Here is a 109,623-nt window from a genome sequence, read left to right on the forward strand (position 1 = left end):
TCAACATGTGGTTCGTCCTCTCGGTGGCGGACCCGTCCCGCGTCGACGAGGTGCTGGCCGAGATAGAGCGTGAGACCGGCGAGCCGACGTACAACATGCCCAAACAGCGGGAGTTCCACGTCGGCGCGAAGTTCCCGGTCGAGGGGCCACAGACCCAAGCCGTCGATTGCTCGGGGCTGGGGCCGGACGTGAACCCCACCGACCGGCGGACGCTTTCGCCCGCCGAGCGCGACCTCGTCGTCGAGATACAGGGCGGGCTGCCGGTGACCGCGACGCCCTACGCCGACGTGGCCGAGGCGATAGGGGCCGACCCCGCGTGGGTCCGCGAGACCATCGCGCGCTTCGACGCCGAGGGGAAGGTCCGCCGCGTCGGGCTCATCCCGAACCACTACGCGCTGGGCTACTCGGAGAACGGCATGACGGTCTGGGACGTGCCCGACGACGCGGTCGACGAGGTGGGGCCGGCCATCGCCGAGTTCGACTTCGTCACGCACTGTTACCGGCGGCCCCGCCACGAGGACGTGTGGCCCTACAACTTCTTCGCGATGACTCACGGGCGCTCCGAGGCCGAGAGCGACCGGCGAATCGAGCAGGTCCGCGAGCGGATGGCCGAGCACTGGGACGTGACCGACGGGGACTGGGACACCCTGTTCTCGACGCGCATCCTCAAGAAGACGGGTATTCGGGTCGCGGAGCGCGCGAAAGCGAACGTCGAGTCCCCCTGACTGGACAGGCTTATCACCGATGCTACGTGTGCATTCAACAATGTCGCGTCTCCGCGAGGGTTGTGTCGGGAGCGAACGGACGGACGGGGGTGTCGGCCGGTGATACCACTGTTACACGACTTCGAGGGCGAGACGGTGCTGGTCGTCGGCGGCGGCCGCGTCGGGGCACGGAAGGCCCGGCGGTTCGCCGCGGAGGCCCGCGTCGTCGTCGTCGGTCCCGACTTCGGCGACCGGGCGTTCGGCGGGGCCGAGCGGGTGCGGGCCGCGCCCGGCCCCGACGAGGTGGCCGCGTGGGTCGAGCGGACCGACCCCGCGCTGGTCGTCGCCGCGACCGACGACGAGGCCGTCAACGACGCGGCCGCCGCGGCCGCCCGCGAACACGGTGCCTTGGTCAACCGGACCGACCGCCACGGCGACCGGGCAGTCGACGACGTGGCGGTTCCGGCGACGGTCCGGGACGACCCGGTGGTCGTCGCGCTCGCCACCGGCGGCCGGGCACCCGCACTCTCGAAGTACCTCCGCGAGCAGGTCGAAGACGCGGTTTCGGGAGCCGGTGCCATGGCCGAGTTGGTCGGGGAGCTTCGGGACGACCTCCAGCGCCGCGAAGTTCCCGAGACCGAGCGCCGTGATGCGGTCCGGTCGGTCGTCAGGTCCAATGCGGTTTGGAAGGCTTTAGATAGGGGCGACCCAAACACACGACAAGTAGCCGAAGCCGTGATTACGAACGTGACCGGTGATTCATCGTGAGAGGAGACGCAGGCGTCATCGCGGCCACCAGCGTCTCCCACGAGCACGCGTCTGTCGACGACCTCGAAGCGGCGGCCGTCGAGAGCCAGCGCCGCGCCGTCGAGTCGCTGCTCGCCGAGCCGTCGGTCGACGAGGCCTACGTCGTCCAGACGTGTAACCGGACGGAGGCCTACGTCGTCGCCCCCGACCACGACGACGGCGTGACGGCGCTCCGGGGACTCACCCGCGGCGTCGACCCAGACGCCGTCGTCGAGATGGGCCACGAGGAGAGCCTGCGCCACCTCCTCCGGGTGGCGAGCGGGCTCGAATCCATCGTCCTCGGCGAGGACCAGATTCTCGGGCAGATACGCGACGCCTACGAGGACGCCCGCGGCGTCGGCGGCATCGGGCCGCTGCTGGAGGACGGTGTCACCAAGGCGATGCACGTCGGCGAGCGCTCCCGCTCGGAGACCCGTATCAACGAGGGCGTCGTCTCGCTGGCCTCCGCCGCGGTCTCGCTGGTCGACGACGAGTGTCCCCTCGACGGCGAGACGGCGCTGGTCGTCGGCGCGGGCGAGATGGGCCAACTGGCGGCGAAGGCGCTCGCCGAACGCGTCGACCGCCTCGTCGTCGCCAACCGGACCGTCCCTCACGCCGAGCACGTCGCCGAGACCGTCGACGTCGAGGCCAGCGCGGTCGCGCTGGAGGCCGCCTCGGCCGTCGTCGACGAGGCCCGCGTCGTCGTCTCGGCGACGGGGAGCCCGGAACCGGTGTTCGACCCCGAGACCTTCGTGGGCGCGGAGACGGTGGTCGTGGACATCGCGCGGCCACGCGACGTGCCCCCGTCGGTAGGCGACCTCGACGCGACGACGGTGTACGACCTCGATGCCTTGGAGTCGCTGACCGACGAGACCAGACAGCAGCGCCAGGAAGCCGCCGAGGCCGTCGAGCGCATCGTCGACGAGGAGTTCGACCGCCTCCTGAAACAGTACAAGCGCAAGCGGGCCGACCGCGTCATCTCGGCGATGTACGAGAGCGCCGAGCAGGTCAAGGCGGCGGAACTCAACACCGCGCTGTCGGCGGCCGACTTCGACGAGGACCAACAGGAGGTCGTCGAGGCGATGGCCGACGCCATCGTCTCGCAACTGCTCGCCGCACCGACCCGGAGCCTCCGGGACGCCGCCGAGGACGACGACTGGTCGACCATCCACACCGCGCTGGAGCTTTTCGACCCCGACTTCGGCCCCGAGCAGGCCGACCCGCCGGCGTTCGTCGAGGGGATGAACCCCGAGGAGATTCCCGAGGGGATGCGCGACGAGATTCCCGACGCCGCCCTCGACCAGTCCGACGACTGAGACGGACCGCCGTGGCGCAGCGGCGACACGACGACGGCACACCTTTTTCCCCCGTGCGGCCCACCGGTCGCGTATGGCGGACCTGCTCACCGACGACGAGATAGCGGACCGGCTCCCGGCCGACTGGACGCGCGAGGGCGACGAAATCGTCCGCGCCTACGAGTTCGACGCGTACCTCGACGCCTCGGGGTTCGCGGCGGCGGCCGCCGGCGTCGCCGAGGACGCGTGGCACCACCCCGAGATGACGATTCGGTGGGGCGAGGTCGAGGTCAGACTCACGACCCACGACGCCGGCGGCATCACGGGCAACGACATCGAGATGGCCCAGCGGCTCGACGGCATCTACGAGTGACGCGGCGTCCGGCCGGCCCAGCGTCGCCAGAAGGCATTTAGGCTCGAACCGCCTACCTCGGTACCTCCATGGCCCCCTACGACTTCTGGCTGCTCGACCTCGACGGGACGGTCGTCGACATCGAGCGGTCCTACCCCGAGCGGGTGCTGGGCCGGGTCGGCGACCGGCTCGGCACCCCCTTCGACGCCGAGGAGGCCGCCCTGCTGTGGTACGGCGTCGGCGGCGCGCGCGACGCCCTCCTGACCGAGCGCGGCGTCGACCCCGAGCGGTTCTGGGCGGTCTTCCACGAGGAGGAAGACCCCGTCGCCCGCGCCGAGGCCACCTACCTCTACGACGACGCCGAGCGGTTCCTCGCCGAGCGCGACGAGCCCATGGGGGTCGTCACCCACTGCCAGCCGTACCTGACCGAACCGGTGTTGGACCGCCTCGACATCGGCGACTGGTTCGAGACGGTCGTCTGCTGTGACGACGACGTGGGCTGGAAGCCCGACCCCCGCCCCGTCGAGAAGGCGATGCGGGAGATGGGCGTCCGGGAAGGAAGTGGTGCCCTCGTCGGCGACGACCCGGACGACATCGGCGCGGCGCGCAACGCCGGGCTGGACGGCATCCACGTCCACCGCCGCGCACACGCGGCCGAGGACCGCTGTGTCCGGGGCGACCGGCGGGTCACGTCGCTGCTGGACCTCACCTACGGCAGGTAGTCCCAGTCCGCGACGGCCACCGACGCGCCGGCCTCGCGGCTCCCGACGCCGGACGGCACCGTCACCCAGCCGTCGGCCCGGGTCGCGGTGGCGAGGTCCGTCCCCGAGAGCGGTGTCGCCGTCTCGCCGTCGCGGGCGACCGGGACGAACGACCGGACCGGCTCGGTGCAGTCGATAGCGCCGGCGAGGGCCGCGGTCCGCGTCGGGTGGTCTGGCAGTGGCGCGCCGGCGAAAGACTTCAGCAGCGGGCGGAGCAACTGGACCGCGGCGACCCGCACGTCGACCGGCGACGACGGGAACAGGAGGACTGGGCGGTCCCGGACGACCGCCAGCCCGGTCGCGCCGCCGGGTTCGATGGCCACCCGGTCGGCGAAGGCGTCGCCGAGGTCGGCGACGACCGACCGGAGCGTGTCGCCGGGTTCGGTCCCGGTGACGACGAGCACGTCCCGAGTGAGGTCGCGCTGGACGGCCATCCGCAGGGCGGGCGCGTCGTCCGCGACCGGGTTTCGGTAGGTCACCTTCCCGCCCCAGCGGTCGACGTACTGGGACAGCGTGAACCCGCCCGTCTCGACGCGCTCGCCCTCGGCGGGGTCGCGCTCGACGAGGCCGTCGCCCGTCGGGACGATGCCGACCTGCGGGCGCTGGCGGACGAGGAGTTCGCCGACGCCGGCGGCCCGCAGCAGGCCCACGTCGGCGGGCCGCAGTCGCGCCCCGGACTCGAAGACGGTGTCGCCGGGCGCGAGGTCGGTATCAGGGACGGCGACGTTCGCGGTGGCGGCCGTCGCCAGCACGCGCCCGACGCCGACGGACAGCGGGACGCGGTCGGTCCGGTCGACCGGCACGGCGTAGCTCCCGAGCTGTCTGGTCGCGGTCTGCAGGCTACACGTATCGGCGTCCGTCGGCGGAGAGCCGGCCATACCCGGCGTTGGGACCGCGCGGGCAAAAGCCCCCCGCGGACCGGGCGAGGGAAACCGGTTTGGCGGTCGGGGTGTCAACGACCGGTATGGTCCTCTCGCAGTTGGTCGCCGTCGCCCTCGCCGCCGCGGCCGCCTACCTCCTCTACACCGGCGGCCACGAACTTCGAACGGTGTTTCACATCCTCCGCAACGACCCCGTCGCGGTCCGGACGCTACACGGTCACACCGGCCCCGTCGAGATAGTCGGGACCGCACATCCCTGCGACGACGGCACGGTCTCGTCGCCGTTTACCGGCAGCGACTGTCTGGCCTACACCTACGAGGTCGAAGAGCTACGGTCCTCGGGGAAGAGTTCGGAGTGGAAGACGCTGGACGAGGGGACTGGTGGGGTCGAGTTCGTCGTCTCGGACGGGACCGGCCGCGTCCGCGTCGACCCCGCCGGGGCCGACATCCGGCTCGAATCCCACAGCGTCACCGTCCCGCCGGGGACGGACCTGCCCGACCGGCTGGCCGACTACGTGGCCGCCACCGACGCCGTTGCGGAGCAGGACCGGACGCTCGACCTGCTGGTGACGGAGCTGAACGTGGGCAACAAGCAGCGGTTCACCGAGCGGCGTCTGGACCCCGGCGAGCGGGTGTACGTCTACGGGCTGGCCCGGCGGGGGCCGGCCGTCGAGTGGGGGAGCGACCTCGTCGACGCCGTCGTCGGCGACGGCGAGGGGACGCCGGTGTTCGTCGTCACCGACACCGACGAGCGGGGCGCGGCGTGGCGCTTCGCCAAGGGCGGGCTCGTCCGGGCCGGTCTCGGCGTCGTTCTGCTGGGGGTCGCGGCCCTGTTCGGGCTCGCGGGGGTGTCGCTGTGACCGGGTTCGGTCGGCCGCTCGCCCGCGGCCGCGCGTGCCGCGACCGCCGGGTTTACCACGACGCCGCCCCTACGAACTGCCATGTCAGCGCTGCGTGAGGCGTTACGCGACCTCCCCGACGCCGTCTTCGCGGACGTCCTCGAATCCGACGAGGCGTACCTGCTCGTGCTCGACCTGCCCGGCGTGACCGCCGACGCGCTGGAGGTCAGCGTCGAGAAGGGCCGGCTCATCATCGAAGGGCAGCGCGCTAAGGACGTTCCCAGCGAGTTGCGCTTCGTCCGCGAGGACCGCTCGGTGTTCCTCGACGCGGAGCTTCCCCTCCCGCCCGGCGTGACCGGGCAGGGGGCCGAGGGGACCGTCGACGGCGGCGTCCTCGAACTCCGGCTCCCGAAGGCCGACGCCGCGCCGCGAACCACGATACCTATCGGCGAGGCGTAGCCGAGGTGGCCCCCCGGTGAACCCACGCGCGTACTGGCGGTTCCTCGTCGTCGCTCGGCACTTCCTCCCCCTGTTGCTCGCGTACGCCCGGGACCGGAACCGGTTCCTGCTGTTTGGCTCCGGCCGGCGGGTCACGAGCGAGCAGCGCCGGGAGCGCGCCGGCGCGTTGCTGGAGTCGCTGCTGACGCTGGGGCCGACGTTCATCAAGCTCGGACAACTGCTCTCGACGCGGCCGGACATCCTCCCGGCGGAGTACATTCAGGAGCTCTCGAAGCTACAGGACCGCGTGCCCCCGGCGGACTGGGACGACGCACAGCGGGTCCTCGAAGACGAACTCGGCCCCGTCGACGACCGCTTCGCCGAGTTCGAGACCGACGCCATCAGCGGCGCGTCGCTGGGGCAGGTGTACCGCGCCGAGGTCGACGGCGAGCGGGTCGCGGTGAAGGTCCGCCGGCCGGGCATCGAGGACCTCGTCGAGGCCGACCTGCGGGTCATCCGCTGGTCGCTCCCGCTCATCATGTACTTCGTCGGCGAGGCCCGCTCGTTCTCGCTGGAGACGCTGGCCGACGAGTTCGCCAAGACCATCCGCGAGGAGATGGACTACGAGCGCGAGGCGCGGATGCTCGGCGAGATTCGGGGGAACTTCGCGGACAACGACGACATCCGCATCCCCAGCGTCGTCGACGACCACTCGACGCGCCGGATACTGACTATGGAGTACGTCCCGGGGACGAAGATAAACGACATCGAGGACCTCGACGAGCGGGGCCTCGACCGGACGGCGCTGGCCGAGACGCTCCAGCGGGCGTACCTCCAGATGATAATCGGCGACGGCGTCTTCCACGCCGACCCCCACCCGGGGAACCTCGCCGTGCAGGACGACGGGACGCTGGTCTTCTACGACTTCGGCATGAGCGGCCGGGTGGAGCCGTTCGTACAGGACAAGATAGTCGACTTCTACGCCGCCGTCGCCGACCAGAACATCGACGCCATCCTCGACGCGCTCGTCGAGATGGGGACGCTCTCGCCCGAGGCCGACCGGCAGGTGATGGGCGAGGTGATGGAACTGGCTATCGCCGACGCCCGCGGCGAGGACATCGAGCAGTACCGCGTCCAGCAGATCGTCCAGCAGGTCGAGGACACCATCTACGAGTTCCCGCTGCGGCTCCCGTCGAACCTCGCCTTGGTCCTGCGGGTGGCGACGGTCGTCGAGGGGGTCTGTGTGACGCTAGACCCCGAGTTCGACTTCATCTCGGTGGCGACGGACTACCTCCGCGAGGAGGGGTACATCGCCGAAGGGGTGCGCAACTACGTCGAGGACCGGGGACGGGAGGTCCGTGAGGCGACCGAGTCCGCTGTCCGCATCCCGCCGAAACTGGAGTCCGTCCTCGACCGGGTCGAGCGCGAGGACCTGCAGGTGCGGGCCGACATCGAGGACTCGGACCGGCTGCTGGCGACGATGACCAAGCGGCTCGTGCTCGGGATGGCGCTGGCGAGCACGCTGTTCTCGACGGCGTTTCTCTACGCCGAGGCCGCCCTGCCGGTGGCCGGCGTCGCCGGCGGCGGGGCCCTCCTCCTGACAGGGGCGCTGTGGTGGTCGTTTCGCTCCGCGAGCGGCGTCCGGGCGACGCCGCAGTTCACGCGCCAGAGCATGCGCGAGCGACAGAGCGAGAGCGACGCCAGCGCCTTCGAACTGACCTACGACGACGAGGAGTGACGGCAGGGCGTATTCCAAACCGTTTATACTGGCACAGGGGCAACCCGGCGGTATGGCAAGAGAGCAGACCGAAGTCCGCGAGCTCGACGAGGGCAGTTACGTGATGATAGAGGACGCGCCGTGTAAGATAGACTCCTACAGCACGGCCAAGCCGGGCAAGCACGGCAGCGCCAAGGCCCGCATCGACGCCCGCGGCGTCTTCGACGACAAGAAGCGCTCGCTCTCCCAGCCCGTCGACGCCAAGGTCTGGGTCCCCATCATCGGCCGGAAGCAGGGACAGGTCGTCTCGACCGACGGCGACGACGCGCAGGTCATGGACCTCGAGACCTACGAGACGTTCACCATGCTGATGCCCGACGACGTGTCGCTGTCGCCCGACGACGAGATAGAGTACCTCGAGTACGAGGAACAGCGCAAGATAACCCGCTCGTAACGATGTTTCCCGGCGCGGTCGCCGACGCCGAGGGCGCGGCCTACGCCCTCGTGGGGGCACCGCTGGACGCCTCGACCTCGTTCCGTCCCGGTGCCCGCTTCGGGCCGCGCCGCGTCCGGCAGTTCGCCCAGGGGTTCGACGACTTCGACCACCACACCGGACTGCGATTCTCGGAACTGGGCGTCTACGACCACGGCGACGTCGGCCCGACGGCCGACACCGCCGAGTACCTCACCTTCTTGGAGAGCGCCGCCAGCGAGTTCGCGGCCGACGGCGCGGTGCCGCTGTTCGTCGGCGGGGAACACACCGTCACCGTGGCGAACGTCCGCGCGCTCGACCCCGACGTGTTCGTCTGTCTCGACGCCCATCTGGACCTCCGGGAGGCCTACGCCGGCGACGAGCGCTCTCACGCGACCGTGACCCGCCACGCGCTCGACGTGGCCGACCGCGCCGTCGTCCTCGGCGCGCGGACCGGGAGCGAGGCCGAGTGGGACCGGGCGGCCGCGGCCGACGTGACAGTCGTCCCGCCCGCCGAAGTCGCCGACTGGACGCCCGATTTCGACGGGGAGCGGGCCTATCTCTCGGTCGACGTCGACGCCGCCGACCCCGGGTTCGCGCCGGGAACCGGGACGCCGGAGCCGTTCGGACTCGACCCGCGGACGATGCGGGACCTCGTCCGGCACGTCGCCCCGCAGTCGGTCGGGTTCGACGTCGTCGAGGTGAACGACCGCGACGACGGGCAGGCGGCGACGCTCGCGGCCAAACTGCTCCGCGCGTTCGTCTTCGCCCACGCGGCGTCGGCGTAGCGTATCCGCTGTCCGACAGCGTAGACACACAAGGTACTTTCCGGCGACGGGAGTACGCCCGGTCGATGCGACGCGGTGCCCTCCACGTAGCGCTGGCAGTCGTACTGGTCCTCTCGGGGTGTTCGGTGTTCGGCTCCGAACCGGTCCGGGAGCAGCGAGCGGTCGACACGCTGAGTTCGGCCCGCGAGCAGGCGGAGAACGCCCGTAGCTACCGGTTCTCGCTGTCGTTCGACGCCCGGACGAGCGACGGTGCCGAGCGCGTCTCGGGCGACGGGAGCGGACGCGTGAACGTGACCGCCCGGGAGATGGCCGCAAACAGCTCGCTCCGCGGAGACACGAGCGGCGCGTACGTCGTGGGCAACACCAGCTACCGGACCTGCGGCGGGCCGATGGACACGTGGGGTCGGGAGAACGTCACGGCGGCCAACTGGACCGCGGTGACGCCGCTGCACTCGCAGTTGTCCCTACTGTCGACCGGCGACCTCTACCACAACGGGACGGAGACGCTTGACGGCCGGACGGTCGTCCACCTGCACGGCCGGCCCTCCGAGCGGGCGGTCGGCGACCGGGCGTCGACCGCGCCCACGTCGTCGCTGGGGGGCCGCGGCGTCGACGAGGTGACCGTCGACGCGTGGCTCGACGCCGAGACCGACCGGCTCAGGCGGACGCGGATTACCGCCACCGTCTCCGCCGACGGGCGGCAGGCGACGGCGACGGCGGTCACGCGGTTCCGGGCCTACGGCGACCCGGTCCGAGTGAGCGTCCCCGACGACGTGCGCGAGAACGCGTTCCAGATAGGCTGTCCCGGGAGCTGACAGTCCGCCGAGACGACGGCGCGTCGTCGCCGGCCGACGGGGGCGTGCGGGCCTGTCACCGCGACCGAAATAGGCTCTCCCTCCCTCTCGGGACGCCTCAATAGCCCTGCTAGAAACGGTTTTGTACGCGTCCGGGGTTGTCGACGGTACCGAAATGGTCTCGGAGATGCACTGCGCGGCGTGTCGGTTGCCGAGCGCGTACAACCGAGCCATCGTCGACGTGGTCCGCGACGAGGCGGTCGGCTGTCTCTGCACCCGCTGTGTCGGCGACTTCTTCGGGGAGTCGTTGGACCGCTACGAGTCCCGCGGGGAGTCGTGCGTGCTCTGTGACCGCGACGGATTCATCGCCCTGCCGAAGTGGCGGGCGGTGACCGTCCGGCAGGACGGCGACGTTCTCATCAGGGGCGTCGACTTCGACGTGGTGGCGACGACGGCGCGCCTCTGTGACCGCCACCTCCGGGCGCTGCGCGAGACCGACCGGCCCGGGACGGCCGCCGGCCGCGCCGCCGGGTCCGGGGAGCGGTAGCCCGGCCGAGGACAGAGCGCAGCGGCGACCGGCCTGCCCGACGGCCGCCCGCGTCGGACCGTTTAACAGCCCGGGCGGCGACGTGTCGCTATGGACCGACTCTCCTCGTGTTACTTCTGCGGTGGAGCCCTCGACGCGTCGCTCTCTGAGTACCCGGTAGTGCCCAAGCGCCTCGACGACGACCCGGCCGACGGCAAGACGGTCGTCCTCTGCTCGACCTGTCGGGAGAAACTCGCCACTATCGTCGAACCCATCGTCGAGGCGGCCGACGCCGCCGACCGGCGGGCGACCGGCGACGACCACCCCGGTCACGCGGCGGCCGACTCGACGGCCGACTCGGCGAGCGGACCGCTGGCGAACGGGCGCGACGACGACGCGGCCGCTGACGACAGTGGCTCGCCGCTCGGGGTAGCCGGTGGGGACAGTAGTGACCCGTCCGCGGGGAGCGACGACGCGACAGCCACCGCCGACGGTGACCGCGGCGACGACGCGGCCGCCGAAGCCGGCGAGTCGACGGCCGCTGACGACGGTGACGCGGACGACGAGCGTGCCGACGACGGAGGGACGGCGGCCGAAGGCGACGCCGCCGAGAGCGACGGCCCGACGCTGACGCGGCTGGAGTACAACAAGGTGATGCGGCTGCTCCAGAACCGGGAGTTCCCCGTCCCGCGCGACGAGATACGCGAGGTCGCCGTCAACGCCTACGACATCGACCCCGGGGAGTTCGACGCCATCATCGACGCGGCGGTCGACCGCGGCCTCATCGGCGAGGCGGACGGCCAGTTCGTCGCGGCGGAGTAGGAAAAGCATACGGCGGCGGACGGCAAACGGCCGCTATGCACGCGGGCGACATCGCCGAACGTCTGGACGACGAACTCGCCGTCGACGACTACGCCGACCTCGACGCGAGCCCGAACGGCCTGCAGGTCGGTCCGGCGACACGACAGGTAGAGACGGTCGCGTTCGCCGTCGACGCCGCCGTCGAGACCGTCGACAGGGCCGCCGAGGCCGGCGCGGACCTCCTCGTCGCCCACCACGGCATCGTCTGGGGCGGCGTCGAGCGGGTGACCGGGACGACCTACCGCCGCGTCGCGCCGCTCGTCGACGACGACATCGCGCTCTACGTCGCGCACCTCCCGCTGGACGGGCACCAGTCGCTTGGCAACGCCGCGGGGCTGGCGGACCTGCTCGACCTCGACGACCGCTCGCCGTTCGGCCGCGTCGGCCCGGAGTACATCGGCCAGCGGGGGACGCTCCCGGAGCCGACGCCCGTCGACGAACTGGCCGAGACCCTCGACGACGCGCTCGATACGGGCGGACAGTCGGTACAGACCCTTGATTTCGGCCCGTCGGAGGTCGAGGACGTGGCTATCGTCACCGGCAGCGGCGTCGACTGGCTGGACGAGGCCGTCGAGGCGGGCGCGGACGTGCTGGTCACCGGCGAGGGGAAACAGCAGGTGTACCACGAGGCCCGCGAGGCCGGCCTCAACGTCGTGCTCGCCGGCCACTACGCGACGGAGACGTTCGGCGTCCGGTCGCTGCGCTCGCTCGTCGCGGAGTGGGGCCTCTCGACGGCGTACGTCGACCACCCCACCGGCCTCTGAGGCGATGGCCGACGCGCCCGCCTACGACGGTATCGAGAGCCACGAGGACCTCGTCGCGTGGTCGCGGGCCTACTGCCGACGGGTGCGCCGGGAGCGCGGTGTCTCTGTCCGGTTCGACCTCGTCGAGTGGGACGTGTCGACGCGGGCCAAACGCCGCGCCGCGGCGGTCAAGCGGCCGAAGCTCCCCGACGCGACGGTCGGCGAACCGTACGACTGGGCGGCCGTCGACGGGGCCGATGGCCGGCCCCTTCCCTGCACCGTCTCGCTGACGTGGGCGGCCTTCGAGGCGTTCGACCGCGCGGAGTGGGAGTCGACGCTGCGTCACGAACTCGTCCACGTCGAGCAGTACCAGCGCGACGGGACGACCGACCACGGGCCGGCGTTCGAGGCCCGGGCGGCACAGCTCGATACGGCGGTCCACTGCCCCTCGTTCGCCGACCCGAAGCACGTCCTGCGCTGCGGGGCCTGTGGCGGCGTCGTCGCGGAGCGGTACCGCGACTGCAAGCTCGTCCGCGAGCGCGAGCGGTACCGCTCGGACTGCTGTGGCGCGGGCCTCGAACTGGCCTGAGACGGCACGACTCAGAACAGGAACCGGACGGCCCAGAGGACGCCCATGCCCGTCGCCATCGTCGCGAACACGTCCTCGGTCTTCCAGGCCACGCCCGCGGCCAGCGCCCCCGCGACGAACTTGTCGGCGGCGAAGGTCGCGGCGTCGAGCGTCACGAACGAGGGCAGCACGAGCGCGGCGAGGACCGCCGCGGGGACGAACCGCAGCAGTCGCTCAACGCCGGCCGGAATCTCGTCGAGGCGGCCAAACAGCGGGATAAACGAGAGTCGGCAGGCGTAGGTCAGGACGCCGATGGCCGCGACGGCGGCGGCGAGCGCGACCGGGTCGTAGCTAGTCGCCATCGCTCGCCCCCCAGACGGACTCGGTGACCACGCCGGCGGCGATACCGACCCCCGAGCCGACGAGCAGGCCGAAGTTGAGCGGGAGGCCCGCGCCGAGGACGGCCAGCGCGCCCCCGACGACGGCGGCGACCGCGGACGCCCGGTCCTCGATGGCCGGGACGAGGATGGCGAGAAAGACCAGCGGGATGGCGAACTCCAGCCCCCAGGCGTCGGGGACGCCGGTCCCGAGTACCGCGCCGGCGACGGTGGTGACCTGCCACACCGCCCAGAGGGTCACCGCCGCGCCGAGGTAGTACCACTTGCGGTCGACGGGGCGGTCGGACCGGTAGCTGGCGACGGAGACGGCGTACGCTTGGTCGGTGAGGACGTACGCGAGGACAGCCTTCCACCGGGCGGTGAACTCGCGGAAGTACGGCGCGATGGAGGCCGAGTACATCAGGTAACGGAGGTTGATGACCACCGCCGTCACTACGACGAGAGTGAGCGGGGCGTCCTGTCCGAGCAGTTCGAGGGCGGCTATCTGCGACGCGCCGGCGAAGACGACGACGGAGAGCCCGACCGCCGTCGTGAGCCCGAACCCGGCGTTGACGGCGGCGATGCCGGCGACGAGGCCGAAGGGGACGATGCCCAGCAACAGCGGAACCGCGTCGCGGGCACCGCGGCGGAACGCGGAGGTGTCCATAGCCGTGGGTCCGTGTCCGTGACGCTAAGGCCTCCGTTTCGGCTGCCGTGTGCTGTGTCGAGACGGGGCACGGTGTCGAGTCGCCGGCCGACGCGCCGAACCGCGACGTTGAAACCGCGGCGCGCCCGATTGGGGGCCAATGAGCGACCCCACGGACGAGCGAGAGACGTTCCGTCACGACCCCATCGGCCACGCCGAGGCGCAGGCGGGGATGACCGTCGGCGAACTGGCCGACAGCTACGGACAGGCGGGCATCGGCGCGAGCGCCCTCCACGAGGCGGTGGACATCTACGCCGAGATGCTCGACGACGACGTGACGACGTTCCTCGGACTGGCCGGCGCGATGGTCCCGACGGGGATGCGGGCGATAGTCAGCGAACTCGTCCGCGACGGGCACGTCGACGTGCTGGTGACGACGGGGGCCAACTGCACCCACGACACCATCGAGGCCATCGGCGGCAAACACCACCACGGCGAGGTGACGCCGCCGGAGACGACCGAGCGGGAACACGACGAGACGCTTCGCGACGAGGGCGTCGACCGCATCTACAACGTCTACCTGCCCCAAGAGCACTTCGCGCTGTTCGAGGACCACCTCCGCGAAGAGGTGTTCCCCGCTCTCGAAGCCGACAGCCCCGTCTCTATCCAGCGGCTGACCGAGGAACTGGGCCGGGCCAACGCCGCGGTGAACGAGCGCGAGGGCGTCGACGAGCGACAGGGCGTGCTCGCCACCGCCTACGAACACGACGTGCCGGTGTACTGCCCGGCGTTTCAGGACTCCGTGCTGGGTCTGCAGGCGTGGATGTACGGCCAGACGAGCGAGTTCGCCGTCGACGCGCTCGCCGACATGACGGGTCTCACGGACATCGCCTACGAGGCCGACAGCGCCGGCGCGCTGGTCGTCGGCGGCGGCGTCCCGAAGAACTACGTCCTCCAGACGATGCTGGTCTCGCCCGACGCCTACGACTACGCCGTCCAGTTGACGATGGACTCCTCGAACACCGGCGGCCTCTCCGGGGCGACGCTGGACGAGGCTCGCTCGTGGGGCAAACTGGAGAAAGACGCCCGCAACGTTTCGGTGTACGCCGACGCCACCATCACGCTCCCGCTGGTCGTCGCCGCCGCCCGCGAACGCGCCGGCGAGTGAGCGGCCGGGTGGTCGCGCGGCGGGCGAAGGCGACTGCGCCGCGTCGCCCGCCGGACCGTGGTTCTTTACCCGCGGAGTGCTACGTGTCCACGCATGGCACACTCAGCCACAGTCCGGAGCGCCGAGCCGGCCGACACGGACGCCGTTTCCCGCGTCGCGCGGACGACGTGGCACGCGGTCTACGACGACATCGTCGGGCCGGCGGCGGTCGATGAGCTACTGGCCGAAGGGTACGACGCCGCGGTGCTGGAGCGGATGGTGGAGTTGGACGACGTGGGCGTGCTCGTGGCCGAACTGGACGGCGAGGTGGTCGCCTACGCCAGCGGCGGGATGACCGACCCCCACGGTATCGGCGACCTCGACCTCTACGTCCACCCGGACCACTGGGGCGAGGGACTCGGGACCCGACTGCTCGAAGCGGGACTCGACCACCTCCGGGACCTCTCGCTCCGGAAGGTCCGCGACGAGGTGCTGGTCGAAAACGAGGTGGGCAACGCCTTCTACGGCGACCACTTCGAGCGCATCGACGAGGACGAGGTCCGCATCGACGGGGAGTGGTACCCGGTCAACGTCTACGAGCGGACGCTGTAGGTGGTCGCCCGCGGCCAGCGGTCGCCTGCGTGGGACTCACACCCGCTGTCGGTCAGTTTGGCAACGCTTTAGCGCGTCATCGACCTGTCACCGTCAATGAGCTACCGTATCGGACTCGTCGGCAAGCCGTCGGTCGGCAAGTCCACCTTCTTCAACGCGGCGACGATGAACGACGTGCCCGAGGGCGCGTACCCGTTCACGACCATCGACCCCTCGGTCGGCGAGGCCTACGTCCGCGTCGACTGCGCGGCCCCGGAGTTCGAACACTCCTGTACGCCAAACCACGGCTACTGCGCCGACGGCGTGCGCTTCGTCCCGACGAAACTGGTCGACGTGGCCGGTCTCGTCCCCGGTGCCCACGAAGGGAAGGGGCTGGGGAACCAGTTCCTCTCGGACCTCAACGAGGCCGACGTGCTCGTCCACGTCGTCGACTTCACCGGCGAGACCGACCTCGAAGGTGAACCGACCGAAGGTCACGACCCCCGCGAGGACATCGACTTTCTGGAGGACGAACTCGACATGTGGTACCTCGACGTGCTGGAGAAGGGCATCGAGCGCTACCGCTCGGGCTACCACGGCGAGGACAAGGCCATCGAGGCCGACCTCGCCGAACAGATGTCCGCGTTCAAAATCAGCGAGGAGGAGGTGAAGCAGGTCATCCTCGCCGAGGGCCTCGAACTCGACCCCGACGCGTGGGACGAGGCCGACAAGGCATCGCTGGCCCGCGAAATCCGCATCCGGACCAAGCCGATGGTCGTCGCCGCGAACAAGATGGACACGGCGGCCGCACAGGACAACTGGGAGACGGTCACCGACGACCCGGCGTACGACCACCTCACCTTCGTTCCGGTGTCGGCCCACGCCGAGAAGGCCCTGAAAAACGGTGCCGAGCAGGGTGTACTGGACTACCGCCCCGGCGACGACGACTTCGAGGTGACCGCGGACCTCCCCGCGGAGAAGGCGGCGGGGCTGGAGCAGATACGCGAGTTCGTGACCGCCTTCGAGGGGACCGGCGTCCAGCGGGCCATCGAGACAGCGCTGTTCGAGGAACTGGGTGCCATCGCCGTCTTCCCCGGCGCGCGCAAGCCACAGGACGACGGGACGTTCCTGCAGGACTGTTTCGTCCTACCCGACGGGTCGACCGCCGAGGAGTTCGCGTACTTCCTGCACACCGACATCGGCGACGGCTTCCTCCACGCCCACGACGTTCGCTCGGGCCGGCAGGTCGGTGCCGACACGGAGCTGGACCACCGCGACGTCATCGAAATCACGACGACGAACTGACCCCGCTACAACAGCAGGTGCGCCAGTAAAACGACGATAGCGACCTTCTTGACGAGGACGATACCGACTATCCACTGGGTCGTCGAGAGCCCCCGGACGCGCTGGAGGCCCCGGCGGAGGACGGCCGGCGAGTGGGCGACCTCCCGCGCCAGCAGCCGACACTCCGCCCGGAACGTCTCCGCGACCGTCCCCTCGCCCTCGGTGTAGCCGGCCTCGGGACGGGGGTGCCACTCGGTACCGGTGTATTCGAGTTCGACGAGCGCGCCCTCCAAGTGCGTGGCCTGCTCGAAGGCGAAACCGCTGGCTTCACAGAGCCGTTCGAGCCGGGCCACGTCGCGGTCGCTGTCGAGGCCGTAGCTCCGGCGCACCGCGTCGCTAGCCCAGTCGAACCGGAACCGGCAGACGACCTGCTCCTCGCCGACCCACACGTCCGCCACTGTCGCCAGTTCGACCGTGCCCGTCGTCTCCTTGCGCTTGCGCTTCAGCCGCTCGTACTCGGAGGGGGTCGCCGACGTGGTTCGCTGGGACTCCGTCTCGGACATGCCTTCTCCCTCACGTTTGTCCGTCGGCGCTATACGCTTTCTCCCGCTACGGCGCGACCGGACACCCGTTTATCTCCCCGCCGCGCATCCCCTCGGCGAGCCAGTACACCGAGAGGACGAGCACGACCACGGCCCCGAGCGCGAACTCCAAGCCGTCGAGCGGGAGCACGAGGAGCGAGCCCGAGACGCCCAGCAGCGAGAGGACGCCGACGAGCACCGCCGAGCCGCAGGCCGCACACCCCGCGCCGAGGGTCCCCAGCAGGACGCCCGCTGCGCCGGAACCGCCCTGCCGCAGTGCCAGTCCGTGCTCCCGGACGTGGTACGCCACCAGCGCGATGTCGACGCCGGTCAGGGCCGCCACGGCCACCAGCAGGAGGCCCTGCGCCGGGTGGAAGAACGTGCCGACGAAGGGGTACAGCTCCAGCAGGACGGTGAGCCGGCTCGCCGGCGAGAGCGAGCCGAAGACGACGAGGTCCATCACGGCCGCGACGTTCAGCGAGACCACGAACAGCGTCAGCGACGCCAGCGCGGCGACGACGGCCGTCGCGGCGTATCCCGGTATCGTCACGACCAGCCGGACGGTCCGCCCCATCAGCCGCCAGTCGTCGGCCCGCGTCGGGAGCCGCGGCGGGCGCGGGAGCCGCCGCCGGAGCCGCTGTCCGAGCGCCGTCATCCGGCCTCCCCCAGCGCCTCCGCGATGACGGTGTAGCTGACGCTCCCGGTGACCGTCGTGACGTACTGGCCGTCGCGGAACAGCAGGACAGTAGGCGTCACGTCCCCTAGCTCCGCGCTCTCGGCCGCGTCCACGTCGGCCTGTACGGCGTCGTCGTAGGCCCCCTCTCGCGCGTCGGTTACGACCGCGTCGGCGTCGAGGTCCGTCTCGCTGTCGAGGAACGTCCGCGTCCGCTCGAAGACGTTGTCCGCCGAGAACGCCGGCTGGGTGGCGAAGTAATGACCCAACAGTGCCCAGAAGGCCGCCCCGCTCCGGGCGAACGTCGCCTCCAGCGCCCGCGTCGCCGGCTCGCCCCACGGGTAGACGACCGGGTACATCCGCACGACGTAGGCCGCCGTCCCCGGTTCGACGAGTTCCGACCGGAGCGTCGGCACCGTCTCGCGGTGGAACGCCCGACAGCGCTGACACGACGGGTCCTCGAACGCGAGGACGACGTGCCCGCCCAGTTCGCCCCGCCGCGGCTCGTCCTCGTAGCCGGCCGCGGCCGGGTGGTCCTCGATAGACGGCCCCGTCTCGCTCCCCCCGCAGCCGGCGACCCCGCCGACGGCGCTCGCACCCGCGAGCGTCAGGAACCGTCGTCGCTCCATGTCCTCCCCCACGGGACCCGGCCGTTTAGCGTTTGGTCTCCCGTGCGCAGCGATGAGAAACCGTCTTGCCTCCGGCCGCGGTAGCTCCGCCCGGCCGATGACGACCCGACGCTCCGAGCCGAGGTGACTCCCCGGCCGTGACGAGCCCTATGAGTGCCGAGGCCGCCATCTTTGACGGTAGAATGAGTCTCTGAGGGAATCTTCCCATGGCCACGGTAGACAGAGGCCCCGGTCAGATTCTCGTCGGGCGGGCAGACACGGATTTATGAACGTTGCCGAGTAATCACACTGCATGGTCGCCGAAATCTCCGACCGGGTTCGAGAAATCGCCGAAGCCCGTGGCCTTCCGGAGTCCGAAGTGTTCGAGCGGGCACTCGAACGCGGTCTCGAAGACCTGTGGGAGGACCTCGTTCTCGCGCGGTACCTCGACGGCGAACTCGACCGCGAGGAAGCAATCGAACGTGTCGGTCGGACGAAAGTCGAGCGAGCGGAGCGAGAGCGCGAGGTCGTCGAGGAAGACGTCGACTGGGGCCTGAACGCGTGACGCTCGCGGCTGTCTCGGACGCAGGACCGCTCATTCACCTCGCTGAAATCGGGTCACTCGAACTGTTCTCTACGTTCGACACACTACTGGTACCAGAGACGGTTTACAAGGAAGTCGAGGCCGGTGGCGTTCCGGACGGGTTGGCCGCTCTCTCGTACGAACTCGTCGAAGCCGACGAAAGCCGAGTCGGAAGCGAAGAACTGGACGCCGGAGAACGTGCCGCGATTGCGGTCGCTGAAGAGCGAGGCGTTGTTCTCCTAACCGACGACCTTGCCGCCCGAGAAGCAGCGTCCGACGCGGGCGTCGAAGTACGCGGTTCTGTTGGCGTCATCGCGCTCGGTTACGCCCGCGGATTGTTAGATAGAGACGAAGCGGCAGCCCGTATGCGAGCACTCCAGCGTGAGACGAGTCTCTTCGTGACCGAGGCGGTCGTGGAGCGCGGTATCCGAATGCTGGATGAAGAGTAACGGGACGAGCGGACTCTATAGCTGCTGTAAACACATTCACTATGGATAGATTGTTGGTCGGGAGTGCCGAGGCCAGCGTTCCCCACAAACTGGCTCCAACAGCCCGACTGGTTTCGGGGACCACACTCCCGGCCATCCGAGAGCGGACAGTCATCGGTCGGGGCGGGCAGAGGGAGAGCCGCGGCGGCCCGGGTCACCGTTCACTCGGGTCCGCGACGGCCTCGTCGGCCGGTTTGACGACGTAGCCGCTGCTGCCCGGACAGTCGTAATCCCGGTGGGGGTTGTAGTGCCACGTCACGAGGTCGTCCGCCGGCGACTGTTCCGCCACGAACGTCTCGAAGGCGTCGTTCCAGCCGACGTGGTGCGAGACCAGCGCCCCGTCGGCAGAGAGGTACTGCCACGCCAACTCGAACTCGAAGAGCATGCTCGACACCGTGTGCGCGGAGTCGTGGTGGAAGAGGTCGACACCCTCGAGTCGTTCGAGGAGCGCGGGCAGTTCGAACTGGGGCTTGCCCGGGATGCACTCCCAGCGCTCGCGGAGCCGTTCGGCGACGAGCCAGCCCGGTTCCTTGCCCGCTGGAACCACGTGGCTGCCCGCTTCGGCGCAGGACGGGCGGCCGCGGGCGAACCGTCCTTTCGCAGCCGGGTCGACGGCGTCGTCCCCGCGCAGCGACTCCGAGTAGTCGACCGAGTAGAGCCGCCCCGACCCGTTCGCGTCGAGGGCGGCGAGGATAGAGAGCGTCGAGACGCCGTTGTAGACGCCCGTCTCGACGACGGTCTCGGGCTGGCGCTCCCGGACGAGCGCGTACAGGCGGACGCACTCGTCCTTGTGGGCGTCGTACAGCGAGGCGTCGGCCGGGAGCTCCGCTATCCCGTCGCGTATCGCGGGGCCGACACAGCTCCCGTCGAACTCGGCTTCGTACTCCGCGATCCGTTCCTCGCTCCCCAGAAACCGTGCGGAGAAGTCCTCGGCGGTCTCCCTCGCTCGCTTTCGGTGCCGCCACGACACCGTCGGACTGACGACGTAGTACAGCGTCTCGAGTAGCGGTTGGTACTCCGTCGGTGTGGCGAGGTAGATGCTCGTGAGTACGTCTTCGAACACGTGGAATCGAACTCCCTGTTCGTGACGCCGGCACTCGGCGACCGGCGCGCAGTACGCTCCCCGTTCGGTGGAGGCGGGTTAGTTAGCAACAGTCTACAGCGGTGCCGACGGCCCGTATCCGACCGCTACCCGGGACCGTCGACTCGGCCGCCGAAACGTCGCCCGGGTGTCGACTGAACGCACCCGGTCGCCGGCGCTTACCCGCCGCCGGCCGGGTGCGTCCCGACTGCACGGGCCACCGCCGGGCGCTACAGGTTCCGCGCCACGTACTTCCGGCGCGCGAACTTGAACAGCGGCCACAGGAGTGGGTTCCCGCCGCGCTCCCACTGCATCACGGGGACCACGCGGCCGCCGTACTGGATCTTGAAGCGAAACACCGAGTTGTCGAACGCCGCCCCGGTCTCGCCGAAACTGTACTCGTCGAACCCCTCGTCCATCGCCCACTGGATGGCGTGGGCGTGCATGAGTTCGGAGGGGTAGGCGTCGTAACAATCGCGGTCCGGAATCGCCGACAGCCAGTGGTGAAGGACCGAGTTCTCGGTGTCGAGGAGGTAGACGTACCGACCCACTCGGTCCCCGCCGACGCGGGCCGTAACCACCCGGACGCGGTCCGCGAACCGGCTCCGGAGAGAGCGGAAGAAGGAGAACGGGTGGACGGTCCCGTCGACTCGCTCGGTGTTGCGCTCGTACATGTCGTACGTACGGACGAGGTCGTCGCCGAACGGCGTCGTCGCAACGCGGTACTCCTGCTCGTGCGCCCGCCGAACGTCCTTCCGGCGGGAGGTGGTCATCCCGTCGAGGACGGCCTCCCAGTCCTCCGAGAGGTCGAGGCGGAAGGTGGCGACGTTCGCATTGGGCTCGTACCCGCGCGACCGGAGGTACTGCCCGTACCGGACGTGTCCGAGGTCGTCCGTCGAGACGAGGCGGTAGAGGAGGCGGTCCCCGAGGGCGTCGTCGAGCGCGTCGAACAGCCGGTCGAGGTTCGCGCGCTCGTCGCTGGCGACGACCGGGCCGCCGTGGCCGACGTGGCCCGACTCCATCACGGAGACGTCGAGCGCCGAGAGGGCGGCGTTCGCGGCGTCGTTCACGACCTGTAACGCCGAGACGAAGCCCGGCAAGCAGGCGACGGGGTTGGTGTCCTTGCTCACGACGACGTGGCGGGGTTCGGCGTCGAAACCGTCTTCGACGGCGGCGAGCCACTCGTACCGGTGAAACAGCGTCCCGCGGTCGGCGTGGACGACGAGGTTGTTCCACTGGTTCGCGTCCACGTCGTGAATGCTGTTCAGGACTGCTGTCTCGTACGCGTTCGAGTCGGCAGAATCACCGGAGGGCATACCCGGCACCAACGCCGGGACGGTGTTCGTTATGGCTCCGTTTCCGATGCCGGGCCGGACCCACAGACGGCGGGCGAACGCGTCGGTCCGCGCGCCCCGGCGCGGGGGTCCGTCCCCGGCAAAAGCCGGGCTTACCGGACGATAAGCAGCGGCTGTGTGGCCGCCCGTCGCGGTCAGTCCAACTGGCTGCCGGCGACCGCACCGAGTCCGCCGAAGACGACCGGGAACACCACGCCCGCGAGGACGACGGCGGTCAGCAGCGTCGGCGCGCCCTGTCCGGCGTCCCCGACCGAGACGGTGAACAACACCGCGCCGACGACGGACAGCGGGAGGTAGCCCGCGACGACGGCCGCTCCCACCCGGAGCGCCCGTCCGACCTCGGTCGCGCCGTCGAGGCGCGCGGCGGCCAGCCCGGCGGCCGCCAACAGCAGCGGCGGAATCGCGTACAGAACCGCCGACAGCGAGCCGTTCGAGGCGATGAAGTTCACCGCGTCGGTCCCGCCCAGTAGCGGCACGTCGATAGTCAGCGTCGTCGTGACGAAGTGGGCGTTGAAGAACACCCAGCCGACGATCTTCCACGCGCTCCCCTCCGCGCCGAACCCCTCGGCCAACCGGGCCAACAGCGACTCCTGTACGACGGAGATGCTGAGCGCGTAGACGAGGACGTAGCCGACCACGAAGGCCGCGACGCCGGCGGCCCCGGCGGCGACGTACCCGCGACGGTTCGCTTCCATAGTGTCCCCACCCCCGTAGAGCCGGGCGATAGTCTTTGTGGCGCGGCCGGCGCTCCGCAATCCCTAAACGCCAGTCGCGCCAACCGAGGGGTAATGGATTGGACGGAGAAGTACCGCCCGACGACGTTGTCGGAAGTGCGGGGCAACGACAAGGCCCGGGACGCCCTGTTGGAGTGGGCCCGGACGTGGGAGGACCACCGGGAGGCGGTCATCCTGCACGGCTCGCCCGGCATCGGCAAGACCTCCGCCGCGCACGCGCTGGCGAACGACATGGAGTGGCCGACCATCGAGTTGAACGCCAGCGACTCCCGGACCAAAGACGTCATCGAGCGGGTCGCCGGCGAGGCGGCGAAGTCGGGGACGCTCACCGCCGGCGGGCAGGGGCGGCGGCTGGTCGTCATGGACGAGGCCGACAACATCCACGGCAACGCCGACCGCGGCGGCTCGCGGGCCGTCGCCGGCCTCGTAAAGGAGGCCAGTCAGCCGATGGTCCTCATCGCCAACGAGTACTACGAGATGTCCAACTCGCTGCGGAACAACTGCCAGGACATCGAGTTCCGGGACGTGTCGCCCCGCTCTATCGTGCCCGTGCTCCGGGACCTCTGCCGGCAGGAGGGCGTCGAGTTCGAGAGCGACGGGCTGGAGGCCGTCGCCGAGCAGAACAGCGGCGACCTGCGCGGCGCGATAAAGGACCTGCAGGCCATCGCCGAGGAGACCGACCGCCTCACCGAGGATGACGTGGTCACCGGCGAGCGCGACACCACCGAGGGAATCTTCGAGTATCTGGACGTGGTGCTCAAGGAGGGCTCCGCCGAGGAGGCGCTGACGGCGAGCTACGACGTCGACGAGACGCCCGACGACCTCATCAACTGGATAGAGGACAACATGCCCAAGGACTACGAGGGGGCCGAACTGGCGCGGGCCTACGGCTACCTCTCAGACGCCGACCGCTGGCTCGGGCGCGTGCGGGCGACGCAGAACTACTCGTTCTGGCGCTACGCCGGGGACAACATGACCGCCGGCGTGGCCGCGGCCCGGGACGGCACGAAGGGGGGCTGGACCCGCTACGGCCCGCCGAGCTACTGGTCGAAGCTCGGCCGCTCGAAGGGGACCAGACAGACCCGCGACCACGTCGCCCGGCGGATAGCCGTCGTCGACGGCGTCTCGATGGCGACGGCTCGCCGGGAGATTCTCCCCTTCCTCGCGTCGATGACCCACCACTGCACCAACCGCGACCTGACCGTCTCGATGGCCGCCACCTACGAACTGGAGGCCGAACACGTCGCCTTCGTCACCGGGTCGGGCGAGGACACCAACAAGGTCCAGTCCATCGTCGAGGACGCCGAGGCCGCCCGCGAATCCGCCGCGGTCGAACACTCCGGCGGCGCGTTCGAGGGAGCGTCGAAGGACGCGGGCGGGGACGCCGACGGGAGCGAGCAGGCCGGCGACGCGGGCGACGACCAGCAGGCGACGCTCGGGGGCGGGAGCGACGCGGGTGACGGGGCCGACGACGCCGCGGCAGCCGACGACGCTGGCGAGGACGACCAGCAGTCCGGCCTCTCGGATTTCATGTAGGCAGGGACTGCGGGCCCCGAACGGCTCAGACCGGCCGCTCAGGCCTGTCGCGTCCCGCCCAGCCCCGGAATCGCGGTCCGCTCCTCGACGACGGTCATCAGCAGCGACGCCGACAGCACCAACGCGAGGTAGAACGCCGCCGCGAGCAGGTACAGCTCGGTGTAGCGGAACGTCTCGTTGGCTATCTCCTCGCTGCGGAAGAACAGCTCGCGGACGGTGATGAACGCCGCCAGCGAGGAGTACTTGATGAGGTAGACGAGTTCGTTGGACCACGAGGGGATGGCGTACCGCAGCCCCTGCGGGAGGACGACGTAGCGGATGCCGTCGAGCTTCGACAGCCCGACGGCCCGGGCGGCGGTCAGTTGACCGGCGTCGACGGACTCCAGCGCCGAGCGGATGTACTCCGCCTGATAGGCGGCGCTGTTGAGCGTGAACCCCAGCACCGCGACCCAGACGGCCGTCCCGGGGACGAACCCGACGCCGACGCCCGGGACCACCCGGATTAGCTGGGTCAGCGGCAGGCCGAAGTAGAGCACGAACAGCTGTGCCAGCAGCGGCGTCCCGCGGATGAGTTCGGTGTAGGACAGCGACAGCCACCGGAGCACCCGGCCGCCGTAGACCCGCGCCACGGACAGCGGGACCGCGAGTACGAACCCCAGCGCGATGCCGGCGACGGTCAGGACGACGGTCAGCCACGCCCCGCGGGCCAGCGCCGGCAGCGACGGGACGGCACCCGCGGCGAACCCGAACAGGCCGGCAAGCAGGTCCAGCGGGAGGCCGGCCAGACCCAGCGACGCCGCGGCTGTGGCCAGCGAGTCCGCGGCCGACTGGAACGGGGCCGCGGGGAGGAACGACTGCCCCTCCGGGACCGCGAGGCCGGCGGGCAGCAGGTAGTCGTTCGTCCAGCGCGACAGGAGCCACCCCCAGAAGACGGCGACGGCGGCGAGTGCCCACGGGCGGTCCGTGTCGACCGAGACCGTCGTCCGGACCTCGCTGGCCGCGCCGGTGGCGTCGGAACTCATTCGCCCTCGCCGGCCGCCAGTCCGCTCAGGAACTGGGCGGTCCGGTCGTGTTCGGGGTTCTCGAACAGCCGTTCGGGTGGCCCGGACTCGACGATGCGCCCCTCGTTCAGGAAGTGGATGTCGTCGGCGGCCGACCGCGCGAAGCCGGTCTCGTGGGAGACGACCAGCATCGTCGTCCCCTGCTCGGCGAGGTCTTGCATCACGTCGACCACCTCGCCGACGAGTTCGGGGTCCAAGGCGCTGGTGGGCTCGTCGAACAGCATCAGTTTCGGCTCCATGGCGAGCGCGCGGGCGATGCCGACACGCTGTTTCTGCCCGCCGGAGAGTTCGGCGGGGTAGGAGTCGCCTTGGTCGCCGAGACCGACCTCCGCGAGGCGGTCGGCGGCCCGTTCGCGGGCCGTCCGCTCGTCCAGCCCCTTCACCCGCTTGAGACCGAGCGTGACGTTCTCGACGGCGGTGAGGTGGGCGAAGAGGTTGAAGTTCTGGAACACCATCCCGACGTTCTGCCGGAGTTCGTTCACGTCCGTCTCCGGCGCGGTCACGTCTAAGTCCTCCAGCCAGATGTCGCCGCTGTCTATCTCGGTCAGGCGGTTGATACAGCGCAGCATCGTGGACTTCCCGCTGCCGCTCGGTCCCATCAGCACGTCCACGTCGCCGCGGTCCATCTCGAAGCTCACCCCCTTCAGCACCGTCTCCTCGTCGTAGGACTTGTACACGTCGTCGACTCGCAGCAGGCTCATGCGTTCTCTCCCGTGGGTAGCGCGTAGTAGTCGCCCAGTCGGTCCAGCGCGCGGTTGGTCCCGAACGTCAGCACGAAGTAGACGGCGCTGATGGTGAGTACGACCTCGGTGACGGCCGTCGAGCCGCCGATCTGGGTGAACAGGTTGTTCCCGCGCGTGAGCAGTTCGGCCAGTCCGATGGCGAAGGCGATGCTGGTGTCTTTCAGGACGATGGTGAACTCGTTTTGGAAGCCCGGCATGCTGCGCCGGAGCGCCTGTGGCACGACGACGCGACGGATGGCCCCAAACCGGCTCAGCCCGATTGCGCGGGCGGCCTCCATCTGCCCGTCGTCGACGCTCTGGAGCGCCCCGCGGAATATCTGTGACTGGTAGGCCGCGCTCCGGAGTCCGAGCCCCACGGTGGCGGTGACGAACGCCGACTCCGAGACGGAGACGACGAAGTACAACACGAGCATGATGACGACGATGGGCGTCCCGCGGAGGACGACGCCCGCGCCGGAGACCAGTCGCCGGAGGAGGCCGTCACCGTACACCTCGACCGCGCCGGCGGGGAAGCCGACGAGGAAGCCGAGCAGGAGGCTGGTTATCGTCAGCCCGACCGTGACGGCCGCGCCGCCCAGCAGGTAGTCGAGGTTCTGCCCGACGAACACCCAGTCACTCGCCTGCAGCATCGGCTTAGCTATCGCTCGCGAACCACTTCTGGGCCAGTTCGTCGTAGGTGCCGCTCTCCTCGACGGCCGCCAGCCCGTCGCTCAGGGCCTGCTGGCGCGCGTCGTCGTCCGAGCGGACGCCGAAGCCGAACCGCTCGCCGGTCTCGTAGGTGAACGCGACCTCGACGGGGCGGTTCGCCGCGAACGTGTTGGCGACGGGCACGTCGATGACGACGGCGTCGACGTTGCCGTTCTGGAGGTCCTGAATCGCCAGCACGTAGTTGTCGTAGGCGTTGTACTGCTGCTCGGAGATGCTGCCGGCCCCGACCAACTCCTCTTGGACGACGCCCTCGCCGGTGGTCCCCTTCTGGGCACCGACCGGCCGGTCGGCGAGGTCCGAGAGGCTCCCCGGCGAGAAGTCCCCGTCGCTGCGGACGACGACGGCTTGGTCGGAGCTGTAGTACGGGTCGCTGAAGTCGATGGTCTCGTCCCGCTCGTCGGTGATGGTCATCCCGGCCGCGATGACGTCGATGTTCCCGTTGGTGAGCGCCGGGATGAGCGAATCGAACTCGAACTGCTCCCAGCCGGCGAACTCGTAGTCGGTCTCGGCGACCACCGCCTCCAACAGGTCCACGTCGAACCCGACCAGTTCCCCTCCCTGCATCATCTCGAAGGGCGGGAAGCCGGGCGCGGTGCCGGCGACTATCTGCATGCTGGAGCCGCTGTCGGTCTCGGTGGCCGTGCTCTCGGCGGTGCCGTCGCCGCTCTCGCCGTCGCCACCGTCCCCGCCGCTGCCGCCGTCACCGGAACAGCCGGCGACCGATACGGCGACGGCCGAACCGCCGACCGTCGCGAGGTACTGCCGTCTCGATAGTCCCTTCTCTGACATACGCTGACGCAGGGTGTAGAAGGGGATTAACGTTACGACTGGTTTACTACGGGAATTGTTGTCAGTCGTCGGCGTGGGCGGCGGTGTCGGCTTCGGACGCGGCGGCGGTCCCGGCGGCTGCGGGCGCGTAGGCCCACGCCGTCGCCGCCACCATCGCGGTGAGGATGAGCAGGGCCGCGGCGTGGTGGAGCACCTGCGCGACCGCGCCGAAGTTGAAGATGGTGTTCGCCCCGAGCAGTATCTGGACCGGGAGGACGACCGTGGCGACGGCCGTCGCCAGCCGGACGTGACGGCCGTAGTCGCCCCGCCACGCGGCGGCGGTCGACCCGAGGATGGCGAAGCCGGTCACCATGGCCACGAACCGGTGGAACCACTCGACGAAGCTGGCCCAGTTGGCCGGGAACAGCCCCAGCCATCCGTCGCAGAACGGCCAGCGGGCACCGCAGGTCAGTCCAGCGCCGATGGCACCCGTGTACACGCCCAATAGGATGAGTCCGAACGTCAGCGCGGTGGTCGCCGCCAGCAGTCGCCGGAAACGGACGCTCATATCTCGAACGTGGGGGCGCTCGTACTTATGCGCGCCGTTCCACGCCTCTCAATATCGATAATTAGCTGTTATCTTTTTATGCTAGCATCGTCGCGCTCTGTACAAGATGTCGCTACTGGACTCGCTACGCGAACTGACTGCCGCCGACGAACCGAGCGTCTCGACGGACGGCGGAGCGGTCGTCACGTCCGATCTCCGCGACCGCGACCCGTATCCGCCCGACGACGGCCGACTGCGCGCGGCGGTCGGGGACGACGCGCCGACGGTCCGACGACACGTCGAGCGGCAGTTCGAACTCGACGACCCGTCGTTGCGCGCGATAGTCGACGACTACCGCGAGGCCGGCGTCGGCCCGGGTACGTTCGTCGGCGCGCAGTCGGCCGTCGTCGACTCCCTCGTCGCGGCCGCCTTCGACCGGCTCCGTGAGGAGACGGACGACACGGACGCCGTCGACGCCGCCGAGACCGACCTGCGCGACGCGCTCGACACCGTCGGGGACGTGACGCGAACGGGCGTCGAGGCCTACGCCGCGGGCGGGGCGGCCGAGACCGACGCGGACGCCGCGGGAGCGGCGGACGACGGCACCGACCTCGGCTTCGGTGAGGTGCTCGACCACATCGGGACGCCACTTTTCGTCCTCGACGCCGACGGTGACATCGCCACGTGGAACCGCTCTCTCGCGGAACTCACGGGCGTCGACGAGGCCGACGCGAAGGCCATGGAGATGGCGAGCATGGCCTTCTACCCCGACGGCCGCCGCGGGAAGACGCTGGCCGACAAGGTCCTCGACGCCCCCGAGCGCACCGACGAGGAGTACGACGTGCCGCGCGTCGAGGACGCCGCGTTCACCCTCTACCGGGACACGAGCGTGATGCAGGACCAGTACGGCGACGACCGGCACATCTCCTTCAGCGCGGCCCCGATATACCGCGACGGCGAGGTGGTGGCGGTCGTCGAGATGGTGCAAGACCGGACCGAGGAGGCCCACCGCCACGAGGAGATCGTCTCGCTCGTCGAGGAGGTGAAAACGACCATGACCGCGCTCCAGAACGGCGACCTTGACGCGCGGGCGTCGTTCGACCGCGAGGGCGAGTACGTCGAGGACGCGCTGTTCGACGTAGTCACCTCGCTCAACGACATGGCCGACCAGTTCCAGCAACTGACCCAGCAGGTCGACGCGCAGGCGGCCGAACTGGCAAGCACCATCGACCAGACGGCCTCGGCCGCACAGACCCTCGAGGAGCGCGTCGCCGACCAGAGCGAACAGCTCACCGACGCCGCCGACAACGTTCAGGACGTGAGCGCCGGGATGGAGGAGGTCGCCGCCACGTCCAGCGAGGTCGCGGCCGCGGCCGAGCGCGCCCTCAGCGCGGCCGAGGACGGCTCCGAGGCCAGCGAGACCGTCCAGCAGGTCACCGACGACCTCACCGACACCAGCGGCGACCTCGTCGAGAGCGTCGACGACCTCGAAGCCCGCATGGACGAGGTCAACGAGATAGTCGACGTCATCGCCGACGTGGCCGAACAGACGAACCTGCTGGCGCTGAACGCCAACATCGAAGCGGCCCGCGCCGGCGAGAGTGGAAACGGGTTCGCCGTCGTCGCCGACGAGGTGAAGTCACTCGCCAACGAGACCGGCGAGCACGCCGCGAACATCTCCGACAGCATCGACACCATCCAGTCGCAGGCGACCGAGACCGCCGAGATGGTCGAGGCCTCCCACGCGCAGGTCCAAGAAGCCGAACAGGAGGTGCAGGCGGCGCTGGACGCCCTCGACGAGATTACCGAGGCCGTCGAGGAGGCGACCACCGGCATCCAGGAGGTCGCGGACGCGAACGACGACCAAGCCGGTGCCATGGCCGACATCACCACGACCATCGAGACGGCCAAGGAACACGCCCAAGCCGCCGAGGCGGCGACCGACCAGATCGTGACGGCGACCGACGAGCAGGCCGCCGCCGTCGAGGAACTCGTCACCCGCGTCGAGGACCTCTCCGAGGACAGCGCGGCCCGCTCCCGCTGACTTCGACGATTGCTATAATTACTGACGACATTTGACGCGAAACTCGCCTTTTTGATAGTGGGGAGTCCAGTCGGCGTATGGGACTCGACGAGGATGCCCTCGACTACCACCGGAGCGACCCGCCCGGGAAGATAGAGATAGCGACGACGAAGCCGACGAACACCCAGCGTGACCTCTCGCTGGCGTACTCGCCGGGCGTCGCCGCCCCCTGCGAGGAGATCGCCGCCGACACCGAACAGGCGTTCACCTACACCGCGAAAGGCAACATGGTCGGCGTCGTCTCCGACGGCTCTGCGGTACTCGGCCTCGGCGACATCGGCCCCGAGGCCTCCAAGCCCGTCATGGAGGGCAAGGGCGTACTGTTCAAGCGCTTCGCCGACATCGACGTCTTCGACATCGAACTCGACCCCGAGGACACGGACGCGATGATACGGTCGATACGGGCGATGGAGCCGACCTTCGGCGGCATCAACCTCGAAGACATCGCCGCGCCGGAGTGTTTCGAAATCGAGCGCCGGCTCAGCGAGGAGATGGACATCCCGGTCTTCCACGACGACCAGCACGGCACCGCCATCATCTCCGGGGCCGCGCTCATCAACGCCGCCGACATCGCCGGCAAGGACCTCGCGGACCTCGACATCGTCTTCTCCGGAGCCGGGGCCAGCGCCATCGCCACCGCCCGCTTCTACGTCTCACTCGGGGCCGAGAAGCGAAACATCACGATGTGTGACTCCTCGGGTATCATCACCGCCGACCGCGCCGAACACGAGGACCTGAACCAGTTCAAACAGGAGTTCGCTCGCGACGTTCCCGAGGGCGACCTCGCCGACGCGATGGACGGCGCGGACGTGTTCGTCGGCCTCTCCGTGGGCGGCATCGTCGACGAGGCGATGGTCCAGTCGATGGCTTCCGACCCCATCGTCTTCGCCATGGCGAACCCCGACCCCGAAATCGACTACGAGGCGGCCAAGCAGGCCCGCGACGACACGGTCATCATGGCCACGGGCCGCTCGGACTACCCCAACCAAGTGAACAACGTGCTCGGGTTCCCCTTCATCTTCCGTGGGGCCCTCGACGCCCGCGCGACCGAGATAAACGAGGCGATGAAAGTCGCCGCCGCCGAGGCACTGGCCGAACTCGCCCGGCAGGACGTGCCCGACGAGGTCGTGAAAGCCTACGGCGACCAACCCCTCCAGTTCGGCCCGGACTACATCATCCCCAAGCCCCTCGACCCGCGCGTACTGTTCGAGATCACGCCCGCGGTGGCGCAGGCGGCGATGCGCTCGGGCGCGGCCCGCCGAGACATCGACCTCGGCGACTACGCCGAGCAACTGGAGGCGCGGCTGGGCAAGTCCCGCGAGATGATGCGGGTCGTGCTGAACAAGGCCAAGAGCGACCCCAAGCGGGTCGTGCTGGCCGAGGGCGACGACGAGAAGATGATTCGGGCGGCCTACCAGCTCGTCGAGCAGGGCATCGCCGAACCCGTCCTGCTGGGCGACGCCGACGAGATAGAGCGGACCCGCCGGAAGTTCGGACTGGAGTTCGACCCCACCGTCGTCGACCCCGAAACCGCGGACGTGGACGCCTACGCCGACCGGCTGTACGAACTCCGTCAGCGCAAGGGTATCACCCGCCGCGAGGCCGAGGAACTGGTCCGGGACGGCAACTACCTCGGCAGCGTGATGGTCGAGATGGGCGACGCCGACGCGATGCTGACCGGGCTGACCCACCACTACCCCTCGGCGCTGCGCCCGCCGCTGCAGGTCATCGGCACCGCCGACGACGCCGACTACGCCGCCGGCGTCTACATGCTGACGTTCAAGAACCGGGTCGTCTTCTGTGCCGACACCACGGTCAACCAAGACCCCGGCGCGGACGTCCTCGCCGAGATAACCCGTCACACGGGCGAGTTGGCCCGCCGGTTCAACGTCGAACCGCGCGCGGCGATGCTGTCGTACTCGAACTTCGGCAGCGTCGACAACCGCGGCACGCGCAAACCCCGCCGCGCGGTCGAGAAGCTCCAGAGCGACAGCCGCGTGGACTTCCCCGTCGACGGGGAGATGCAGGCCGACACGGCCGTCGTCGAGGACATCCTCACCGGTACCTACGAGTTCTCCGACCTCGAGGACCCCGCGAACGTCCTCGTCTTCCCCAACCTCGAAGCCGGCAACATCGGTTACAAGCTCCTCCAGCGCCTCGGCGGCGCGGAGGCCATCGGTCCGATGCTCGTCGGGATGGACAAGCCGGTCCACGTCCTCCAGCGCGGTGACGAGGTCAAGGACATCGTGAACCTCGCGGGCGTGGCGGTCGTGGACGCTCAACAGGAGTAGCGCGGCCCTCGTCAGCCGCTCGACCCGCCGCGACCGCGCGTCGGCGGGTTGACGAACAGCGCGTCACAGACCACCAGCGCGCCGACGACCGCCCCGGCCGTCAGCGCGCTCCGCAGCGGGACACCGAACAGTCCGGCGGCCGCTGCCGTCGCTGCGAACGCTGCCGGAACGAGCGCGAGGACGATGTCGTACCGGGTGAGCGACGACGGCGGGGCCGAGCGGTCGCGGCGGTCTCCGTCGGTTCCGTGCTCGCTGTGGCTACTGGAACGCATCTCTCTCACCACCCACTGGCGTGTATGCGCACCCACGCAGTTAAAACTTATCTGCGTGTCGTCGCGTGAACGTTCTACGAACCGCTTCGGAACCGCTCGATAACTTACGAGTGAGTTACACGCGCCCGGCGACCAACGGACACGTGTCGAAACTGCCGCCCGGACGCACGGGGCGTCCCGCGCACAGTCCGGCGACGGTGATGCCGGTCAGTCGGACGCGCCGCCGCGTTCGGCCCGAGAGGGCGGCGGGACACTGTCGTCCGTCTTCGAGACCCGCGGCAGGACACAACGGTCGGGTTCGGCGTTGACGTGTGCGTACTGCTCGGGGGCGTTCGCCAGCGGATGCGCTGGGTTCCGGTCGCCCGAGATACGAGCGGCCCGAACCGCCCCGAACCCGTTGACCCGCGCTTGGATGCCCCGCCAGTGCAGGCCGGTCGCCGACGGTACCGAGACGCTGTGAGGCGGGTCGTACGCGGAGCCGTGGGTCGCCAGCACCTCCGCGTTGACGTTCTCGGCGAGTTGGTCGTGGTCGATGAGCAGTCCGACGCGGGCGTCCGCAGGTGCCCGTGCCGCCAGCACGTCGAGACCGAGATGCAGCGCCCGGTACTCGGCGACGTTGTTGTCCGGCGAGTTGTCGGGGACCGACAGCCGGACCACGCGCTCGCCATCGAGCGTCTCGACGACCACGCCCAGCCCGCCGGTCCCGCCGCGGTCCGCGGCGACGCCGTTGTGTGGTTTGAACGAGCCGTCTGTGGCGATGTAGAAGTCCCGGTGGTGACTCCGGGGCGGGTGCGCGATGTGCGGAGTCGGTGATTCGTCGAACAGGTCTCGAAGGGACGGCCGGCCGTATGCGGCCATACGACTCCTTAGTCGACAGGGGTATTAAATATGTGGCCCCGTCACGTGGTCGCGGCGTCTCCCCGCTGTCGACGGATTCGACGACGCACGCCCGTCGTGTCGCTGAGGACCGATTGGGAGGTAGACCAGCTCCGGATCGCACTCGTCGAGGTACAAAAAGAAATATATTTCGAAATATGCGGCCGATAAAAGAAGAATAGCAACAAATATGTTAAAGTACACCCATATACTCGGATAGCTGGGACAGAAAAAGAATATAGAGTCATATATCCGAAGAAAGAGAGTGGGTTTTGTAATATGGGCTTCTATCTCTCTCGGGTGGCGATAGCGGGATTCGGGATAACACCCGTACCTCCGTTATCACCAGCTCCGGATAGCCGCGCTCTCAAACGTGCAAGACGGCCCGACGAGCCGTAGCGACGCGCCGTATTCGACCCGAAGTTTGCCATCGGTGAACAGTTCGGGTCGGGAACCGGCCCGGAAACGTTGGTACGCCGCCTTCACGCGCCCCGGTACCGGAGTGGCGCACTGAACTACGGTGCCGTGACCTCGCGGGAACGACGGTCGGCTGTTCACTTTCGGCAAACTAGAGGCCGATAGGCGCTGTTCCGCGATGGTGAACGCTCGCGGATACGGGGCGCGGGGTTGCGGGCGGCCGACCGCATCGAAGTGTCGGCGGCGGCGTTCGAACCGTCGCCGGCGTCACGACACGGACAGCCCGTTTTCGACCTTCTTCGCGCCGCTGACGACGAGGCCGACGATGTCTTCCTCCAGTCGTTTGCCGCTCATCCGGGTCGCGGGACCGAGAATTTCGATGGCACCGAGCGGCGTGTCGTCGTCGGTCAGTATCGGGGCTGCGACGCCGCGGAGGGCGCTGGACCGTTCGCGGCGGTCGTAGGCGACGCCGCGGTCGCGTATCGCTTGGGTCTCGGACCGCAGTTCGCTCCGGTCGGTGATGGTCTTCGTGGTCTCGGCGGCGAGGTCGCGCTCGAAGAACTCGTCGACGGTGGCCTCGTCCATGTTCGAGAGTATCGCCTTGCCGCCCGCCGTCGCGTGGAGCGGCCGGAGTTTCCCCTCCTGATTCGGCGTCTCGGTGTCGTCGGGTACCGCCGAGTAGATGTAGAGACAGTTCCACCCGTCGCCTTGCCCGGGGACCACCAGACACGCCTGTTCTCTGGTCGTGTCCGCCAACTCCGCGACCTGCGGGCGCGCGGCCTCGTATATCTCGTCGCGCTGGCGCGCGTAGACGCCAAAACCCACCAGTCCACGTCCGATCTGGTACACGTCGCCCGACCGCCTGACGTAGCCGATGGACTGCAGCGTCGCGAGGTGTTTGTGGACGGCGGCCTTCGAGAGGTCGCGGGCGTCGGCTATCTCGGTCAGCGTCAGGCCGTCGCCAGCCCGTATCGCGTCCAGAATCCGGTGGCTCGTGACGGTGGCCTTGATTCCGTACTGGTCCGACGGTTTCATACCGTCGCTAGCGGGCGCGCCGACAAATAGCTTGTTCACTATCGGTGAACGGATGGGCGCTACCACTCCGCGACGCTGCCGTCCTCGTGGCGCCACACCGGGTTGTGCCAGTTGACGGGCTTCTCGGACTGCTCGCGGATGTAGGCCTCGTTCATCTCGATGCCGAGGCCGGGCGCGTCCGGGACCGCCACGTAGCCGTCCTCGTACTCGAAGGCGTCGGCGTTCGAGAGGTAGTCGAGTACGTCGTTGCGCTGGTTGTAGTGGATGTTGAGACTCTGTTCCTGAATGAGCGCGTTCGACGCGCAGGCGTCGACTTGGAGACACGACGCGAGCGCGATGGGGCCCAGCGGACAGTGCGGGGCCAGCCCCACGTCGTAGGCCTCGGCCATCGCGGCTATCTTCTTGACTTCGGTGATGCCGCCGGCGTGTGAGAGGTCCGGCTGGATGAGGTCGACCGCGCCGTTCTCGAACACCTGTTTGAAGTCCCACCGGGAGTACATGCGCTCACCCGTCGCTATCGGGACGGTGGTGTGTGCCGCTATCTCCGGCAGGACGTCGTTGTGCTCGGGCAGAACGGGCTCCTCGATGAACATCGGTTCGTAGGGTTCCAGCGCCTTGGCGAGTCGCTTCGCCATCGGCTTCGAGACGCGTCCGTGGAAGTCGACGCCGATGTCTATCTCCGGCCCGACGGCCTCCCGGACTTCCCGGAGCCGATTGACCGCCGCCTCGACCGTCGCGGGGTTGTCGATGCGCTCGATTTCCGCGGTCCCGTTCATCTTCACCGCGCTCAGGCCGGCGTCGACCTTCTCCTCGGCCTCGTCGGCCACCTCCGAGGGCCGGTCGCCGCCGATCCACTGGTAGACCCGAACCCGGTCCCGTGTCGCCCCGCCGAGTAGTTCGTGGACCGGCGCGCCCAACTGCTTGCCCTTGATGTCCCAGAGCGCTTGATCGATGCCGGCGATGGCGCTCATCAGCACCGGCCCACCGCGGTAGAAGCCGCCCCGATACATCGCCTGCCAGTGGTCCTCGATGGCGGCGGGGTCCTCCCCCAGCAGGTAGTTGTCCAGCAGTTCCTCGACGGCCGCGCGGACGCTGTGTGCCCGGCCCTCGACTATCGGCTCGCCCCATCCCACGGTGCCGTCCGTCGTCTCCACGCGGAGGAACAGCCACCGCGGCGGCACCTCGAACAGTTCGTACTCGGTGATTTTGCTCATTGTCGGTCGTACAGTCGACTGCTCGTCTCCGCGGCAAAGTCCTTTCGCTGCCGGCGTGGAACGGCCGCTCCTGTCGGTAGCCGCTGGCGAAGAACTAAAGCGGGTCCGCCGGGAACAGTCGAGCCGACCCATGACACGAGATGACACGAGGGCGGGACGACCGCGACGACACCGGTTCGGGGAGTCGACCGATGCGCCGCGTCGCGTCAGGGGGTGGGCCGCGTGGAACCGGAACTAGTCGCGGACTACCCGTCAGAGACCGGCGAGGGGCCGCTCTGGCACCCCGGCGAGGCGTGTCTGTACTGGCTGGACATCCCCAACGGCCTCCTGTACCGGTACACGCCCGAGACCGACAGCCATGGTGTCGTCTCGGAGGGGGCCCCGGTCGGCGGCATCACGCTCCAGACCGACGGGTCGCTCCTGCTGTTCGGCGAGGGGGGCGCGGTACAGCGCTGGGACGGCGAGACGCGGGAGACCGTGGCGCGCCTCCCGGCGGCGTCGGCCACCCGGTTCAACGACGTGATAGCCGACCCGCACGGGCGGGTGTTCTGCGGCACGATGCCGACGGCCGACCGACTCGGCGCGCTGTACCGCCTCAACACCGACGGGACGTTCACCGAGGTACAGGCCGCCGTCGACATCCCCAACGGGATGGGGTTCGCTCCGGACCTCGAGACGTTCTACTTCACGGCCTCGGAGGACCACGTCATCTACGCTTTCGACTACGACCCCGCGACCGGGGCGCTGTCGAACCGCGAGACGCTGGTGGAGACGAGCGACGAAGCGGGGATTCCCGACGGACTGACGGTCGACGCCGACGGCGACATCTGGTCGGCCCGCTGGAACGGCGGCGCGCTCGTCCAGTACTCACCGACCGGCCGCGAACGCCGGCGGGTCGAGTTCCCCGTCCGGAAGGTGTCGTGTGCGACGTTCGGCGGCCCGTCCCGCGAGACGCTGTACGTCACGACCGCCGGCGGCGACCGCCGTCCCGAAGGGGGGAAACTGGCGGGCTCGCTGTTCCGCGTCTCCCCCGAGGTCGGGGGAACGACGCAGTTCCGCTCGGCTATCCGCGTCGAGAGGTAACTCTATCCCCGTTCCCTCTCAGAATCTCGAAAATCCTTAATATGGGATTGTATATGCCAATTATGGCAGTAGAATAGATAATATGTATGTGAACTCGGAAATGAAGGAGGAGATACAATCATACTAACTCAGGCGAAACTCAAAGCCGAAGAATAGGAGTGGGTGGCGGCGAAACCTCCAAAATAGGTCGTTATCTGTTCGATTCTCGGAACTGTAGTGGTACGTATCCGGAATCTAGTGTGCAGGTACGTGTCGGACGCTCCGCTACTCGGTAGAAGTGGAACCGTCCGCGTCCCGTTGCGGAGCGTGTCGTCGGGGACCGGTCGGTCGGCGTCTCGGGAGGGTGGACGCCGGCCCCGCTCAGGCGTCTGTCCGGCTGTGGGAGTGGCCGACGAGCAGCGTGAGGGCGTTGACGGCGACGAGCGCGACGAACGCCGTCCGGACCGCTGTGGTCCCGAGTCCGGAAAACAGGAGCGGGACGTAGAGGAACGGCAGGACGATGGACATCCAGAAGGCGATACCTCTGACCGGGGCCAGCAGCGAGGCGGGACGGTCCGGGGACAGACCGTCGACCCGGGCGAACAACTCGTTGGTCGACGAGTTCGACATTGGGGGACTCTGCTAACACGTACAACCGACCCGGCCATATAACCGGTCGAGCCTTCGCCACGTTTCGGCTCGTTTCACGACTATCGGTGGCGAGTGACGACGTTTTACGACCGGATGAGCGGGCGCGAAACCTTTTATCGAACCGTCTGTGCGACCAACGCCGTCGCCGCTGGCGGTCAGGGACCGAGCACCGAGACGGACACCGCGTGCCCGACCGCGTCGAGGGACACCTCGTCCACGGCGTGGGCCGGCACCGCTGCCCGCCACTCTTCGACGCGTCGCTCGTGGTACTCCCGGTGGCCTTCTACCGAGTACGTCGCCGACGCGTCGGCACGGAGTTCGTCGGCCGTCTCGTCCGGGTCGGGATAGGCCGGCGTGCCGTCGTCGAGCAGCGCCCACGGCGCGACGTGGACCGTCTCCCCATCGTCGCCGTCGCCGACGACGTGGAGACGCGCTCGCATCCGACCGCTGTAGGGCGGCGTCATCCGCAGGACAGTCTCGCTGTCGCGGGCGGTCGCCTCGGCCGCCGCGACCAAGTCGTCGGCGCTGACCGCGACCGACGTGATTACCGACGGGTCCGTCGTCATGGCTTGCGGTACGACCGCCGCGCACAAAACCGCAGTGTTCGCCGACAGTCGGTCTCCTCGTGGCCGCCCCCGTCGGGTGTCGTACCGTCGTCAGCCCCGACTTCAGCCGTGATAATTGGAGCCGCACGCTTATGTCATCGAAAGCGATACTCGGCAATCGAGCCCGGAAATGCCGACTCTCACGAGGGAACGCCCGTGCACATGAACGGAGAACCCGACACCGCGACGGTTCTCGTCGTCGACGACGAACGAGACGTCGCCGAACTGTACACGACGTGGTTAGCGACCGAACACGACGTGCGGACCGCACACAGCGGCGACGAGGCGCTGGCGGCCGTCGACGACAGCGTCGACGTGGTCTTCCTCGACCGCCAGATGCCCGGTACGTCCGGCGACGAGGTCCTCGACGCCATCGACGAGCGCGGCCTCGACTGCCGGACCGTCATGGTCACTGCGGTCGACCCGGACTTCGACATCGTCGAGATGCCGTTCGACGACTACTTGACGAAACCGGTCTCGCGCGCCGACCTGTTCGACACCCTCGCGGACATGCTCGCTCGGCAGTCCTACGAGGACTGTGTCCAGCAGTATTTCGCCATGGCTTCGAAGAAGGCGACGCTCGAATCCCAAAAGGCCGACCCGGAACTGGCGGCCAACGAGGAGTACCGCGCGGTCAGCGAGCGCGTCGCGGAACTGCGCCAGCAGGCCGACGAGAGCGTCGACGAGATAGACGATTTCCAGTCCGTCTTCCGGGAGTTCCCCGGCGAGTGAGTCACGGCCCGAGCGGGTCAGGGCCCGGCCAGTCGCGCCGCCACATCGTCTATCCACTCCGGCACGTCCACGTCCGCCAGTTCGCCGTCCCGCCACGTCGTCACGACCGTCACGGTGGCGTCTCGGTCGAGGTCGACGCGCCACTTGCGCCCGTCCTCGGCGGTGAGGTCGAAGCGCGCCCCGCCGTCGGCGAGCGCGTCGACGTGTTCGACGGTGACCTCGGTCCCGGTGTAGACCGTTATCGTCTCTCGCATACCTTCCCGTAGCGCCGACGGCGAGATGTGTCTTTGGGACCGGGCGGTGCCGTCGCTGGGCAGGTACAGTTTCGGAGTAGTGCCCGGGGAGGGCTCCGAACCCTCGATCTCCGCATGACTCAGGTCGGGGCGTGACGAGCGCCCCAGAGTCATGCCGGAACAGGTGCCGCATGAGTCACTGAGACCCTATGAGTGCGGCGCTATGTCCAGCTAAGCCACCCGGGCGCGGGTGCACTCGGTGGTTGGCCGGTCCCGCTCTTGAAGGTTCTCATCTCCGGCGGGGCTGTGTCGTCGTGCCACCCGCGGATTTAAGCCGCCGGGCGGCGAGGCACGAACATGGAAATCCCAGACCTCGTCCAGCAGGAACTCGGGGACGAGGCGGTCCGGGCCGGCGTCAACCTCGGCGACGAGGACGCGGTCTGTTTCACGCCGACCCGGACGCTCGTCTACCGCGGAGAGGGGCTGCTCAGCGACGAGAAGGTCGACAGCTACCAGTACGACTTCGAGCGGTTGAGCGTCTCGGAGGGCCGGCGAAAGACGAAGTTCACTCTCGTCTACGTCGACGACAAGCGGACGCTGTCGGTACCGAACAACCGCGCCGAGGCCGTCTTGGAGCGGCTCCTCGAAGGGAACCTCCGGGCCGCGGGCGCGATAGCGACCGACGAGGCTGTCACCGGCGTCTTCCGGTTCAGCGAACTCACGCTGCTGGTCAGCGAGCGACAGCTGCTCAAACACATCGGCAACGTCACGTGGGACGCCGACTTCGAGGCGGCCGACTTCGAGGACGTGACCGGGCTGGAGTTCGAGGAGGGCAGCGTCGCCACCTCCGTCGTCCTCTCGGTCGACGGCCGACCCGACCGCATCAAGGCTCCGAGCGAGTCGGCTCGCGCCGTCCGGAAGACTCTCCAGCAGGCACTGTTCGCGTATCACGAGGTGTCGTCGCTGGCGGAACTCAACGCGAAAGTGCAGCCCGAACCCGACGACGACGCCGACGAGGACGGCGGGTTGGGACTGGAGTCGGGCATCGACCCGCTGGTGAGCGACGACGCCGGCGACGGCGAGAGTCCCGGTGACGGCACCGACCGGGCCGAGGCGGCGGCCGACTCGCCCGACCGCGGGTCCCAATCGGGCACCGGCCGGGCAGACCGGCCGACGGCCTCGGGCGACCGCCAGACTGGACCCCAGTCGGACGGCCCCCAGTCCGACTCGCAACCGACCGATTCACAGTCCGGCGTCGGGGCGGCCGCCGGGGCGTCAGCCGTCGAGGTTGACGACGAACTGGACGGGGCGGTCCTCGACGAGGCCGCCGACACGGACGCCGACATCGAGGCGCTCGAAGCGCAAGTGGCCTCGCTGACCGAGGCCGTTGAGGCCCAGAACGAGCGGATACAGCGCCAAGAGCGGCTCATCAAACAGCTCATCAAGGAGCTTCGACAGGGCCGCTAATCCCGGCCGAGTACCTTTCTGATACACGTCGAGCCGAAGGGGCCGAGTTCGCCGCTGTCGAACTGGACGAAGTGGCCGGTCGAGATGTCGCTTCCACAGCGCTGGCAGGTGAACGCCCCCTCGCGGACGACCACGTCGGCGTCGAAGCTGACGTAGGTTCCCCGCGAGCGCGGGCGGACGAGGCCGTCCTCGCGAGCGACGACCCCGCGCATCACGGCGGTGTCCAGTATCTCGCGTTGGACCTGCGGGTTCGTCGTGACGGCCTCGATGCGGTCGATGGCGTCGGCGACCGATAGCTCGCTGTCCTCGACATGTGCGAGCAGTTCGACCCCGAGTTCGACCGGGTCGCGGTCGGTGGCTGGCACGACCGGGGGTTCACGCCCCTCGGAAGTAACCCTTACCACAAGAGGTTTGACCGCCGAACGCACTGTGTTGCACAGATGGACCGCCTGCTGCGACGCCAACTGGTCGGGACGGGCTTTCTCGTCGTGACCGTCGTCGCCGCGACGCTCCTGCTGTCGCCGGCCCGTCTCGCGGCCGAGGCGATACACCTCGGCTCGCACCCGGTGTATCTCGCGGGCGTCATCGTCGCGCTGTATCTCGTTCGGCCGCTGTTCGCGTGGCCGACGCTCCCGCTGTCGGCGTTCGTCGGCTTCGTCCTCGGCGTCTGGTACGGGATTCCCGTCGCGCTGGCCGGGGCCGTCGTCACCTGTCTCATCCCCTTCCGGTTCGCACAGGAGGCCGGTGACCAAGGGGGGATGTTCGGGTGGCTCGGCGACTCCGGCCGCCGCATCATCGAGGTGACCGGGGAGACCCGCGGCGTGCTCGCGGCGCGGCTCTCCCCGGTGCCGGCCGACCCGGTGTCGTACGGCGCGGGCTTCGCCGGCGTCTCGACGCGGGCGTTCGTCGCTGGGACCTTCCTCGGGGAGATTCCGTGGGTCGTCGTGGAGGTGCTCGCGGGCGCGTCGATGCGGTCGCTGACGACATCGGGGCTCTCCGTCGAAGCGCTCCCGCAACTGCTCGTCCTGTTCGGGGCGACGGCGGCGCTGCTGGTCGCCGGTCCGGCCTACCGCCACGTCACCGGTCGTCCGGAGTCGTCCTGAACTCGAAGCGCGCGCCGCCGCACTCGCTCGTCGTGGCGTCGACGGCCCAGCCGTGGGCCGCCGCGACGTCCTCGACTATCGCCAGCCCGAACCCGGTGCCGTCCTCGCTGGTCGTGTACCCGCGCTCGAAGACCGTCTCGCGGTTTGACTCGGCGATGCCGACGCCGTCGTCGGCGACGTAGAACCCGTTGCCGTCGGACAGCACCCCGACGGTGACTTGCAGGTCGTCTGCCCCCGTCGGCCCGCCGCCCGTGTCGGGCCGCCGCGTCGGGCCGTGTTCGACAGCGTTACGAAACAGGTTCTCGAACAGCTCGCGCAACCGGGCGGCGTCGGCTTCGACGGTCCGCCTCCCGTCGACGCGGAGCGACGCCCCGGCCGTGTCGACGCTCTCCCACGCCCGCCGGGCCGCGGTCCCCACGTCGACGGCGTCGGCCTCGCCGACGGCCCGGCCCTGTTTCGCCAGTTCGAGCAGGTCCTCGATGAGTCGCTCCATCCGTTCGGCCGCGGCCAGCGCGTCGTCGAAGTGTTCGTCGTCGCCGGTCTCTCGGGCCAGTTCGAGGCGACCTTGGACGACGTTGAGCGGGTTCCGGAGGTCGTGGCTGACGACGGAGGTGAACTCCGAGAGCCGGCGCTCGCGCTCCTTCCGCTCGGTGATGTCCCGGATGATGCCGGCCGTCCCCGAGAACTCGCCGTCGGGCATCGGGAGCAGGGCCATGTGATTCTCGCAGGGGATGCGCTCGCCCGAGCGGGTCACCACGTCCATCTCCAGCGTGGCGTTCTCCCGGTCCGGGTCGGCGAGCAGTTCGCCGATGAGCGCCTCGCCGCTGTCGTGGCCGTCCTCGGTCATCACCGTCGCTATCGGTTCACCCAGCAGCGCCGACTCGTCGTACCCCGTCAGCGTCTCGACGGCTTCGTTGACGAACGTGAACACGCCGTCCGCGTCGAGCGCGTACACCGGGTCGCCGACGGCCTCGATGACCGTCTCGTAGCGTTCGAGTTCGCGCTCGCGCGCCTTGCGCTCGGTGACATCGCGCATGACGCCGACCGACCCCGCGAACTCGCCGTCCTCGTCGAACAGCGGCGCGACCTTGTCCTCGTTGATGGTCGTCTCGCCGTCGGCGTCGACGGTCCGCATCTCGAAGACGTCCCACGTCCGTTCGTCGTCGGCGACCAGCGCCCGAATCAGCTCGGTCCCGCGCTCGACGTCGGCCCGCGGCATGAACGCCGTGGGCTCCTTGCCGACTATCTCCTCGCGGTTGCGGCCGAGGTGGGCACACATCGCGCGGTTGACCATCTCGATGGTCCCCGACTCGTCGAGGACGTACATCGGGTCGCCGACGTTCTCGACCAGCGTCTCGTACTCCGCGAGTCGCTGCTCGCGTCTGCGCTGCTCGGTCACCTCCCGGCCGACGCCGGCGATGCCGCGCGTCTCGCCGTCGTTGTCCCGGATGAGCGAGCCGCGGAACTCGAAGGGTATCTCCTCGCCGTCTTTCGTCAGTACCGGCGCAGCCATCTCTGCGGTGCCGCTCTCGGTGGCCTCCTCGACGGTCGCCCAGAGGTCGTCGTGGTACGCCGGCGGGAAGAAGTCGAACACGTCCATCTCGGCTATCTCGCCGTCGTCGTAGCCGGTCATCGCCGGGACGGTGTCGTTCCAGCGCAGCAGGTCCCCGTCGGTCCCGACGACGTAGAACGCGTCGTCGACGGCGTCGATGAGGCTCTCGGTGAACTCCCGCTGGCGTTCGAGTTCGCGCTCCCGGACCTTCCGGACCGTGATGTCGGTGATGAACCCCTCCAGCAGTTCGACGCCCTCGTCGGTCGTCCCGACCGGTCGCCCCCGTTCCCACATCCACCGCGTCTCCCCGTCCTTGGTGTCTATGGGGTAGGTGACCTCGAACGGCTCGCCGGCCTCGAGACACGTCTGGACCTGCTGCCAGAGTCGGTCGGTCGCCGAGTCGTGGATGAGCGTCGCCCACGACACGTCGCCGCGTTCGATCGCCGTCGCGTCGTAGCCCGAGAGCGTCTCGGCCCCGTCGCTGACGAACTCCATGGGCCACCCCGGCTCGTTCCGGCAGCGGTACACCATCCCCGGGAGGTTCGAGATGAGCGTCGAGAGCCGCCGCTCCGACTCCTCCAGCGCGGTCTTGGCTCGCCGCTCCCCGACGGCGCGCTCGATGCGGTTGGCGAGCACCTCGTACTGGTCGGTGCCCACGTCCTTCTGGAGGTACTCGGTGACGCCGGCCGAGATGGCGTCGCTCGCTATCTCCTCGTTTCCCTTTCCGGTGAAGAGGACGAACGGCAGGTCGCCGTGGGTCTCGCGGACGGCCCTGAGAAACTCCAGTCCGTCCATGCCCGCCATGTCGTGGTCGCTGACGACGCAGTCGAACGCATCGGCGTCGAGGCGGTCCAGTCCCGCGCTCGCGCTGGACTCGCTGACGACCGTGATGCCGTTCCGGATGCGCTCTAAGTGCCGCGCGACGACCGTCCCGAAGTCGGCCTCGTCGTCGACGTGGAGGACTCGAATCTCCCCGACATCGCTGCTCATCGTACCCTTTTCGATTCTCCACTCTAATAAATCCGGGAGCGGTTGCCCGGATGACCGACTCCTGTCTGCTCGCTCGACGCGGCCGGGCCCGAATCCGATGCTTGTCGCGTCCGGTGGACCCGACGGACTCGCCGACGCTACCGGTCCGCTCGGGCACGCGGCTCACGCGGACCGCTTCGAAGAACGGAGAATGCGGCAAAAAGGGCCGCTAACCTTTGTTTTGGAGTGGGACCGCCGAGATTCGAACTCAGGTCCGACGCACCCCATGCGCCGAGGATACCGCTACCCCACGGTCCCGCACTCGGGAGGAGGGTGGTGGTTTAATTAAGGGCTTCGCTTCGCCGACGCCGTGGTGGGGTCTCGCGTGGCGGTGCCGCGTACGTCGTCGTCGCGCTCGGCGACCGATGGACGGGCCGCGACGGCCCGTCTCAGACGAGGACGCGTTCGAGGTCGACGACGGTCCCGTCGTCGGCGTCGGGGTCGCCGACGAGGGTACCCAGACAGACGGCGGTTCCGTCGGGCGTGTAGCAGGCGAGGAGGTCGCCTTCGGTCGGCACCGCCCCGCCAACTTTCGCCGGCGCAGCGTCGAGGACGCCGGGGGCGTACACCGGCGCGCCGTCGGCGACCGCCCGGGCGGCACTTTCGGCGACGGTCAGCCGCGGGAGGTGGACCAGCGCGCGCTCGGCCGGCGAGACGACCTCGCGCAGCGGGGCCTCGTTACCCTCGTCGGCAAAGGCGAGCGCGTCGACGAGGTCGTGCATCGTCACGAGAGCGGCGTCGTCGAAGGTACCGGTGGCGGTGCGGCGCAGGTCGCCCATGTGCGCGCCGGTACCCAGCGCCAGTCCGAGGTCGTGACAGAGTTTCCGGACGTACGTCCCCGACTCACAGCGCACCCGCAGCAGCGCCCGGCGGTCGCTCCGTTCCAGCACGTCCAGCGAGTGGACGGTGCGGGTCCGGAGTCGGCGTTTCACGGCGCTCTTGCGCGGCGGTTTCTGGTAGATGTCGCCCTCGAACGCCGCGACGACCGATTCGAAGTCCGCGGGAGCGGCGTCGTGGAGTTCCAGCACGGCGACGTACTCCTTGACGGCGTCGTCGAAGACACGGGCCATCCTGGCGGCATCGCCGAGCAGGACGGGCAGACAGCCGGTTACCTTCGGGTCCAGCGTCCCGCCGTGGGCCACCCGGGACTGGCCGGTGGCGTCCCGGACCCACGCCGCGACCTGATGGGCGGACGGGCCGGGGGGCTTGTCGAGGTTGACGACGCCGAACGCGAGCAGTTCGGCGGGCGAGCGGTCCTCGGGCGGGGAGCGTAGCATCGGCTCAGAACTCGTAGCGCACGTCCTCGATGGGCGCTTTCCCCTCGTCGCCGTCGGGCCGGTAGGAGTCGATGGCGTGTAGGGAGACGCTCAGGACGCCTTGGGGGTCCCAGCGGGCGGTGTTGACCGAGAGGTCGTAGATAGAGAGGTCTTCGAAGTCGATGTCGTAGTACTCGGCGTAGCGCTGGGCCTCGCTCTCGCCGCGCTCGCGGGTCTCGGTCTTGGCCTGCTCGTAGGGTTTGTTCTCCCGCTGGGCGATGCGGTCGGCCCGGACCGACAGCGGCGCGGTGAGCCAGAGCTTGATGTCGGCGTACTCGCCGGCCATCCAGCCGGCCAGCCGCGACTCCAACACGAGGTCGTCCCGCTCTTTGGCGATGTCGCGCAGCCGGCGGTCGAGGTCGCGGTCTATCTGGGCGTCCTCCTCGGCGGCCTTGTTCAGTTCCAGTGGCGTCATCCCCCGCTCCTCGGCGAGCTCGCGGAAGATGTCGCCGCCGCTGACGTGGTCGTAATCGAGGGCGTCAGCGAGGCTCTTTGCGAGCGTACTCTTGCCGCTCCCGGCGGGGCCGGAGACGGTAACCAACATATCTCACCTCCGGCGGGCCGGGTAAAAAGGGCTGTCTATCCGGTCGGCGACGTCTCGACGTTGAGCGCCTTCCGGATTATCTGGGTGAAGGACAGCGAGCAGAGGAAGTACCAGAGAATCCACGCCTGCAGCGGGCCGGCGACACCGCTTTGCCAGCCGGTCACCCCGCCGACGATGGGCATCACGACGACCGGTGCCTCGACCTGCAGGATACCGCCGAAGACCTGCCAGTACAGCCAGAGGAACACGGGGATGTTGATGAGCATTATCCAGACCATCGGGCGAAACTGCTGTTTGAACATGCCCATCTGGTCGCTCATCAGCTCCATCTGCTCCTCTTCGAGGCGGTCCAGCGCCTCGTCGTCGCCCCGCTCTTTGGCCTCTTTGCGACGGTCCTGCAGGTCCTGCATCTTCTCTTGGTGTTCGGACATGCCGGACATGTCCATCAGGTGGTCCTGCAGGAGCGTCGAGGTGACCCCGGTGAACATCGCCAACACGAGGATGACGACGTAGAAGGGGAGTATCTCGGCCATCGGTCCGATGACGATGTCGAGCGTGCCGCCGATGGCGTCCCGGACGGTGTTGAGCGAGTAGCCGGCGAACAGCCCGAGCGTCCCGAGGCCGGCGAGCTTGTCCCACGTACTCCAGCCGCCGTCCTCGTCCTCGTCGTCGACCTCGGCGTCGGAGCCGTCGAGCGCCTCGCGGACGCCCTCGGGGTCGTCGATGACGAACCCCTCGCCGTCGGCGTCGACCAGCAGGCCCGACTCGATGAGCCGCCCCCACTCGCCGCTCGTGAGGTCGTCGCTGACGTCGCTCCACGTGACGGTCCCCTGCTCCTCGGCGACCGAGAGCGCGGTCCGGAGCGCGTCGGCCTCGCCCTCCTCGGCGAGCCGGTCGACCTTCGGTGCGATGCGTGCCATTGTCCTGTGTTCAGCGGTGACGGCTTATCAACGTTTTACTCTGCCTGTTCGCCGACGGCGGCCTCGATGTCGGTCCAGACCTCGTCGGGGGTCTGCTCGCCGTCGATGGCGACGAAGCCGTCGTCGTCGGCGTAGTGGTCGATGACGGGTTGGGTGTTCTCGTCGAAGACGTCCAGCCGGTTGCGCACGGACTCCTCGTTGTCGTCGTCGCGCTGGACGAGGTCGCCGCCACACTCGTCGCAGACGCCGGCCGTCTCGGGCTGATTGAACTCGACGTGATAGTTCGCACCGCAGTCGTCACAGACGCGGCGACCGGTGAGTCGGTCGACCAGTTCCTCGCGCCCGACGTCGAGCGACAGAATCACGTCGAGGTCGGTCATCCCGGCCAGTTCCTCGGCCTGTTCGAGGTTGCGCGGGTAGCCGTCCAGCACGAACCCGTCGGCCTGCGAGAGCGCCTCGTCGACGATGGCGTTGACGACGGCGTCGGGGACGAGGTCGCCGGCCTCCATGTACTCGCGGGGCGTGTCGTACTCCGTGTCCATGTCGCTGATGTCCATGTCCTTGTTGGCCCGGAGCGCGTCGCCGGTGGTGACGTGTTCGACGCCGTAGGCCTCGGCGATGTTCGTGCTCTGTGTCCCTTTGCCGGCTCCCGGCGGTCCGAGAATCAGGATTCGCGGGTTCGACATGGACGCGGCTTCTCCGGGGGCGGTTAAATGGTTGTCCAAATCCGCGCGCACCCTCCCGGCCCGTGCTGCCGTGACCCCAAGGCGGTAGTGTCGGCGGTCGGTACGTGGGGTATGCTCGAACCGGGCGACCCGGCACCCGAGGTCAGTGCGTCGAACCAGCGCGGCGAGACGGTCGCGCCTTCGTTTGCCGACCCGACGGTGGTGTACTTCTATCCGAAGGACTTCACCGGCGGCTGTACCATCGAGGCGCGGGACTTCCAGTCGCACCTCCCGCAGTTTCAGGAGGGCGGTGTGACGGTCTACGGTGTCTCGATGGACGACGTCGAGACCCACGCCGACTTTGCCGAGGAGGAGGACCTGCTGTACGACCTGCTCGCCGACCCCGACGGCGCGGTGGCCGAGGCGTTCGGACTGGACACCGCCGACGGCCACACCGGCCGCCGGACGTTCGTGCTGGCCGACGGCGAGGTCAAGGCGGTCTACGACCCCGAACTGCAGGACCCCGAGGGCCACGCCGAGGAGGTCCTCCACGACGTGCGCAACGAGTTCGTCCGCGGCGGGTGAGCGTCGCCCGCCCCGACTCTCGCCGCTTCCGGGGCCGCGCTCGTCGCCTCAGAGCCACGGCGTCTCCGGGTCGACGGGGTTCTGTGGCTCCTCGCCCCGGAGGACGGCGGCTACGTCGCCGGCGACGCCCCGCGAGAGGTCCGCCCGACTCTCCTCGGCGTACCAGCCGACGTGTGGCGTCACCACCACGTCCTCGCGGCCGACCAGCGGGTGGTCGTCGGCGGGCGGTTCGCTCGCCAGCACGTCCAGTCCCGCCGCGGCCACCTCGCCGGCGTCCAGCGCCGCGGCCAGCGCCGCCTCGTCGACGACCGGGCCGCGGGCGGTGTTGACGACGACGGCGTGGTCCGGGAGCCGCTCGAACTCGGCCGTCGAGAACAGCCCACGGGTCCGCTCGTACAGCGGCAGGTGTATCGAGAGGTGGTCGCTCTCGGCCAGCAGTCCGTCGAAGTCGACCGCCGCGACGCCGTAGTCGCGCATCCGCTGCGGGCCGACGTTCGGGTCGTGAGCGACCACGTCCACCTCGAACGACCGGAGCTTCGCGGCCAGTCGGCGGGCGATGTTGCCGAAACCGGCCAGCCCGAGCGTCCGCCCGGCCAGCCGGTGCAGCGGCGCGCCGACCTGCCAGTCCCACTCGCCGTCGCGTACCGACCGGTCGTACCGCGGGACCGAGCGGACACAGGCAAGCAGGAGCGAGAGCGCGTGGGTCGACACTTCGTCTAAACAGTAGTCCGGGACGTTGACGACCGTGACGCCGCGGTCGGCGGCCGCGTCCACGTCGACGTTGTCCACGCCGATGCCGGCCCGGCCGACGACTTCGAGCGTGTCCGTCGCCGCGAGTGCCGCCGCCGTCACCGGGGTGGCGGCGTCGACGATGATGCCCGCCGCGCCCTGTACCGCCTCGGTCACCGCCGTCTCCGTCTTCTCGTCCAGTATCTCGACGGTCGCGCCCGCGGCTTCGAGAATCTCCGACTGGGTCTCCGGGTCGACGGTCTTGTTGTCACAGAGGACGACCGTGCTGGTCATACCCGAGGTGTCGGACGGCAGCACAAAGAGCCTGTGGCGGTCGAAGACCGACGGCGGTCAGGTCGAGAACAGTTCGGCCCCGCGCCCGATTCGGGTCTGGTAGGCGCGGGCGTCGACGCCGCGCTCGGCGAAGGTGTCGAGCATCGTCCCCGCGATGGCCCGGCGGTCGCCCTCGTGGCAGGCGGCGACGACCGTCGGCCCGGCCCCGGAGATGGTGACGCCGGTCGCGCCCGCCGCCAGCGCCGCGTCACGGACCTGCTCGTAGCCGTCGATGAGTTCCGCGCGGGCGGGCGTGACGACGCTGTCGTGCATCCCGCGGCCCACGAGGTCGGGGTCGTCGCGGTGCATCCCGGTCGTCAGCGTCGCGGCGTTGCCGACCGTCTCGACCAGTTGCTCGACGCGGGCCGTCTCCGGGACCACCCGGCGGGCGTCCCGGGTCGAGACGACGATGTCGGGCAGGCAGGCCACCAGCGGGATGTCGGCGTCGACCTGCGCGACGCCGCCGTCGGTTGCGACGGTGAACCCGCCCATGATAGAGGGCGCGACGTTGTCGTCGTGAGCGTCGCCGGAGACGACGGCCTCGCCCTTGGCGGCGATGGGGACCAACTCCTCGCGGGAGTGGCCCCGGTCGTACAGTTCGTTGAGGCCGACCGCGGCCGCGGCGGCGCTGGCTGCCGACGACCCCAGTCCCGACGCCGGCCGGACGCCCTTGTCTATCTGGATGCGAGCGGGCGCGTCCAGTGCCTCGGCGACGGCACCGACGGTGTTTTTCTCGGGGTCCTCGGGGATGAACTGGCTCCCAGCCCCGGTCACCTCGATGGTCGTCCGGTCGGCCCGTTCCAGTCGGACCACGTCGGCGGGACGCTCCAGCGCGACGCCGAAGACGTCGAACCCGCTCCCGAGGTTCGCGCTGGTAGCCGGTGCCCGGACGGTTAGCATGTCTGCGAGTTTCAGGAGTGTCGCCAAAAAGGTAGCGGACCGCCACAGCCCCGCGGCACGGGGGTCCGACGGGGGCGTGACGGTCGCTCTCACGATTGAGAACGCGGCCCAAAGTCCTAAGAGTGAGAGGTCAGAGGGTACCAGTAAGCCAGAGGTATGGAGTTCGACGTGGGGGCGCTACTCGTCAGCGCGACGGTTGCGGGTGGGGTGGTGAGTCTCGGGCTCGCCGCGGTGAGCTGGCAACACCGTGACGTGCCGGGCAGCGCCGCCTTCGGCTGTCTGATGCTCGCCGCCGGGAGCTGGTGTTTCCTCGAAGCCGCGTGGCTGACCGTCTCCTCGCGGCAGTCGGCGGCGACGATTTTCGGCCTCACGCGGTTCAGTTCGGGGCTGGTAGTGACGTTCTGGCTCGTGTTCGCGCTCGTCTACACCGACCGGCGCGACTGGTTCACCCCGGGCCGACTCGCAGCCGTCGCGGTCGTTCCCAACCTCTACGCGCTCGCGCTGGCGGCCCCGCTCGACGGGGTCGTCTCGGTCGACATCGCGGCGCTCACCCAGTCCGGGCTGACGCTGTTCGTCGCCAGAACGGGGGCGCTGTACGGCGTCCAGACCGTCGTCTCCTACGCCCTGCTGGGCGTCGGCTACGTCCTGCTGGGCGAGTTCCTGCTCCGGTCGCGGAACCGCTACCGGCGACAGACGTTCGCCATCCTCGCCGGCGGGGTGTTGACCGCGGGAGCCCACGCGTTGTTCCTGCTGGGTGCGACGCCCCACCCGGGCCTGAACATCGCCCCCCTGACGTTCGCGCTGACCGGTCTCGTCGTCGGGTTCGCGCTGTTCAACTACGAGTTCCTCTCGGCCGCACCGCTGGCGGGCGACCACCTCGTCGAGGAACTACCGGACCCGGTCATCGTGCTCGACACCGACGACACCGTCACCGACTTCAACGCGGCCGCCGGGGTGCTCGTCGACGGGTCCGACCCCGACGCGAGCGACATCCAGCCCGTCGTCCCGACGCTGCTCTCGGCCGTCGGTAGCGGCGAGACGTTCACAACGCAGGACCCGCTGACGTTCTACGAGATACACGTCAGCGCGATTACTGACCGGCGCGACTCCCCTCGCGGGCGGATGCTCGTCCTGCGGGACATCACGGGCCAGCAGCGCCGACAAGACCGGCTCGAAGCGCTACAGGCCGCCACACAGCAGTTCATCGAGGCCGACCAGCCCGAGTCGGTCGCACAGTTGGCGGTCGATTTCGCCATCCGCGTCCTCGGGCAAAACGAGTCCGGCGTCTTCCTCGTCAACGAGCAGGGGCACCTCGAACCGACGGCGCTCAGCGACTCCGTCCGGGAACACGTCGACGACGATCTGCTCTACGTCGACCCCGAGGAGATGCCCGAGGACAACCTCTGGCAGACCTACGACAGCGGCGAGGCGCGGGTCGCCGACCTCGACGGCGATGCCACCGGCGACCTCGACTCGTCGCTGATGCTCCCGCTCGGCGACCACGGCGTGTTAGCCATCGCCTCCGTGGACGACGAGTACCCCCACGACGACCGACAGTACGCGCGCATCCTCGCACAGACGACGCAGGTGGCCCTCGACCAAGTCGAGCGCGAGCGGGAACTGCGCGCCAGTCGGGCCGCGGTCAAGCGCCGCAGCGAGCAGGTGGAGTTCTTCAGCGGCGTCCTGCGCCACTCCGTCAGGAACGCGATGCTCGTCGTGCAGGGGCGGGCCGAGTATCTGGAGGGCCGCGTCGACGCGACCCACCGGACCCACATCGAGACGATCTCGGACTGGTGTCGCGACCTCACCGAGATGAGCGAGACCGTCCGGGAGATAAACGAGACCGTCACCGCCAGCGAGGCCGAGCGCCTCGACGCGGTCGACCTCGGCCGACGGCTCCGCTCGGTCGTCGACTCGGTCGAAGCGACGCATCCGGCCGCTCGCATCGACCTCGCGGTCGACGGCCCGACCACCGTCCGCGCGAACGGGCTGGTCGAGCAGGTCGTCGAGAGCGTTCTTACCAACGCCGTCCAGCACAACGACGCCGACGAGCCGACCGTCGAGATCGACCTCCGGGAGGCCAGCGACTGGCTCCAACTGCGCATCGCGGACGACGGGCCCGGAGTCAGCGACGACCTCAAGGAGACGATGTTCCAGCGGTCGATGACGCCCGACCAGACCGCGGGCGGGTTCGGCCTGTACTTCGTCTCGGTGATGATGGACCTCTACGGCGGGAAGGTGTGGTTCGAGGACAACCACCCGACCGGGACCGTCGCTATCCTCGAGTTCCAGCGCGCCAGCGAGGCGTCGACGCCGGCGAGCGTCCCCGGCTCCGTCCGCGAGTCCGAGACGACCGACCACGGGCGCACGTCGGCCGACGGCGGTCAGCGCTGACCGGCGAAGCACAAAGTAATTCCCCCGACGGTCGGTACCCCCGAGGTATGATAGGCGTGGTCGGTGGCGGTATCGCCGGACTCGCGGCGGCCTACCGCCTCCAGCGACGCGGTCACGAGGTCCGCGTCTTCGAAGCGAGCGACGACGTGGGCGGGCTCGCGGCCGTCTACGAGACGGCAGGTGACCCCATCGAGAAGTTCTACCACCACCTCTCGAAGTCCGAGGAGACCATCGTCGAACTGGCGACGGAGTTGGGGCTGGGCGAGGACGTGGAGTGGCGCGTCGGGAAGAACGCCTACTACGTCGACGGCGTCGTCCACCCGATGGACACGCCGTGGCAGATTCTGGCCTACCCCCACCTCTCGCTGTACGACACCTTCCGGCTCGGGATGCTCGTGCTCGACGTGGACGTGCGCGGCGGCGTCCCCTCGTTCGACACCTACGAGCGACTGGCCGACTTCGAGGACGTGCCCATCGAGGAGTTCGTCGTCGAGCACACGACCCGGGGCGTCTACGAGAACTTCTTCGAGCCGCTGCTGGACGCGAAGTTCGGCGACCGGAAAGAGGACGTGAGCGCCGCGTGGCTGCTCGGGCGAGTGAAGTTCCGCGGCGAGCGCGACATCCTCAACGGCGAGGTGCTGGGCTACCTCGACGGCGGGTTCGGCCGCCTGCTCGACGCCCTCGTCGACGCCGTGGGCCGCGAGCACATCGAGACCGGCGTCCGGGTGACCGACCTCGACACCGCCGGGGACGCGGTCTCGGAGCTGACCGTCGCCGACGGCGCGGGCGAGCGCACGCACGCCGTCGACGGCGTCGTCGTGGCGACGATGCCGAACGTACTGGAGGAGCTGACGGGCTACGCCTGCGACATCGACTTCCAAGGGACGGTCTGCTCGGTCGTCAGCATGGACGAGTCGCTGCTGGACACCTACTGGCTCAACATCGACGACGACGTGCCCTTCGGCGCGCTCATCGAACACACCAACTTCGTCCCGCCCGAGCGCTACGGCGGCGACCACCTCCTCTACGTCGCCCGCTACGTCCAATCGCCCGAAGAAGACGTCTGGCAGCAGTCCGACGAGGAGGTCCGGGAGACGTGGCTCGCGGGCATCGAGGACCTGTTTCCCGACTTCGACCGGGACGCCGTCAACTGGGTCCGCACCGCCCGCAACCCCCGCACTGCGCCGGTCTACGAGCGCGGCTATCTCGACATGGTCGTCCCCTACGACCTCGGCGACGCGGTCGCCGACGGGGTCTACTACGCCGGGATGGCCTCCCGCGCCCAGTACCCCGAGCGCTCTCTCAACGGCGGTATCGTCGCCGGCTACGAGTGCGCCGACCGCATCGCCGACCGGTCGGCGTAGCGCCCAACCGTTCTTGTCGGCGGCGACCGTACGGGGACTATGCGACGGAGGGACGCCCTCGCCGGCATCGCGGCGCTGTTGGGGACGCTCGCCGGCTGTCCCGGGCGGGCCGACCCCGGCGACGGGGTCACGCCCGCGCCGGTTCCGACCGACTCCTCACCCACCGAGCGTCGTCCAGCCGGCCAATCCGCGCCGTGTCCGTCGCTCCAGCCGGGCATCGAGCGAACGCTCTGTGGGCCGGCGAGCGCGCGCGACGGCCCGGCGCTCGAACTCCTCGCCGACCGGGAGACACTCGCTGTCGGCCCCCAGACGGCTGCGCGGGTCGCGTTCGCCCTGCGCAACCGGACCGCGGACCCGTTCGAGACCGGCGACGCGCGGTGGGTGCTCGCGCGCCGCCAGCCCGGCCGCTGGACCGTCGTCGACTGGGGGACGAGCGGGACGGCGACGACGGTGTTGCCCGGTGAGCGGTTCGTCTGGACGCTGGGGACCACCGGCGACGTGATTCGGGGCGCGAACCACCGCGACGTGACCGTGCCACTGGAGACGGGCCGGTACGCCTTCGCGGTGAACGGAACACTCGCCGGGACGCGGCTGGGGCTGGTGGCGACCGTCGCCGTCGCGGCCCGGCGTCGGACCGCGAACGGGTCGCCCGGGGCGACCGACGACCGGAGCGACTGACTGCCGCTCAGTCCGCGGCGTTCTCGGAATCGTCGCCGGCCACGCCCGGGGCCTCGTCGACGGACACGTCTTCGGGCTCGTCCTGCCCGCCGCCGACGACCTCGCCCTCGGCGGTCTCGACGTAGACGTCGTCGGCGAAGCCGCCCTCGGCGTGGGGATGTTCGGGGTCGTCCAGTTTCTCGGGCGTCGAGTCGGCCTCGCGGACGCCGTCGGCGGGACGGAACTCGCCCAGCGGGTCGTCGATGGTGATGCCGTGGGCCGCGAAGAAGTCGGAATAGCGGTCGTAGTGGGCTTCGAGTTCGTCGCTGGGGAACTCCATCATCTCCGTCCAGCCGTGGTTGTAGAAGTCGAAGTTGGCCTGTACGTGGGTTATCTCGCGGGCCTCGGCCTCGGGGTAGCCCGCGTCCAGCGCCGCGACGTAGGTGTCCATCGTCGCCTCGAAGAAGTCGTCGAGGTGGGGGCGGCGCTCGTCGGCCCGCTCCGGGTCGGCCTTGTCGGCGAAGACGTTCGTGTGGAGGTCGACCAGCCTGTCGGTGACCGCCTCGCCGACCACCGGGAGCGTCAGCGCCTGCTTGGCCGCGAAGTGCTTGACGTTCTGGCGGAGTTTCATCGCATCCACGTTCGGGCGCGACGGCCTTCAATGCCCCGACTACGCGGGAGTTCGGCCGCCGAGCGGGAGGGTATCGCAAACGATACGCAGATAGCAATCCACATTAAGGCCGATTGCCTACCGTTCTTGCATGAGCACGTCGCACGTGATAATCGGTGATGGCATCGCGGGTGCGTCCGCGGCCGAGACTATCCGGGAGGAAGACCCGGACGCGTCCGTGACAGTCCTGACCGACGAGGGAGAGGCGCTCTATAACCGCATCCTCATCAAGGAGTTCGCCAAGGGGAAACTGCCCGAGGCCCCAATCTCCATCCACGAGCCCGAGTGGTACGACGAGCGCGACATCGACCTCCAGTTGAACACTCACGTGACGAAGATCGACACCGAGGCACACACCGTCGAGACCCACACGGGCGACGACTACGAGTACGACAAGCTGCTGGTGGCGACCGGCGGGACGCCCGCACAGCTCCCCGTCGAGAACTCCGATGCCGATGGCATCGACCACTTCTGGACGTTCGAGGACGCGCGCTCCATCGCCGAACACGCCGAGGACGCTGAACAGGGCATCATCGTCGGTGCCGGGCTGCTCGGCATCGACCTCGCCGCGGTCTGCGGCGCGCAGGGCGTCGACGCCAAGTACCTGATGCGCGGGAACCGCTGGTGGCGCTACGCGCTCTCGGAGGACGGCGCGGAGATAATCCACGAGGCGTTGCGCGAGAACGGCGTCGAGCCGGTCTTCGACTCCGGCGTCGACCGATTCGAGGTCGACGACGACGGCCACGTCACCGCCGCCGTCGACCCCGACGGCAACCGCTACGAGGGCGAGTGGGCCGGCGTCGCCATCGGGCTGAACTTCAACACCGAGTTCCTCGCCGGGTCCGGCATCGAACTGGACGACGGCATCGTCGTCGACGAGTACATGCAGACCAACGCCGAGGACGTCTACGCGGCCGGTGACATCACGCAGTTCTACGACACCATCCTCGACGCCCAGGCCCAGAACGGCGCGTGGGGCTCGGCGAAAGAGCAGGGGTCGGTCGCCGGCTCGAACATGGTCGCCGACGCGGAGTCGGAGACGTTCCGCTGGGTCTCCTCGTACTCCATCACGCACTTCGATTTCCCCTTCCTCTCGTTCGGTCACCCGACGCGGGGCGACGACGAGGCCGAGCGCAAGTACTCCGACAGCGAGTGGCGGCGGCTGGCCTTCGAGGACGGCCAACTGGTCGGCGGCGTGCTCATCGGCGACCTCTCCCAGCAGTCCGCGTACAAACAGCTCATCCGCGAGGAGCGACAGGTCGCGGACAAGAAGGAGCTCCTCCTCGAGAAGGAAGTCGACCTCGAAGAAGTGAAAGCGCAGACGGCCGCGCCCGCGGAGTAACGCGACCGGCAGCCTCGCCGCCTCGCCGACCACCGTCGGCGGCCCGAACCGGCTCGGCGGCGGAGAACGACGCCCTTTTTTCGCCCGGTAGCGGAGTAGCCAGCATGGACGGCGGCAGCGGCGACATGACCCTCGCGTTCGACCTCGACGCGCTCAAAGAGCTGGCCCACCCCGACAGCGTGTTCACCGACGCGCGCCAGTGGACGGAGTACGTCGGCGTCGTCTCCGAACAGCCGACCTACGTCGTGACGAACTTCACCCGGAAACACCGCATCCGACAGGACTTCTTCTCCGGGCCGCGCGGGCGCTCGGAGAGCCTCGAAAACGTTCGCGAGCAGTTCGACACCGACCGGCACGTCTTCGTCGGCACCGACGAGGACGACGCCGAACTGGCCGAGTCGGTCGGCTGGGAGTACCTCCCGGTCGAACAGGCTTCCGAGGCGGCCGGCTGGGAACTGGGTGAGCCGGAAGCGCCGGCGGCGACGGCCAACGAGGAGACCGAACGCGACGACTGGCCCTGACCGTCGAGCGGACGTTTCGACCCCGTTGCCGCCCTCGCCGGACGGCTCGTCGCTTCGCTCCTTCGTCCGGTAACCACCTCGCTCTCTCCGGTCGCTCGGCGGATGCTCGCGTCACTGCGTCGCCCGAGCCAGCTATTGTGTCTTTGCCAACGAATGGGACGGTTGGAAGCAGTCGGGAGATCTGGCACGACAAGACACTGGTCTGAGAGCTAGTACGGTCCAAGTTCCCGGACGGTGAGTAGTTCACGGAGACCGTCTGTATCGAAGTCAGCGTCGGAGACGACCAGCTCCGTCCCTTCGGACCGGGCTGTCGCTGCAATCATGAGGTCACGCGGTGACATGGGAGTGCCAGATTCGAGGAGGCGACTCTGCATTCGGGCGGCCTCGAACGCGACCTCTTCGGAGAAACCGACAGTAGCCACTCGCCCGAAGTTCTCACGTGCTTCGATGAGGTCTGCCTCACCTGCCGAAAACACCTCTCCGGCGAGAACTTCGTACATACAGATACTAGAGGTGGCTAGGGTCGGCTGTTCGTCGACGAACTCGACGACTTCCGCGACACCGTCGAGGAACTCTATGATGACCGACGAATCGAGCAGGGTCACTGCTCGTAGCTCTCTCGGGAACGTTTGATCGCTTCACGAGCCTTTTCGGCTTTGCCAGTTCCCTTCCATGCGCCAGCGTTCATCCCCGCCCCCTCGTTCGCCAGTCGGTCGAGGAACTCGTCCCAACTCTCGTCTTCACGCTTCAGCCTCGACAACTTCTCCTTTGTCTCGTCAGAGACACGGATTGACGTGCTCATATGCATACGTTGTGTATGCGGCCGGAAGTAGTTTGAGGGGTTACCGCCGGAGTGGTACGATGCGGGTGGAGAGCAAGACCGCTGTATACGTGCTCTGACTCGGCTACGGCGCTTCTGACGTGGGACGGACGTTACGATGTGGTTCGTCTCTCCGCTCAACTGTACGCAACACAGATAGTGGGACCGCTCCCCGCGTGATGGTTTCAGCGAGGTCGACATTTTTATTATCGGACCGCGTGGCGTACCGCGCATGGCCCTCGACATCGGCCACGCCCTCCAACGTGGTATCGACGACCTACTGAGCGAGACGGGACTGCTCGTCGGCGCGGTGTTGGTGTTGTTCAACCTCGCCAGCGCCGTCGTCTCGGGCACGCTCTCCCAGCAGTTGTTCGGCATCGTCTTCGCCCGCGCGGACTACACCGAAGGGCAGCGACAGGCGATTCAGGCGGCGACCAGCCAGAACCCCCTCGCCCTCGACGTGGCGCTGCCCGTGATAGCGGTGCTGGCCGTCGTCGCCGTCTTCGCCGACGAAGGCATCCGCTTTTGGGCTATCCGGGCCTTCGCCGGGCCGGACGAGACCCGCGTCGACGCCGTCGGCGACCGGCTGTCGCAGCTACTGGTCCTCGGCGTCGGGTTCGGGCTCGTCGTGTTCGTGCTCCAGCAGGTCGTTCCGGTGCTCGGGCAACTGGGCGGGATGGTGACGACGCTGGTCTCCTCGTTCGTCAGTTCGGCCGGCGTCCTCGTGTTGCTGGCCGTGTTCGTCTACCTCCGGCAGGAGATAGCTCTCGGCGAGGACGGCCTCGGCGGGACCGTCCGAAACAGCTTCGCCCGGTTCATGGACGACCCGGCGCGGGCGCTGGTCCTGCTCGTGGTACTCGGACTCGTCGGGCTCGTGGGGAGCGTCCCGGCGATAGCGTCGTTTTTCGTCGGCGACGTCGGCACCGTCGCCGGCGTCTCGGGGTCGATGCTGACCCGGGTCCTCGGTATCGTACTGAGCGCTCTCACGCAGACGCTGGGCATCGCGGCGGTCACGGACGCCTACCGGCAACTGCGCGACGACGCCAAGCCGGAGTTCTGAGCGGGGCGTATCGCGGGCTTTAACCCCGCGAGCGTCCAACGACAGGTGATGGCAGAACCGCGCGTCCCCGGCGGCCGCGAGTCGGAGCTCGAACTGGCCTGTGGCGAGGTCATCGACATCCGCGAGCGCCTCCACATGGGCATCCGCGAGCTCGACTGCGACTGCGGCGAGACCCACGCCGTCGTGTTGGACGCGCACCCGCTGGCCCGGTTCGTCCCGGAGTTCCTCGTCGAGATACTGGGCGAGACGGTCGAGCCGGCCGACGACCACGACGAGTTCACGACCGCTCACCTCATGGGCGTCGTCATCGAGGAGTTCCCCGACGAGGTTGCGGTCGCGGACGCCGCCGACAACGGTGCCGTCGGCTACTCGATGGCGTGGGTCACCGCGTTCGACTCCCGGCGGCTCCACGAGATCGTCGTGGAACTGCTGGTCGAACTGATGGAACACGCGGTCAGCCACGCCGAAGACGACGCGGTCGTCGACGAGTTCGAGGCCCAGATGCTGGAGTTCGACGTGTCGGCGTTCGTCGACCAGTACCGCCGCGAGCGGAACTTCGACGACCGGCACGACTCCGCCGTCTGAGGGTCTGTCGCCGCGCCGTCGACGCCGGCACCCGCCGTGTCGGAGACGCAACTCTCGACGCTCGTCGTATGACAGCGGCTGACAACGTTCGCCCCGTCGCTGTCGGGCGGTTCTACCGAAATCGCCGTCTGACGGCTGTCTGACGGCATTATATGGTGTTTGGGCTGTTGTACGTGAACATGGCCATACGTCACGGCGAGTTCGAGCGCATCCGGTCGGTGCTCGACGACGCCGACGCGGATGAGCCGCTGACGGCCCGCGAGATACTGGACCTGCTCGAAGCCCACGGCGAAGACTTCGACAGCGCGCACCGCGTCGCCACGGTACTCGGTCGACGGGCACAGACCGGCGAGGTCGAGGTCATCCGCGACCAGCCCTACCGATACCGGTTCAGCGACCAGCGGGCCTGAACGGCTTACCACCGACGACCCTGCGGGCCGTCCCCAGCCTCCGTGGTAGGGCGTCACATTACGACATTCGAAGTTCTGTTTCGAGCCTCGTAATCTTTCGCCGGGCTTATTACGATGTGTGGACTCCGGTCGGGTAATGACAGCCGAGGAAGACCGTACGATACTCCTCATCGGGAGCGGCCCGATAAAGATTGGACAGGCAGCCGAGTTCGACTACTCCGGTGCGCAGGCCTGCCGGGCGCTTCAGGAGGAAGGCGCGCGCGTCGTCTTGGTGAACTCCAACCCGGCGACCATCATGACGGACCCGGAGATGGCCGACAAGGTGTACCTCGAACCCATCAACACGGAGGCCATCAGCGAGATAATCCGGAAGGAGGACCCCGACGGCGTCATCGCCGGGCTGGGCGGCCAGACCGGGCTGAACGTCACCGCCGAACTCGCCGAGGAAGGCGTTCTCGACGAGTACGACGTGGACGTGATGGGGACGCCGCTGGACACCATCTACGCCACCGAGGACCGCGACCTGTTCCGCCAGCGCATGGAAGACATCGGCGAACCGGTCGCCCGCTCGACTACCATCTCGCTCGACGAGGACGAGTCGGTCACCGACTTCGACGAGGAGAGCTTCCGCCAGCGCGTCGAGGACGCCGTCGACGAGGTCGGCGGCCTCCCCGTCATCTCGCGGACGACCTACACCCTCGGCGGGTCCGGGTCCGGCGTCGTGGACGACATGGACGAACTCGTCGAGCGCGTCCGCAAGGGCCTGCGCCTCTCCCGGAACGGCGAGGTGCTCGTCACCGAGTCCATCGAGGGCTGGGTCGAACTGGAGTACGAGGTGATGCGGGACGCCGACGACTCCTGTATCATCATCTGCAACATGGAGAACATCGACCCGATGGGCATCCACACCGGGGAGTCCACGGTCGTCACGCCCTCGCAGGTCATCCCCGACGAGGGCCACCAAGAGATGCGCGACTCCGCGCTGAAGGTCATCCGCGAACTCGGTATCGAGGGCGGCTGTAACATCCAGCACGCGTGGCGCGACGACGGCACGCCCGGCGGCGAGTACCGCGTCGTCGAGGTCAACCCCCGCGTCTCCCGGTCCTCGGCACTGGCCTCGAAGGCGACCGGCTACCCCATCGCCCGCGTCACGGCGAAGGTGGCGATGGGCAAGCGCCTCCACGAGATAGACAACGAGATAACGGGCGAGACCACCGCGGCCTTCGAGCCCGCTATCGACTACGTCGTCACGAAGGTCCCGCGCTGGCCCATCGACAAGTTCCGCGACGTGGACTTCGAGCTCTCGACGGCGATGAAATCGACCGGCGAGGCCATGTCCATCGGCCGCACCTTCCCCGAGTCGCTGCTGAAAGCGCTGCGCTCCTCGGAGTACGACCCCGCCGTCGACTTCGGCGAGGTCGGCGACGACGAACTGGAGTCGGAGTACCTCGTCCGGGCCAGTCCCGACCGGCCCTACGCCATCTTCGAGGCGTTCACGCGGGGGTACACGGTCGAGGAGATAGTCGACCTGACCGACATCAAGGAGTGGTACGTCGAGCGGTTCGAGCAGGTCGCCGACGCCGCACAGGCCGCGATGGAGGGCGACTACGAGGCCGCCGCGCAGGTCGGCTTCACCGACCAGGAGATAACCGCGCTGGCCGGCGGCGAGTTCGACGACACCCACCGCTCGTGGCTCCCGGCCGCGCTCGGCGACGGGACCGTCGAGGCCGCGACCGACGGCGGCGAGGCGGCCACGCCGCCCCAGAACGACGGCACCGGCGACGTCTCGGTCGACACCGTCGAGACCGAGACCACCGACCGCGACTACAAGCTGGTCGACACCTGCGCCGGCGAGTTCAAGGCGACGACGCCGTACTACTACTCGACGCGGGACCCCATCTCGGGCATCGACCGCGACGAACTCGTCATCGACCGCGACCTAGAGAGCGTCGTGGTCGTCGGCGGCGGCCCCATCCGTATCGGGCAGGGCGTGGAGTTCGACTACTGCTCGGTCCACGCCGTCCGCGCGCTGGAGGAGCAGGGCATCGAGGCCCACGTCGTCAACAACAACCCCGAGACGGTGTCGACGGACTACGACACCTCCGACGGCCTGTTCTTCGAACCGGTCACCGCCGAGGAGGTCGCCGACATCATCGAGTCGACCGACGCCGACGGCGTGATGGTCCAGTTCGGCGGCCAGACCTCCGTCGACATCGGCCAGCCGCTGGAGGACGAACTGGAGCGCCGTGACCTCGACTGCGAGATTCTGGGCACCAGCGTCGAGGCCATGGACCTCGCCGAGGACCGCGACCGCTTCAACCAACTGATGGACGAACTCGGCATCTCACAGGCCGAGGGCGGGACGGCCACGAGCAAGGAGGAGGCGCTCGAACTGGCCCACGACATCGGCTACCCGGTCCTCGTCCGCCCGAGCTACGTGCTGGGCGGTCGCGCGATGGACGTGGTCTACAACGACGACGACCTCGAGACCTACATCGAGGAGGCCGTACGGGTCTCGCCGGACAAACCCATCCTCGTCGACGAGTTCCTCGCCGACGCCGTCGAACTGGACGTCGACGCCGTCGCCGACGAGGACGACGTGCTCATCGGCGGCGTGATGGAACACGTCGAGACCGCCGGCGTCCACTCCGGCGACTCGGCGTGTATGATTCCGCCCCGCTCGCCGGAGATAAAGGACGTGATGCCCCGCATCCGCGAAGTCGTCGAGGACATCGCCGACGCGCTCGACACCGTCGGTCTGCTGAACGTCCAACTGGCCGTCCGCGACGGCGAGGTGTACGTGCTGGAGGCCAACCCGCGCTCCTCGCGGACCGTGCCGTTCATCTCCAAGACCACCGACGTTCCCATCGCCAAGCTGGCCGCGAAGGTCATGGCCGGCGGCTCGCTGGCCGAGATGGACGTCGAGGAGCGGATTCCCGAGCAGGTCTCCGTCAAGGAGGTCGTCCTGCCGTTCGACCGCCTGCCGGGCTCGGACCCGCGGCTCGGCCCGGAGATGAAGTCGACCGGCGAGGTCATGGGGACCGCCGGCTCCTTCGGCAAGGCTTACCAGAAGGCCCAGATGTCTGTCGGCAAGGCCATCCCGCTGGAGGGTGCGGCGCTGGTCGACCTGCCCATCCGCGGCTTCGAGGAGCACTTCGACGTGACGGACCTCGACGACTACGCGGACACCGAGGCTGTCATCGAGAGCATCCAGAACGGCGAGATAGACCTCGTGGTCTCGCGCGACCGCGACGTGCTGGAGGTCTGTGTCGAGGAGACGGTGACGTACTTCTCGACCATCGAGAGCGCCGAGGCCGCGCTGGAGGCCATCAACTCCGCCGACGAGCCGCTGTCGGTCCAAGCCATCAGCGACCGCCCCAAGACTGTCCGCGAGTGGGGCAAGTGAGCGCCCACCGGGAGCGCCTCGCGTAACTAGCCCACCTTCCGATACGAGAACGTTATCGGACTATAATCGACGAAACGCCCGCTCGCGCGGCGAAAACTACGACGTTCGCAACCCTCTTGTCGGCAGCCACCGCAGTCGTGGCATGGACCACGCGACGAACGCCGCCTCGGGGTGGGGGTGGCGATGAGCGACGGGAACGTCGCCGACAGGGCGTTCACCCTCTCGGAGATGGCCCCCGACGACTCGGTGACGATGGGTGTCCTCGCCAACCGCGAGGGTCGGTTCTCGCAGGCGCGGCCGCTGAACGACCCGCCCGTGACGTACCTCGACGGCGCGGAAGCGCCGGCGTACGTCCTCACGAACGGGAAACGCGGCATCGGCCGCGGGACGAAACGCAACACCGTCTCGCCCGCGGGCGACAGGCGGACGGTCGTCCTCGTCACCGGGCGGCGGACGCTCTGTCTGGTCGGCACGGCTGACGGCGACGAGGTCATCGCGGTACCCCACGAGGCCGTCGCCGACGTGGTCTGTAAGCGTGGCCTCCGCGCCCACCGCATGGCACTCCGGACACCCCGGAAGATGTACCACTGCTGGGTCCACCGGAAGACCGACATGTCGGTTCTCGAATCGGCCGCGGCGTTCATCGAGGAGCGCCGGCCCGAGGAACCCGAGTCGATAGACGGCGACGACGACGCGAACCGGGTCATGTACCGCGGCCGCCCGGTCGCCCCCGACACCACCCGCGAGGACACCGACAGCGACCAGACGGTGATGTACCGCGGCCGGCCGGTAAACGGAACCGACAGCGACGACGACGCCGAGTGACCGTCCGACGCGGAACTGACCGCCCGACACGGAACCGACTGCTTCACAACACCTACGTCGCGGCCGCCCCCACGGAGCCCACATGAAGTTCGCAGTGTTCGGAGCCGGCGGCATCGGCGGTTATTTGGGTGCGCGGCTGGCCGACGCCGGCCACGAGGTCCACCTCCTCGCGCGCGGCGACCACCTCGATGCGCTTCGGGCCGAGGGCCTGCGCGTCGAGAGCGTCGCCGGCGACGCCAGCGTCGACCTGCCGGCGACCGACGACCCGGCGGACGTCGGCCCGTGTGACTACGTCCTCTTCTGCGTGAAAGCTCACGACACTCGCGGGGCCGCTGCGGACCTCGACCCGCTTCTGGGCGACGAGACGGCCGTCGTCTCCTTCCAGAACGGCGTCGACAACGAGCCGTGGCTGGCCGACGAAATCGGCCGCGACCACGTCGTCGGCGGCGTCGCCTACATCTTCTCGACCATCGCCGCCCCCGGCGTCGTCGAACACACCGGCGGCCCGGGACGGTTCGTCTACGGCGAACTCGACGGCGGGCGGACCGACCGCATCGAGGCATTGGATACGGCGTTCGCTGCCTGCGAGGGGCTCGAAGGCGTCCTCGCCGACGACATCCACACCGAACTCTGGGGGAAGTTCGCCTTCATCTGCGCCCAGTCCGGGTTGACCGCCGCGACGCGCCTGCCGCTTGGCGACATCCGCGACACCGAGGAGACATGGGGGATGTACCGGCGGGTCATCGAGGAAGTGTGTGCGGTCGCCCGCGCCGAGGGCGTCGCGCTCCCAGACGACACCGAGGCCGAGTGGGTCGAGTTCGCCCGCGGCCTCGACGCCGACTCCTACTCGTCGCTACATTACGACCTGACCCACGAGAAGGCACTCGAACTCGACGCGCTGAACGCCTCGGCCGTCCGCCACGCCGAGGCGGCAGACGTGGCCGCGCCGATGAACGAGGCAATCGCGGCCGTCCTCCAGCCGTGGGCCGAAAAGTTCGCGGACGACTGACCCTCGCTCTCTCGGTCCGCTACGGCTCTCCTACTCCTCTGCCATCCCGAGTACGTCGTCGAAGAAGCCCAGCGAGTCGTGCGGGCCGGGGTTGGCCTCGGGGTGGTACTGGCGGGTGATGATGTTCAGGTCGTCGTTTTCCAGCCCCTCAGGGGTGTCGTCGTTGACGTTGATCTGCGTCACGTCGAGCTTGTCGCCGGGTTCGGCGACGGTGTAGCCGTGGTTCTGGGTCGTCATCACGACCTGATTCGAGCGGAGGTCGCGCACGGGCTGGTTGACCCCGCGGTGGCCGAACTCCATCTTCTCGGTCTCGCCGCCCAAGGCGTTGGCGACGACCTGCTGGCCGAGACAGATGCCGGCAAGCGGCACGTCGCCGACGTACGTCTCGACGAGTTCGCCGGCCTGCTCGAAGTTCTCGGGGTCGCCGGGGCCGTTCGAGATGAAGAGGAGGTCCGGGTCGGCGGCGGCCACGTCGTCCTCGCTCGCGTCGTACGGGAAGACGTGGACGGTGGCGTCGCGCTCGACCAGCGACTCGACGATGGAGCCTTTCGCGCCGCAGTCGACCAGCGCGACCGTCGCGCCGTCGCCGCCCTCGTTGTGGACGGTCACGTCGTCGACGGAGACTTGCGCGCCGATGTCGGTGTGGTCGGACATGTGCTTGCACTCGTGGAGTTCGTCGAGCGCGTCCTGCTCGGTCACGTCGGGGCCGGCCGCGATGCCACACTTCATCGCACCCTCGTCGCGGATTTCGGTGACGATGTCACGGGTGTCGAGGTGGTCGACGGCGGGGACGCCCTCCGATTCGAGCCACTCGGCGACCTCGTCGGTCATCTCGCGGGCGACGGCGGCGCGGGGGTGGACGCGGTCGGACTCGAAGCGCTCCTCCCGGACGCCGTAGTTCCCGATGAGCGGGTACGAGAACGTAAGCACCTGCTCCTCGTAGGAGGGGTCGGTCAGACTCTCCTCGTAGCCGGTGTACGCCGTCGTGAACACCAGTTCGCCGCGGGCCGTGCCGGGCGAGCGAGCGCGGGCTTCGATTACGCGGTCTCCCTCCAGCGCGACGTATGCGTCAGCCATTACGAGATGCGTATTCCATCGGCGCTCATAAGGGTTGCTTTCGAAGGCGAGTTACGATTTTCGTAATACTCAAGTCGGGGCCGTCAGTAGCCTCACATCTCGATGGACGAACTCGACCGCGAGATACTCTCGATACTCCGCCGGGACGCCCGTATCCCGTACACGGAGATAGCAGACGAGGTCGGCACCTCTGAAGGGACGGTCCGCAACCGCGTCGAGAGCCTCGTCGACGAGGGCGTCATCGAACGCTTCACCGTCGCGACGCGGACCGGCAACGTCAAGTCGATGATAGAGGTCAGCGTCGACGTCGATGTCGACACCGAGGCTGTCTCCGACCGTATCTCCGAGTGGCCCGCCGTCGACTTCGTCTGGCAGGTCTCGGGCGAGGAAGACATCGTCGTCGTCGTCGACGCTGCCGACACGAACGCCGTCAACGACCTCATCACGCGGGCCCGAGAGTTAGACGAAGTGGTGAGTACGAAGACGAGGCTGATTCTGGACGAACGAGTCGGCTGAGTGGGAGGCGCTCGGTATCCGGAATCCGCCGATTGGAGGCTGATTCTGGACGAACGAGTCGGCTGCGCGGAAGCGGGCAACGACCACCGTCGACTCGGAGTTGTCGGCATATTTATACCTGTACGCGGAATGGTGACGCGTATGGACGAGAAACGTCTCGTCGTCGCCCTGTTTGGCCTCCTCGTCGCGGCCGTCCTCGGTGCCCTCGCCTACCAATTCATCGCGCCGCTGACCGTCTCGGTGTTCCTCTACTACTCCACCCGGCGGTACTTCAAGTTCCTCCGGCGGCTCCGGCTGCCCGCCCGGGTCCGGGCGGTGGTGGTCATGGCGTCGCTGGCGGTCCCGCTGCTCCTGCTGGTGAGCTACGCCGTCGTGTTGCTCGTCGTCGAGGCCCAACAGTTCGTCGAACAGTACGCCCTCGTCTCCGTCGCGTCGACACACGTCGACTGGCTGGGCGGGATAGAGACGGTCCCCGACCTGACGGTACAGGGGATGTACAACGCTTACCAGTCCGGACAGCTCTCGCCGCTGGTCGAGTTCGTCACCGGCCACGCGACGCTGTTGACCACGGTGGTCTCGAACCTCTTTCTCAACCTCTTTGTGACCGTCATCGTCACCTACTACCTCCTGCTCGACGGCGGGCGGATACGGGGGTGGCTCCTCCGGTTCGACGACGACGCCGTCATCCGCGAGTACCTCGAAGCCGTCGACTCGGAACTGGAAGCGGTCCTCTTCGGGAACCTCCTGAACGTGCTCGCCATCGGCCTCATCGCCATCGCGTCGTTCAGCGCGTACAACGCGCTCGTCCCGGCCCCCGCGGAGGTCCCCTATCCGGCGCTGGCCGGCGCGCTGACCGGTATCGCCAGCCTGATTCCCGTCGTCGGCATGAAGATAGTGTACCTCCCGCTGACCGGCATCGCCGCCCTGCCCATCGTCTTGGGCGGGGACTCGTCGCTGCTGGCGTACGTTCTGGGCTTTCTCGTCGTCGCCGTCGTCGTGGTCGACACCGTCCCGGACCTGCTGTTGCGGCCGCTGCTCAGCGGCGAGAACACCCACGTCGGCCTGCTGATGCTGGCGTACACGCTCGGCCCCGTCGTGTTGGGGTTCTACGGCCTCTTCTTCGCGCCGATACTGCTGGTCGTCGGCCTGACGTTCGCTAACACGGCCGTCCCCCGACTGCTGGGGGCCGACGAGCCCGACGGCGTCCCGGCCGACCAGATGCGGTTGGAGGACTTCAGCTAACGTCGCTGCGGGCGTCGCCGGTCGGCCCCGTCAGCTCGTCTCCTCGCCGGTCAGCCCGTCGAGCAGGTGTATCGCCCCGTGTTTGTCCAGCGGGTCGTTGGCGTTGCCACAGTGGGGCGACTGCACGCAGGCGGGGCAGCCGTCGGTGCAGTCACAGGTCCGCAGCATCGACAGCGTCGTCCGCATGAGGGCGTCGACGTCTTCGTAACCGGCTCGCGTCAGGCCGACGCCGCCGGGGTAGCCGTCGTAGACGAAGACGGTCGGCGCGTCGGTGTGGGGATGCAGCGGCGTCGACAGCCCGCCGATGTCGCCGCGGTCACAGAGGTACTCGAAGGGGAACATCGAAATCATGGCGTGCTCGGCGGCGTGAATCGCGCCCGGGAAGTCCCCGGGGTCGCCGTCCGGCCCGCGGTCGCTCGCGTCACCCTGCGCTCCGTCCGCCCCGCCGTCGGTCTCGACGCCGTCGGCGTCCGGGTCGGCCGCCCCGCCGCGAATCTCGCGTTCGAGGTCGCTCGGCACGGTGTGGTACAGCGCCCGCGTCTCCAGCGTCGTCTCGGGGAGGTCGAGCGACCGCCGGCCAAGCACCTCGCCGGAGCCGCTGTCCCGGCGCTCGTAGCCGGTAATCTGTTTGCGCATCGTCACCGAGGCGAACCGGACCGGCACGTCCGGGCGGGCGGGTAGCGTCCGCCCGCGCAGGTCAGCCTCGACGGTGATGGTCTTGTCGTGGCGGACCCGCGTGTAGTAGTCGGCCCACGTCCTGTCGAGCGTCGCCACGCCGGCCGCGAGGTCGAGGTCCGTCACCTCGTAACGGCGGCCCTGATGGTGATATATCGCGCCGGGGTGGGCGTCTCGCAGGGCGTCCTCGAAGGGGAGCTTTGCGACCACGTCGTCGCCGGCGACGAGTTTCACCTGCCGGTCGTCGACGGTCCGCAGGCTCATCTCGTGATGGGGACTGCCCGACCCGAGCCAGCGGATGCCGTCGTCGGTGGTGCGGCGGTCGAGCCGGCCCTGTGACTGCAGGTCGGCGACCACGTCGGGGAACCGCTCCCCGAAGTGGCGGTCGTCGTCGGGCGAGAGCCAGTTCTCGCAGGCCGCGGCGTGGACGTGGTCCGGGAGCAACTGCTCGTTTTCGGGGTTCGTGACGGCCCGCTCCGCGCCGGTCTCGAACAGCGCGTCCGGGTTCTGGAGGACGTACTGGTCGAGTTGGTCCTCGCCGCCGACCAGCGCGACCAAGGCGGGGTCGGTGCCTCGCCCCGCCCGGCCGGCCTGCTGGAAGGCCCGCATCCGCGTCCCGGGGTAGCCGTCCAGCAACACGGCGTCCAGCCCACCCACGTCGACGCCGAGTTCGAGCGCGCTGGTCGACCAGACCCCGCGCAGGTCGCCGGACTGGAGGTCGCGTTCGAGCCGGCGGCGCTTCTCGTCGGTCAGCGCGGCCTGATACGCGCCCACGCTGTCGGCGAGAGCGGGCTCGCCGCGGTCCCGTAGCTCGTCGGCGCTGGCCGCCGCGTACCGCTCGGCGGCCTGCCGGGAGCCGGCGAAGACGACCGTCTGGAGGCCCCGCTGGACCAAGTCGACGAACAGCCGCTTGGTCTCGACGTGGCTCGACTTCCGGCGGCCGCTGCCGCCCCGTCCCTCGTACTCCGGCGGGTTCCACAGCAGCCAGTGGCGCGGGCCGCTGGCGCTGGCGTCCGCGTCGACGAGCGCGAAGGAGTCGGCCGGCCGGCCGGTGACGCCGGCGGCGTGGTCGACCGGGTTGCCGATGGTCGCCGAGCAACAGACCCACTCGGGGCCGCCGCCGGTGTCGCCCGCGCTCCCGGCGTCGAACCGCTCGGCGACCCGCTGGAGGCGGCGCATGACGAGCGCGACGTGGCTCCCGAACACGCCGCGGTAGCCGTGGACCTCGTCGACGACGACGGTCTCCAGCCGCCCGAAGAACCAGTCCCAGAGCCGGTGTGCGTGGGGGAGGATACCGTAGTGGAGCATGTCCGGCGTCGTCAGCAACACGGTCGGCTGGCGCTCGCGGACGGCCTCCTTCTCCGACTTCGACTGCCGGCCGGTGTACTGCTCGACGGAGACGCCCGACGCGAACCCCAGTCCCCGCGCGAGTTCCGACAGCGTCTCGGTCTGGTCGTTGATGAGCGCGACCTGCGGGGCGACGTACAGCGCCGTCGCGCGACGGTCCAGCGCCCGCTCGAACGCTGGAACGGTGTAGGCGAGGCTCTTGCCGCTCGCGGTCTCGGTCGCGAGGACGACGTTGTCGCCGGCCCGCACCGCTTCGACGGCGTCGACCTGATGGGCGTACAGCGACTCGATGCCCGACTCGGCGAGGACGCCGGCGAGGCGGTCGTCGAGGTCGCAGTCGGCGAACGCGGCTTCGCTCCCGGGGACGGTCCGCTCGTCGACTAGCTGTCCCTCGTAGTACGGTCGGTCCCGGAGCCACGCGACGGTGTCGTCCACGACCCGAGTTGGGCCAGCGTCGGTATCGGTCTTACTCTTCGTGCCACGGGGCCGCACGCTCGGGCCGGTCGCCGCCGTCCCGGACCGCCGCCGGGAGTGCGTCGACGGTGACCGTCTCCGCGGCCCCCCCGACGGGGACGCCGTCGTCGCTTCGCACCGCCAGCAGGCGGTCGGCGGCGTCAACGACCGGTCGGTTCCCTTCGCCCACCTCGCCGGCCGCGACCACGGCGTCGGCCGCGCCGGCCAGTTCGACCGCGCGGCGGCGCGCGCCCGCGTCGATGCCGGCGAAGGGCGGCACCGTCACCGCCGGGCAGTCCAGCGCTGTGGCGCGCTCGGCTGCCGCGTCGCCGGCCGGCGCGACTCCGACGCTCACCTCGGCCCCGGCGGCGACGAGGCGGGCCAGCGCGGTCGCGGCCGGTCGCCCCGTTCCGACGACGTGGACCCGCGCGTCGACGCGCTCGCGCTCGGGCAGCGGCGTCACGAGCGGGGCGTCGCTGTGGGGCTGGCGGGTCACGAGCGCGTCCGCGCCGAAGGCTTCGCCGACAGTTTCGCGCGCGAGGACCGCCTCGGGCGGGCCGGCGGCGAGCACCTGCCCGCCCGACAGCAGGACGAGCCGGTCGCAGTACCGGGCCGCGAGGTCGAGGTCGTGGACGGCGGCGACGGCGGTCTTCCCGTCAGCGACGAGCCCCGAGAGCAGTTCCAGCGTCCGGACGGCGTGGTTGACGTCGAGGCTCGCCGTCGGCTCGTCGAGCAGCAACACCGGCGTCGCCTGCGCGAGCGCGCGGGCGAGGAGGACCCGCTGGCGCTCGCCGCCCGAGAGGTCGGTGACGGTCCGGTCTGCGAACCGGGCGACGGCGGTCCGCTCCATCGCCGCCCGGACGGCCGCGCGGTCGTCTTCGCCCGGCCGGTCCAACCGCCCGAGGTGGGGCGTCCGCCCCATCTCGACGACCTGCTCGACCGTGAACGCGAAGGATAGCTGTGGCTCCTGTGGCATGCTGGCGACGAGTCGGCCCCGCTCCCGGGCCGACAGCGCGGGCAGGGACTCGCCGGCGACCCGCACCCGGCCGGCGTCGGGCGTCAGCGTCCCCCGTATCGCCCGCAACAGGGTCGTCTTGCCCGCACCGTTCGGCCCGACCAGCCCGACCAGCGCCCCCTCGTCGACGGTCAGCGAGACGCCGTCGAGGACCCGCTGGTCGCCCAGCGAGACGGCGAGGTCGGTCACGTCGACGACGGGCGCGTCGCTCGCGTCGTCCGCCCGGTCCACGCGCCCGGCCTCGTCCGCGCCGTCGGTCCCGCTCACAGTTCGTGGACCTCCCGGTTGCGCAGCAGGTAGAGGAAGAAGGGCGCGCCCAGCGCGGCGGTGACGATGCCGACCGGCACTTCGGCGCTGCCCGAGCGCGCGAGCGTGTCCGTGGCGACGAGAAACGCCGCGCCCGACAGCGCCGCGGTCGGCAACAGGATTCGGTGGTCCGGGCCGACGAGCAGGCGCAGGACGTGCGGGACGATGAGGCCGACGAAGCCGATGACGCCCGCGACGGCGACGCCGGCGGCCGTGACGACGGCCGACGCACCCAGCAGAATCTGCTTGGCCCGCTCGACGTCGATGCCGAGGCTCGCGGCGTCGGGTTCGCCGAGCAGGAGGACGTTCAGGTCGCGGGCGTACGCCAGCAGGACGCAAAAGAGAACGGCGACCGGGAGCAGCGTCGCCGACACGTCGCCCCACGTGGCGCTGGAGAGGTGGCCCATGAGCCAGAACACCGCCCGGCGCATGCTCTCGCCGCTCTGGAGCAGGAGGAAGGAGACCACCGCGCCGAGAAACGTCTGGACGGCGACGCCGGCAAGCAGCAGCGTCGCCACCGGCGTCCGCCCGTTCCGAGTCGCCAGCAGGTAGACGCCGAACGCCGACAGCAGCGCGCCGGCGAAGGCCGCCCCATGGAGGCCGAGTCCGAACGGGACGGTCACGGGCGCGACGATGGACGCCACCGCGCCGACGGCCGCCCCCGCCGAGACGCCGATGATGGCCGGGTCGGCCATCGGGTTCCGGAAGACGCCCTGCATGACGGTGCCGGCGGCGGCGAGCGAGAAGCCGACGACGGCGGCGAGCAGGACCCGCGGGAGGCGGACTTGGACGACAATCTGGCGGTGGAGGTCCGCGACGGGAAAGGAGAACAGCGGCGTCGTCGAGAGGGCGACGCGCGCGCCGTCAACGGTGACGCCGGTCGGCACCGCGACGCCGTTCAACAGGACCTGCGCCACCTCGACGGGCGGAATCCACACCGGGCCGACGGCGGCGCTGGCGGTAACCACGGCGACCAGCAGCGCCGAGAGGCCGGCGGCCCACGACGCCGTCCGTCCGGCGGCATGCATGTTCACAAGGTGAGTTGCAGTAGGCAAATATTTATTGTTCGACCGGCCCGGTACAGACGATGGCACGGCTGCAGACGCTGCTCGTCGGACTCGCGCTGGTGACGACCGCGGTCGGTGCCGCTCCGGGCGTGGCGGGGCCGGCCAGCGCCGCGACGCAGACGGACTGCGGGTTCCCGGTCACGCTGACGGACGCGACCGGCACCGAGATTACGCTCGACGAGCGCCCCGACCGTGTGACGACGACCAACCCGTCGGCGGCCCAGACGATGTGGGAGGTCGGCGGCCGCGAGCAGGTCGTCGGGTTGACCCGGTACGCGTCGTATCTGGAGGGGGCCGGCGACAGGCGCAACGTCTCCGCGGCCTTCGGCGTCTCCGTCGAGGAGGTCGTGGCGACCCAACCGGACCTCGTGCTCGCGCCCAACGCCAGCGCCGGGCAGGTGGGGGCGCTGCGGGACGCCGGCCTGACGGTGTATCACTTCCCCGCGGCGACGAGCATCGCCGACATCCGTCGGAAGACGGCGACTATCGGCCGCCTGACCGGTAACTGCGCCGGGGCCGCCGAGGCCAACGCGTGGATGGACGCCAACGTCGCGGCCGTCCGCGAGACGACCGCCGATATCGAGGACCGACCGCGGTCGCTGTACCCGCTGGGCGGCGGCATCGTCGCCGCGGACGGGACGTTCGTCGACTCGCTGCTGACGCTGGCCGGGACCGAGAACGTCGCCGCGCGGAACCACACCGGCTACCCGAAACTGAGCGCCGAGGTCCTCCGCCAGCGCGACCCCGAGGTGCTGTTCGCCACCGAGGGCCGGGTGTCGGCGGTGACCGAGGAACCGTACGCCAGCACGACGGCCGGCCGGCGGAACGCGACCGTCGTCCTCCGGACACGGGACCTGAACCAGCCGGCCCCCCGGAGCGTCGTCAACGCCGCCCACGACGCGACGGCGCAGTTGTACCCCGACCGCTACGACTCCGACAGCTACGTCGCCCGCTCGGCGGTGGCGTCGGCGACGCCGACCGCGACGGACGCGCCGGCCGCGACAGCCACGACAGCCGAGACGACCGGCGGGAGCGGAGCCGGCTTCACCACGCTCGCCGCGCTCGGGGCGGCCGTCCTCGCCGCGCTGGCGGTCGCCGCCCGCCGGTAGGGGGCCGACGCTTTTCCCCCGCGGCCCCGTCCGGTCGGTATGGACAAGGAGGCCATCCGAACGGCGGTCTGGGACGCCCTCGAGGAGCACGGCGTCGCCCGGTTCCCGTTCCCGCCCCACGACCGCATCCCGAACTTCGCCGCGGCCGAGCGGGCGGCCGACCGCCTGACCGGGACCGACGCGTGGGCGGCCGCCGAGACGGTCAAGGCCAACCCCGACGCCCCGCAGTTGCCCGTTCGGCGAGCCGCGCTCCGGGCGGGCAAGACCGTCTACATGGCCGTCCCGCGGCTGCGCGACGAGCGCTGTTTCTACGAACTCGACCCCGAGCGACTGGACGACCTCGCGGCCGCGCCGGCCGTCTCGAACGTCGCCGACCACGCCGCGCAGGTCGGCCCCGAGGCGGTCGGGGGCGTCGACCTCGTCGTCTCCGGGTCGGTCGCCGTCACCACGGACGGCGCGCGAATCGGCAAGGGAGAGGGGTTCAGCGACCTCGAGTACGCCGTCCTCCGGGAACTCGGCCTCGTCGACGACGCGACGCCGGTGGCGACGACGGTCCACGAACTGCAGGTCGTCGGCGCTCCCGAGGGCGTCGTCGACGCTGCCGTCCCGGTGGACGACCACGACGTGCCGATGGACCTCGTGGTCACGCCCGACCGGACCGTCGAGACGGCGTCGCCGTACGACCGGCCGACCGGAGTCGACTGGACGGCCCTGCGCGACGAGCGCGTCGCCGAGATGCCGGTGCTGGCCGCCCGCGCGCCCCGAGACAGACGCTGACGCTCGACACGCCTTTATATCTAAACGTTCAACGTCGTTCATGGAACACCCCGTGGCTGCGGGGCGACGCGACGCCACAGAGCGGCCGCGCGTCCTCTACGTCGACGCCGACGACGACGCCGCGGCGACCGTGAGCGCGTCGCTAACCGCCGACGAGGCCACGGCAGCGGTCACACGCGCGACGACTGTCGAGGCGGCGCTGGCGCGGCTCGACGACGAGGCGGTCGACTGCGTCGTCAGCGAGTACGCGCTCCCCGACGGGGACGGGCTCGAACTCCTCCGGGCGGTCCGAGCGCGGCGGCCCGACTTGCCGTTCGTCCTCTTCACCGACGACGGCGACGAGCGCGTCGCCGGCGAGGCCGTCGGCGCGGGCGCGACCGACTACCTCCGGAAGTCGCCGGTCGACGAGCAGACCGCCGAGCTACGGCAGCGCGTGCTGTCGGCAGTCGCCGACCGGACCGAGCGCGCGGCGATTCTCGGCCGGCTGACCGACGGGTTCGTGGCGCTGGACCGGGACTGGCGGTTCACCTACCTCAACGAGCGGGGCCGCGAACTGCTCGCAGAGGCAACCGGCGAGGAGTTTCGCACCGGCGAGTTGCTCGGCCGGAGCCTCTGGGAGACGATACCGTCGGCCGTCGACACCGATCTTCACGACGCCTTCCACCGGGCGATGGACGAGCAGACCGAAGTCACCTTAGAGGGGTACTACGCACCGCTGGAGACGTGGTTCGAGGTCCGCGCGTACCCGTCGCCCTCCGGCCTCTCGCTGTACTTCAGCGACGTGACCGACCACCACGAGCGCGAGGCGTCGCTGGTCAGGCGCGACGAGGTGCTCCGGGAGGTCTACGGCGTCATCGCCGACAAGGACCGCGACTTCGAGACCAAGGTCCACGACCTCCTCGAAGTCGGGCAGTCGGTCCTCGGGACGGACTACGCCGCGCTGTCCCGCGTCGAGGGCGACGACTACACCTTCGAAGTCGTCCACGACCCGACCGGTCAGACGCAGTCCGGCGACACCATCGAACTGGGGGCGACCTACTGCGAGCGGGCCATCGACGAGGCGGAGTCGCTCGTGCTGTCGGACATCGAGGCCGACGCGCCGGAACTGGCCGACCGCGACGCCTGTACCGAGATGGGCGTCGCCTGCTACCTCGGGACGCCGGTGTGGGTCGACGACGCCGTCTACGGCACGGTCTGTTTCTACGACCGCGAGCCCCGCGACGAGGCGTTCAGCGACTGGGGCGTGACGCTCGTGGAACTGCTCGGCAAGTGGGTCAGCTACGAACTCGAACGCGAGCGCCGCGAGGCCGAACTGACCCGCGAGCGCAACCGACTGGCGGACTTCGCCAGCCTCGTCAGCCACGACCTGCGGAACCCGTTGATGGTCGCCACGGGACACCTCGACGTCATCGCCGATGCGTACGACGGCGACCCGGAACACGTCGACGCCGCGATGACGGCCTTAGAGCGGATGGACGAACTCATCGACGACGTGCTGGCGTTGGCCCGCCTCGGGGAGAGCGTCGTCGAGACTGAGCGGGTGTCGCTGGCCGACGTGGCCGCCGAGGCGTGGACGACCGTCGAGAGCGAGGACGCGACCCTCGATGTCGAGACAGACGGGACCGTCATCGGGGACGCGAGCCGCCTCCGACAACTGTTCGAGAACCTCTTCGGAAACGCCGTCGAACACGCCGGTGAGTCGGTGACGGTCACCGTCGGCCGGCTCGCGGACGCCGGTGGCTTCTACGTCGCCGACGACGGTCCCGGCATCCCCGAGGCCGACCGCGAGCAGGTCTTCCAGAGCGGCTACACCACGAGCGACGACGGGACCGGGTTCGGCCTCCGCATCGTCGCCGAGATAGCCCAAGCCCATGGCGGCGCGGTCACCGTCACCGACGGCGTGGCCGGGGGCGCGCGCTTCGAGGTGTCGGGCCTCCGCGTCGAGTGAGACGGGACCGCTCTTCGAGCTCCCCCTACCCGTCGAGTTCGGCGACGCAGTCCCGGATGAGGCCGTCGAGGTTCTCGGGGAGCGTCGGGTGGTAGGCCCGGTCGGGCAGGTCCCGCACGTCGAGGCCGTTCTCGACCACTATCTGCATCGTCTTGGCGAAGCTGTCGGCGTGGTAGTGCATGCCCTGCCAGCCCAACACGGTGCCGTCGGCGGCGTCGACGACCAGCTTCGCAAGCCCCTCGGGGACGTCCTTGGACTTGAACACGCCGTCGTCGCTGGCCTGTCGGGTCGCGGTCACCACGTCGTAGCCCGCCTCGCGGGCCGTCGCCTCGTTGTGGCCGACGCGGGCGAAGGGGTAGACTCCCAGCCCGGAGAAGATGACGTGGTGGTGGACGTTCCGGTAGGCCTGTGGCGTCCCGCCGGCCTCCTGCCGGAGGATGTTCGCGGCCGCGGTGAACCCTTGCTCCTTGGCGACGTGGAGAATCGGCTCCTTGCCGTTGACGTCGCCGACGGCGTAGACGCGGCCGTCGTCGCGGGTCTGCATCGTCTCCCTGACCCACTCGCCCGCGACCTCGACGGCGGTGTTTTCCAGTCCCAGCCCCCCGACGGTGGGTCGGCGGCCGGTAAAGAGGAACAGCTCGTCGGCCTCGAAGGCCGCCTCGCTGCCGTCGTCGTAGGCCACGTGTAGGCGGACACCGCCGTCGTCGGTCGCCTCCACCCGTCGCTCGCGGCAGTTGGTCTCGATGTCGATGTCCCAGTTGTCCTCGTAGATCGAGAGCGCCTCGTCGCCGAACTCCGGGTCGCCCTCGTCGATGGGGCGGTCGTCGTGTTCGACGACGGTGAGCTCCATCCCGCCGGCCTCGGCGAGGTACGGGACCAGTTCCATCCCGATGTAGCCAAAGCCCATCACGATGCCCGAGTCGGGGAACTCGGTGGCGTCGAGCACGTCGGCGCTGGTCATGTAGTCGACCTCGCCCATCCCCGGCAGGTCGGGGACGTTCACCGACGAGCCGGTGGCGACGACGACGTAGTCGGCCTCGTACTCCTCGCCGCCGGCCCGGACCGTGTGGTCGTCGACGAACGTCGCGGTGTCGTGGACGAACGTCACGTCGTCGCGCTCGGCCATCTCGTGGATGGCGTCCCGACGGTGGCCGGCCCACCCAAGCACGTGGTCGTCCTTGCGCTCGACGACGCGTTCGAGGTCCACCTCGGGCACGTCGCCGACCAGCCGCTCGTCGTGGCGGGCCTGAAACCGGTGGGCACCGGCCGAGAGGACCTCCTTGGAAGGCATACACCCTCGCAGGATACAGAGGCCGCCGCCGGGCTCGCCGTTGTCGATGAGCGTGAGTTCGATACCGTCCTCGTCGACGAGGTCGCCGGCGACGGCCGCGCCGGCGCTCCCGTACGCGCCGATGATGACGACGTGGGTCATATCGAGGTCTAGCGTCGCCGCCGGATAAAGGCTTCATACGGCTGGCGCCGGACTGCCGGCCGCGCCGCCCCCGGGTGCGGGTGCCCGGAAGGCGTTGTGACCCGTCCTCAGTCGTCGCCCCCGGACGGCCGCGCTGGCCGGGGGCCACCCAGCCGGAACAGGCCTGACAGGTCCGTCTCGCCGTTTGCCAACCGGTCCCAGACGACCAGCGCCGACGGGAGGACGACCATCGACGTGAGGAAGGCGTACGCGATAGACAGCGCGGTCAGCATCCCGAACTGGCCGATGGCGGGGAACACCGCAAGCGCGAGGACGCCGATGCCGAAGGTGGTCGTCAGCATGCTCCCGAGCAGGGCCCCGCCGGTCCCGCGGACGGTCGCCTCCAGCGCCGGCACGAGGTCGGCCTCGGCGCGCTCGTCGGCGAAGCGGTGGGTGACGTGGACCGAGTAGTCCACCCCCAGCCCGATGGTGATAGAGAGCATCGTCGCCGTGAGGGCGTTCAGCGGAATGTTGAGGAACCGCATCGTCCCCGCCAGCAGGGCGACGGTGACGACGACCGGCACGACGTTGGCGATGCCAAGCGACCCCCGTCCCTCGATGACGTGGTAGATGAACACGAGGAAGACGACGGTCCCCGCGAGCGCCAGCGCCAGCGACTGGATGGCCGACTGGAAGATGACGTCGGCCACCGCTTGGAAGACGATGGTCGAGCCGGTCGCGGTCGCCGCGAACCGGAACCGCTCGTCGGCGAGTTCCCGCGTGTCCGCGGTCACCTCGCTGTTGCTGGCGTCGGACTCGACGGTGTAGACGACCTGTGCGCTCCGGTAGTCCTCCGCGAGGTAGTTCAGCGCCCGGTCGCGGGCCGGCGAGTCCAGCAGGTACTCGTAGACCTCGCCGAGGTTGTCGTCGGGGACGCCGTTGTCGTTGGCGTCGTTGCGCTCGACGAGCCGGCGGAACTCGGGGTCCTGCTCGGCGTAGTCACGGATGACCGTGACGATGGAGGTCGATTCGGCGCGCCCGCCGTCGGTCCGGACGTACGTGTCCGGCGGGTCGTCGCCGGCCCGGTATAGCTGTTCCAAGGCGGAGTCCTGTCGCATCGGTCCCTCGACGTAGACCGTCGCCTGACTGCTCTGTGTCGTGGCGAACTTCTCTTCGAGGAAGTTCAGCTGTCCCGTCACGGTGTACTCGCTGGGCGCGAACGGCTCGGGCAGGGACTCTATCCAGTCGGCGGTGTCCTCGGGCGGGAGGAAGTCCTCCTGTGAGAACGAGGTCGAGACGCCGGTCGCGTAGTAGCCCGCGCCGGCGGTGAGGACGAGCGTCGCCAGCAGGAAGGCGACGGGCGCTCGGTCGGCGATGACGACGCCGCCACGGAGGACGCCGCCCAGCGCCGACCCCTCGGAGCCAAGCGGCGTCTGCTTGAACGTCGGGATGGGGTAGCGCTCGCGTAGCCGGTCCAACTCCACCTTCGCCGCCGGGAGGAAGATTCCGAAGATGAGGAAGGTGAACGTGATGCCGACGCTGGCGACGAAGCCGAAGTCCTGAATCGGCGGGAGCGCGCTCGTGAGGTTGGCCGCGAACCCGATGACCGTCGTCCCCGTGACGATGAAGAAGGCGACGAGTAGCTGGTCGGTCGTGATGCGCATCGACTCCTCGACGCCGGCCCCGTCGGTCCGCTCCTCGCGGTAGCGGTTGATGGCGTGGATGCCGAAGTCGATACCTACCGCGAGCAACAGCGGCGGGACCGCGATGAGCATCTGCGAGAACGGGATGCCCGCGAGCCCCATGAAGCCGAACGTCCAGACGACGGCCATGAACAGGGCCACGAGACCCAGCAGCATGTCCGAGAGGTCGCGGTACGCGATGGCGAGGAAAAACAGGATGAACAGGACCGCGGCCGGCACCGTGAGTATCAGCGAGTCGCCGACCACGCTGGAGAACTCCTCGGCGATGATGCCCGAGCCGAAGACGGTTATCGACCCCTGTCCGGCCGAGGAGACGGTGAACTCGGTCTGCTTCTGGATGCCGGTCAGGGGGCTCGACCCGCCCTGCCCGGAACCCGAGGAGACGCCGGCCGGAATCTCGTGGGTGACGAGGCCGATGGTGGCCGACGCCGAGGCCGACCCGCGGTTGAAGTCCTGACTCACGAGCGACGTGAACTGCGCGCCCGCGGCGGCGTCGCGGACGGCCCCGTCTATCTCGCGGGGCGTCGCCGACTCGACGGCGCGTATCTGTTGCTCGGTCGTCTCCGCCGACGGGTCGAGCTGTTGGGCGACGATGCCTGCCGCGCTCGACGTGGAGGTCACCCGTAGGGCCTCGTGGTCCTCGACGCGCTCCTGTGCGCGCAGCATCCGTAGCAGCGACGGCTTCGAGAGGACGTTGTTGCTCTCTTGGATGAGCTGTGTGTTGCCGGTGTCGGCCGAGAACGACGGGGAGAACTCGTCGTTGACCTGCGTGAGCGCCTCCTCGGCGGGGAGTCCGGTCGTGAACTGTGAGGTCCCGGCGTTGGTCGAGATGCCGCCGAGGCCGGCGCTGAAGACGAGCGTCACGACGGCGAACGCGATGACGACCCGCCGTGAGTCGTTCGCGATGCGGTCGTCGACCCAGTCGATGTACCGCTGATACTCCATCTATCTGAACCTGAAGTAGCCGCCGATGGCGAGTACCGCGACCAGCGCGACGCCGCCGATGGCGGCCAGCGGCGCGCCGCCACCGCCGCTCTCGGTTGTGACCTGCACCGGGACCCGGTAGCTATCGGAGACGACGGTGTCGCCGTCGGGCTCCTCGTACTGGAAGTCCACCGAGACCGGGTAGCTCTTGTTCAGCGCGGTGCCGGCCGCGCCGAGGCTGAAGGTCACGTCCGTCGACTCGCCGGGACCGAGGCTATCGACGTAGGCCTCGTCGTCGTTGGCGCTGATGGGCGAGTCGGCGAACAGCTTCGCCGAGATGGCCGACAGCGTCTCGTTGCCGGCGTTGGTGACGGTCAGCGTCACGACGGTGGACTGGCCGGCCCCGACCCTCGTCCCGCTGGCGTCGATGTCGAACTCGTCGGCGCTGGGGGCCACGTCGGCCCGCACCTCGATGGCGTCGCTCTCGCGGCGGTCGCCGTCGTCGTCGCGGTAGCTGGCGACGAAGTCGAACTGGCGGGGGCCGGCGTCGGCGTTGTCCGAGACGTCGACGCCGAAGTCGACTTCGGTGGACTGGCCGGGGTCGAGGTCGCCGACGGCGTACTGGGTCTCCTGTGGCGAGATGTTGGTGTGGTCGCTCTGCCAGTCGAGGACGACGTTCTCGACCGCGCGGTCGCCGGTGTTGGTCAGCGTCGCACTGAGTCGGCCCTCGTCGCCGGCCCGCAGTGTCGTCTCCACGTCGCCGAGGTCGAAGGACTGTTCGGGCTCGGGCAACAGCCCCACGGCGAGGCCGTCGGTCGTCGCAGCGTCGCCCTCGGGGTCCTCGTACTCGACGGTCGTCGAGAGCGCGTAGCTGCGCCGCTCGGCGTCCGGGCTCGCGGTGGCGTCGACGGTGACGTTGCGGCTCTCGCCGGGTTCCCACTCGCCGACGTAGACCGTCGTGGCCTCGGCCTCCCCGAAGGTGATGTCGCTGTTCCGGGAGGTCAGCGTCACGGTGGTGTCGCTGACGGTCACCGGACCGTCGTTGAGCAGTTCCACCTCGTAGCTGCCGGCGTTGGCGATAGCCACGTCGCTGTCGGTGCGGACGACGCTGAACGTCTGCTCGGGGTCGGGGGCGATGCCGACGGAGGAGGTCACCGACTGCTGGCTCGACCCGTCGGCGTCGCTGAAGTTGACCGCGAGGCCGAACTCGTAGGGCTCGGCCTCGGCGTTCTCGCTGGCGGTGACGCGGTACCGGAAGGTCCGCTCCTCGCCTTCGGCCCACTGGCCGACGTAGCGGGAACTGCTCTGCTCGCCGCCGACCGTGAGGTCCTCGTTCAGGCTCTGTAGGCTGACGGAAGCGTCGGTGGCGTTCTCGTTACCGGTGTTCTCGACGGTGACGGCGACGGTCCCGGTCGAGTCGACGCGGGCGTCGGACTCGACGTCGGTCACGTCGAAGGTGGCGTCGTTAGTGACCTGCACGGTGACGTACCGCGTCGTCGAGACGCGCGACTCGTCGCGGGTCCCGCTCTGCTCGGCGATGAGGCTCGTGTACTTGTAGTCCAGTCGCACCGGGACGCGGTAGGTCCCGGGGTCGGCGTCCTCGTCGACGGTAATGTCGAACGCGAGGGGGTCGGACGCCCCTTCGGGGAACGTCCCGACGGCGACCTGTCCGGTCTCGACGGAGATGGGCGCGCCGCCGGACCCGAGCCTGACGGTCAGGCCGCGCGCGGTCGTGACCTCGCTGTTCAGGCTCGGGTTCGTCGGGGACCCCGTGTCGACGTCGCCGCTGTTGACGAGGACCACGTCGAGGGTGGTCTCCTCGCCCGGCACGACGTTGTTGTCGCTGAGTGTCGCGTCGATCTCGGGGCTTCCGGTCACGGCGGCCATCGCCGTGCCGGAGAGCAGTACCAGTACAGTAACGGCCAGTATCAGGGGGGTGGTGACTCTCATTCGTGGGCGGCGAGCGGGGTGGCGGTCTGCTGTCGAACGGCGCGTTTCGTCGCTATCTTGGGACGGCTCCGCACATACCCGTTCTGGTCCCGGGGTGGGCGTCCCGGACCGTCGCCGGAGTCGAACGCTCGTTCGGTCATCGCATCGAACGAACGTTCGGTAGAATATCAAGCTTGTGGTTCGGACACAGACCGTGACGGCCGCCGGGCCGGGGAGCGAAAAGGGTTTGTCGGCCGACCGAATATTCGTTCGGTATGGCCGAAGGGATACCGTTCGCGGGCGACCCCGCCGACTCCCACGAGGCGATAATGCGGGCGACGTTCAGCGCCCTCCAGGAGTACGGCTACGCGGGCCTCTCTATCCAGCGCATCGCCGACGAGGCGGCGCTGAGCAAGTCCACGTTCTACCACCACTTCGACGGGAAAGACGACCTCCTCGTCTCCTTTCTGGAGTTCCTCTTAGACGAGTTCGACCGCGTGTTCCGGCTGGAGTCTGGGGGTGACCCCGCCGAGGACCTCCGGACGTTCATCACGCTCGTCATCGGCGAGTTCCCCGGCGAGGAGGACACGCCGGACAAGGAGGACGTCCTCGCCACCTACGTCGAACTCAGGGCCCAAGCGGTCCGGGACCCGGACTTCCGGGCGCAGTTCACCGAGACCGACTGCCGCTTCTGTGACCACCTCTCGGACATCGTCGAGTCAGGCATCGAACAGGGCGTGTTCGCCGACGTGGACCCGAACCGGACCGCGCAGTTCGTCCTCTCGACGCTCGACGGCATCATGATGCGGACCGCCACGCAGGACAACGGGGACACCGAGACGCTGCGAGCCGAACTGGAGTGGTATCTCGACGAGCGGCTCCGCGTTGACGGCTAGTTCGGCCCGCGGCCTATCGACCGGTAGGTCTCGACGATGTCGTCGAAGTCGTCGAGTTCCGTCCGGAGCTGCCACTCCAACTCCTCGGCGCGCTCGGCCAGCGCCTGATACTCGCTGCTCTCGTCGAGTTGGGACTGTGACTTCTCGGCGTCCAGCAGCGTAATTTTCGACGTTATCTCGAAGAACTCCTCTAAGCGGTCGTCCCCGCCGGGCGGGTCGAGGTGCTGGTCGAGCGTCGCCAGCAGCGTCTCCCGGTCGACCGGCTTCCGGAGGTAGTCGTCGAACGACATCTCGAGGATGTTCAGGTCGGGGTCGACCGCGGTCAGCATGACGACGACGCCCTCGTACCCCCGCTCGCGGAGCGTGTCGAGTACGTCGTCGCCGTGTACGTCCGGCATCCGGCGGTCGAGCAACACCGCGGCGTACTCCGGTCCGGCCTCTTCGAGGGCCGCCGTCCCGCCGTATACGGTGGTCGGCTCGTAGGCCTCGCGGATGCGAAGCGCCTGCGTATCCGCCACGTCCGGCTCGTCGTCGACGACGAGGACGCGCAGTCGGCCGTCGGATGTTCGAGACACTCGTGGGGTCAGCTACGGGCACGAGCCGTTTATCCCTGTCGCGCCGGGGCCGTCCCGAAAAGGGTAACACGCCGCCAGTCGAGCCACCACATCATGAGCGCGCGGTCGTCTTCGGGGGGCGGGTCGGGGCAGCGACTCGGGAGCCTCGCCGCGGTCGTCGGCTGGATAGGGGCCGGTGCCGTCGGCGTCGCCGCGGCGGCGCTCGTCGCCGACGCCGTCCTCGACCTCCCGCTCTCGCAGACGGTCGCGGTCGGCCTCGGCCTCGCGCTGGGCGGCGGCGTCGGCGGCGTCGCGCACCTGCTCGTCACCGACGAGGAGGCGACGGCAACGGCCGACGAGACGATGACCGTCGCGTCCGACGGCGACACGGAGCCGGGCCCCCGACCCGCCGACCTCTTCTCGGAGCATCCCGACCCCGTCGTCTACTTCGCCGACGAGACCGACGGCCCGGTCGTCCGGGCGGTCAACGAGACCTACGAGGCGACGTTCGGGACCGACACTGACGCGCTGGCGGGCGCGCCGCTCTCGGCGGCGGTCGTCGCCGAGGACGCGGTCGCCGCGGCGGCGCTGACCGACCCGGCCCACGACCCGGTCGTCGACTGCGAGACCGTCGACGGCGCGGCGTCGTTCCGCCTCCGGACCGTCGGGTCGACGACGGGCTACCTGCTCTTTACGCCGGCGGACTGACCGGCTCAGCCCGGGTGGCGGCGTATCTCTCTGAACGCGGCGTCGATGTCCTCGAACTCCGCGAGCGCGCGGTCCATCTCGTCTCTGAGCGTCGCCGCGCGGTCCTCGAGGGCCGACACCTCCTCGTTGTCTTCGAGCGACGTGGGCGTCTTCTCCGCTTCGAGCAGGGCGAGCTTCGAGGTGACTTCGAGGTAGTCTGCGAGCCGGTCGTCGTACCGCCGGGCGGTGAGTTGCTGCTCTATCGCCTCGACGAGGTCGTCTTTCTCCACCGGCTTACAGAGGTAGTCGTCGAACGACATGTCGATGATGTCGAAGTCCGGGTCGACGGCGGTTATCATGATGACCCGCGTATCGAGGCCGCGGTCGCGTATCTCCGCGAGGACCTCGTCGCCCGCCACGTCGGGCATCCGGCGGTCCAACAGGACGACGTCGACGCTGTCGTCGACCGCCTCGAGGGCCGCCGACCCGCCGTAGGCCGTCTCGGTGTCGTATTGGTCCCGAAGCCGGAGGGCGTATACGTCGGCGACCTCTCGCTCGTCGTCGACGACGAGCACGGTCGGGTTCTCGGTAGCCTCTGGCACGGTACTGTCTCGGCGGTGGGCGTACAAATAACTGGTCCCGTCGTTCGGTCACTGTGCCATAGCGGCGGCGTAACGGAACTTTAAAGATTGCGTCACGGCCAGTTTTCGGATAGGAATGCTCGCGCCACCGCTGCAAGTCATCGACAGCTTTCTGCTGAACTACACCATCGGTGACGTCCTCCTGCTCGGGTTCGTCGCCGGTGCGGTCGGCGTCCTGCCGAAGCGGTCGCTGCGCCTGCTCGGCGTTCACACCATCGGCGTCGCGCTCCTCCTGCTCGTGATTCCCACGTCGATGATGGAGCCAAACGCCGGGAGCGTCCTCGGGTCGGCGTTCCAGTACAAGCTGTTCGGTCTCGTACTGCTGGTCATCGCGCCGGTGCTCTACAGCGTCGGCCGTCGCTGACCCGCCTCACGCGAGCTTGCCGAGCGCGGTGAAGAAGTCAAGCGGCGGCCCGGCGAGCCGGACCGGCTCGCTCGCCCGCGAGAGCGTCACCGTCGCCGGCGCGTCGAGCTGTTCTCTCACCCGTCCGTCGCTGACGACGGCGACCCCATCGGCGTCGGACACCTCCACGACGATGTCGCTGTCGCCGTCCACGACCAGCGGCGGCATCCCCGTCTCGCCGGCCATCTCGGTGACGACGAAGCCGTCCACGTCCGGGTGGACCAGCGGTCCCTCCTCGCTGAGATTGTAGGCCGTCGACCCGGTCGGCGTCGCCACCAACACCCCGTCGGCGTGGCCGGCGTCGTAGGGCGACCCGTCGATACTGACCTCGAAGGTCCCGCCCCCGCCCGGTCCGCGGCCCCCGCCCTGTACGACCACCTCGTTGAGCGCCGGCGAGAGCGTCCAGTCCGGCCCCTCGGCCCGGAGTCGCGGGAGCGCGCGGGTCCGTGCCGTCCCGGTCCGCTGGACGTGTTCGGCCTCGGCGACGACGGTCTCGACGGCCTCCTCGGGGGCCAGCGAGTTCAGGAAGCCGACCTCGCCGAGGTTGACGCCCAGTATCGGCGTCGACCCGGCCCCCCGCGCGGCGTAGAGGAAGGTGCCGTCGCCGCCGATGCTGACGACCAAGTCACAGGACCGCATCTCGTCGACGGGGCGGCTCTCGGCCTCGGCGGCCGTCCAGTCGTCGTCGCCCGGGACCCGGTCGCCCGTCGTCTCGTCGACGACGACCGGTTCGGAGATGTCGGCGAGGCGGTCCCGAAGCGTGCTGGCGAGCGACAGTGCGCGGTCGTTGTCGCGCTGGGCGACGATACCGACGGTCATTGGTCGGGAGTTTCGCCCCGGCGGACATAAACCCCCGACGACGGCAAGGTTATATTAATCTCCGCGAGAAGTGGCTGGCATGGCGCGCCCGCGCGACCCGTGGTTGCGATGAGCGAGGACGACGCCGACGACGACTGGTTCGAGAGCGCCTTCGACGAGGACGACGAGTCCGAAGCTGACGGCGACGACCCGGCGGGAGAGCCCGCGGCCGACGACTCGTCCGACGGGTCGAGCGGCGACGCGTTCGACGCCGGGGGCGACAGCCCGTTCGAAACCGGCGATACGGGGGGAGACAGTCCGTTCGACGGTGACGACGGCGGGAGTCCATTCGACGGTGACGACGGCGGGAGTCCGTTCGACGACGACGTGGAGAGTGACAGTCCCTTCGACGCGGACGCCGGCGACGCGGGCGACGACGGCTCGCTCGACGACGCCGGCGAGGGCGGGGGGCTGTTCGGCGAGGACTTCGCGTCGGCGTTCGATTCGGCGTCGGGACCGGGCGACGGGGGCGGCGCGGGCGGGGAGTTCGCCGACGAGGACTTCGACTCGGACATCCCGCGCATCGACATCGGTATCGAGGGGTTGGACCGGATGATACAGGGCGGGGTGCCCGAGCGCCACCTCGTCGTGACCGTCGGCTCCGCCGGGACGGGCAAGACCACGTTCGGCCTCCAGTTCCTCCACCACGGGCTGGAGAACGGTGAGAACTGCGTCTTCATCACGCTCGAACAGTCCCACGAGTCCATCATGGACACCGCCGGCGACCGGGACTGGGGGTTCGAGGAGTACGAGGCGGCCGGCCGGCTCGCCGTCGTCGACCTCGACCCCGTCGAGATGGCGAACAGCCTCGACAACATCCGCGGCGAACTGCCGGCGCTCATCGAGGAGTTCGACGCCGACCGCCTCGTCCTCGACTCGGTCTCCCTGCTGGAGATGATGTACGACAACCAAGCCAAGCGACGGACGGAGGTGTTCGACTTCACGCGGGCGCTGAAGCGGGCCGGCGTCACGACGATGCTCACGTCCGAAGCCAGCGAGGACAACCCCTACGCCTCCAGACACGGCATCATCGAGTATCTCACCGACGCCGTGTTCATCCTCCAGTACGTCCGCTCGGAGACCCGCGAGACGCGGCTGGCCGTCGAGATACAGAAGATACGCAACGCCAACCACTCCCGGGAGACCAAGCCCTACGAGATAACGATGGACGGCATCTCCGTCTACCAGCAGGCGAACATCTTCTGACCCGTCTAGCGGCCTAAAACTCCATATATTCCTTGCCGGGAACGGTTATTACAGGGTCGACCCACCACTGGAGCATGTGCGCAGCGGCGACGTACGTCCAGAAGGTGTGTGCCTACCTCACCCGCGGCGACGAACTGCTCGTCTTCGAGGGGCCCGACCACGACGGTCTACAGGTGCCCAAGGGGACAGTCGAGCCGGACGAGGGGGCGCGCGAGGCTGTCTTCCGGGAGGTCGCCGAGGAGAGCGGGCTGGGCGCGGTGACCGGGACGCGCCACCTCGCCAGCGACGTGTGGACCCGCCGGGTCTCGCCGCCGCGGCGCTACGTGCGTCACTTCTACCACGCCCACGTCCACGAGTCCCGGGACCGCTGGACTCACACCGTCACCGGCGACGGTCAGGAGGCTGGCTCCGAGTTTCGCTTCCGCTGGGTCGACCTCCCGCTCTCGGAGCCGATGGCGCTGTCGCTCGACGACTACGTCGACGTGCTGTGACGGGGTGACACCTGTCCGTCTGACCGGCTCGCCGCCCCTGCTGTCGACACAGTTAGAACGCCGGCGGCCCGAGACCGACGCATGACCTGTATCGGGTTCGTCTCGGTCGCACCGGTCGTCGAGGACAGCATGTCGCCGTACGTCGCCGACGCCGTCGCCGCGCTCGACGAGTTCGACGTGGCGTACGAGACGACGCCGATGGGGACCATCGTCGAGGCCGACGACAGCGAGGAGCTGTTCGCGGCCGTCCACGCCGCCCACGAGGCCGTCGGCCGCCAGACCGACCGCGTCAGCACGTTCCTGAAGATAGACGACAAGCGCGGCGTCGACCAGCGGGCCAGCGACAAGGTCGACTCCGTCGAGGGGCACCTCGGGCGGGCCGCCCGGAGCGACCGGTCCGGGGACGGCGGAGCTTAAAAGACAGGCCGCCGAAGGGGGCCCATGGACACGCTCAACCGGATGGCGACGGAACTCGTCGACGAGGCCGTCGACTTCGCCGACGAGCTGACTATCGCCGTCCACGCGCTGGAGGGCGACGCGGCCGTACTGGACTTCGGCGTCGAGGTGCCGGGGGCCGTCGAGGCCGGCCTGCTGCTCGCCGAGATACAGACCGCCGGGCTGGCCACGGTTCAGTCGACGATGGGCCGGGTCGCCGGCGCGCCGCTGACCCACGTCGAACTGTCGACCGACCACCCCGCGCTCGCGTTGCTCTGCTCGCAGAAGGCCGGCTGGGAGCTCGCCACCGAGGCGTTCGAGGGGCTGGGTAGTGGTCCCGCTCGCGCGCTGGTCGCCGAGGAAGAGGAGTTCCAGCGGCTGGGCTACCGCGAGGACGCCGACTTCGCCGTCCTCTGTGTCGAGACCGAGTCACTGCCCGACGAGGCGGTCGCGGCGCAGGTGGCCGAGCGGGCCGGCGTCCCCGAGACAGGCGTCTTCCTGCCGGCGTTCCGGACCGGGAGCGTCACCGGGAGCGTCGTCGCGGCGGCCCGGGCGGCCGAACTCGCCGTCTTCCGGCTCTCGGAACTGGGCTACGACCCCGCCGAGGTCCTCTCGGCCACCGCCAGCGCCCCCGTCGCGCCCGTCGCGGACGACGAGGCGACGGCGATGGCCCGGACGACGGACGCGCTGGCCTACGGCGGCGAGGTCCACCTCACCGTCGACGAGCCCTTCGACCGCTTCGACGAGGTGGCCTCCGTCGCGGCCGCGGAGTACGGCCGGCCGCTGGCGAGCGTCTTCGACGCGGCCGACTGGGAGTTCGAGTCCCTGCCGGTCGACCTGTTCGCGCCCGCACAGGTGACCGTCGATGTGGTCGGCGGCGACACCCACGTCGCCGGTGACACCAGCGAGGACGTGCTGGCCGAGAGTTTCGGCCTCTGAGCGTGCGCTACAAGGTCGCGCCCCCGCCCCGCTCGCGGGAGTTCCTGCAGACCGCCCGCGGCGCGCTCTCCCTGCTACCCGACCCCGAGGCCGACTGCTGTCGGGCCATCCGCGAGGCGACCGACCTCAACGACCGCGAGACGGCCCGGGAGTTCCTGCTGTTCCTGCGGGCGCTGGGGCTGGCCGCAGAGAGCGACCGGGGGTTCCACCGGACGCAGACGGACTTCGCGGCCGTCGACCTCGCCGCGGGCTTCCGCGAGAGGGTGTTCCTCGCGGACGCGGTGTGTGACGCCGTCGCGGCCGGTGCGACCGACCGGGACGCGGTGTTCGGGGCGGTCCGCGAGGGGATACCGCGCTGGGAGCGCGAGCGCCACGCCGACTGGGAGGTCGTCTGGCGCGAGCGGGTCGAGTACCTGCTGGCGTGGGCGGACGAACTGGGCGCGCTCGCGGGCGAGGGCGACCGGTCGGACTGACTACCCGGTCGGCGATACGTCGGTAACGGTGCCGACGCCTTTCGAGCGCCCCTCGCGGAAGACGAACTTCTGGCCCTCCTCGACGAGATAGGAGCGGAACTTGAACCGCACGCGGGTCCGCCCGGCGTCGCCGGGGAGCAACTGCCCGCCCTCGGGGTAAAACGCCGCGGCCTCGCTGACGGTTTCGAGGTGGACGACCGGTTCGTACCCCTCGCCGATGCGGGTCGGATGGTTCAACACCATCACCTCGGCCTCGAACTCCCGGACCGGGTCGGGGTCGGCGTCCCGGGGGAGGAGGACCATCCCGCGCTCGATGTCGGCCTCGCGGACGCCCTTCAGCGCGATGCCGACGATGCGGCCGGCCTTGGCCTCGTCGACGCGGTGGTAGTGCATCTCGATGGAGCGGACCTCCACCCCGCGGAAGGCCCCGTCCTGCATCGGCCCGAGCAGGAGTTCGTCGCCGGCCTCGACCTCGCCGGACTTGACGGTGCCCGACGCCACCGCGCCCACGCCTTGGACGTTGTAGGTACGGTCGACGTACATCCGGAACTCGCCGAGTTCGCCCGCGGTCTTGGGCAGGCGCTCGAACATCGAATCGAGGGCGTCGAGTCCTGCCCGCGTGACCGCGCTCGTCGTGACGACGGGGACGACCGTCTCGGATATCTCCTCGATGGCCGCGTCGACCCCGTGGCGCTCGACCCGCAGCGGCGTCTTGTCGACCTCGCGCAGCGCGCGCTCGACCTCGCGCTCGACCTCGGCGACCCGCTCGTCGTCGACGAGGTCGACCTTCGTGAGCGCGACGACCGTCGGGAGGTCGGTCGCCAGCAGGATGCCCAGATGCTCCCGCGTCGTCTCCGTGACGCCGTCGTCGGCGGCGACGGTCAGCAGGCCGTAGTCGAGTTTCTGTCCGACCAGCCCCCGGATGGTGGTGCGGAGCCACGGTTCGTGGCCGACGGTGTCGACGAACGACACCAGCCGGTCGGACTCCTCGACGACGCGGGCGCGGTCGTCCTTGCGGTGGGGGTTGTCCATGCGGACCGGCCCCGCGTCGTCGAAGCCGTAGACGCCGTAGGAGAGGTCCGCCGAGAGGCCCCGCTCGACCTCGTGGGGCTGGACGTCGAGAAAGCCCCGCGTCCCGCCCTCGCCGTCGTCGGCCTCGCCGGTGACCAGCGACCCCACCAGCGTCGACTTCCCGTGGTCGACGTGGCCCGCCGTCCCGACGACGATGTGGTCGTCGTCGGCCAGCACGGCCCCCTCGCTGACGGTGGCGACGCCGACGATGCCCTCCGTCGCCTCGCCGGCGTCGGCGACCCCGTCGACGCCCCACGTCTGGACCTCCTCGATGTGGGCGTCGGCCTCCTCGGCGAGCAGGCTCAACACGTCCATCGACTCGGAGAACGCCGCCGGCGGGATGCCGGCGATACCGCCGTCGTCGGTGACGCCGACGACGTAGGTCGCCTCGCCGTCACCCGAGAGGACGCGGTGGCGAAGCTGTGCCGCGAGCGACTCGAGGCGGCCCTCAGAGAGGTGGAGGTCCTCGGTGAGCCGTTCCTTGAACTCGACGCTGCCCCCCTCCTCTTCGCCGTGGTCGAGGGCGCGCTGGAGGACGGCCGGGTCGGGGCTCATGGGACTCCGTAACGGGGGCCGAGATAAAAGCCTTCCCCGGGTTTCGGGCAGCTGCGGGCTATTGCGGGCGATGTGTGGCTATCCCTCTCACAGAACCGTTGGGAACGTCGCTGGCGTCGTCCGGGGTCGTCGGGCCGGTGTCTCAGTCCGCGCCGTGGTAGGGCACGTGGCCGCAGTCCTCGCAGGTCCACGCGCCGGCGGCGAACAGAACCTCGCCGTGGCAGTCTGGGCATCGGTACGCGTCGGTGGCGGCTCCTTGCTGGATTGCCATTACTGCGTTTCAGTCTATCGGCCTACATGAACGTTGTTATAATACTGACTATAGAATACTAGGGCGACGAAACGCGTCTGTAACGGTCTTTTCGTCGGTATCTAGATAACCCGGAGACAAAGCGCGGTGTTCTGCCGGAGTTCGTGAAATTCCCAGATACAATATAAGGGTTGTACAATGGCATACCTACCAAATATAGTGTTTAGCGGAAGAATTTATATTCGAGTTCGGTCGACCGTCTCGTATGGCAACGAGCGAAACGTGGAGCGACCCCGGCCGCTGTCCGTTCTGTGGCGACGCGATAGAATCACCCGGCGCGGGCTTCGTCGACCACGTCGACGAACACCCCGACTGCGAGGCCGCCTACGGGACGTGGCGGGACCGCATCAGTGACGACCTCGCCGGCGGCTGGAGCGGCTAACGGTAGGGCGCGACCGCTTCGAGGAAGCCGTCTGCATAGGACGCCTCAGTCACGCGGTCGGCCCGCGCCCGTGCCGTCTCGTCGGCGTTGGCGACGGCGACGCTCTCGCCGGCCGCGTCGAACAGTTGCGCGTCGTTCTCGGAGTCCCCGACCGCGAGGAACTCCGCCGGTGACGGCCCCAGTTCCGCACAGACCGCGGCCAGCCCCGTCCCCTTGTCGACGCTGGGGTCGGTGACGTGGTATGCGAAACCGGTGTCGAGGACGACGAGACCCCGCTCCTCGGCCAGCGCCTCTAAGGGTGCGACCGGGCGGTCGAGGCTGACGACCACCTCCGTCTCGCGCCAGCGGTTGGCGAGGTCGACGGCCCCGAACCCGAGGTCGTGGCCGCGCTCGCGGTAGGCGTCGGCGACGGCCAGCGCCGCCTCGGCGTCGCCCTCCAGCCGTAGTTCGTCGGTCGCCTCGACGAAGACGACGCCGCCGTTCTCGGCGACGACGGTCCGCTCGATACCCAGAAACTCACAGAGGGCTATCGGAAACGGCATGGCCTTGCCGGTGGCGACGACCACCGGGGCGGCCCACTCACGCAACACGGGGAACACGCGGGGGTCGACGGCGCGCTGTTCGTCCGTGAGCGTCCCGTCGATGTCGACGACGAGCGGGGGCGGTGACATACCCGCCAGTCGCGGGGCGGTCGGCTTGGGGGTTGCGGTCGGGCGGCGCTTCCCGACGGCGGCCTCAGTCGTCGGTCAGCGTCTCGTAGGCCGTCTTCACGCGCTTGAACTCGCGCTCGCTCCCGCCGTCGGTGTCCGGGTGAACGTCCTTGACCCGCTCGCGGTAGGCCTCTTTGACCGCCGCGTCGCTGGCTCCGGGGTCGAGTCCGAGGCGGTCGTAGGCCTCCGCCGGGGTCGGTCCGTTCGACTGCTGGACGCGCTGTCGCGTCTGTCCCCCTGCTCGCTGGCGGGCCTGCTGTCGGGCCCCGCGCCGGCGTCGCCCACCGCGCACCCGCTGGCCGTCCCGCGGGGGCGTCCACTCCTCCCGCGGGCCGGCACCGAACCCGCCGCGGCGCGCCCCGCCGGGGCTCTGGGCCGCCCGCTGCTCGACGCGCTGATAGAGGCGCGCGGCCATCTTCCCGCTCAGGTGGTAGTACATCACGTACGTGGCGACGCCGAACGTCAGCGCGAGGAAGAGAACGGCAGGATTGACGAGGACACCGACCGCCGTGAGCATCGCCGTCAGGATGCCGAACACCACCGCGACACCCGTGATGAGCCGGTCGTACTGCACGCTCGTCGCTTCGGTCCAGAGGACCGTAAGCGTCTCGCATGCGGACCACCGGAGCGTTCAAACGGCTCGGCGTGCTACCGGCTCGCATGAGCGTCTCGGGACTGTGTTCCATCTGCGAGCGCCCCGACGTGGACCACGGCTGTGACCGTTGTGGCCGACTGGTCTGTGACCGGCACTGGGACGACACGCTGGGGCTGTGTATCGAGTGTTCCGGCGGCGGGCGACCCGACGGCCGGACGGACCCGGACGACCTGCCCGACGGCGTCGACACCTACCGCTTCTAGCGGTACTCGTTCAGGCGCTGTTTGAGCCGCTTGGCCGCCTCGCCGGCGGCGTCGAAGTACGCGTCGCCGTCGTCCGCGCCGCGCCGGGCCTCGCGGTCCTCGCCGGCGAAGATGATGCCCCGCGAGGAGTTGACCAGCCCGACGCCGTCGGCCAGTCCGTGCTCGACGGCAGCCTCGGCGTCCCCGCCCTGCGCGCCGACGCCGGGGACGAGGAAGGGGATGTCCGGCACCAGTTCGCGTATCTCGGCGAGTTCGTCGGGGTTGGTCGCGCCGACGACGAGGCCGACGTTGCCCGCGTCGTTCCACAGGTCCGCGAGGTGGACGACCCGCTCGTACAGCGGTTCGCCGGAGGCGAGTTCGAGGTCCTGTAGGTCCGCCCCGCCGGGGTTCGAGGTCCGGCCTAGCACGAACACGCCTTTCTCGGTTCGCTGGAGGAACGGCTCGATGGAGTCCCGGCCGAGAAAGGGGTTGACCGTGATGGCGTCGGCCGCCGGGCCCTCGTCGTCGTCCAGTATCCGGGCGTACTGCCGCGCCGTGTTGCCGATGTCGCCCCGCTTTGCGTCCAGCAGGACGGGCACGTCCTTCCCGTGTGCGTACGCGATGGTCTCCGCCAGCGCCCGCCAGCCGTCCCCGTCCTCGTAGAAGGCGGCGTTTGGCTTGTAGCAGGCCGCGTGCTCGTGGGTGGCGTCGATGACCCGCCGGTTGAACTGCCAGCGCGGGAGGTCGGCGTCCCGGACGGCCGCCGGCAGGCGGTCCGGGTCCGGGTCCAACCCGACCGAGACGACGCTGTCGGCCGCCGCGATGCGGTCGGCGAGCCTGTCGAAGAACTGCATAGGTAGCCGGCCGGCGGGGACGGATACAAGCGTTTCCCTCTCGGTCGGCGGCTATTTGTCGGTGGGGCACAGACAGGGGGTATGGACGGTAGTCTCGACATCGGCCACGTCTCGGAGACCCTCCCCGGGCTGTGGGACGCGCCGGAGGACGAGCGGCTGCGCCCGTTCGGGGTCGTCGGCGGGCTCGCGCTGCTCGTCGTCGGTGCCCTGCTCTCGCTGGTCCCGGCGACCGGCGACGCGGCGTTCTGGGCGACGGCGGTCGCCTCGACGCTGGTCTTCGTCGGCGTCCCGTTGTTCTGTCTCGGGCTGGCGGCCCCCGAGCCGGCCGCGGCCTCCCCGTTCCGGTTCGGCATCGCCCTCACGACGCGCCAGCGCCGCGTCGTCGCCGTCGGCTCGCTGTGTATCACCCTCTCGCCGATTCTCGTCGCGCTTGGCGCGCCGCTGGTGGGGTCGGCGCTCGTCCTCGCCGCGGCGGCGGTCGTCGCGCTGGTGGGGTCGGCGCTCGTGTTCACCGGCTTCGTCGCGTGGCTCTCGGGCGCGCTCGCCGAGGGGCGCGTGGCTTAGAGCGCGTCGGCCAGTGCGTCGGCCAGCGCCTTGACGGCGGCCCCGCTGTGGGCGACCAGCACCGCCTCCTCCGTTCCGGCCTCGACGGACACGTCCTCGCGCTCGCGCCGGGTCTCGACGGGGCGCTCGACGACGAGCCGCGCCGTCGCGGGCGTCACGTCGACTCGGGCGACCCGCTCGCCGGCGTACTCGACGGCGTAGGCGAACGCGCCGTCGGCCGTCGGCTCGGCGTCGGTGTCGGCGTCGACGACCGACACGTCCGCGAGTGGGCCCCGCTCTAGCCCGGTCAGCTCCGAAGCCAGTAGCTGCGCGATGCGGCGGCCGTCGGTAATCCGGTCCTCGACCATCAGAGCTCCTCCCGGACGCTGCGGGCGAGGTCGTCCACGTCGACGCCCTCCCGGCGGGCGTACACCACCGCCGCGGCCTCCAGCGTCAGACCGAGGTCGGACTGCACCCGGTTGACGCCGGCGACGGCGTCCTGTTTCGACGCGCCCGACTCGACGACGGCGTCCAAGAGCCGCTCGAAGGCCGACCGCGACTGGAGGACCGACTCGTCGGGTTCGAAGTCCTCGGGGACGGTCACGGCCGCCGCGTCGAACGCCGTCACGAGGTCGTCGTCCTCGCGGCGGACCAACCCCTCGCTGACGGCCACGTCGACGAGCGTCTTGGCTTGGTCGGGCGAGAACCACCCGGTGTCGAGCGACAGCGCGACGACGAACTCGCTCTCGCCGAGACGGTCGGTCCCCCGTCGGCGAAACGGGGCCGCCACGGCGGTCTTCAGACTCATCGTTCACGAGAGCGGCCGGCCCGGCGGTAACGGTTACGGTCCCCGACGAGGCCGCATCGAACGGTTCAAGTAGCCGCTGGAACAGACGTAGGGATATGAAAGACCAAGGACGCTCCCCCCGCAAGCGAACGGGCGGTCGCCGCCGGCCGAACCACAAGAAGAAGAAGCACGAACTCGGCAACGAGTCCACCGAGACGCAGGTCGGCGACCAGAAGCTGAAGGTCGTCGACACGCGCGGCAACACCCACAAGGTCCGCGCGGTCACCACCGACGTCGCCAGCATCGCCGACGGCGCGGAAACCACCGAGGCCACTATCGAGAACGTCGTCGAGAACCCCTCGAACCCCAACTACGCCCGCCGGAACATCATCACCAAGGGCGCAATCATCGAGACCTCCGAGGGTGAGGCCCGCGTCACCTCCCGCCCCGGGCAGGACGGACAGGTCAACGCCGTCACGGTCGAGTAACGCAGTCGCTTCTCCGGTTCGTTGACGGGTCCGCAGCCGCGGCGCTCGCGCGCCGAGTCGAATCGTTCCGAACGACGGCTGGTGCAGGGCCGTCGTTCGCGTGACGTGCTGGCACTGACTGACGAAGCCACATGTGGTGGCAGTTAACGCACGCCACGGTTCGGTTTTCCCCACGGCGTAATAAACGTTTCCGCGCCAGCGGCTACTGCGGCGTACGTATCAGTACATAGGCCAATTATAAAGCACCTAAGTTGGACACCGTGACACTCAGGCAAGCCCGGCGGCCGGGCACCACGACACATGACACCGGCTCCGACGTTGCACCCGACCATCGACGCACCGCACCGACGGCTCGACACCGACCAGTGGGACGACATCTACGTCGTCGGCGATGTCCACGGCTGTCGCGCGACGCTCGACCGACTGCTCGACCGACTGGCCCCGAGCGACGACGACGCGGTCGTCTTCGTCGGCGACCTCGTCCGGAAGGGACCGGACAGCGCGGGCGTGGTCGAACGCGTCCGGTCGCGCGAGAACTTCCTGAGCGTCCGCGGTAACAACGAGCAGAAACTCGTCGACGGCCGTGCCTCGCTCGACGCGCTCTCGGCTGCCGACGCGGCCTACGTCGAGTCGATGCCGGCCGCCATCTCGTGGGACGACGCGCTGGTGGTCCACGGCGGCGTCGACCACCGCAAACCCCTCGTCGAGCACTCCCTGACCGAACTGCTCAACACCCGCTCGCTCTCCCCCGAAGGGGGCTACCACCGGCCGTTCTGGTTCGAGACGCGTCGGGAACGCCCCCGCGTGTTCTTCGGGCACACTGTCCTCTCGGAGCCGTTCGTCACGGACGCCGCCGTCGGACTGGACACTGGTTGCGTCTACGGTGGCCGCCTGACCGCCTACGACTGCACCCGTGACGAGGTGGTCTCCGTCGGGCCGCCGACGACCCACCAGTCCCGGTCGGCCGACAGTATCGTCGACCCACAGGTCGCGCCACCGCTGTGAGATGTCGGGCGACGAGTACGCCTCGACCGGCGACGGTATCGACCTCACGGACCCGGAGTACTACTTCAACCGCGAGCTGAGCGAACTGGCCTTCCAGCGGCGGGTCCTCCACGAGGTGCTGGACGAGCGCAACCCGCTGCTGGAGCGCGTCCGCTTTCTCTCCATCGTCACGCGAAACCTCGACGAGTTCGTGATGAAGCGCGTCGGCGGGCTGAAACAGCAGATAGAGGCCGGCGTGACCGAGCGGACCCCCGACGGGCGGACGCCGGCCGAGCAGTGGCGCGAGGTCCACGAGGCGCTCGGGCCGATGCTGGAGCGCCAGCGCCAGTGTTACGAGACCGACATCCGCCCGGCGCTCGCCGACGCCGGCATCCACGTCCTCGACTACGACGACCTTTCGGCGGCCGAGCGACGCGAGATGCGGACGTACTTCGAGGAGTCGGTGCTGCCGACGCTGACGCCGCTGTCGTTCGACCCCGCGCACCCGTTCCCCTTCATCTCCAACCGGTCGCTGTCGCTGGCCGTCCTCACCCGCCGGCGGCGCGACGACGAACCGACCTTCACGCGCATCAAGATTCCGCCCAACCGCCCGCGGCTGGTGGCGGTCGGCGACGGCCAGCGGTACGTCCTCGTCGAGGACGTGGTGCGGGCCAACCTCGACCTCCTCCTCCCCGACGTCGACATCGTCGACACCGCGCTCTTCCGACTGACGCGCAACGCCGAGGTCCGGCGCGACGAGGAGGTCGCCGAGGACCTCATCGACGTGATAGAGGAGGTGCTCGAACAGCGCCGCTTCGCCACCGTGGTCCGGATGGAAATCGAGCCCGACGCCCACCCTCGGATTCGGGCGACGCTACGGGACCAACTGGACCTCGACGACCGCGAGATATACGAACTCGACGGCCCACTCGACTACCGCGAGTTCGAGTCCCTGACCGACCTCGACCGGCCGGACCTCCAACTGGACCCGTGGACGCCCCAGCCACATCCGCGCCTCCAGTCGGGGGCCGAGGGCGCGTTCGCCGACGCCGGAGAGCCGGACCGCTCTATCTTCGAGGTCATCGACGAGGGCGACGTCCTCCTGCATCACCCGTACCACGACTTCGGCCAGACCGTGCAACGGTTCCTCTCTGAGGCCGCCGAGGACCCCGACGTGCTGGCGGTGAAAGCGGCCATCTACCGCACCGCCAGCGACTCGCAGGTCATCCAGTCGCTCATCGACGCCGCCGAGAACGGTAAGCAGGTCGCAGTGATGGTCGAACTGAAGGCCCGATTCGACGAGCAGAACAATCTGGAGTGGGTCCGACGGCTGGAGGAGAACGGTATCCACGTCGCCTACGGCACCATCGGGCTGAAGACCCACACCAAGACGGCGCTGGTCGTCCGCGAGGACGACGAGGGCGTCAATCTCTACTCCCACGTCGGCACCGGAAACTACCACTCCGAGACCGCCACGGGGTACGTCGACCTCGGCCTGCTGACCGCCGACCGGGACATCGGGCAGGACCTCGTGGGCCTGTTCAACGGCTTCACCGGCCCGGCGCTGGACGAGCAGTTCCGGAAGCTGCTGGTCGCGCCGGTGAACATGCGCGAGGCGTTCACCGAATACGTGCGCCGCGAGGCCGAGCACGCCCGGGCGGGGCGGCCCGCCCGCATCGTCGTCAAGGTCAACGGGTTGGAGGACCCCGAGATGGTCGCGGAGCTGTACCGGGCCTCGATGGCCGGCGTCGAGATAGACCTCCTCGTGCGGGACATCTGCCGGCTCCGGCCCGGTATCGAGGGACTCAGCGAGAACGTCCGGGTCCACTCTATCGTCGGCCGCTTCCTCGAACACTCCCGCATCTTCTACTTCGAGAACGGCGCGCGCGCCGACGACCCCGCGGCCGGCGACGGCCCGGAGTACTACGTCGGCAGCGCCGACTGGATGACACGGAACCTCGACAACCGCGTCGAGGCGGTCGCGCCCGTCGAGGACCCGGTCGTCCGCCGGCAGCTCCGGTTCGTGTTGGAACTCGCGCTCGCGGACAACCGCCGGCGATGGACGCTGAACGCCGACGGGAGCTACGACCAGCAGTACCCGGACGACGGCGAACCGGTCATCGACACGCAGGTCGTGTTGATGCGCGAGACGCTGAAGGCGGCCCGCACCGACGACGCAGTCGTCGGCGTCCCCGGTGACTACCCGGTCGGTGGCGACCTGCTCGTCCGGCCGGCGGAGTCGCCCGCGGACGGGTCGGACGCGCAGCCCGCGGCCGGCGGGGCGGCGTCCGCTGCCGGGGCGGCCGACGGACAGGCGCGTCGCTCGGAGTCGACCGACGGCGGGACGGCGGACGTGTTCGACCGCCACGACGGTCGCTGGTACGTCCCGGACAGCGACACCTACGCGTATACCGTTCGGACGCCCGAGGGCGACAGGCGCTATCTGAAAACGGAGTCGGGCGCGGCCGAGGCCCTCGAACGATACTACGACTAGGGCCGCGGCGCGGCCTTCTGGAGGGCGCTCTCGGCGATGTTGCCGCCGTAGTCGGCCGTCCGGGAGAGCGAGTCGACGACGCGCCCGAGAATCTGGGCGCTCTGGGGGTCGAGTTCGCGCACCTGACTGTCGACCTCGCGGGCCGTCTCGTCGACCTCCGGGATGCGGGCACGCGCGTCGTTCGCCATCGAGACGGCCTCGTCCGAGTCGTCGAGCAACAGCGCCTCCATCCCCGTCTCGGGCACGTCCACGGCCTCGGATTCGAGCTGTCGGAGGAGGTCGGCCGTCTCGCCGGTTATCTCGCCGATTTCCCGGGAGAGGCTGGCTATCTTGGTCGCGTGGTCGGCGATGCGCTCCAGTTGGCGGGCGCTCGACTGGTAGTCGAAGACCGTCTCGCGGGGGAAGCCGATCTCGTTCGCCGCCGTCGGGTTCCGAAGCACGGTCCGAAACACCCGCGAGACCATGTACCAGAGGCGGTCCACGTCGTCGTCTCGCTGCATCACGTCCTGTGCGAGGTCGTCGTCGTCCTCGATGAGCGCCTCGACGGCGTCGGAGAGCATCGTCAGCGAGACCAGTTGCATCCGCGTGATGGCGTTGTGGACCGACAGTTCCGAGGAGTCGAGCAGGTCCTGAAGGACGACGCGGTCGGTGGTCTCCTCGATGACCTCCAACCCCACAAGCCCCTGCGTGGCGTTGCGGATGGTGCGCCGCTGGTCGGCGGAGATGCGGGTCGCCTCCAGCCGGATGACGTCGAACCCGCTGACGTACATCGTCATCACCGCCCGCGTGAGTTCGTGCTTGTTGGCGATGCCGTCGATGTCGAGCGTTCCTTCCACCCGGTCGTCCTCCCGTTTCGGGGCCAGCAACAGGAGGTCCTCCTCGTCGTGAAACTCCACGACGCTCCCGGCGCTCACGTCGTTGTCGGTCGCCCAGTCTTTCGGGAGCGAGACGGTGTACGTGGAGCCACCGGTCACCTGGACCTTGCGGGTTTCCATGTAAGCGACTCTCATCCATCCCTCGACCATAAATCCACCTATATCTATATACTTTCGAACAACTCGTCGCCGGGAGTCGGATTCCGGGGACGGTGGAGAAGCTGAACGGCCGATATCCCGTCTTCTGGGGCGCGAGTGTACGAACGAGTGGATCGCACACTGTCCTGTCGAGTGCCATAGAGCCCTTCTAACAGCGACTGTGACTACTTTCACAGCTATTAGCGCTCGGATTGGGGGGTGTTGTCACTAGCTGTCTATATAGATTAGGTAGGTAGCTATATCTATCATAGTAGGCTACTTACCCTACAGACCGTTCCCAACTGGTGATGTCAGATTCACCGACCCGCGGCGTCTCGCGTCGTAGCTTCCTCACGAGTTCCGGTGCCGTCGGCGCGCTGGCGCTCGCCGGCTGCACGGAAGGGCCGTCCAGCGGCGGCTCGGGCGGCGACGGTGGCGGCGGCAGCGGTGGCAGCAGCGGCGGCGGGTCAGACGGGCTCTCCGGGGACATCAACATCACCGGGAGCAGCACGGTGTACCCACTCGCAACGGCCATGGCCAACCGGTTCCAGCAGGAACACGGCGGCGTCGACATCAGCGTCTCCTCGACGGGGTCCGGCGGCGGGTTCAGCAACCACTTCTGTGTCGGCAACTCCGATTTCAACAACGCCTCGCGCCCCATCACGAGCGAGGAGGAGTCCCTCTGTGCCGAGAACGGCATTGAGTACCACGAGATTCAGGTGGCGACGGACGCGCTGACGGTCATCGTCAACCCCGAGAACGACTGGGTCGACTGCGTGACACCCGAACAGCTCCGCGAGCTTTGGGCCGCCGACGGGGCCTCGACGTGGGCCGACGTGAACGCCGACTGGCCCGACGAGCCCATCAACCGGTTCGGTGCCGCCGACACCTCCGGCACCTTCGACTACTTCAATGAGGCCATCCTCGGCGAGGAGGCCAACCACACCAGCAACTACGAGGCCACCGAGCAGGACAACCTCATCCTGCAGGGCGTCCAGCAGGACCAGTACGCCATCGGCTACTTCGGCTTCGCGTACTATCAGGGGAATCAGGACGCGGTAAAGGCGCTGTCGGTCGACAACGGCGACGGCTGCGTGGCCCCCTCGCTGGAGACAGCCAAGGCCGGCGAGTATCAGCCCCTCTCGCGCCCGCTGTTCACCTACCCTCGGAAAGGCGCGCTCGCGGAGGAACACGTCGCCGAGTTCGCCCGCTACGTCGTCGAGCAGAGTGCCAACACCGACCTCGTTTCCGGCGAAATCGGCTACGTCCCGCGCACGGAGTCGGCCATGCAGGAGGAACTCGACGCGCTGAATCAGGCCATCAGCGAGGCGCAGTAAATAGTACCATACAGAGACTGTATAGAACTATGGATACATTCCGAGTGCTTTTTGCCGGGATGCAGTAAACACGACAACGACTACGATGAGCAACGACGGCGGAGCGCCGGACCTCTCAGGGGACCGGGGCTTCAGGACGGTCCGGGAGTCGACGTACAGATACGCCCTCGCCGGGTGTGCCGTGCTGTCCGTCCTGACCACCGTCAGTATCATCGCGGTGCTGGTGCTGGACGCCGCGAAGTTCTTCGCCGCCGTCCCGCTCCTCGATTTCCTCGGCGGCACGAACTGGAGTCCGGCCCTCGAACCCGTCGAGTTCGGCGTCCTCCCGCTCGTGTTGGGCACGCTGCTCATCACTATCGGAGCCGCCGTCATCGCCCTGCCTATCGGCGTCCTCACCGCCATCTACCTCAGCGAGTACGCCAGCCAGCGCGCCCGCTCGGTGCTCAAGCCGCTGCTCGAAGTCCTCGCGGGCGTCCCCACCGTCGTCTACGGTTACTTCGCCATTGTCTACATCACGCCCGCGCTCAACGTCTTCCTCGAGTGGCTCAACGGAACCGTCGGGACGCAGTTCCCGTCGCTGGGGCTGTTCAACGGGCTGTCGGCCTCCATCGTCGTCGGTATCATGATTATCCCGATGGTCTCCTCCATCAGCGAGGACGCGATGAGCGCCGTCCCCGACTCGCTGCGACAGGCCGGATACGGGCTGGGCGCGACGAAGTTCCGCGTCTCGACGACCATCGTCGTCCCCGCGGCCGTCTCCGGCATCGCCTCCTCGTTCATCCTCGCCATCTCGCGGGCCATCGGCGAGACGATGGCGGTGACGCTGGCGGCCGGCTCCCAACCCCCCGCGCTCCCGCCGGTCCAGACGGCGCTGGGGATTCCATACATCGCCCCGGCGGACCTGCTCGGCCTCTACGCCGAGTCCTCGGCGACGATGACCGTCGCCATGATAAACCTCGCCAGCGGCGACATCTCCGGGGGGTCGACGGCCTATCTCGCGCTCTTCGCCATCGGTATTACACTCTTTGCCATCACGCTGTTGATGAACGTCGTCAGCAACGTCGTCTCCAGCCGCTACCGGGAGGTCTACGAGTAAATGGGTACATCGACACCGCGACAGACGGAGTTCGGCGAGGTCAGCCGCGTCAAGGGAATCGTCTTCAAGTACGTCGCCTTCGCCGCCTCCGTCGTCGGCATCCTCGCGCTGGGCGTCCTGCTCGCGTACGTCTTCTGGGACGCGCTGGGGCTGGAGACCGCCGGGACGACGTGGTATCTCGCCTACGCCGCGACGCTGCTCGTCCCGCTGTTGGCCTTCGTTGCGTACGCGCGACGGAACGTCGACGTGGCCGCGGGCGCGTTCGAACTGTTCAGCCTCTCGCTGGGCGGGGTGATGCTGACCGTCGCCACCGTCATCGTCCTCTCAGTCATCGCCGGGCCGGCAGTGTGGTTCGCGTACTTCGTCACCGTCGTCGCCCCGACGGCCGGCCTCTTCGTCTACGGCCAGTACGACCGCGGGGCGACGTGGGTCGGGCTGGGGATGCTCGTCACCGTCGTCGTCGGCCCCATCGTCGGGACGCTCGCGCTGCCGGTCCTCGCCGGCATCGGCGCGATGCTGGGCGCGCCCGGTGTCTACTTCCTCTCGCTGGTGCTTCCCGGTGCCGGCGTCGCCGCCTTCCTCGCGGGCGACCGGTTGGGGCTGGGCCGCCGGGCCAGCCTCGCCGTCGGCGGCGCGTTCCCGGTAGTCGCCATCGCCGGCGTCCCGCTGGTCGACACCGTCCCGTCGATCGCCCGCTCGGTCTGGCTCATCGGGCTCGTGATGTTCGGCCTGCCGGCGCTGTTCGCCGTCGCCAACACGGCGCGCCGGCGTGAGCGGTGGGCCGCCTTCGCCCTGCCGGTGATTCTGGTCGGCGGGTTCCTGCTCGGCGAGTTCGTCGTCGGCGTCGTCGGCGCGACGGAGCCGACGCCGTGGCTCGACTGGCAGTACGTCACGAGCACGCCCTCCATCTCCAACGCCGAGGCCGCCGGGCTCTACCCGGCCATCATCGGCTCGGTGTTCCTCATCGTGTTGGTGAGCGTCTTCACGTTCGTCTTCGGCGTCGGGACCGCCATCTATCTGGAGGAGTACGCCCCCGCCAGCGGGCCGCTGGGGACCGTCACGAGGCTCATCAACGTCAACATCTCGAACCTCGCCGGCGTCCCGTCGGTCGTCTACGGCCTGCTGGGACTGGGCGTGTTCGTCAACATCAACGCGCAGTTGGGGCCGGTCAGCTACGCCGGCTTCGGCGTCGGGACGGTGTTCACGGCGGCGCTGACCCTCTCCTTGCTCATCCTCCCCATTGTCGTCATCTCCGCACAGGAGTCCCTGCGGTCGGTGCCCGACTCGCTGCGACAGGCCTCCTACGGGATGGGCGCGACCCGCTGGCAGACCGTCCGGAACGTCGTCCTGCCGCGGGCGCTCCCGGGCATCCTGACGGGGACCATCCTCGCGCTGGGGCGGGCCATCGGCGAGACGGCCCCGCTCATCATGGTCGGGGTGGCGACGACGAAGTTCTCCCCGCCCGCGGGCCTGTTCGGGAAGCTCACCGCCATGCCGATGCAGATATACGCGTGGGCGTTCCTGCCCGGCGAGGACTTCCGGTACGGCGTCGTCGCCGCCGGCGTCGTCACGCTGCTCATCGTGTTGCTGACGATGAACTCCGTCGCGATTCTCGTGCGCAACAAATACCAACAGGAGGCGAACTGACATGACCTCAGAGGACATCGCAACCGAAGCCGAGACCGAGACAGAGCCCGAACAGACCGCGACCGGCGGGGACGACTCGCTCGTGACCACCGACCCCGGGAAGGGCGGTCTCGACGAGAACGCCGACAGGGGTGCGGCCGCGGCCGAACAGACCATCATCCGGTCCCGCGAACTGGACGTGTTCTACGGCGAGACACAGGCGCTGCAGGACGTGACGATGGAGATTCCCGAGAACCGCGTGACGGCCATGATCGGCCCCTCGGGCTGTGGCAAATCGACGTTCCTGCGGTGTATCAACCGCATGAACGACCTCATCGACATCGCCCGCGTCGAGGGCGACCTCACCTTCCGCGGGAAGAACGTCTACGACGCCGACGTCGACCCCGTGGCGCTGCGCCGGCGCATCGGGATGGTGTTCCAACACCCCAACCCCTTCCCCAAGAGCATCTACGACAACGTCGCCTACGGCCTCCGGATTCAGGACAAGACCGACGACATGGACGCCGTCGTCGAGGAGTCCCTGAAGAAGGCGGCGCTGTGGGACGAGGTCGAGGACCGCCTCGACGACTCGGCGTTGGACCTCTCTGGGGGCCAGCAACAGCGCCTCTGTATCGCCCGGGCCATCGCCGTCGACCCCGAGGTCGTGCTGATGGACGAACCGGCCTCGGCGCTCGACCCCATCGCCACCTCCCAGATAGAGGACCTCATCGAGGAACTGGCCGAGGAGTACACGGTGGTCATCGTCACCCACAACATGCAACAGGCCGCCCGCATCTCGGACAAGACGGCGGTGTTCCTCACCGGCGGCGAACTCGTGGAGTTCGACGACACGGACAAGATATTCGAGAACCCCGAGAGCCAGCGCGTCGAGGACTACATCACCGGCAAGTTCGGCTAATCGAACCCCCGCTCAGTCGGCGTCCTCGGGGCCGACGGCCATGACCGGCACGTCAGCGCCCCGACGGAGTCGCGGCACCAGCGTCTCCGGGTTCCGGATGCGGTCCAGTCCCGTCGGTCGCTCGGTCCCGGCGACGACGAGGTCGACGCCGTGGGTCGAGACGAAGTCCAGCACCTCCGTGTGGGCCGTCCCGTAGCGGAACCACTTCTCGACGGCCACGCCCGCCTCGGCCCCGCGGGCCGCGGCCGCCTCGACGGCGGCCTCGCCGGTTCGCTCGGCCCGCTCGACCGCCACGTCCCAGTGGTGAGCCGTGTCGACGACGTACAGCGCGTCGACCGCGGCGTCGCAGGCGGCGGCCAACTCCACGCCGGTCGCTGCGGCCGCTCGGCCCGCCGCTGTCCCGTCGGTGACGACGAGGATGCGGTCGAAGGGGGTCGGTACGGGCTCGCGGTCGGGAACCGGGGTCGCGCCCGGCGTCTCGGCGTTCGTCTCGATTGCCATGTGGTCTCCCGCGCCGTGACGGCGCGTCTACAGCCACTCACGCACTCGACGTACATACATATTTTCGGCAGGTAAGAGCATTATAATTGTCTTTCCGGGCTGTTCGGGGGACGTGTGTCCACTTCGGAGCGCGGCCAGCGGTCCGCGCGAGAACCGACCGACGGGGCGGCCGCTCACTCCGCCAGCGTCGCCTCGGTGTCGATGCCGTACACCGCTCGCGGCGTCTCGACGTGGGCGGTCCGGACGGCGTCCGCGTGCCCCTCCTGTAACAGCCACCGGACGCGCCGCGGGACCGTCTTCGGCCCCAGCACCGCGCCGGGTCGGTCCGGGTCGTCGATGTAGTCCGTCTCCATCAGGAACGGCTCGTCCTCCTCGATGGCCACCGTCAGCTCGTCCTTGTCGGCCAGCACCGACTTCGTCGGCCCCCGCAACCGTCCGCCGGAGTAGTGTTTGACCACCTGCCGGCGGTCCATCCCGGCAGTCTCGGCCCACTCGGCCACCTGCTCGAACTCCTCGCCGCCCTCCGTGTGCAACTGGACGGCGAACCCGCCGTCGGCAGCCAGTTCGAACGCGTGCCGCATCACCTCGTTCGAGGCCGTCCAGACGGCCTCGTCCACGTCGTAGTGAGGCCGCCCGGACTTGATAGCCAACGCGGGCCCGTCGGTGACGTACTCGGCGGCCACGTCCAACCCCGTCTGCATGATGTCGCGGGCCTCCGCGGGCGTGTAGCCGCTCTCGACGAGTTTCGATATCAGCGCCGGATGGACGCCAAGCACCGGCCACGCGCGCCCGTCGAGCACGTCGGTCGCCGACTCGACGGCCCCGACGGTCAGGTCGAACCCCTCGCGGAACGTCGCCTCGTCGGTGGCGGCCTCGACGAGGTTCCACGAGGGCTTGTTGAGCACGAGCAGGTGCGTGCCGCCGTGGTCGGCGAACTCCGCGACGGCCTCGGTGTTCCGGCCGTCGACCGGGTCCAGATGGAGGTGGTTGTCCAGTACCGGCGTCTCGTCGATGTCCATGTCTCGGGGTCCGGGCCGCCGGGCAAAAGCCGTTCGCTCTACTCCACGTCGCCCCGCAGCGACAGCGCGTCCTGCGCGGCGTTTTGCAGCGCGTCCGAGCGGCCGTGTTCGCCCGGAGCCAGCGCGACGGTCCGCACGTCCTCGCGGGCGGCCACCTCCAGCGCCGGCTTGAAGTCCGTGTCCCGGGACGCCACCACCAACACGTCGACGCGGTCCGCGACGACCGCCTCCGTCGCGTCGACGGCCAGTTTCACGTCCACGTCGCCGCTGGTCGTCACCACCTCGAAGCCGCGGGCCTCGCCGGCTTGTACCAGCCCCGGCGACGCGTTCTCGTCGAGGTAGAGCCGCGTCACCGCGAGGTCGCCGTAGGACTCGCCGATCTGGCGCACCTCGTCTAAGTCCACGTCGAACTCGCTGCGGAGCACGTTCGGGCCGTCGACGAACAGGCCCACCCGCGTCCGGTCGTCGCCCTCCTCGCGGAGGCGACCCAACAGGTCCATAGCGTTGCTCTCCCGCAGGTCGGGTTATGTCTGACGCTTTCACACCTCCAGCGGAACACGCCCGGACTCCCGCCGGCGCGGGCTGGTCTGTCGCCCACCGACGGCGGGCGACCAGCGCGACGACGGCGACGAGACGATAAACTCAGACGCGCTATATCGAATCGGTCGGTTCGGCTCTCGTGTCGCCGTGTCGGTTCCGCCGGCGGTTCGCTGCGGGCCCGCGTTTCCGTTCGGCTATCGGGTCAGGAATCCGCTGCCGGGCCGTACTCCGCGTCGGTGACGTGTTCCAGCCACGTGACGTCCTCGTCGTCCTGCGCTGGCAATGTGAGTCATCGCGTTGTCCGGCGTCGCGCCGTGCCAGTGTTTTTCACCCGGCGGGAACCAGACCACGTCGCCCGCTCGAACCCGTTCGATATCCCGCCGTCGCGCTAAACGAGGCCACAGCCGCTCGTCACGACCAGTCGCTGGCCCAGCGGGTGGATGTTGCCACGCGGTGCGAGCGCCCGTGAGAACGCTCACCAATAGATTTACCCGGACGCCGGAGCGAATCGCTGTATGAGCCGGTTCGGTCACGAGGTGGACTCTGGCCCAGCGACCGACGACGAAGCCGAGGGGGATTCTCGGCCCACGTCGGAGCACCTCGGCAAAGAGTTCGACACGGAGGGTATGCTCCCCGCGGAAGCGTTCTCGCTGCTCGGCAACGACACGCGCATCGACATTCTGCAGGCGATGTTGGAAGCCAACGCCGACACCGCGCCGGTCGGCTTCACGGAGTTATTCGAGCGCGTCGATATCGACGATA

Annotated in this window: 116 protein-coding genes and 2 tRNA genes (2 of these 118 cut by a window edge); 63 read left to right on the forward strand and 55 right to left on the reverse strand. The window is 69.2% G+C overall.

The window, feature by feature from the left end; all coding sequences use genetic code 11:
- From ahbB to ACV7JO_RS03140, 5 genes are all read left to right on the forward strand, one after another.
- Positions 1-725, forward strand: the 3' portion of a protein-coding gene (ahbB, locus tag ACV7JO_RS03120) for a siroheme decarboxylase subunit beta (protein WP_470354884.1). 331 nt of this gene lie to the left of the window's left edge; the window shows 725 of its 1,056 coding nt (coding positions 332-1,056); its start codon lies beyond the left edge, outside the window; it ends in the stop codon at positions 723-725.
- A gap of 99 nt (positions 726-824) precedes the next feature.
- The gene (locus tag ACV7JO_RS03125; RefSeq protein WP_470354885.1) at positions 825-1,472 is read left to right on the forward strand and encodes a precorrin-2 dehydrogenase/sirohydrochlorin ferrochelatase family protein; all 648 of its coding nucleotides are present in this window, start codon (positions 825-827) and stop codon (positions 1,470-1,472) included.
- On the forward strand, positions 1,469-2,806 hold the full coding sequence (hemA, locus tag ACV7JO_RS03130; protein WP_470354886.1) for a glutamyl-tRNA reductase: 1,338 nt from the start codon (positions 1,469-1,471) through the stop codon (positions 2,804-2,806). The genes ACV7JO_RS03125 and hemA overlap by 4 nt, the downstream gene beginning before the upstream one ends.
- A gap of 73 nt (positions 2,807-2,879) precedes the next feature.
- The gene (locus tag ACV7JO_RS03135) at positions 2,880-3,158 is read left to right on the forward strand and encodes a 4a-hydroxytetrahydrobiopterin dehydratase (protein ID WP_470354887.1); all 279 of its coding nucleotides are present in this window, start codon (positions 2,880-2,882) and stop codon (positions 3,156-3,158) included.
- Between the two features lie 68 nt (positions 3,159-3,226).
- Positions 3,227-3,859 carry an HAD family hydrolase gene (locus ACV7JO_RS03140; RefSeq protein ID WP_470354888.1) on the forward strand — a complete coding sequence of 211 codons (633 nt, stop codon included), beginning with the start codon at positions 3,227-3,229 and terminating at the stop codon, positions 3,857-3,859.
- Here the strand turns inward: ACV7JO_RS03140 and ACV7JO_RS03145 are convergent.
- On the reverse strand, positions 3,847-4,776 hold the full coding sequence (locus tag ACV7JO_RS03145; protein ID WP_470354889.1) for a molybdopterin-binding protein: 930 nt from the start codon (positions 4,774-4,776) through the stop codon (positions 3,847-3,849). The genes ACV7JO_RS03140 and ACV7JO_RS03145 overlap by 13 nt on opposite strands.
- An 86-nt stretch (positions 4,777-4,862) precedes the next feature.
- Between ACV7JO_RS03145 and ACV7JO_RS03150 the strand changes: the two genes are divergently transcribed.
- From ACV7JO_RS03150 to ACV7JO_RS03195, 10 genes are all read left to right on the forward strand, one after another.
- A complete protein-coding gene (locus ACV7JO_RS03150; protein ID WP_470354890.1) occupies positions 4,863-5,639 on the forward strand; it encodes a GIDE domain-containing protein in 777 nt (258 codons plus the stop codon).
- An 81-nt stretch (positions 5,640-5,720) separates the two neighbouring features.
- A complete protein-coding gene (locus ACV7JO_RS03155) occupies positions 5,721-6,077 on the forward strand; it encodes an Hsp20/alpha crystallin family protein (RefSeq protein WP_470354891.1) in 357 nt (118 codons plus the stop codon).
- 16 nt (positions 6,078-6,093) lie between these two features.
- Positions 6,094-7,794, forward strand: coding sequence for an ABC1 kinase family protein (locus tag ACV7JO_RS03160; RefSeq protein ID WP_470354892.1), 1,701 nt, complete (start codon positions 6,094-6,096; stop codon positions 7,792-7,794).
- Positions 7,795-7,846: 52 nt separating this feature from the next.
- The gene (locus ACV7JO_RS03165) at positions 7,847-8,227 is read left to right on the forward strand and encodes a translation initiation factor IF-5A (RefSeq protein WP_470354893.1); all 381 of its coding nucleotides are present in this window, start codon (positions 7,847-7,849) and stop codon (positions 8,225-8,227) included.
- Between the two features lie 2 nt (positions 8,228-8,229).
- Positions 8,230-9,033 carry an agmatinase gene (gene speB / locus ACV7JO_RS03170; RefSeq protein ID WP_470354894.1) on the forward strand — a complete coding sequence of 268 codons (804 nt, stop codon included), beginning with the start codon at positions 8,230-8,232 and terminating at the stop codon, positions 9,031-9,033.
- A 65-nt stretch (positions 9,034-9,098) separates the two neighbouring features.
- On the forward strand, positions 9,099-9,848 hold the full coding sequence (locus tag ACV7JO_RS03175; RefSeq protein ID WP_470354895.1) for a LolA-like protein: 750 nt from the start codon (positions 9,099-9,101) through the stop codon (positions 9,846-9,848).
- A gap of 154 nt (positions 9,849-10,002) precedes the next feature.
- Positions 10,003-10,374: a hypothetical protein gene (locus tag ACV7JO_RS03180; protein ID WP_470354896.1), complete on the forward strand. Its 372-nt coding sequence runs from the start codon at positions 10,003-10,005 to the stop codon at positions 10,372-10,374.
- A gap of 90 nt (positions 10,375-10,464) precedes the next feature.
- The gene (locus ACV7JO_RS03185) at positions 10,465-11,175 is read left to right on the forward strand and encodes a hypothetical protein (protein ID WP_470354897.1); all 711 of its coding nucleotides are present in this window, start codon (positions 10,465-10,467) and stop codon (positions 11,173-11,175) included.
- 35 nt (positions 11,176-11,210) lie between these two features.
- Entirely contained in the window at positions 11,211-11,978 is a 768-nt protein-coding gene (locus ACV7JO_RS03190) for a Nif3-like dinuclear metal center hexameric protein (RefSeq protein ID WP_470354898.1), read from the forward strand.
- Positions 11,979-11,982: 4 nt separating this feature from the next.
- Positions 11,983-12,546, forward strand: a complete 564-nt coding sequence (locus ACV7JO_RS03195) for a SprT-like domain-containing protein (RefSeq protein WP_470354899.1) — start codon at positions 11,983-11,985, stop codon at positions 12,544-12,546.
- A gap of 11 nt (positions 12,547-12,557) precedes the next feature.
- On the opposite strand, the gene ACV7JO_RS03200 is transcribed toward ACV7JO_RS03195, so the two are convergent.
- Positions 12,558-12,887 (reverse strand): AzlD domain-containing protein, encoded by a 330-nt coding sequence (locus ACV7JO_RS03200; RefSeq protein ID WP_470354900.1) that lies wholly within the window; start codon positions 12,885-12,887, stop codon positions 12,558-12,560.
- The gene (locus ACV7JO_RS03205) at positions 12,877-13,569 is read right to left on the reverse strand and encodes an AzlC family ABC transporter permease (protein WP_470354901.1); all 693 of its coding nucleotides are present in this window, start codon (positions 13,567-13,569) and stop codon (positions 12,877-12,879) included. The genes ACV7JO_RS03200 and ACV7JO_RS03205 overlap by 11 nt, the downstream gene beginning before the upstream one ends.
- A 139-nt stretch (positions 13,570-13,708) precedes the next feature.
- Between ACV7JO_RS03205 and ACV7JO_RS03210 the strand changes: the two genes are divergently transcribed.
- The 3 genes from ACV7JO_RS03210 (at position 13,709) to ACV7JO_RS03220 (ending at position 16,591) form a co-directional block, all read left to right on the forward strand.
- A complete protein-coding gene (locus ACV7JO_RS03210; protein ID WP_470354902.1) occupies positions 13,709-14,716 on the forward strand; it encodes a deoxyhypusine synthase in 1,008 nt (335 codons plus the stop codon).
- Between the two features lie 93 nt (positions 14,717-14,809).
- Complete coding sequence (locus ACV7JO_RS03215) at positions 14,810-15,307, forward strand: GNAT family N-acetyltransferase (protein ID WP_470354903.1); 498 nt, start codon at positions 14,810-14,812, stop codon at positions 15,305-15,307.
- 96 nt (positions 15,308-15,403) lie between these two features.
- Positions 15,404-16,591, forward strand: coding sequence for a redox-regulated ATPase YchF (locus tag ACV7JO_RS03220; protein ID WP_470354904.1), 1,188 nt, complete (start codon positions 15,404-15,406; stop codon positions 16,589-16,591).
- Positions 16,592-16,596: 5 nt separating this feature from the next.
- On the opposite strand, the gene ACV7JO_RS03225 is transcribed toward ACV7JO_RS03220, so the two are convergent.
- Genes ACV7JO_RS03225 through ACV7JO_RS03235 form a run of 3 tightly spaced genes read right to left on the reverse strand, consistent with a single transcriptional unit; the run spans position 16,597 to position 18,453 of the window.
- On the reverse strand, positions 16,597-17,133 hold the full coding sequence (locus tag ACV7JO_RS03225; RefSeq protein ID WP_470354905.1) for a hypothetical protein: 537 nt from the start codon (positions 17,131-17,133) through the stop codon (positions 16,597-16,599).
- 46 nt (positions 17,134-17,179) lie between these two features.
- Positions 17,180-17,806, reverse strand: a complete 627-nt coding sequence (locus ACV7JO_RS03230) for a hypothetical protein (RefSeq protein ID WP_470354906.1) — start codon at positions 17,804-17,806, stop codon at positions 17,180-17,182.
- Positions 17,803-18,453, reverse strand: coding sequence for a DsbA family protein (locus tag ACV7JO_RS03235; RefSeq protein ID WP_470354907.1), 651 nt, complete (start codon positions 18,451-18,453; stop codon positions 17,803-17,805). Before ACV7JO_RS03235 ends, ACV7JO_RS03230 begins: the two co-directional genes overlap by 4 nt.
- Positions 18,454-18,745: 292 nt before the next feature.
- Here ACV7JO_RS03235 and ACV7JO_RS03240 point away from each other — a divergent pair, with 292 nt between their 5' ends.
- The gene (locus ACV7JO_RS03240) at positions 18,746-18,997 is read left to right on the forward strand and encodes a hypothetical protein (protein ID WP_470354908.1); all 252 of its coding nucleotides are present in this window, start codon (positions 18,746-18,748) and stop codon (positions 18,995-18,997) included.
- A complete protein-coding gene (locus tag ACV7JO_RS03245) occupies positions 18,994-19,464 on the forward strand; it encodes a PIN domain-containing protein (protein ID WP_470354909.1) in 471 nt (156 codons plus the stop codon). The genes ACV7JO_RS03240 and ACV7JO_RS03245 overlap by 4 nt, the downstream gene beginning before the upstream one ends.
- A 193-nt stretch (positions 19,465-19,657) precedes the next feature.
- Here ACV7JO_RS03245 and ACV7JO_RS03250 read toward each other — a convergent pair whose 3' ends face one another.
- The 3 genes from ACV7JO_RS03250 to ACV7JO_RS03260 all read right to left on the reverse strand — a co-directional run bounded on the left by ACV7JO_RS03250 (position 19,658) and on the right by ACV7JO_RS03260 (position 22,634).
- Positions 19,658-20,566, reverse strand: coding sequence for a class I SAM-dependent methyltransferase (locus ACV7JO_RS03250; RefSeq protein ID WP_470354910.1), 909 nt, complete (start codon positions 20,564-20,566; stop codon positions 19,658-19,660).
- A gap of 248 nt (positions 20,567-20,814) precedes the next feature.
- Positions 20,815-21,900, reverse strand: a complete 1,086-nt coding sequence (locus ACV7JO_RS03255) for a GNAT family N-acetyltransferase (RefSeq protein WP_470354911.1) — start codon at positions 21,898-21,900, stop codon at positions 20,815-20,817.
- A 173-nt stretch (positions 21,901-22,073) separates the two neighbouring features.
- The gene (locus ACV7JO_RS03260; protein ID WP_470354912.1) at positions 22,074-22,634 is read right to left on the reverse strand and encodes a DUF7978 family protein; all 561 of its coding nucleotides are present in this window, start codon (positions 22,632-22,634) and stop codon (positions 22,074-22,076) included.
- Positions 22,635-22,727: 93 nt separating this feature from the next.
- Between ACV7JO_RS03260 and ACV7JO_RS03265 the strand changes: the two genes are divergently transcribed.
- On the forward strand, positions 22,728-24,209 hold the full coding sequence (locus tag ACV7JO_RS03265) for a replication factor C large subunit (protein WP_470354913.1): 1,482 nt from the start codon (positions 22,728-22,730) through the stop codon (positions 24,207-24,209).
- A gap of 38 nt (positions 24,210-24,247) precedes the next feature.
- Here ACV7JO_RS03265 and ACV7JO_RS03270 read toward each other — a convergent pair whose 3' ends face one another.
- From ACV7JO_RS03270 to ACV7JO_RS03290, 5 genes are all read right to left on the reverse strand, one after another.
- Positions 24,248-25,231, reverse strand: a complete 984-nt coding sequence (locus ACV7JO_RS03270; RefSeq protein ID WP_470354914.1) for an amino acid ABC transporter permease — start codon at positions 25,229-25,231, stop codon at positions 24,248-24,250.
- Positions 25,228-25,971, reverse strand: a complete 744-nt coding sequence (locus ACV7JO_RS03275; RefSeq protein WP_470354915.1) for an amino acid ABC transporter ATP-binding protein — start codon at positions 25,969-25,971, stop codon at positions 25,228-25,230. The genes ACV7JO_RS03270 and ACV7JO_RS03275 overlap by 4 nt, the downstream gene beginning before the upstream one ends.
- Positions 25,968-26,642, reverse strand: coding sequence for an amino acid ABC transporter permease (locus ACV7JO_RS03280; RefSeq protein ID WP_470354916.1), 675 nt, complete (start codon positions 26,640-26,642; stop codon positions 25,968-25,970). Before ACV7JO_RS03280 ends, ACV7JO_RS03275 begins: the two co-directional genes overlap by 4 nt.
- A 4-nt stretch (positions 26,643-26,646) precedes the next feature.
- Complete coding sequence (locus ACV7JO_RS03285; protein WP_470354917.1) at positions 26,647-27,510, reverse strand: basic amino acid ABC transporter substrate-binding protein; 864 nt, start codon at positions 27,508-27,510, stop codon at positions 26,647-26,649.
- A gap of 61 nt (positions 27,511-27,571) precedes the next feature.
- Positions 27,572-28,057 (reverse strand): COX15/CtaA family protein, encoded by a 486-nt coding sequence (locus ACV7JO_RS03290; RefSeq protein WP_470354918.1) that lies wholly within the window; start codon positions 28,055-28,057, stop codon positions 27,572-27,574.
- Between the two features lie 106 nt (positions 28,058-28,163).
- Between ACV7JO_RS03290 and ACV7JO_RS03295 the strand changes: the two genes are divergently transcribed.
- Both ACV7JO_RS03295 and ACV7JO_RS03300 read left to right on the forward strand, forming a co-directional pair.
- On the forward strand, positions 28,164-30,080 hold the full coding sequence (locus ACV7JO_RS03295; protein ID WP_470354919.1) for a methyl-accepting chemotaxis protein: 1,917 nt from the start codon (positions 28,164-28,166) through the stop codon (positions 30,078-30,080).
- 77 nt (positions 30,081-30,157) lie between these two features.
- The gene (locus ACV7JO_RS03300) at positions 30,158-32,410 is read left to right on the forward strand and encodes an NADP-dependent malic enzyme (protein ID WP_470354920.1); all 2,253 of its coding nucleotides are present in this window, start codon (positions 30,158-30,160) and stop codon (positions 32,408-32,410) included.
- An 11-nt stretch (positions 32,411-32,421) separates the two neighbouring features.
- Here the strand turns inward: ACV7JO_RS03300 and ACV7JO_RS03305 are convergent, their stop codons facing one another.
- The 4 genes from ACV7JO_RS03305 to dgoD form a co-directional block, all read right to left on the reverse strand.
- Positions 32,422-32,682, reverse strand: coding sequence for a DUF8015 family protein (locus tag ACV7JO_RS03305; protein ID WP_470354921.1), 261 nt, complete (start codon positions 32,680-32,682; stop codon positions 32,422-32,424).
- A 207-nt stretch (positions 32,683-32,889) separates the two neighbouring features.
- Positions 32,890-33,540, reverse strand: coding sequence for a ribonuclease H family protein (locus tag ACV7JO_RS03310; RefSeq protein WP_470354922.1), 651 nt, complete (start codon positions 33,538-33,540; stop codon positions 32,890-32,892).
- Between the two features lie 702 nt (positions 33,541-34,242).
- Entirely contained in the window at positions 34,243-35,010 is a 768-nt protein-coding gene (locus tag ACV7JO_RS03315; protein WP_470354923.1) for an IclR family transcriptional regulator, read from the reverse strand.
- Between the two features lie 59 nt (positions 35,011-35,069).
- Positions 35,070-36,224, reverse strand: coding sequence for a galactonate dehydratase (gene dgoD, locus ACV7JO_RS03320; protein ID WP_470354924.1), 1,155 nt, complete (start codon positions 36,222-36,224; stop codon positions 35,070-35,072).
- A gap of 222 nt (positions 36,225-36,446) precedes the next feature.
- Here dgoD and ACV7JO_RS03325 point away from each other — a divergent pair, with 222 nt between their 5' ends.
- A complete protein-coding gene (locus tag ACV7JO_RS03325) occupies positions 36,447-37,307 on the forward strand; it encodes an SMP-30/gluconolactonase/LRE family protein (protein WP_470354925.1) in 861 nt (286 codons plus the stop codon).
- A gap of 360 nt (positions 37,308-37,667) precedes the next feature.
- On the opposite strand, the gene ACV7JO_RS03330 is transcribed toward ACV7JO_RS03325, so the two are convergent.
- Complete coding sequence (locus ACV7JO_RS03330) at positions 37,668-37,916, reverse strand: DUF8028 family protein (protein WP_470354926.1); 249 nt, start codon at positions 37,914-37,916, stop codon at positions 37,668-37,670.
- 176 nt (positions 37,917-38,092) lie between these two features.
- The gene (locus ACV7JO_RS03335) at positions 38,093-38,503 is read right to left on the reverse strand and encodes a DUF8009 family protein (protein ID WP_470354927.1); all 411 of its coding nucleotides are present in this window, start codon (positions 38,501-38,503) and stop codon (positions 38,093-38,095) included.
- A 201-nt stretch (positions 38,504-38,704) separates the two neighbouring features.
- Here ACV7JO_RS03335 and ACV7JO_RS03340 point away from each other — a divergent pair, with 201 nt between their 5' ends.
- Positions 38,705-39,274: a HalX domain-containing protein gene (locus tag ACV7JO_RS03340; protein WP_470354928.1), complete on the forward strand. Its 570-nt coding sequence runs from the start codon at positions 38,705-38,707 to the stop codon at positions 39,272-39,274.
- Between the two features lie 17 nt (positions 39,275-39,291).
- Here ACV7JO_RS03340 and ACV7JO_RS03345 read toward each other — a convergent pair whose 3' ends face one another.
- Positions 39,292-39,528: a hypothetical protein gene (locus ACV7JO_RS03345; RefSeq protein WP_470354929.1), complete on the reverse strand. Its 237-nt coding sequence runs from the start codon at positions 39,526-39,528 to the stop codon at positions 39,292-39,294.
- An 80-nt stretch (positions 39,529-39,608) separates the two neighbouring features.
- Positions 39,609-39,753 (reverse strand) — tRNA-Met (locus ACV7JO_RS03350).
- A gap of 111 nt (positions 39,754-39,864) precedes the next feature.
- Here ACV7JO_RS03350 and ACV7JO_RS03355 point away from each other — a divergent pair.
- On the forward strand, positions 39,865-40,974 hold the full coding sequence (locus tag ACV7JO_RS03355) for a DUF7115 domain-containing protein (RefSeq protein ID WP_470354930.1): 1,110 nt from the start codon (positions 39,865-39,867) through the stop codon (positions 40,972-40,974).
- Here ACV7JO_RS03355 and ACV7JO_RS03360 read toward each other — a convergent pair.
- Positions 40,971-41,339 (reverse strand): DUF5830 family protein, encoded by a 369-nt coding sequence (locus ACV7JO_RS03360; protein ID WP_470354931.1) that lies wholly within the window; start codon positions 41,337-41,339, stop codon positions 40,971-40,973. The genes ACV7JO_RS03355 and ACV7JO_RS03360 overlap by 4 nt on opposite strands.
- 75 nt (positions 41,340-41,414) lie before the next feature.
- On the opposite strand from ACV7JO_RS03360, the gene ACV7JO_RS03365 reads away from it, so the two are divergent.
- Positions 41,415-42,077 carry a TVP38/TMEM64 family protein gene (locus ACV7JO_RS03365; protein WP_470354932.1) on the forward strand — a complete coding sequence of 221 codons (663 nt, stop codon included), beginning with the start codon at positions 41,415-41,417 and terminating at the stop codon, positions 42,075-42,077.
- Here ACV7JO_RS03365 and ACV7JO_RS03370 read toward each other — a convergent pair.
- From ACV7JO_RS03370 to ACV7JO_RS03395, 6 genes are all read right to left on the reverse strand, one after another.
- Positions 42,052-44,619 carry a PAS domain-containing protein gene (locus ACV7JO_RS03370; protein WP_470354933.1) on the reverse strand — a complete coding sequence of 856 codons (2,568 nt, stop codon included), beginning with the start codon at positions 44,617-44,619 and terminating at the stop codon, positions 42,052-42,054. The genes ACV7JO_RS03365 and ACV7JO_RS03370 overlap by 26 nt on opposite strands.
- A gap of 226 nt (positions 44,620-44,845) precedes the next feature.
- Positions 44,846-44,916, reverse strand: a tRNA-Pro gene (locus tag ACV7JO_RS03375).
- 131 nt (positions 44,917-45,047) lie between these two features.
- Positions 45,048-45,935, reverse strand: a complete 888-nt coding sequence (locus tag ACV7JO_RS03380) for an RNA-guided pseudouridylation complex pseudouridine synthase subunit Cbf5 (protein WP_470354934.1) — start codon at positions 45,933-45,935, stop codon at positions 45,048-45,050.
- A gap of 4 nt (positions 45,936-45,939) precedes the next feature.
- A complete protein-coding gene (gene cmk / locus ACV7JO_RS03385; RefSeq protein WP_470354935.1) occupies positions 45,940-46,518 on the reverse strand; it encodes a (d)CMP kinase in 579 nt (192 codons plus the stop codon).
- 35 nt (positions 46,519-46,553) lie between these two features.
- Positions 46,554-47,438 carry a DUF106 domain-containing protein gene (locus tag ACV7JO_RS03390; protein WP_470354936.1) on the reverse strand — a complete coding sequence of 295 codons (885 nt, stop codon included), beginning with the start codon at positions 47,436-47,438 and terminating at the stop codon, positions 46,554-46,556.
- 35 nt (positions 47,439-47,473) lie between these two features.
- Positions 47,474-48,124: an adenylate kinase gene (locus ACV7JO_RS03395; RefSeq protein WP_470354937.1), complete on the reverse strand. Its 651-nt coding sequence runs from the start codon at positions 48,122-48,124 to the stop codon at positions 47,474-47,476.
- Positions 48,125-48,235: 111 nt separating this feature from the next.
- On the opposite strand from ACV7JO_RS03395, the gene ACV7JO_RS03400 reads away from it, so the two are divergent.
- A complete protein-coding gene (locus ACV7JO_RS03400) occupies positions 48,236-48,688 on the forward strand; it encodes a peroxiredoxin (protein ID WP_470354938.1) in 453 nt (150 codons plus the stop codon).
- 48 nt (positions 48,689-48,736) lie between these two features.
- Here the strand turns inward: ACV7JO_RS03400 and ACV7JO_RS03405 are convergent, their stop codons facing one another.
- Together ACV7JO_RS03405 and ACV7JO_RS03410 are read right to left on the reverse strand one after the other, a co-directional pair.
- The gene (locus tag ACV7JO_RS03405; protein ID WP_470354939.1) at positions 48,737-49,711 is read right to left on the reverse strand and encodes a C-terminal binding protein; all 975 of its coding nucleotides are present in this window, start codon (positions 49,709-49,711) and stop codon (positions 48,737-48,739) included.
- A gap of 57 nt (positions 49,712-49,768) precedes the next feature.
- Entirely contained in the window at positions 49,769-50,650 is an 882-nt protein-coding gene (locus ACV7JO_RS03410; protein ID WP_470354940.1) for a homoserine kinase, read from the reverse strand.
- A gap of 156 nt (positions 50,651-50,806) precedes the next feature.
- Between ACV7JO_RS03410 and ACV7JO_RS03415 the strand changes: the two genes are divergently transcribed.
- Genes ACV7JO_RS03415 through ACV7JO_RS03425 form a run of 3 tightly spaced genes read left to right on the forward strand, consistent with a single transcriptional unit; the run spans position 50,807 to position 55,086 of the window.
- On the forward strand, positions 50,807-53,044 hold the full coding sequence (locus ACV7JO_RS03415; RefSeq protein WP_470354941.1) for a sensor histidine kinase: 2,238 nt from the start codon (positions 50,807-50,809) through the stop codon (positions 53,042-53,044).
- A gap of 47 nt (positions 53,045-53,091) precedes the next feature.
- Entirely contained in the window at positions 53,092-54,408 is a 1,317-nt protein-coding gene (locus ACV7JO_RS03420) for an NAD(P)/FAD-dependent oxidoreductase (protein WP_470354942.1), read from the forward strand.
- A gap of 39 nt (positions 54,409-54,447) precedes the next feature.
- Positions 54,448-55,086, forward strand: a complete 639-nt coding sequence (locus ACV7JO_RS03425; protein WP_470354943.1) for a hypothetical protein — start codon at positions 54,448-54,450, stop codon at positions 55,084-55,086.
- A gap of 7 nt (positions 55,087-55,093) precedes the next feature.
- On the opposite strand, the gene ACV7JO_RS03430 is transcribed toward ACV7JO_RS03425, so the two are convergent.
- Positions 55,094-55,696 carry a DUF6149 family protein gene (locus ACV7JO_RS03430; RefSeq protein WP_470354944.1) on the reverse strand — a complete coding sequence of 201 codons (603 nt, stop codon included), beginning with the start codon at positions 55,694-55,696 and terminating at the stop codon, positions 55,094-55,096.
- 130 nt (positions 55,697-55,826) lie between these two features.
- On the opposite strand from ACV7JO_RS03430, the gene ACV7JO_RS03435 reads away from it, so the two are divergent.
- Both ACV7JO_RS03435 and ACV7JO_RS03440 read left to right on the forward strand, forming a co-directional pair.
- On the forward strand, positions 55,827-57,077 hold the full coding sequence (locus tag ACV7JO_RS03435; protein WP_470354945.1) for an NAD(P)/FAD-dependent oxidoreductase: 1,251 nt from the start codon (positions 55,827-55,829) through the stop codon (positions 57,075-57,077).
- A gap of 104 nt (positions 57,078-57,181) precedes the next feature.
- Positions 57,182-57,598 (forward strand): DUF7124 domain-containing protein, encoded by a 417-nt coding sequence (locus ACV7JO_RS03440; RefSeq protein ID WP_470354946.1) that lies wholly within the window; start codon positions 57,182-57,184, stop codon positions 57,596-57,598.
- Between the two features lie 209 nt (positions 57,599-57,807).
- On the opposite strand, the gene ACV7JO_RS03445 is transcribed toward ACV7JO_RS03440, so the two are convergent.
- Positions 57,808-58,203: a PIN domain-containing protein gene (locus ACV7JO_RS03445; protein ID WP_470354947.1), complete on the reverse strand. Its 396-nt coding sequence runs from the start codon at positions 58,201-58,203 to the stop codon at positions 57,808-57,810.
- Positions 58,200-58,400 (reverse strand): DUF7557 family protein, encoded by a 201-nt coding sequence (locus ACV7JO_RS03450; protein ID WP_470354948.1) that lies wholly within the window; start codon positions 58,398-58,400, stop codon positions 58,200-58,202. Before ACV7JO_RS03450 ends, ACV7JO_RS03445 begins: the two co-directional genes overlap by 4 nt.
- A gap of 250 nt (positions 58,401-58,650) precedes the next feature.
- Between ACV7JO_RS03450 and ACV7JO_RS03455 the strand changes: the two genes are divergently transcribed.
- The 6 genes from ACV7JO_RS03455 (at position 58,651) to ACV7JO_RS03480 (ending at position 65,713) form a co-directional block, all read left to right on the forward strand.
- Positions 58,651-59,478, forward strand: a complete 828-nt coding sequence (locus tag ACV7JO_RS03455) for a DUF7847 domain-containing protein (protein ID WP_470354949.1) — start codon at positions 58,651-58,653, stop codon at positions 59,476-59,478.
- A 48-nt stretch (positions 59,479-59,526) separates the two neighbouring features.
- Entirely contained in the window at positions 59,527-60,063 is a 537-nt protein-coding gene (locus tag ACV7JO_RS03460) for a DUF5815 family protein (RefSeq protein WP_470354950.1), read from the forward strand.
- 179 nt (positions 60,064-60,242) lie between these two features.
- Positions 60,243-60,473 carry a hypothetical protein gene (locus ACV7JO_RS03465; protein WP_470354951.1) on the forward strand — a complete coding sequence of 77 codons (231 nt, stop codon included), beginning with the start codon at positions 60,243-60,245 and terminating at the stop codon, positions 60,471-60,473.
- A 136-nt stretch (positions 60,474-60,609) separates the two neighbouring features.
- Positions 60,610-63,879, forward strand: coding sequence for a carbamoyl-phosphate synthase large subunit (carB, locus tag ACV7JO_RS03470; protein ID WP_470354952.1), 3,270 nt, complete (start codon positions 60,610-60,612; stop codon positions 63,877-63,879).
- A 183-nt stretch (positions 63,880-64,062) separates the two neighbouring features.
- Complete coding sequence (locus tag ACV7JO_RS03475; protein WP_470354953.1) at positions 64,063-64,704, forward strand: hypothetical protein; 642 nt, start codon at positions 64,063-64,065, stop codon at positions 64,702-64,704.
- 82 nt (positions 64,705-64,786) lie between these two features.
- A complete protein-coding gene (locus ACV7JO_RS03480) occupies positions 64,787-65,713 on the forward strand; it encodes a ketopantoate reductase family protein (protein ID WP_470354954.1) in 927 nt (308 codons plus the stop codon).
- A gap of 30 nt (positions 65,714-65,743) precedes the next feature.
- Here the strand turns inward: ACV7JO_RS03480 and carA are convergent, their stop codons facing one another.
- Complete coding sequence (carA, locus tag ACV7JO_RS03485) at positions 65,744-66,790, reverse strand: glutamine-hydrolyzing carbamoyl-phosphate synthase small subunit (protein ID WP_470354955.1); 1,047 nt, start codon at positions 66,788-66,790, stop codon at positions 65,744-65,746.
- A 102-nt stretch (positions 66,791-66,892) separates the two neighbouring features.
- Between carA and ACV7JO_RS03490 the strand changes: the two genes are divergently transcribed.
- On the forward strand, positions 66,893-67,306 hold the full coding sequence (locus ACV7JO_RS03490; RefSeq protein ID WP_470354956.1) for an Lrp/AsnC family transcriptional regulator: 414 nt from the start codon (positions 66,893-66,895) through the stop codon (positions 67,304-67,306).
- Between the two features lie 141 nt (positions 67,307-67,447).
- Positions 67,448-68,548, forward strand: a complete 1,101-nt coding sequence (locus ACV7JO_RS03495; RefSeq protein WP_470354957.1) for an AI-2E family transporter — start codon at positions 67,448-67,450, stop codon at positions 68,546-68,548.
- Between the two features lie 30 nt (positions 68,549-68,578).
- Here ACV7JO_RS03495 and ACV7JO_RS03500 read toward each other — a convergent pair whose 3' ends face one another.
- The 3 genes from ACV7JO_RS03500 to btuC are packed head-to-tail and all read right to left on the reverse strand — an operon-like array spanning position 68,579 to position 73,372.
- Entirely contained in the window at positions 68,579-71,005 is a 2,427-nt protein-coding gene (locus ACV7JO_RS03500) for a DEAD/DEAH box helicase (RefSeq protein WP_470354958.1), read from the reverse strand.
- A 31-nt stretch (positions 71,006-71,036) separates the two neighbouring features.
- Positions 71,037-72,269 carry a heme ABC transporter ATP-binding protein gene (locus tag ACV7JO_RS03505; protein WP_470355747.1) on the reverse strand — a complete coding sequence of 411 codons (1,233 nt, stop codon included), beginning with the start codon at positions 72,267-72,269 and terminating at the stop codon, positions 71,037-71,039.
- Between the two features lie 32 nt (positions 72,270-72,301).
- The gene (gene btuC / locus ACV7JO_RS03510; protein WP_470354959.1) at positions 72,302-73,372 is read right to left on the reverse strand and encodes a vitamin B12 ABC transporter permease BtuC; all 1,071 of its coding nucleotides are present in this window, start codon (positions 73,370-73,372) and stop codon (positions 72,302-72,304) included.
- A gap of 59 nt (positions 73,373-73,431) precedes the next feature.
- On the opposite strand from btuC, the gene ACV7JO_RS03515 reads away from it, so the two are divergent.
- Genes ACV7JO_RS03515 through ACV7JO_RS03525 form a run of 3 tightly spaced genes read left to right on the forward strand, consistent with a single transcriptional unit; the run spans position 73,432 to position 77,245 of the window.
- Positions 73,432-74,520: a PGF-CTERM-anchored ABC transporter substrate-binding protein gene (locus ACV7JO_RS03515; protein ID WP_470354960.1), complete on the forward strand. Its 1,089-nt coding sequence runs from the start codon at positions 73,432-73,434 to the stop codon at positions 74,518-74,520.
- A 39-nt stretch (positions 74,521-74,559) separates the two neighbouring features.
- On the forward strand, positions 74,560-75,297 hold the full coding sequence (locus tag ACV7JO_RS03520) for a 5-formyltetrahydrofolate cyclo-ligase (protein WP_470354961.1): 738 nt from the start codon (positions 74,560-74,562) through the stop codon (positions 75,295-75,297).
- A gap of 40 nt (positions 75,298-75,337) precedes the next feature.
- A complete protein-coding gene (locus tag ACV7JO_RS03525; protein ID WP_470354962.1) occupies positions 75,338-77,245 on the forward strand; it encodes a sensor histidine kinase in 1,908 nt (635 codons plus the stop codon).
- 25 nt (positions 77,246-77,270) lie between these two features.
- Here the strand turns inward: ACV7JO_RS03525 and ACV7JO_RS03530 are convergent, their stop codons facing one another.
- The 3 genes from ACV7JO_RS03530 to ACV7JO_RS03540 all read right to left on the reverse strand — a co-directional run bounded on the left by ACV7JO_RS03530 (position 77,271) and on the right by ACV7JO_RS03540 (position 83,233).
- Complete coding sequence (locus tag ACV7JO_RS03530) at positions 77,271-78,677, reverse strand: dihydrolipoyl dehydrogenase family protein (RefSeq protein WP_470354963.1); 1,407 nt, start codon at positions 78,675-78,677, stop codon at positions 77,271-77,273.
- Positions 78,678-78,784: 107 nt separating this feature from the next.
- On the reverse strand, positions 78,785-81,304 hold the full coding sequence (locus ACV7JO_RS03535) for an efflux RND transporter permease subunit (protein ID WP_470354964.1): 2,520 nt from the start codon (positions 81,302-81,304) through the stop codon (positions 78,785-78,787).
- Positions 81,305-83,233: a COG1361 S-layer family protein gene (locus ACV7JO_RS03540; RefSeq protein WP_470354965.1), complete on the reverse strand. Its 1,929-nt coding sequence runs from the start codon at positions 83,231-83,233 to the stop codon at positions 81,305-81,307. It lies immediately after the preceding gene.
- A 254-nt stretch (positions 83,234-83,487) separates the two neighbouring features.
- Between ACV7JO_RS03540 and ACV7JO_RS03545 the strand changes: the two genes are divergently transcribed.
- Positions 83,488-84,108, forward strand: coding sequence for a TetR/AcrR family transcriptional regulator (locus tag ACV7JO_RS03545; RefSeq protein WP_470354966.1), 621 nt, complete (start codon positions 83,488-83,490; stop codon positions 84,106-84,108).
- Here ACV7JO_RS03545 and ACV7JO_RS03550 read toward each other — a convergent pair.
- The gene (locus ACV7JO_RS03550; protein ID WP_470354967.1) at positions 84,105-84,683 is read right to left on the reverse strand and encodes a HalX domain-containing protein; all 579 of its coding nucleotides are present in this window, start codon (positions 84,681-84,683) and stop codon (positions 84,105-84,107) included. The genes ACV7JO_RS03545 and ACV7JO_RS03550 overlap by 4 nt on opposite strands.
- 93 nt (positions 84,684-84,776) lie before the next feature.
- Between ACV7JO_RS03550 and ACV7JO_RS03555 the strand changes: the two genes are divergently transcribed.
- Complete coding sequence (locus tag ACV7JO_RS03555) at positions 84,777-85,370, forward strand: hypothetical protein (protein WP_470354968.1); 594 nt, start codon at positions 84,777-84,779, stop codon at positions 85,368-85,370.
- Positions 85,371-85,375: 5 nt separating this feature from the next.
- Here the strand turns inward: ACV7JO_RS03555 and ACV7JO_RS03560 are convergent, their stop codons facing one another.
- Positions 85,376-85,951: a response regulator gene (locus ACV7JO_RS03560; protein WP_470354969.1), complete on the reverse strand. Its 576-nt coding sequence runs from the start codon at positions 85,949-85,951 to the stop codon at positions 85,376-85,378.
- A 115-nt stretch (positions 85,952-86,066) separates the two neighbouring features.
- Here ACV7JO_RS03560 and ACV7JO_RS03565 point away from each other — a divergent pair, with 115 nt between their 5' ends.
- On the forward strand, positions 86,067-86,354 hold the full coding sequence (locus tag ACV7JO_RS03565; protein ID WP_470354970.1) for a DUF8006 family protein: 288 nt from the start codon (positions 86,067-86,069) through the stop codon (positions 86,352-86,354).
- Between the two features lie 6 nt (positions 86,355-86,360).
- Here ACV7JO_RS03565 and ACV7JO_RS03570 read toward each other — a convergent pair whose 3' ends face one another.
- The gene (locus ACV7JO_RS03570; RefSeq protein ID WP_470354971.1) at positions 86,361-87,212 is read right to left on the reverse strand and encodes an NAD(+)/NADH kinase; all 852 of its coding nucleotides are present in this window, start codon (positions 87,210-87,212) and stop codon (positions 86,361-86,363) included.
- Between the two features lie 108 nt (positions 87,213-87,320).
- Here ACV7JO_RS03570 and ACV7JO_RS03575 point away from each other — a divergent pair, with 108 nt between their 5' ends.
- From ACV7JO_RS03575 to ACV7JO_RS03595, 5 genes are all read left to right on the forward strand, one after another.
- Positions 87,321-88,457 (forward strand): KaiC domain-containing protein, encoded by a 1,137-nt coding sequence (locus tag ACV7JO_RS03575; protein WP_470354972.1) that lies wholly within the window; start codon positions 87,321-87,323, stop codon positions 88,455-88,457.
- 74 nt (positions 88,458-88,531) lie between these two features.
- Positions 88,532-88,948: an NUDIX hydrolase gene (locus ACV7JO_RS03580; protein WP_470354973.1), complete on the forward strand. Its 417-nt coding sequence runs from the start codon at positions 88,532-88,534 to the stop codon at positions 88,946-88,948.
- Positions 88,949-89,029: 81 nt separating this feature from the next.
- Positions 89,030-89,365 (forward strand): MTH1187 family thiamine-binding protein, encoded by a 336-nt coding sequence (locus ACV7JO_RS03585; RefSeq protein WP_470354974.1) that lies wholly within the window; start codon positions 89,030-89,032, stop codon positions 89,363-89,365.
- Positions 89,366-89,389: 24 nt separating this feature from the next.
- On the forward strand, positions 89,390-90,322 hold the full coding sequence (gene mch, locus ACV7JO_RS03590; protein WP_470354975.1) for a methenyltetrahydromethanopterin cyclohydrolase: 933 nt from the start codon (positions 89,390-89,392) through the stop codon (positions 90,320-90,322).
- Positions 90,323-90,324: 2 nt separating this feature from the next.
- On the forward strand, positions 90,325-90,795 hold the full coding sequence (locus ACV7JO_RS03595) for a double winged helix-containing putative transcriptional regulator (RefSeq protein WP_470354976.1): 471 nt from the start codon (positions 90,325-90,327) through the stop codon (positions 90,793-90,795).
- On the opposite strand, the gene ACV7JO_RS03600 is transcribed toward ACV7JO_RS03595, so the two are convergent.
- The gene (locus tag ACV7JO_RS03600) at positions 90,796-92,421 is read right to left on the reverse strand and encodes a GTPBP1 family GTP-binding protein (RefSeq protein WP_470354977.1); all 1,626 of its coding nucleotides are present in this window, start codon (positions 92,419-92,421) and stop codon (positions 90,796-90,798) included. It abuts the gene before it with no gap.
- A gap of 142 nt (positions 92,422-92,563) precedes the next feature.
- On the reverse strand, positions 92,564-92,692 hold the full coding sequence (locus ACV7JO_RS03605; protein ID WP_470354978.1) for a hypothetical protein: 129 nt from the start codon (positions 92,690-92,692) through the stop codon (positions 92,564-92,566).
- Positions 92,693-92,936: 244 nt separating this feature from the next.
- Here ACV7JO_RS03605 and ACV7JO_RS03610 point away from each other — a divergent pair, with 244 nt between their 5' ends.
- Positions 92,937-93,113, forward strand: a complete 177-nt coding sequence (locus ACV7JO_RS03610) for a DUF7501 family protein (protein ID WP_470354979.1) — start codon at positions 92,937-92,939, stop codon at positions 93,111-93,113.
- Here ACV7JO_RS03610 and ACV7JO_RS03615 read toward each other — a convergent pair.
- Together ACV7JO_RS03615 and ACV7JO_RS03620 are read right to left on the reverse strand one after the other, a co-directional pair.
- Complete coding sequence (locus tag ACV7JO_RS03615) at positions 93,110-93,784, reverse strand: phosphoglycolate phosphatase (RefSeq protein WP_470354980.1); 675 nt, start codon at positions 93,782-93,784, stop codon at positions 93,110-93,112. The two genes, ACV7JO_RS03610 and ACV7JO_RS03615, sit on opposite strands and share 4 nt — an antisense overlap.
- Positions 93,785-93,848: 64 nt before the next feature.
- A complete protein-coding gene (locus ACV7JO_RS03620) occupies positions 93,849-94,397 on the reverse strand; it encodes a J domain-containing protein (RefSeq protein WP_470354981.1) in 549 nt (182 codons plus the stop codon).
- A gap of 86 nt (positions 94,398-94,483) precedes the next feature.
- On the opposite strand from ACV7JO_RS03620, the gene ACV7JO_RS03625 reads away from it, so the two are divergent.
- Positions 94,484-94,681, forward strand: coding sequence for a hypothetical protein (locus tag ACV7JO_RS03625; protein ID WP_470354982.1), 198 nt, complete (start codon positions 94,484-94,486; stop codon positions 94,679-94,681).
- On the opposite strand, the gene pyrF is transcribed toward ACV7JO_RS03625, so the two are convergent.
- A complete protein-coding gene (gene pyrF / locus ACV7JO_RS03630; protein ID WP_470354983.1) occupies positions 94,678-95,514 on the reverse strand; it encodes an orotidine-5'-phosphate decarboxylase in 837 nt (278 codons plus the stop codon). The genes ACV7JO_RS03625 and pyrF overlap by 4 nt on opposite strands.
- Positions 95,515-95,595: 81 nt before the next feature.
- Between pyrF and ACV7JO_RS03635 the strand changes: the two genes are divergently transcribed.
- Positions 95,596-96,078 (forward strand): hypothetical protein, encoded by a 483-nt coding sequence (locus ACV7JO_RS03635; RefSeq protein WP_470354984.1) that lies wholly within the window; start codon positions 95,596-95,598, stop codon positions 96,076-96,078.
- Here ACV7JO_RS03635 and ACV7JO_RS03640 read toward each other — a convergent pair.
- Both ACV7JO_RS03640 and ACV7JO_RS03645 read right to left on the reverse strand, forming a co-directional pair.
- Positions 96,075-96,425 (reverse strand): DUF7993 family protein, encoded by a 351-nt coding sequence (locus tag ACV7JO_RS03640; RefSeq protein WP_470354985.1) that lies wholly within the window; start codon positions 96,423-96,425, stop codon positions 96,075-96,077. The genes ACV7JO_RS03635 and ACV7JO_RS03640 overlap by 4 nt on opposite strands.
- Positions 96,425-96,865, reverse strand: coding sequence for a DUF2240 family protein (locus ACV7JO_RS03645; RefSeq protein WP_470354986.1), 441 nt, complete (start codon positions 96,863-96,865; stop codon positions 96,425-96,427). Before ACV7JO_RS03645 ends, ACV7JO_RS03640 begins: the two co-directional genes overlap by 1 nt.
- Before the next feature lie 95 nt (positions 96,866-96,960).
- Between ACV7JO_RS03645 and ACV7JO_RS03650 the strand changes: the two genes are divergently transcribed.
- The 3 genes from ACV7JO_RS03650 to ppk1 all read left to right on the forward strand — a co-directional run bounded on the left by ACV7JO_RS03650 (position 96,961) and on the right by ppk1 (position 100,810).
- Positions 96,961-97,332 carry a 30S ribosomal protein S8e gene (locus ACV7JO_RS03650; protein ID WP_470354987.1) on the forward strand — a complete coding sequence of 124 codons (372 nt, stop codon included), beginning with the start codon at positions 96,961-96,963 and terminating at the stop codon, positions 97,330-97,332.
- 300 nt (positions 97,333-97,632) lie between these two features.
- Positions 97,633-98,337 carry a metallophosphoesterase family protein gene (locus tag ACV7JO_RS03655; RefSeq protein WP_470354988.1) on the forward strand — a complete coding sequence of 235 codons (705 nt, stop codon included), beginning with the start codon at positions 97,633-97,635 and terminating at the stop codon, positions 98,335-98,337.
- A gap of 1 nt (position 98,338) precedes the next feature.
- Positions 98,339-100,810 (forward strand): polyphosphate kinase 1, encoded by a 2,472-nt coding sequence (gene ppk1 / locus ACV7JO_RS03660; RefSeq protein ID WP_470354989.1) that lies wholly within the window; start codon positions 98,339-98,341, stop codon positions 100,808-100,810.
- Here ppk1 and ACV7JO_RS03665 read toward each other — a convergent pair.
- Complete coding sequence (locus ACV7JO_RS03665; RefSeq protein WP_470354990.1) at positions 100,807-101,805, reverse strand: PhoU domain-containing protein; 999 nt, start codon at positions 101,803-101,805, stop codon at positions 100,807-100,809. The genes ppk1 and ACV7JO_RS03665 overlap by 4 nt on opposite strands.
- Positions 101,806-102,131: 326 nt before the next feature.
- Between ACV7JO_RS03665 and ACV7JO_RS03670 the strand changes: the two genes are divergently transcribed.
- From ACV7JO_RS03670 to pstB, 4 genes are all read left to right on the forward strand, one after another.
- Positions 102,132-103,160 (forward strand): phosphate ABC transporter substrate-binding protein PstS family protein, encoded by a 1,029-nt coding sequence (locus ACV7JO_RS03670; protein ID WP_470354991.1) that lies wholly within the window; start codon positions 102,132-102,134, stop codon positions 103,158-103,160.
- Between the two features lie 85 nt (positions 103,161-103,245).
- Complete coding sequence (gene pstC / locus ACV7JO_RS03675; RefSeq protein WP_470354992.1) at positions 103,246-104,256, forward strand: phosphate ABC transporter permease subunit PstC; 1,011 nt, start codon at positions 103,246-103,248, stop codon at positions 104,254-104,256.
- Positions 104,257-105,903 (forward strand): phosphate ABC transporter permease PstA, encoded by a 1,647-nt coding sequence (gene pstA, locus ACV7JO_RS03680; protein WP_470354993.1) that lies wholly within the window; start codon positions 104,257-104,259, stop codon positions 105,901-105,903. It begins immediately after the preceding gene.
- A gap of 1 nt (position 105,904) precedes the next feature.
- A complete protein-coding gene (pstB, locus tag ACV7JO_RS03685) occupies positions 105,905-106,801 on the forward strand; it encodes a phosphate ABC transporter ATP-binding protein PstB (RefSeq protein ID WP_470354994.1) in 897 nt (298 codons plus the stop codon).
- A gap of 12 nt (positions 106,802-106,813) precedes the next feature.
- Here the strand turns inward: pstB and ACV7JO_RS03690 are convergent, their stop codons facing one another.
- From ACV7JO_RS03690 to ACV7JO_RS03700, 3 genes are all read right to left on the reverse strand, one after another.
- Positions 106,814-107,302 carry a universal stress protein gene (locus ACV7JO_RS03690; RefSeq protein WP_470354995.1) on the reverse strand — a complete coding sequence of 163 codons (489 nt, stop codon included), beginning with the start codon at positions 107,300-107,302 and terminating at the stop codon, positions 106,814-106,816.
- Positions 107,303-107,475: 173 nt separating this feature from the next.
- Positions 107,476-108,321, reverse strand: coding sequence for a TatD family hydrolase (locus ACV7JO_RS03695; RefSeq protein ID WP_470354996.1), 846 nt, complete (start codon positions 108,319-108,321; stop codon positions 107,476-107,478).
- Positions 108,322-108,359: 38 nt separating this feature from the next.
- Positions 108,360-108,821, reverse strand: a complete 462-nt coding sequence (locus ACV7JO_RS03700) for an NYN domain-containing protein (RefSeq protein WP_470354997.1) — start codon at positions 108,819-108,821, stop codon at positions 108,360-108,362.
- Positions 108,822-109,376: 555 nt separating this feature from the next.
- Here ACV7JO_RS03700 and ACV7JO_RS03705 point away from each other — a divergent pair.
- Positions 109,377-109,623: the beginning of a DUF7351 domain-containing protein gene (locus tag ACV7JO_RS03705; RefSeq protein ID WP_470354998.1), read on the forward strand. It continues 725 nt past the right edge of the window; only the first 247 of its 972 coding nucleotides appear in the window; its start codon is at positions 109,377-109,379; its stop codon lies off the right edge, out of view.

The organism is Haloarcula sp. MBLA0138 (assembly GCF_055632455.1).

Coding starts and splice junctions, on each gene's coding strand:
- ACV7JO_RS03135 (WP_470354887.1), top strand. CDS start 2,880: ATGGCGGACCTGCTCACCGACGACGAGATAGCGGACCGGCTCCCGGCC.
- ACV7JO_RS03140 (WP_470354888.1), top strand. CDS start 3,227: ATGGCCCCCTACGACTTCTGGCTGCTCGACCTCGACGGGACGGTCGTC.
- ACV7JO_RS03145 (WP_470354889.1), bottom strand. CDS start 4,776: ATGGCCGGCTCTCCGCCGACGGACGCCGATACGTGTAGCCTGCAGACC.
- ACV7JO_RS03150 (WP_470354890.1), top strand. CDS start 4,863: ATGGTCCTCTCGCAGTTGGTCGCCGTCGCCCTCGCCGCCGCGGCCGCC.
- ACV7JO_RS03155 (WP_470354891.1), top strand. CDS start 5,721: ATGTCAGCGCTGCGTGAGGCGTTACGCGACCTCCCCGACGCCGTCTTC.
- ACV7JO_RS03165 (WP_470354893.1), top strand. CDS start 7,847: ATGGCAAGAGAGCAGACCGAAGTCCGCGAGCTCGACGAGGGCAGTTAC.
- speB (WP_470354894.1), top strand. CDS start 8,230: ATGTTTCCCGGCGCGGTCGCCGACGCCGAGGGCGCGGCCTACGCCCTC.
- ACV7JO_RS03175 (WP_470354895.1), top strand. CDS start 9,099: ATGCGACGCGGTGCCCTCCACGTAGCGCTGGCAGTCGTACTGGTCCTC.
- ACV7JO_RS03180 (WP_470354896.1), top strand. CDS start 10,003: ATGGTCTCGGAGATGCACTGCGCGGCGTGTCGGTTGCCGAGCGCGTAC.
- ACV7JO_RS03185 (WP_470354897.1), top strand. CDS start 10,465: ATGGACCGACTCTCCTCGTGTTACTTCTGCGGTGGAGCCCTCGACGCG.
- ACV7JO_RS03190 (WP_470354898.1), top strand. CDS start 11,211: ATGCACGCGGGCGACATCGCCGAACGTCTGGACGACGAACTCGCCGTC.
- ACV7JO_RS03195 (WP_470354899.1), top strand. CDS start 11,983: ATGGCCGACGCGCCCGCCTACGACGGTATCGAGAGCCACGAGGACCTC.
- ACV7JO_RS03200 (WP_470354900.1), bottom strand. CDS start 12,887: ATGGCGACTAGCTACGACCCGGTCGCGCTCGCCGCCGCCGTCGCGGCC.
- ACV7JO_RS03205 (WP_470354901.1), bottom strand. CDS start 13,569: ATGGACACCTCCGCGTTCCGCCGCGGTGCCCGCGACGCGGTTCCGCTG.
- ACV7JO_RS03210 (WP_470354902.1), top strand. CDS start 13,709: ATGAGCGACCCCACGGACGAGCGAGAGACGTTCCGTCACGACCCCATC.
- ACV7JO_RS03215 (WP_470354903.1), top strand. CDS start 14,810: ATGGCACACTCAGCCACAGTCCGGAGCGCCGAGCCGGCCGACACGGAC.
- ACV7JO_RS03220 (WP_470354904.1), top strand. CDS start 15,404: ATGAGCTACCGTATCGGACTCGTCGGCAAGCCGTCGGTCGGCAAGTCC.
- ACV7JO_RS03225 (WP_470354905.1), bottom strand. CDS start 17,133: ATGTCCGAGACGGAGTCCCAGCGAACCACGTCGGCGACCCCCTCCGAG.
- ACV7JO_RS03230 (WP_470354906.1), bottom strand. CDS start 17,806: ATGACGGCGCTCGGACAGCGGCTCCGGCGGCGGCTCCCGCGCCCGCCG.
- ACV7JO_RS03235 (WP_470354907.1), bottom strand. CDS start 18,453: ATGGAGCGACGACGGTTCCTGACGCTCGCGGGTGCGAGCGCCGTCGGC.
- ACV7JO_RS03240 (WP_470354908.1), top strand. CDS start 18,746: ATGGTCGCCGAAATCTCCGACCGGGTTCGAGAAATCGCCGAAGCCCGT.
- ACV7JO_RS03255 (WP_470354911.1), bottom strand. CDS start 21,900: ATGCCCTCCGGTGATTCTGCCGACTCGAACGCGTACGAGACAGCAGTC.
- ACV7JO_RS03260 (WP_470354912.1), bottom strand. CDS start 22,634: ATGGAAGCGAACCGTCGCGGGTACGTCGCCGCCGGGGCCGCCGGCGTC.
- ACV7JO_RS03265 (WP_470354913.1), top strand. CDS start 22,728: ATGGATTGGACGGAGAAGTACCGCCCGACGACGTTGTCGGAAGTGCGG.
- ACV7JO_RS03270 (WP_470354914.1), bottom strand. CDS start 25,231: ATGAGTTCCGACGCCACCGGCGCGGCCAGCGAGGTCCGGACGACGGTC.
- ACV7JO_RS03275 (WP_470354915.1), bottom strand. CDS start 25,971: ATGAGCCTGCTGCGAGTCGACGACGTGTACAAGTCCTACGACGAGGAG.
- ACV7JO_RS03280 (WP_470354916.1), bottom strand. CDS start 26,642: ATGCTGCAGGCGAGTGACTGGGTGTTCGTCGGGCAGAACCTCGACTAC.
- ACV7JO_RS03285 (WP_470354917.1), bottom strand. CDS start 27,510: ATGTCAGAGAAGGGACTATCGAGACGGCAGTACCTCGCGACGGTCGGC.
- ACV7JO_RS03290 (WP_470354918.1), bottom strand. CDS start 28,057: ATGAGCGTCCGTTTCCGGCGACTGCTGGCGGCGACCACCGCGCTGACG.
- ACV7JO_RS03295 (WP_470354919.1), top strand. CDS start 28,164: ATGTCGCTACTGGACTCGCTACGCGAACTGACTGCCGCCGACGAACCG.
- ACV7JO_RS03300 (WP_470354920.1), top strand. CDS start 30,158: ATGGGACTCGACGAGGATGCCCTCGACTACCACCGGAGCGACCCGCCC.
- ACV7JO_RS03305 (WP_470354921.1), bottom strand. CDS start 32,682: ATGCGTTCCAGTAGCCACAGCGAGCACGGAACCGACGGAGACCGCCGC.
- ACV7JO_RS03310 (WP_470354922.1), bottom strand. CDS start 33,540: ATGGCCGCATACGGCCGGCCGTCCCTTCGAGACCTGTTCGACGAATCA.
- ACV7JO_RS03315 (WP_470354923.1), bottom strand. CDS start 35,010: ATGAAACCGTCGGACCAGTACGGAATCAAGGCCACCGTCACGAGCCAC.
- dgoD (WP_470354924.1), bottom strand. CDS start 36,224: ATGAGCAAAATCACCGAGTACGAACTGTTCGAGGTGCCGCCGCGGTGG.
- ACV7JO_RS03330 (WP_470354926.1), bottom strand. CDS start 37,916: ATGTCGAACTCGTCGACCAACGAGTTGTTCGCCCGGGTCGACGGTCTG.
- ACV7JO_RS03335 (WP_470354927.1), bottom strand. CDS start 38,503: ATGACGACGGACCCGTCGGTAATCACGTCGGTCGCGGTCAGCGCCGAC.
- ACV7JO_RS03340 (WP_470354928.1), top strand. CDS start 38,705: ATGAACGGAGAACCCGACACCGCGACGGTTCTCGTCGTCGACGACGAA.
- ACV7JO_RS03345 (WP_470354929.1), bottom strand. CDS start 39,528: ATGCGAGAGACGATAACGGTCTACACCGGGACCGAGGTCACCGTCGAA.
- ACV7JO_RS03355 (WP_470354930.1), top strand. CDS start 39,865: ATGGAAATCCCAGACCTCGTCCAGCAGGAACTCGGGGACGAGGCGGTC.
- ACV7JO_RS03365 (WP_470354932.1), top strand. CDS start 41,415: ATGGACCGCCTGCTGCGACGCCAACTGGTCGGGACGGGCTTTCTCGTC.
- ACV7JO_RS03370 (WP_470354933.1), bottom strand. CDS start 44,619: ATGAGCAGCGATGTCGGGGAGATTCGAGTCCTCCACGTCGACGACGAG.
- ACV7JO_RS03380 (WP_470354934.1), bottom strand. CDS start 45,935: ATGCTACGCTCCCCGCCCGAGGACCGCTCGCCCGCCGAACTGCTCGCG.
- cmk (WP_470354935.1), bottom strand. CDS start 46,518: ATGTTGGTTACCGTCTCCGGCCCCGCCGGGAGCGGCAAGAGTACGCTC.
- ACV7JO_RS03390 (WP_470354936.1), bottom strand. CDS start 47,438: ATGGCACGCATCGCACCGAAGGTCGACCGGCTCGCCGAGGAGGGCGAG.
- ACV7JO_RS03395 (WP_470354937.1), bottom strand. CDS start 48,124: ATGTCGAACCCGCGAATCCTGATTCTCGGACCGCCGGGAGCCGGCAAA.
- ACV7JO_RS03400 (WP_470354938.1), top strand. CDS start 48,236: ATGCTCGAACCGGGCGACCCGGCACCCGAGGTCAGTGCGTCGAACCAG.
- ACV7JO_RS03405 (WP_470354939.1), bottom strand. CDS start 49,711: ATGACCAGCACGGTCGTCCTCTGTGACAACAAGACCGTCGACCCGGAG.
- ACV7JO_RS03410 (WP_470354940.1), bottom strand. CDS start 50,650: ATGCTAACCGTCCGGGCACCGGCTACCAGCGCGAACCTCGGGAGCGGG.
- ACV7JO_RS03415 (WP_470354941.1), top strand. CDS start 50,807: ATGGAGTTCGACGTGGGGGCGCTACTCGTCAGCGCGACGGTTGCGGGT.
- ACV7JO_RS03420 (WP_470354942.1), top strand. CDS start 53,092: ATGATAGGCGTGGTCGGTGGCGGTATCGCCGGACTCGCGGCGGCCTAC.
- ACV7JO_RS03425 (WP_470354943.1), top strand. CDS start 54,448: ATGCGACGGAGGGACGCCCTCGCCGGCATCGCGGCGCTGTTGGGGACG.
- ACV7JO_RS03430 (WP_470354944.1), bottom strand. CDS start 55,696: ATGAAACTCCGCCAGAACGTCAAGCACTTCGCGGCCAAGCAGGCGCTG.
- ACV7JO_RS03435 (WP_470354945.1), top strand. CDS start 55,827: ATGAGCACGTCGCACGTGATAATCGGTGATGGCATCGCGGGTGCGTCC.
- ACV7JO_RS03440 (WP_470354946.1), top strand. CDS start 57,182: ATGGACGGCGGCAGCGGCGACATGACCCTCGCGTTCGACCTCGACGCG.
- ACV7JO_RS03450 (WP_470354948.1), bottom strand. CDS start 58,400: ATGAGCACGTCAATCCGTGTCTCTGACGAGACAAAGGAGAAGTTGTCG.
- ACV7JO_RS03455 (WP_470354949.1), top strand. CDS start 58,651: ATGGCCCTCGACATCGGCCACGCCCTCCAACGTGGTATCGACGACCTA.
- ACV7JO_RS03460 (WP_470354950.1), top strand. CDS start 59,527: ATGGCAGAACCGCGCGTCCCCGGCGGCCGCGAGTCGGAGCTCGAACTG.
- ACV7JO_RS03465 (WP_470354951.1), top strand. CDS start 60,243: ATGGCCATACGTCACGGCGAGTTCGAGCGCATCCGGTCGGTGCTCGAC.
- carB (WP_470354952.1), top strand. CDS start 60,610: ATGACAGCCGAGGAAGACCGTACGATACTCCTCATCGGGAGCGGCCCG.
- ACV7JO_RS03475 (WP_470354953.1), top strand. CDS start 64,063: ATGAGCGACGGGAACGTCGCCGACAGGGCGTTCACCCTCTCGGAGATG.
- ACV7JO_RS03480 (WP_470354954.1), top strand. CDS start 64,787: ATGAAGTTCGCAGTGTTCGGAGCCGGCGGCATCGGCGGTTATTTGGGT.
- carA (WP_470354955.1), bottom strand. CDS start 66,790: ATGGCTGACGCATACGTCGCGCTGGAGGGAGACCGCGTAATCGAAGCC.
- ACV7JO_RS03490 (WP_470354956.1), top strand. CDS start 66,893: ATGGACGAACTCGACCGCGAGATACTCTCGATACTCCGCCGGGACGCC.
- ACV7JO_RS03495 (WP_470354957.1), top strand. CDS start 67,448: ATGGACGAGAAACGTCTCGTCGTCGCCCTGTTTGGCCTCCTCGTCGCG.
- btuC (WP_470354959.1), bottom strand. CDS start 73,372: ATGCATGCCGCCGGACGGACGGCGTCGTGGGCCGCCGGCCTCTCGGCG.
- ACV7JO_RS03515 (WP_470354960.1), top strand. CDS start 73,432: ATGGCACGGCTGCAGACGCTGCTCGTCGGACTCGCGCTGGTGACGACC.
- ACV7JO_RS03520 (WP_470354961.1), top strand. CDS start 74,560: ATGGACAAGGAGGCCATCCGAACGGCGGTCTGGGACGCCCTCGAGGAG.
- ACV7JO_RS03525 (WP_470354962.1), top strand. CDS start 75,338: ATGGAACACCCCGTGGCTGCGGGGCGACGCGACGCCACAGAGCGGCCG.
- ACV7JO_RS03530 (WP_470354963.1), bottom strand. CDS start 78,677: ATGACCCACGTCGTCATCATCGGCGCGTACGGGAGCGCCGGCGCGGCC.
- ACV7JO_RS03535 (WP_470354964.1), bottom strand. CDS start 81,304: ATGGAGTATCAGCGGTACATCGACTGGGTCGACGACCGCATCGCGAAC.
- ACV7JO_RS03540 (WP_470354965.1), bottom strand. CDS start 83,233: ATGAGAGTCACCACCCCCCTGATACTGGCCGTTACTGTACTGGTACTG.
- ACV7JO_RS03545 (WP_470354966.1), top strand. CDS start 83,488: ATGGCCGAAGGGATACCGTTCGCGGGCGACCCCGCCGACTCCCACGAG.
- ACV7JO_RS03555 (WP_470354968.1), top strand. CDS start 84,777: ATGAGCGCGCGGTCGTCTTCGGGGGGCGGGTCGGGGCAGCGACTCGGG.
- ACV7JO_RS03565 (WP_470354970.1), top strand. CDS start 86,067: ATGCTCGCGCCACCGCTGCAAGTCATCGACAGCTTTCTGCTGAACTAC.
- ACV7JO_RS03570 (WP_470354971.1), bottom strand. CDS start 87,212: ATGACCGTCGGTATCGTCGCCCAGCGCGACAACGACCGCGCACTGTCG.
- ACV7JO_RS03575 (WP_470354972.1), top strand. CDS start 87,321: ATGAGCGAGGACGACGCCGACGACGACTGGTTCGAGAGCGCCTTCGAC.
- ACV7JO_RS03580 (WP_470354973.1), top strand. CDS start 88,532: ATGTGCGCAGCGGCGACGTACGTCCAGAAGGTGTGTGCCTACCTCACC.
- ACV7JO_RS03585 (WP_470354974.1), top strand. CDS start 89,030: ATGACCTGTATCGGGTTCGTCTCGGTCGCACCGGTCGTCGAGGACAGC.
- mch (WP_470354975.1), top strand. CDS start 89,390: ATGGACACGCTCAACCGGATGGCGACGGAACTCGTCGACGAGGCCGTC.
- ACV7JO_RS03600 (WP_470354977.1), bottom strand. CDS start 92,421: ATGAGCCCCGACCCGGCCGTCCTCCAGCGCGCCCTCGACCACGGCGAA.
- ACV7JO_RS03605 (WP_470354978.1), bottom strand. CDS start 92,692: ATGGCAATCCAGCAAGGAGCCGCCACCGACGCGTACCGATGCCCAGAC.
- ACV7JO_RS03610 (WP_470354979.1), top strand. CDS start 92,937: ATGGCAACGAGCGAAACGTGGAGCGACCCCGGCCGCTGTCCGTTCTGT.
- ACV7JO_RS03615 (WP_470354980.1), bottom strand. CDS start 93,784: ATGTCACCGCCCCCGCTCGTCGTCGACATCGACGGGACGCTCACGGAC.
- ACV7JO_RS03625 (WP_470354982.1), top strand. CDS start 94,484: ATGAGCGTCTCGGGACTGTGTTCCATCTGCGAGCGCCCCGACGTGGAC.
- pyrF (WP_470354983.1), bottom strand. CDS start 95,514: ATGCAGTTCTTCGACAGGCTCGCCGACCGCATCGCGGCGGCCGACAGC.
- ACV7JO_RS03635 (WP_470354984.1), top strand. CDS start 95,596: ATGGACGGTAGTCTCGACATCGGCCACGTCTCGGAGACCCTCCCCGGG.
- ACV7JO_RS03640 (WP_470354985.1), bottom strand. CDS start 96,425: ATGGTCGAGGACCGGATTACCGACGGCCGCCGCATCGCGCAGCTACTG.
- ACV7JO_RS03645 (WP_470354986.1), bottom strand. CDS start 96,865: ATGAGTCTGAAGACCGCCGTGGCGGCCCCGTTTCGCCGACGGGGGACC.
- ACV7JO_RS03650 (WP_470354987.1), top strand. CDS start 96,961: ATGAAAGACCAAGGACGCTCCCCCCGCAAGCGAACGGGCGGTCGCCGC.
- ACV7JO_RS03655 (WP_470354988.1), top strand. CDS start 97,633: ATGACACCGGCTCCGACGTTGCACCCGACCATCGACGCACCGCACCGA.
- ppk1 (WP_470354989.1), top strand. CDS start 98,339: ATGTCGGGCGACGAGTACGCCTCGACCGGCGACGGTATCGACCTCACG.
- ACV7JO_RS03665 (WP_470354990.1), bottom strand. CDS start 101,805: ATGGAAACCCGCAAGGTCCAGGTGACCGGTGGCTCCACGTACACCGTC.
- ACV7JO_RS03670 (WP_470354991.1), top strand. CDS start 102,132: ATGTCAGATTCACCGACCCGCGGCGTCTCGCGTCGTAGCTTCCTCACG.
- pstC (WP_470354992.1), top strand. CDS start 103,246: ATGAGCAACGACGGCGGAGCGCCGGACCTCTCAGGGGACCGGGGCTTC.
- pstA (WP_470354993.1), top strand. CDS start 104,257: ATGGGTACATCGACACCGCGACAGACGGAGTTCGGCGAGGTCAGCCGC.
- pstB (WP_470354994.1), top strand. CDS start 105,905: ATGACCTCAGAGGACATCGCAACCGAAGCCGAGACCGAGACAGAGCCC.
- ACV7JO_RS03690 (WP_470354995.1), bottom strand. CDS start 107,302: ATGGCAATCGAGACGAACGCCGAGACGCCGGGCGCGACCCCGGTTCCC.
- ACV7JO_RS03695 (WP_470354996.1), bottom strand. CDS start 108,321: ATGGACATCGACGAGACGCCGGTACTGGACAACCACCTCCATCTGGAC.
- ACV7JO_RS03700 (WP_470354997.1), bottom strand. CDS start 108,821: ATGGACCTGTTGGGTCGCCTCCGCGAGGAGGGCGACGACCGGACGCGG.